We start from the raw sequence: 104,916 nt of genomic DNA on the forward strand, positions 1-104,916 counted from the left end.
TCGAGGCCGTCGAGAACGCCGCGAAGATCCCGCTCAACGAGGCACTGACCATTGCGGGCAAGGCCGAGCGTGAGAGCAAGCTCGACGAGGTCAAGGCTCAGGTCCTCACGTCGGTCGGAGACAGCTTCGCCGGCCGCGAGAAGGAGATCGGTGCCGCATTCCGTGCACTGACCAAGAAGTCGGTTCGCCAGCGCATCCTCACCGATCACTTCCGCATCGACGGTCGCGGCATCACCGACATCCGGTCGCTGTCCGCCGAGGTCGCGATCATTCCGCGTACCCACGGATCGGCCCTGTTCGAGCGCGGCGAGACCCAGATCCTCGGCGTCACCACTCTCGACATGGTCAAGATGGCGCAGCAGGTCGACTCGCTCGGGCCCGAGACGTCCAAGCGATACATGCACCATTACAACTTCCCGCCGTACTCCACCGGTGAGACCGGCCGCGTCGGTTCGCCGAAGCGTCGCGAGATCGGGCACGGCGCACTCGCCGAGCGCGCTCTGCTGCCGGTGCTGCCGAGCCAGGCCGAGTTCCCGTACGCCATCCGTCAGGTCTCCGAGGCACTGAGCTCCAACGGCTCGACCTCGATGGGCTCGGTCTGCGCGTCGACTCTGTCGCTGCTCAATGCCGGTGTGCCGCTGCGTGCCCCGGTTGCCGGTATCGCGATGGGCCTCGTGTCCGACGAGGTCGACGGCGAGACTCGTTACGTCGCACTCACCGATATCCTCGGTGCCGAGGACGCGTTCGGTGACATGGACTTCAAGGTCGCCGGAACCAAGGACTTCGTCACGGCGCTGCAGCTCGACACCAAGCTCGACGGCATCCCCTCCAAGGTGCTCGCCGGCGCGCTGTCGCAGGCCAAGGATGCTCGCACGACGATCCTCGAGGTCATGGCCGAGGCCATCGACACCCCGGACGAGATGAGCCCGTACGCACCTCGCGTTACCGCGATCAAGGTGCCGGTCGACAAGATCGGCGAGGTCATCGGGCCCAAGGGCAAGATGATCAACTCCATCACCGAGCAGACCGGTGCCAACATCTCGATCGAAGATGACGGCACTGTCTACGTCGGTGCAGCGGACGGACCGTCCGCACAGGCCGCGATCGACATGATCAACGCCATCGCCAACCCGCAGCTGCCGAAGGTCGGCGAGCGATTCCTCGGAACCGTCGTCAAGACAACGGCTTTCGGTGCATTCGTTTCGCTGCTCCCGGGCCGCGACGGACTGGTGCACATCTCCAAGCTCGGTAACGGCAAGCGCATCAACAAGGTGGAGGACGTCGTCAGCGTCGGATCCAAGTTGCGCGTCGAGATCGCCGATATCGACAACCGCGGCAAGATCAGCCTCGTTCCCGTCGAGGACGACAACGCGGCTGCTCCCGCCGACGCTCCCGAGGCACCCGCCGAGGTCAGCGCTGAGTAAGAAGCAATCGAGTCGAACGGTACGTCCCCTCGGGACGTACCGTTCGGCCGTTCCAGAGAGCGCAGGCATCGACACCGGCGTGCAACGCACCACTCTGCCCGGTGGTCTTCGGGTCGTCACCGAGTTCGTGCCCGGCGTTCGCTCTGCCTCGGTCGGTGTGTGGGTCGGAGTCGGCTCACGGGACGAGCAACCCAGTGTTGCCGGTGCAGCGCACTTCCTCGAACATCTGTTGTTCAAGTCGACTCCCACGCGCAGTGCCCTCGAGATCGCCCAGGTGATGGACGGTGTCGGGGGAGAGTTGAACGCGTTCACCTCGAAGGAGAGCACCTGCTTCTACGCGCACGTGCTCGACGAGGACGTGGCGCTCGCCATCGATCTGGTCAGCGATGTGGTGCTGCGCGGCCGGTGCCGATCGGCAGATGTGGACGTCGAGCGTCAGGTGGTCCTCGAAGAGATCTCCATGCGCGACGACGATCCCGAGGACCTGCTGGGAGATGCCTTCCTGGAAGCGATGTTCGGCGATCATCCGATCGGACGCCCGATCATCGGATCCGTCGAATCCATCGAGTCGATGACGCGTGCGCAATTGCACTCGTTCCACGTTCGCCGCTATACGCCGCAGCGCATGGTCGTCGCGGTCGCGGGCAACGTCGATCACAAGCAGATCGTCTCGCTCGTGCGCCGGGCTTTCTCGGGTCATCTGGAGAAGGGCGTGCGGCCGGCCGAACGACGCGGTGGCACAGCGAGATTGCGTAATGCTCCCACGTTGAGCCTGACGACTCGTGACAGCGAGCAGGCGCACCTGTGCCTCGGCGTGCGTGCGTTCGGCCGACATGAAGGGCATCGTTGGGCATTGTCCGTTCTGAACTCGGCCGTGGGCGGGGGGCTCAGTTCTCGCCTGTTCCAGGAGATCAGGGAAGAACGCGGCCTGGCGTACTCCGTGTATTCCTCGGTGGACACGTTTGCCGACAGCGGTGCGTTCTCGGTGTACGCGGGCTGTCAGCCGGAGAACTTGGGCGAAGTGACCACGGTGATCAGGGAAGTGCTGGCCAAGGTCGCTTCGGAGGGCATCACCGACGCCGAGTGTGCTCGGGCGAAGGGTTCGTTGCGGGGCGGATTGGTTCTGGGACTGGAAGATTCGGGTTCTCGGATGAACCGGATCGGTCGCAGCGAACTGAACTACGGTAATCACCGCGACATCACCGATACCTTGGCGCGGATCGACAGCGTCGGCAACGACGAAGTACGCGAGGTCGCTGCAGTGTTGCTCGATCGTCCTTTCGGTGCCGCGGTGGTCGGTCCCTATAAGAACGTCCGCCAACTGCCTGCGTCGGTCAAGTCCCTGGTTCGGTAGCGTCGGCGATCGCGTCGCGCACTGCGCGGCGGGTCAATTCCGTCACCGCCGAACGATCGGTGATCGGCTCGAATGCGTGTGTGGAGTTGAGCGCCGCTATTCCGTGCACGGAGGTCCACAGTCGTAGGGCGGTGAACTGTGGATTCTCCGTCGCGACGGCAGCGAGTGTCGAGGTGAGAGCTTCGAACAAGGGGCGCGATTGTTGTCGCAGATTCTCACCGGAGCCCTCGAGCAGGTCGTGCCGAAAGATGAGAGCGAACATCGAGGGGCGCTGCGCCGCGAACTGCACGTACGCGTACGCCATCGCATCCAGTGCATCTCGGGGCGAATCCGACTGTTGTGCAGCAGAATTCAGCGCGGTCCCGAGATCGACCAGACCGACTCGGGCCACGGCCGCAGCCAAAGCACTCAGGGTCGGAAAATACCGTCTCGGTGCGCCGTGCGATACGCCGGCTTCACGCGTGACCGCTCTGATGGTGAGCCCGCCCTGCCCCTCGCTTTCGAGCAGGCGGACACCTGCGTCCACCAGTCGAATCCGAAGGTTGTCAGGCACGTAGACATTGTCTACTCTCGGCCGTGACGTTGTCCAGCCGAGAGGGTTCATCGATGTGGTACTCACTGTTCAAATATGTGCTGATCGGGCCGATTCTCCGCATTCTGGGTCGGCCGACGGTGGTCGGGATGGAAAATCTCCCGACGTCGGGCCCGGTGATCGTCGCCGGAAATCACCTCACCGTCGTCGACTCCTTCTTTCTCGTTCTCCTGGTTCGGCGTCGGATCACTTTCATCGCGAAGAGCGAGTACTTCACCGGCCGTGGAATCAAGGGCGCGGCGCTTCGGTGGTTCTACAGCGCGACGGGTCAGGTTCCGGTCGATCGACGCGGTGCCGACGCTTCGGCTCCAGCGCTCGAGGCCGCGAAAAGCATTCTGCGACAGGGGAAGGTGTGGGCGGTATATCCGGAGGGAACTCGATCTCCTGACGGCCGGCTGTACAAGGGCAAGACCGGCCTGGCGAGAGTGGCGATCGAGACGGGGGCGCCCGTCGTGCCGGTGGTGATGCACGGGACGCTCGGAGTAAACCCGGTGGGTTCGAGGATGTGGCGGCCGGGCAAGGTCCGTATGGTCGTCGGCGAACCATTGAATTTCACGAGATATGCAGGGGGAGAGAACAGCAAGGCCATTCTGCGGGCGGTCACCGATGAGGTGATGGCGGCGCTGGCGAATCTGTCGGGGCAGGAATACGTCGATGTGTACGCCGCGTCGGTCAAGGAAGCGGCATGAGAAACTCGGACGTGCCGGCACGAGGCAGAACAGTTCTCGTCACCGGCGTGGGTCGGCGGCAGGGAATCGGCTTCGCTGTCACCCGCCGTCTGCTGCAGGACGAGACTACCCGCGTCTTCGCGCAGTCGTACGACGGCTACGACGTCACCGAGCCGTGGGGAGCCGACACACCGGGAGCAGGGCAAGTGTTGGCCGAGTTGTCCACCGCTACCGACAGGCTCGGCCACCTCGACATCGATTTCGTCGATCCCACGGCACCGGTAACTCTGTTCGACGCGGCCGAATCCAGGCTCGGCACCATCGATTCTCTGGTGGTCAACCATGCGCGGTCGCAGCTGGGTGATCTGGATTCGATGACGGCGAAGTCGCTCGACGTGACCTGGGCGGTGAACGTGCGAGCGTCTCTGCTTCTGGTGCAGGAATTCGTGCGCCGCTACGTGGATCATCCCGACGGTGGTCGCGTCGTATTGTTCACCTCCGGCCAGGACCAGGGGCCGATGCCGACCGAAATTCCCTACGCGGTGAGCAAGGGTGCCATCGCGTCGATCACCCCTACCCTGGCCGACTCGGTGATCGAGCGAGGCATCACCGTCAACACGATCAATCCGGGTCCTACCGACACCGGCTGGGCCGGCACCGATCTGGACGAATTCGTCCGACGCCACATGCCGCGCGGTCGGTGGAACTCACCCGAGGAGGCTGCGGCTGTCGTAGCGATGTTGCTCTCGCCCGACTCGAGCTCGATCACCGGTCAAGTCATCGATGCCGAAGGCGGATTCCGACGCTTCACGCCGTGAGCACGGCGGAGGCGTCGATCAGAGCTTCTTCTTGCCCAGCAACAACTTCCAGGGCACCAGGGCCGATTCGAGCTGTACCGATAGGCTCATCTTCGATTCGCCCTCGCTGCGCTCCTCGAATGTGATCGGAACCTCGGCGAGAGTGAGGCCGTGCTTGACGGTCCGGTAGTTCATCTCCACCTGGAACGCGTATCCGTTGCTCTCGACCGAGGCCACATCGATGGTGCGCAGAGTGCGTGCGTGCCATGCCTTGAACCCTGCGGTCGCGTCTTTGACGCCGAGCCGCAGGATGGTGTTGACGTAGAAGTTCGCCCACGCCGAGAGTGCTTTGCGGTGCCAGGGCCAATCGGCCGCAACGGCACCGCCGGGGACGTATCGCGATCCGAGAACCACGGCTGCGTCTGTCGTGTTCAGCTTGTCGATCATGGCCGGAATCACCTCGGTGGGGTGCGATAGATCGGCGTCCATCTGAATCACGATGTCCGCGCCCTCGTCCAGGGCGCGCGTCATACCGGCGACATATGCGCGGCCGAGCCCGTTCTTCTCGGTGCGGTGCAGAACGCTGACCTCGAGGGGACCGTCGATGGCCAGTTTGTCTGCGATATCGCCGGTGCCGTCGGGCGAATTGTCGTCGACCACCAGCACGCCGAGGCCCTCGACCTTCAGCCCGGCGAGCAGCTCGACGAGCTTGGGGAGGTTCTCCCGTTCGTTGTAAGTCGGTACAACGACGGTGGTCTTCGGGGCGACTCGTTCCGTACTCACCACCGTATGATCCGTGATTCGGGGTTCCGATCCAAATATCGGACACGATCGGCCGCGTCGGTTCGGTGTTTCGGGTCCGTGTCGGCCCCCGGATCGCCCGTCAGCGAGTCGCGTCCACGAACACCCCGTCGCGCAGAACCGGAACGCAGGAACTCGAACCGGTCTCCGCCGCGATCGCGACGTCCTCGGGATGTCCCATCGCCTCCAGTTCTCGCCCGGATGCGCATCGGTGCAGCTCGGAGCTCACATCGTTATGGACGGCTCGCCACGCCGCTGCGGCCGTCACCGCTTCCGGAGACGCGCCGGCAACGTTCGAATCGAGAAGTTCGGCGATGACCGCACCCGCACCCCACAGGTCCTCGACTGCGGGACGCAGTGACGCGTCGGGCCACCGTTCACCGGACGCTATGACGGCAATCACGGCGGTCGGGTTCTCGGCACGTATCCACGTCGCGACCGCCGCGGCATTTCTCAACGATGCGCCCACGCACAGCCCGGCCCGGCTCGCGAGTTCGTGCGCGATGGTGGAGCCGTTGGGCGAGGGCAGCACCAGGCGAGCGGGTGCCGGCGCGTTTCGTATGGTGGCCGGACACAGGCTGATGTGCCCCGGCGCGGCAGCCGAGCGGCCGACGGCAAGGGCCGCGTCGAACTGTTCGGCCAGCTGCACGGCTCGGTCGTCGCGCCATCGGCTCGGAATCACGTCGATACCCGCATCCATCGCCACTGTCAGTGTCGTCGTGAACGACAGGACGTCGACGATCACGGCGATGTCTGCCCCGTCGACGATGGCGTCGGCACCGGTGGAACCCCAATCGAATCGGAGTCCGTACGCGCTCTGAGACATTCCGGGGTCGGCAGGCATTGCCGAACGGTATCAAGACCGGTGACGGTGATACGTTCGGCGCCGAATCGATTGGGGGAGAGAAGGATGCAGTTGGAGCTGGACACCAAGGTGATCGTCCTCGCGGCCGGTCTTCTGCTGCTGTGGGCTCTGGGCCTGGGAGTGCTGAAATATCGCCAGATGTCGACCTCGGCGGACGGGACGGCACATAGATACGTCGACATCGCCCATCGAGCGGCGCTGATGTACTCGTTCGCCGCGCTCGTACTGGCCGTTCTGGCGCACTTCAGTGCCTGGCCGGTTGCGGTCGACCTCACCGCCGCATCGGTGGTTCTGCTGTTCTTCGTGGGTGCGATCGCCGGCTACACCGTCCACGGAGTCCGCCGGGACACGGAGAATCAATTCGTCCGGCCTGTTCCCGGAACGCACGTGTTCATGCACGCGTTGATCGTCGGCGAGATCGGCGGAACGGCCGTGCTCGTCGTCGGGTTCGTCGTCGAGCAGTTCTTCGGGCCGAACTAGGATCCGCCCATGGACAGTCGGGGGATTCCGTCGGTGACGGTGCGCATCGGGTCGGTGCACCGAACGTTCGACGGTGCAGTTCCGGTGACTATCGGACGAGACCAGGGTCATCTGCTACCGGTGCACGACCCGCTCGTCTCGAGACATCACGCCGAGCTGGTGTGGCACGGTCGGTGGACGATACGAGACACCGGGAGCGCCAACGGCACCTTCGTCGACGGGTCTCCGATCTCCGATGCCCTCGCGGTGTTCGCTCCCGTCGACATACGCCTCGGTGACCCGCGATCGGGCCCCCTGCTGACCATCGTCCCGAATACCGAACCACCGGATTCGACGGCGTACGTTCTCGCTCGACCCAATGTGCCGATCACGGTTCCGAAGTCCGGGCTGACTCTCGGCCGCGCCGACGACAACGACGTCGTGGTGTCCGACGTTCTCGTCTCGCGCAGGCATGCCAGGGTGTCGGCGGGACCGGACGGATTGTCGATCGAGGATCTCGGCAGCATGAACGGCACGTACGTCGGCGGTCACCGCGTCACCTCGACGCAACTGCTCGACGGGCAGGTGTTCACGATCGGGAACGTCGATTTTCTCGTCGTCGCCCGAGCCATCGTGCCAAGGGCGGCCGAAACGACAGGTGACGGTCTCGTGGTGCGTGCAGTCGGACTGGTCGTGGGGAGCAACAGAACACTCCTGACCGGGGTCGACCTCGACGCTGCGCACGGAACGCTGACTGCGCTGATCGGCCCGTCCGGCGCAGGTAAATCGACGCTGTCCACGGTCGTTTCCGGTGTGATCACCCCGACAACCGGCTCGGTCATGTTCGACGGTCACGACGTGCATGCCGAGTACGCGGCCCTTCGCGGGCGCATCGGCATGGTTCCACAGGACGATGTGCTGCACCGACAATTGACCGTGACGCAGGCGCTCACCTACGCTGCCGAGCTTCGCCTCCCACCCGACACCACGGCCTCGGACCGGGCGGCTGTCGTCGCGGGTGTCCTCGCCGAGCTGTCTCTGACCGAGCACGCCGACACTCGAATCGACGCCCTGTCCGGCGGGCAGAGAAAACGCGCATCGGTTGCGCTCGAATTGCTCACCGGCCCATCACTGCTCATTCTCGACGAACCGACCTCCGGCCTCGATCCCGCTCTCGATCGTCAGGTCATGGCGATGCTGCGAGAATTGGCCGACGCCGGGCGCGTCGTGATCGTCGTGACTCACTCGGTGACGTACCTCGATATGTGTGACCAGGTGTTGCTTCTCGCGCCGGGAGGCAAGCTCGCCTATCGCGGTCCGGCAGGGGGCGTAGGTCGGGCTCTGGGTACCGCGGACTGGGCCGATGCGTTCGCTGCGGTCGCCGCAGATCCCGATTCGGTGTTCGATGCGTACCGAGCACGGCAGCCGGGCCGTCCACAGCCGCCGGTCGCACCCAGAACCAGATCGGCAGGAGCGGACCGGGCTGGTTCCGCGACGACCTTCCGTCGACAGCTCGATACCGTTGCCCGTCGACAGCTGCGCCTCATCGCAGCGGATCGGGGCTACTTCGTCTTCTTGACCGTGCTACCGGTGCTGCTCGGTGTGCTGGCCCTTGTCGTTCCTGGCCGCAGCGGGTTCGGAGCAGCGGGCCAGGACGCGCCGACCGAACCCGTGCAGATCATGGTGCTGTTGATCGTGGGTGCCTGCTTCATGGGACTGTCGCTGTCGGCGCGTGATCTGGTGGGCGAGCGCACCATATTTCGGCGCGAGCGTGCGGCAGGTCTCGACCCCGGCGCCTACCTGGTGGCGAAGACGGCGGTATTCGGCGCAGTGGCGGTGGTACAGGCGCTGGTTCTGGTGTCACTGGTACTGCTGGGCAAGGGGTCTCCGGCGTCAGCGTCGCTACTGCCCGGCTCTTTCGTACACAGTGGCGCAATCGAATTGATGCTGGTGATCGCAGCCACCACCGCGTGTTCGGCGATACTCGGATTGGCGTTGTCGGCGATGGCGAAATCTGCAGAGCAGGTCATGCCGATGATGGTGGTCACGGTGATGGCGCAACTCGTGCTGTGCGGTGGCTTGATTCCGGTGACCGGACGAATCGTGCTCGATCAACTGTCGTGGCTGCTGCCCGCGCGGTGGGGATTCGCGGCGGGGGCATCGACGGTCGACGTTCGGTCGCACGTTCCCTCCGCGCAACAGGACGTGCTCTGGCAACACGAGCCGGCACCGTGGATTTTCAGCATGCTGGTGTTGTCGATCCTCGGAGGTCTGATGTTCGCCCTGGTGCGGCACCGGCTCAGCAGAACCTGACCGGGCAGCTACCTGGGGTCGAGGTAGAGCTCTGCGGTCTCGGTGGCGACCGCAGAGACAGCGGCAGCCAGTTCGGGCTCCAGGTCGAGTGCCCGGGTGAGACCCTCGCCGCGAAGGCCCTGTGTCCGGAGGAGCTCCCAGGCCTGCTCGACGAGCCGAACCGAGGTGGGATGATCCAATTCGGGGCGGTTGGACCGCAGTGCTGTCGCAGCCCAGTCGGCGTCGAACGTTCCGTTGGGTGGACCGAATACGCGCTCACCGGACGAATAACTTTTCGGCTCCATGCTCCGACGCTAGCAGGATCGACGGCCGGTGCAATCGTGACCGAATTGCGTCGGAGCAGCACTACCGAACCGAACGGTTTCTTCGATACGGTACGGCGATGCACGAAGGTCACCGCAGTGAGCCGGCAGCGTCCTTGACAGCCTGGTCACTTCTGGTCGTGCTGCTCGCCGGCTGCTCCGGTGCGGACGTCACCACCGAGATCGACGAGGTCTCGGCGAGCGCGAACTACACCACGGTCACGGGTTCTCTGGTGGTCGGAGATCCGTCCGCTGTTCCGGGTCCCACAGCACCTCCAACGGTTGAGATCCCCTACGTCGACGATCTTCCCCTGGATCTCGAAGGTGCCCGATATCCGGGAATGTCGCCGGTCGGGGTCACCGATGTGAGATTCGAGGGATCCTCGGCCGTCGAGTACCGGCTGGCGGGAAATGGGCCGGTGTCGTACACCGTGAGGTACGTCGACGAGGCCGTCCGGTATGCCACGAGTGAACCCGTGGCGGTGCCCGGAAAGTCCGTACTGCAGGTCGATCTGTCGGGGACGTCGACTGAACCGGACGATGCCGTCCCGGCCTACGCCGGGCCCGAGCGGATACGCAACGATGCGAATTCGGCCGTGGTCTCGGTCGACTTTCTCGCCGATCCCGGCGGAATTTCGCAATCGTTCATCGGCGTGGGTTCCGATCGGCCCGAGTTCGCGGTGACCACTACCGAGAACCCTGCAGCGGTGATCGTCACCATCGTGTCCTGACCGGCCCGGGATACGTCGAATACATTTCGGCCGTGGTTGTTTCGGCCCGCTCGCCGTGGCCCCGCTGTAGCATCGCCGGTGTGTCCGACGCCACAGCGGGAGAGAATCGACCAGCGCGCGTGCGGGTGATCGTCTACAGCAGCAATTCCGAGACTCGCGCTCAGGTGAAGTCTGCGGTGGGAACTCGACCGGATCCGGCGCTCGGCGAGATCGACTACGTGGACGTCGCTACGGCGGCCGTCGTCATCGAGCACTTGGATGCGGGCGGAGTCGACTTGGCCATCCTCGACGGTGAGTCCTCGCCCGTCGGAGGCCTGGGCTTGGCGAAGCAGCTCAAGGACGAGATCGACCCGTGCCCGCCGGTGCTGGTACTCATCGGACGTCCCGACGACCGGTGGCTGGCGGACTGGTCGCGCGCCGAGGCCGCCGTTCCCCACCCCTTGGATCCGATCCGGCTCGGGCGCGCAGTGGTCGATCTGCTGAGGCAGCACTCGGTACGCGTCGGTGCCCGGGTCTCTCGATCGCGGTAGGTCAGACCGTCTTTTCCGATGCGGGCACCGTCAGCACGAACCGGTGGATCGAGCCGGCGATGACAGCTCCGAGCACGGGGAACACCACGAACACCCATAGTTGCGACAGGGCAGGTCCGCCGGTGAGGAGGGCTGGGCCGAAGGACCGAGCAGGGTTGACCGAGGTCGAGTCGATTCCGATGCCCAGCAGGTGAACCACGGTCAAGATCAGGCCGATCGGGATGCCGGCCGCCACGACGGGGTGAACGGTGGGGGCCGTAGTGGCCAGTACGACGAGAACGAGCAAGCCGGTCGCGATCGTCTCGAACACCGCCACCGACGCCAGCCCGTATTCTCCGGGCGAGGAGCTGCCGAAACCATCGGTGCCCAGACCGTCCGACGCCATGTCGTATCCGGGACGGCCGGACGCGACGGCCAGTACGATCAGCGCGCCGATCACCGCGCCGACGGCCTGGGCGGCGATGTAGAACGCCGCCTTCATCGGGTTGATGGCGCGAGCTATCAGGGCTCCGATCGTCACGGCCGGGTTGATGTGGCATCCCGAGATCGGGCCGATCGCGTAGACGAGGGCGAGCAGGGTGAGCCCGAATGCCAGGGCGATGCCCGGGGTCCCGACTGTGTCGCCCGCGATGACGGCGGTGCCGACGCCGAAGATCACGAGCAGGGCAGTTCCCAGTCCCTCGGCAGCGAGCGCCGAGACGGAAATCGACTTCATCATTTCTCCTGTTCCATGTGGGCGGCCTCGTTGGCCGACCGGGTTCGTCGGAGGTTTGTCGTTGTCCTCGGACCGGATCGCATGGGGCCGATGAGTGATCTGAGTCACAGTGACGCCGTGTGGGCGAGATCGGGTGCCCCATGCGCGTCAACGGATTTCGAAACTGGACTCGTCGAAATCCCGCGAGATCGACACCGAACCCATACTGTGTGGTTCAGGTCACATTGGTACGGCCGTCGCATTTACTACGCGACGCCGGCGCGGTAGTCGATCGAGGGAGCAGATGCCGGGATGAACGCCTACGTTCCGATTCTCGTTCTCGGTGCCATTGCGGTCGTGTTCGCGGTCTTCTCGGTGATGGTCGGCACCATGGTGGGGCCCGCCCGATACAACCGTGCGAAATTCGACGCATACGAGTGCGGTATCGAACCCACGATGCACGCGCCTACGGGTCAACGATTTCCGGTGAAGTTCTACCTGACCGCGATGCTGTTCATCATCTTCGACATCGAAATCGTCTTCCTCTATCCGTGGGCGGTCCACCTCGACGTTCTCGGAGCTTTCGGGTTGGTCGCCATGGCGCTGTTCGTCGTCAACGTGTCGGTGGCCTACGTCTACGAATGGCGGCGAGGCGGGCTCGGCTGGGACTGATCGACCGAAAACGACGCACTGTACTCATTCAGCGAAAGCGAAAGAGCGTGATCGATGGGACTCGAAGAGAAGCTACCCAGTGGATTCCTGCTGACCACCGTCGAGGGGCTGGCCGGATACGCCCGTAAGGGTTCGCTGTGGCCCGCGACCTTCGGTCTCGCGTGCTGCGCGATCGAGATGATGGCCACCACCTCCGGTCGGTTCGATCTCGCCCGCTTCGGCATGGAGGCGTTTCGTGCGTCGCCTCGGCAGGCGGATCTGATGATCGTGGCGGGTCGCGTCAGCCAGAAGATGGGGCCAGTGCTGCGGCAGGTGTACGACCAGATGGCCGAACCGAAATGGGTCCTGGCCATGGGGGTCTGCGCGTCCTCGGGCGGAATGTTCAACAACTACGCGGTGGTTCAGGGAGTCGACCACATCGTTCCCGTCGACATCTACCTCCCCGGTTGCCCACCCCGACCGGAAATGTTGCTCAACGCAATCCTGGAGTTGCACAAAAAGATTCAGGAAATGCCTCTGGGTGTCAATCGCGATCAGGTGCGCGCCGCTGCCGAGGCCGCGGCGCTGTCGTCCACCCCGACGATCGACCTGAAGGGGCTGCTGCGATGACGGCCGAGGGGCCCCGCGGGATGTTCGGTGTCCGCGGCAGCGGCGACACCTCCGGCTACGGCCGACTGCAGCCGCCGACAGCGTCGGCGGACGAAGCTGTTCGGCCCTACGGCGGCTACTTCGACGCTGTGGTCGATCGGTTGGCGATGGTTCTCGATTCCGGCGACACGCCGGTGCGCTATCAGGACGCGGTCGAACGGGTGGTGGTCTTTCGCGGTGAGCTGACGCTGCATCTGTCTCGGGAGCATGTGCCCGCCGTGGCCCGGGCGCTTCGCGACGACGGTGACCTGAGATTCGAATTGTGCACGGGCGCATCGGGTGTGCACTACCCGGATCAGGTCGGCCGAGAATTGCGCGCGATCTACCATCTGGTGTCCATCACTCACGGGCACCGCCTTCGACTCGAAGTGGCTGTGCCCGATTCGGGTCCGCATACGCCGTCGCTCTGCGCGGTGTATCCCACCAACGACTGGCACGAGCGTGAGGTCTTCGACTTCTTCGGCATCGTCTTCGACGGTCATCCGGCATTGACGCGCATCGAGATGCCCGACGATTGGGTCGGTCACCCGCAACGCAAGGATTACCCGTTGGGCGGAATTCCCATCGAGTACAAGGGCGCTCGGGTTGCGCCACCCAACGAGCGCAGGTCGTACAACTGATGAGCGCAACGGACGAAACCATCTATGCGGTGTCGGGCCAGGACTGGGACGACGTGGTCGAATTGGCGCGCGGGTCCACCACGGAACGCATCGTCGTCAACATGGGCCCACAACACCCGTCCACCCACGGTGTGTTGCGGTTGATTCTCGAGATCGAAGGCGAGACCGTCACCGAGGCCCGGTGCGGAATCGGGTACTTGCACACCGGTATCGAGAAGAACCTCGAATACCGCAACTGGACTCAGGGCGTCACGTTCGTCACCCGAATGGACTATCTCTCGCCCTTCTTCAACGAGACCGCATACTGCCTCGGCGTCGAGAAGTTGCTCGACATCACCGACGACATTCCCGAACGCGCGACGGTCATCCGGGTGATGCTGATGGAGCTCAATCGAATTTCGTCGCACCTGGTCGCTTTGGCCACGGGCGGAATGGAATTGGGTGCCGTGACGGCAATGCTGTTCGGCTTCCGCGAGCGTGAACTGATTCTCGACGTCTTCGAGGCCATCACCGGACTCCGAATGAACCATGCCTACATCCGCCCCGGAGGGCTGTCCCAGGACCTTCCCGGTGATGCGATCGAGAAGGTACGCGAGCTGCTTCGGGTTCTGCCCGGACGACTTCGCGATCTCGAGCTCATGCTCAACGACAACCCGATCTGGAAGGCCCGGACCGAGAATGTCGGCTACCTGGACCTCACCGGATGCATGGCTCTCGGTGTCACCGGTCCGGTGCTTCGATCGACCGGGCTTCCCTACGATCTACGCCGGTCCGATCCCTACTGCGGCTACGAGAACTACGAGTTCGATGTTGTCACCGACACCGGATGTGACTGCTACGGGCGCTATCTGATTCGCGTCGAAGAAATGAAGGAATCACTCAAGATCGTCGAGCAGACGCTCGATCGGCTGCGGCCGGGACCGGTCGTCGTCGACGACAAGAAGATCGCCTGGCCGGCCGAGCTGGTCTCCGGACCCGACGGTCTCGGCAATTCTCAGGACCATGTGCGGACCATCATGGACACCTCGATGGAATCGTTGATCCACCACTTCAAACTCGTGACCGAGGGAATGCGGGTCCCGGCAGGCCAAGTGCTGTCCACGGTCGAGTCGCCGCGAGGCGAACTGGGTGTCCACATCGTCAGCGACGGCGGAACTCGGCCGTACCGAGTGCACTTCCGAGACCCCTCCTTCACCAACCTGCAGGCGGTGGCCGCAATGTGCGAGGGCGGAATGATCTCCGACGTCATCGCGGCGGTCGCCAGCATCGACCCGGTGATGGGAGGGGTGGACCGATGACCGTGCCGCGCTCGGAGCCGGTGCTCGTCCAGCTCGGAGCCCGCCCCGAAGAAGCAGTACAACTGGTGGGCCCCGACGTACGGGCGTCCTATCCCGTCGAAGTACGTGCCCGCCTGCGCGCGGACGCAGACATCGTCCTCGCGCGCTATCCCGAGGCTCGGTCGGCGTTGCTGCCGCTGCTGCACCTGGTGCAATCCGAGGACGGATATCTGACGCCGGCCGGAATCGAATTCTGTTCGGACGTACTCGATCTCACCGGAGCGGAGGTGACCGCGGTCGCGACCTTTTACTCCATGTACCGCCGCGAGCCCACGGGCACGTACCGCGTCGGAGTCTGCACCAACACCCTGTGTGCCGTGATGGGCGGCGACGCCATCATGGATGCACTACGGGACCACCTGGACATCGATCACGGCGGAACCACGGCCGACGGGGCCATCACCCTCGAACACATCGAATGCAACGCCGCGTGCGACTACGCGCCGGTGATGATGGTGAACTGGGAATTCTTCGACAACAGAACTCCGGAGTCGGCGCGGGAACTGGTCGATGCACTTCGATCGGGCACCCAGGTGACCCCGACCCGTGGCGCGCCGCTGTGCACGTTCCGCGAAACCGAGCGGATTCTCGCCGGGTTCGCCGACGAACGGCCCGGGGCACTCGAATCCTCGGGCAGCGCAGGCGACGCCAGTCTCGTGGGCCTGCGATACGCCCGAGAGCACTCGATGTCGGCTTCCCAGGACGTCGCCGGCTCGGAGGCCGGTCACCTCGATCTCGGAGCCGAGGCCGTGGCCGAGACGGTGCGTGACAAACCGGCTCCCGCACCCTCGGCGACCGTGCCGCCACAACCGAACACCACCGAAACCGATCCACGGACGAAGGGGGATTGACATGGCCCTCACGCCGGTGTTGAGCGAGTTCTGGGACGAGAACGGCTCGTGGACCCTGGACACGTACCGCAGTCACGACGGGTACGTGGGGCTCGAGAAGGCCCTCGCGATGGACCCCGACGACCTCATTGCCTTCGTCAAGGAATCCGGGTTGCGCGGCCGCGGCGGTGCCGGTTTCCCGACGGGAACGAAGTGGAGCTTCATTCCGCAGGGCGACGGGAAAGACCACTATCTGGTGGTGAATGCGGACGAGTCCGAGCCCGGCACCTGCAAGGACATGCCGCTCATGCTGGCGAGCCCGCACACGCTGATCGAAGGAATCGTGATCGCTGCGTACGCAATTCGCGCGTCGCACGCCTTCGTGTATGTCCGTGGTGAAGTGGTGCCGGTGCTACGCCGACTGCAGGCGGCGGTCACCGAGGCATACGCGGCGGGATACCTGGGCAGGGACGTTCTCGGAACGGGATTCGACCTCGAATTGGTGATACATGCCGGTGCCGGTGCGTACATCTGCGGCGAGGAGACAGCCCTACTCGACTCGTTGGAGGGTCGGCGCGGACAACCTCGCCTGCGTCCACCGTTCCCCGCGGTCGCAGGTCTGTACGCGCACCCGACGGTGGTCAACAACGTGGAATCCATAGCGAGCGTTCCGGTGATCCTGCGCAGGGGAATCGAGTGGTTCCGGTCGATGGGCAGCGAGAAGTCGCCCGGATTCACCCTGTACTCCATATCGGGCCACGTGGTTCGGCCCGGCCAGTACGAGGCCCCACTGGGGATCACCCTGCGCGAACTGCTCGGCTACGCGGGTGGCATCAGGCCCGGTCACGAGCTGAAGTTCTGGACCCCGGGAGGATCCTCGACGCCGATGTTCACCGGAGATCACCTGGACGTGCCACTCGACTACGAGGGCGTCGGTGCCGCCGGGTCGATGTTGGGTACCAAGGCACTGCAGATCTTCGACGACACGACCTGCGTGGTGCGAGCGGTGTTGCGCTGGACGGAGTTCTACGCACACGAATCCTGTGGCAAATGCACACCGTGTCGAGAAGGCACGTACTGGCTGGTGCAGATCCTGCGCCGCCTCGACGGTGGAACCGGCACCGAAGCCGACCTGACCACCCTGCTCGACATCGCGGACGGAATAGCCGGAAAGTCGTTCTGCGCGTTGGGAGACGGTGCCGCCAGCCCGATCGTGTCCTCGCTGAAGTACTTCCGTGACGAATACGTCCGGCACGTCACCGAGCAGGGATGCCCCTTCGATCCACACCGATCGACCCTGATGGCAGAGGAGCTGACGTCATGACCGGACCCATTGGGCGTTCCTCGATGTCCACTTCCGCACAGATCGGGCAACCGGTTGCCGAGATCGAGATGATCACCCTGACCATCGACGACCATGAGATCAGTGTTCCCAAGGGCACGTTGTTGATTCGCGCCGCCGAGCTCATGGGCGTGCAGATCCCGCGGTTCTGCGATCATCCCCTGCTCGATCCGGTGGGGGCATGCCGGCAGTGCCTCGTCGACGTGGAAGGCCAACGTAAGCCGTTGGCGTCCTGCACCACGACGGTGGCCGAGGGCATGATCGTGCGCACTCAGGTGACATCCGAGGCCGCGGACAAGGCGCAGCGCGGCGTCATGGAATTGTTGCTGATCAATCACCCACTCGATTGCCCGGTGTGCGACAAGGGTGGTGAATGTCCGTTGCAGAACCAGGCGATGGCTGCCGGCCGCACCGAATCCAGGTTCACCGAGACCAAACGTACGTACCCCAAGCCGATCCCGCTGTCGGCCGAGGTTCTGCTCGACCGCGAACGCTGTGTCCTGTGCGCCCGATGCACTCGCTTCGCAGCTCAGGTTGCCGGAGATCCCTCGATCGAGCTTCTCGAACGTGGTGCCGTCCAACAGGTGGGCATCTTCGGCAACGAGCCGTTCGACTCCTACTTCTCGGGAAACACCGTTCAGATCTGCCCGGTGGGCGCCCTGACCAACACCGAATATCGGTTCCGGGCGCGCCCGTACGACCTCACGTCGTCGCCGAGCGTGTGCGAACACTGCGCAGGAGGCTGCGCTCAACGCACGGATCATCGACGCGGCAAGGTCCTGCGCCGGCTGGCGGGTGACGACCCCCAGGTCAACGAGGAATGGAACTGCGACAAGGGTCGCTGGGCGTTCAAGTACGCGACCGAGCCGGATCGCATCACCGCGCCGATGATTCGAGACGAAACAGGTGCCCTGATCGAAACGTCGTGGTCGACTGCATTGGCGGCCGCGGCGACGGGGTTGGCCGCGTCGGTCGGGCATGCCGCGGTACTCGTGGGCGGACGGTCCACGCTCGAAGATTCCTACGCGTACGGTAAGTTCGCCCGAAAAGTACTGCACACCAACGATATCGATTTCCGTAACCGTGATCACAGTGCCGAGGAGGCGGACTTCCTGGCCGGTCGTATCGCGGCGACCGGGCTCGGCGTCACCTACTCCGATCTCGAGAATGCCCCCGTGGTGTTACTGGTCGGCTTCGAGCCCGAGGAAGAATCACCCCTGGTGTTCCTGAGGTTGCGTAAGGCGCACCGCACCCGCGGCGTTGTGGTCGCGTCGGTCGCACCCTTCGCCAGCCGCGGTGTACGGAAACTCGACGGCGTGCTTATGCAGTCGATTCCCGGCGACGAGCCGGGGTGGCTCGATGCGTTGCACGTCGGTGATCGCGGGACCGAATCCATCGCCCAGCTCCTCCGAGAGCCGGGGTCGATCGTTCTCGTGGGCGAGCGGCTGGGCTCGGTTCCCGGTGGGTTGTCCGCTGCGTCGAAACTGGCCGACGACACAGGCGCACATCTGGCGTGGATTCCGCGGCGCGCAGGAGAACGCGGGGCCCTCGATGCCGGTGCTCTACCGAATCTGCTGCCCGGCGGAAGGCCGCTGGCCGATTCGGCGGCTCGCGCCGAGGTAGCAGCCGTCTGGGGACTGGATGACCTCTCTGCGGACGCGGGTCGCGACACCGCCGCGATCCTGTCCGCGGCCGGGCCCGATCGAGCACTGGTCGCTGCGGGAATCGACCTCGACGATCTTCCCGATCCTCGCGCCGCGCTCGACGCGGTGGACCGATCTGCATTCGTGGTCAGCCTCGAACTGCGCCGCAGCGCCGTCACCGAGTGCGCCGATGTGGTGTTCCCGGTGGCCCCGGTGGTCGACAAGCCGGGGACCTTCGTCGATTGGGAGGGGAGACCTCGCACATTCGACACCGCACTCGGTGCCGGCGCGGTGCTGCCCGATCAGCGCGTTCTCGACGCCATCGCGGCCCAGATGGGTGTCGAACTGTCACTACCCGACGCGGCAGCGGCCCGCGCCGAGATGGCACGCCTCGGTACCTGGAACGGTCCGCGGACCGTCGTGGCTCGGGTGCCTCCGCGCGTGGAGGTGCCGTCGATCGCGCCCGGTCACGCGATCCTGGCCACCTGGCGGATGCTCGTCGATTCGGGGCGAATGCAGGACGGTGAGGACAATCTCGCCCAGACCGGCCGCGCACCCGTGGTCCGGTTGTCTGCGGCGACGGCGTCGAGCATCGGAGCGGAGCCCGGTGACCGGGTGAGTGTCGACAGTGACCGTGGCTCGATCACGTTGCCGCTTCGGATCACCGATCTACCCGACAACGTGGTGTGGGTACCGATGAACTCGCCCGACTCGTCGGTGTACCGCTCTCTCGGCGCGGCGTCGGGTGAGGTGGTGAGACTCCGCAAGGCGGAGCCGGCGCAAACAGCGGAGCCTGCGGAACGACCCGAAGGTGGAGCGTCGTGATCGTCGCCGCGCCCACCGATCTGTCGATGTTCGGTACCGACCCGTGGTGGTTGGTCGTGGGGAAGGCCCTGGCGGTCTTCGTGTTCCTGGTGCTCACTCCGCTGGTTGCGATCTATGCCGAACGCAAGATCATGGCGTGGATGCAGATGCGCGTGGGGCCCAACCGGGTGGGCCCATGGGGGTTGTTGCAGTCGCTGATGGACGGAATCAAGCTGGCGCTGAAGGAGGGAATCACTCCGACCGGCGTCGACAAACCGATTTACGTTCTGGCTCCGATCATTTCGGTGGTTCCTGCATTCATGGCCTTCGCGGTGATTCCGTTCGGGCCCGAGGTGTCGGTGTTCGGTACCACGACGCCGCTGCAGATGACCGACCTGCCGGTAGGAGTTCTGTACATTCTCGCGGTCACCTCGGTGGGTGTGTACGGGATCGTGTTGGCAGGCTGGGCGTCGGGCTCGACATATCCGTTGTTGGGTGCGCTGCGTTCGACGGCGCAGGTGATTTCCTACGAGGTCGCGATGGGTCTGTCGTTCGCCGCGGTGTTCCTCTACGCGGGCACCATGTCGACGTCCGGCATCGTTGCCGCGCAGCAGAACACCTGGTACGTCTTCCTGTTGTTGCCGTCGTTCCTGGTGTACGTCACGGCCATGGTCGGTGAAACCAACCGCGCACCTTTCGACCTGCCCGAGGCCGAAGGGGAGTTGGTGGGCGGCTTCCACACCGAGTACTCGTCACTGCGCTTCGCGATGTTCATGCTTGCCGAGTACATCAACATGGTCACCGTCTCGGCTCTGGCCACCACTCTGTTCCTCGGCGGCTGGCGAGCTCCGATTCCGGTGAGTCTGTGGAGCGGTGCCAATTCCGGTTGGTGGCCGGTGCTGTGGTTCGTCCTCAAGGTCTGGGTGTTCCTGTTCGTCTTCATCTGGCTGCGTTCGACACTGCCGAGACTGCGATACGACCAGTTCATGAACTTCGGCTGGAAGATCCTCATTCCTGTTGCCCTGATCTGGGTGATGGTGATTGCGACGGTGCGCGTGCTCGGCGTCGACCGGTACGACGTGCCTCTGGTCACGTTCGTCGTCTCGACGATCTTCGCTCTCGCCGTTCTGGCTTCGCTGCTGCTCATGCTGCGAAGGCGCGCACGTGTCAGGAACGTGCCGCCTCCTGCACGCGTCGCAGAGTTCGATCCTGCCGCGGGCGGGTTTCCCGTACCTCCCATCCCCAAGCAAGGCGCGACGATTGCGAGCCGGCATGCCGGAGCGCGGTCACGCGTGGCCGGGTCACAGAAGGAGAACGCCGATGCCTGAATTCCTCGGTCCCATAGCCGGTTTCGGGGTCACCTTCGCCACGATGTTCAAGAAACCCGAAACTGAGCTGTATCCGGAGGAGAAGAAGCCGACCGAGGTTCGCTATCACGGTCGGCATCAGCTCAATCGGTACGCCGATGGCCTCGAGAAGTGCATCGGGTGCGAGCTCTGCGCGTGGGCGTGCCCCGCCGACGCCATCTACGTCGAAGGAGCCGACAATACCGAGACCGAGCGATTCTCGCCGGGAGAGCGATACGGCGGGGTGTACCAGATCAACTATCTGCGGTGCATCGGGTGTGGTCTGTGTGTGGAGGCATGTCCCACACGGGCTCTGACGATGACCAACGAGTACGAACTCGCCGGTGACAACAGAGCCGATCTGATCTACGAGAAGGATTCGCTCCTGGCACCCCTGGAGCCGGACATGGTGGCACCACCGCACGCGATGGCACCGGGACGTTCGGCCGAGGACTACTACCGCGGCACCGTCACCGGGGACGCGATCACGTCCGAAACCGAGGGCGGTCCGGTTCGATGACTGCCACAGTGCAGCTCGCTCTCGATGCGACGTCCACCGGTGAGGCAGTGCAGTTTTGGACCCTGGGCGTCGTCGCGGTGATCGGTGCGCTGGGAGTGGTGATGAGCACCAAGGCCGTCTACTCGGCACTCTTTCTCGCGGCCACCATGGTGGTTCTCGCAACCTTCTACATGGCCCAGGGGGCACTGTTTCTCGGTGTAGTGCAGATCGTCGTCTACACCGGCGCGGTCATGATGCTGTTTCTGTTCGTCCTGATGCTCGTCGGAGTCGACACCTCGGAATCCTTGACCGAGACATTGCGAGGGCATCGCATTGCGGCCGTTGTCATCGGAATCGGCTTCGGACTGTTGATCATCGGGGTACTGCTGCGTGACTCGGCCCGTGCCGGGCGACTCGACTTCGTCGGGCTCGATGTCGCCAACTCCACCGGAAATGTCGAGGGTCTGGCCGAGCTCATCTTCGTCGAGTACGTGTGGTCGTTCGAGCTGACCGGAGCGTTGTTGATCACGGCGACCATCGGGGCGATGATTCTGGCGCACCGGGAGGCGCTCGGACCGGTGAAGGGTCAGCGAGAGATGTCGCAGGACCGGTTCCGTGACGGCTCCCGGGTGACACCGCTGCCGAGCCCCGGTGTGTTCGCTCGTCACAACGGCGTCGATCGGCGCGCTCTGCTGCCGGACGGAACCGAGTCGGAGTCGTCCGTGAACGCCCTGTTCGCCGATCGACGGAGCCAGTACAAGGTGGACGGGGGTGACGAGCGATGAATCCCGAGAACTACCTCTATCTGTCGGTTCTGCTGTTCACGATCGGCGCGGCGGGAGTCATCGTCAGGCGTAACGCCATCATCGTGTTCATGTGCATCGAATTGATGCTCAACGCAGTCAATCTCGCGTTCGTCACGTTCTCCCGGATGCACGGCAATCTCGACGGCCAGTTGTTCGCGTTCTTCACCATGGTGGTCGCTGCTGCCGAGGTGGTGGTGGGCCTGGCGATCATCATGGCCATCTTCCGTTCTCGTCGCTCGATCTCGATGGACGAGAACTCTCTGATGAAGAACTGACGGGGGAGCAGAAACGATGTCGATCCTGTGGCTTCTCCCGGCTCTGCCGGCGTTCGGTGCGGCCGTCCTGCTGCTCGGTGGCCGGCGCTGCAACCCGTGGGGGCACCTGGTTGCGACGGCAGCAGCGGTGTCGTCGTTCGTGGTTGCAGCACTGGTGTTCGCCTCGATGCTCGGGCGGGACGAGTCGAACAGAGCGATCACCGAGACTCTGTTCCGCTGGGTTCCCGTCGACGAATTGCAGGTCGACTTCGGACTGCGCGCTGATCAGCTGTCGATCTGTTTCGTCCTGTTGATCACCGGAGTCGGGTCGCTCATTCACGTGTACTCGATCGGGTACATGAGCCACGACGCGGAGCGTCGGCGCTTCTTCGCGTACCTCAATCTGTTTCTCGCCGCCATGCTGCTGCTGGTGCTGTCCGACAACTTCCTCGGCCTGTATGTGGGGTGGGAGGGTGTCGGCCTGGCGTCGTACCTGCTCATCGGATTCTGGCAACACAAGCCGTCGGCCGCCTCGGCAGCTCGAAAAGCGTTCGTGGTCAACCGCGTCGGTGATATCGGCCTGGCGATCGCCCTGATGATCATGTTCGTGAACTTCGGATCGGTGCAGTACGACGTGGTGTTCGCCGGAATCGGGGATACGGGTGAATCGGTGGCCACCGCGATGGCGCTGATGTTGCTGCTGGCGGCCTGCGGAAAGTCGGCGCAGGTGCCGCTGCAGTCGTGGCTCGGCGACGCGATGGAGGGCCCGACTCCGGTCTCCGCACTCATTCACGCGGCGACGATGGTCACCGCCGGGGTGTATCTCATCGTCCGATCCGGACCGGTGTTCGAGGCGTCGCCTGCCGCCCGTGCAGCGACCGTCACGGTGGGCGCGGTGACGTTGCTGTTCGGTGCCGTGATCGGTTGTGCGAAAGACGACATCAAGAAGGCGCTCGCGGCGTCGACGATGAGTCAGATCGGGTACATGGTGCTCGCGGCCGGACTCGGCCCGTCCGGCTACGCCTTCGCCATCGTGCTGTTGCTCTCGCACGGGTTCTTCAAGGCAGGCTTGTTCCTGGGTGCCGGCTCGGTGATGCACGCGATGAACGACGAGACCGACATGCGACGGTTCGGTGGGCTCCGGGCCGCGATGCCGATCACGTTCGTCACTTTCGGTCTCGGCTACCTCGCCATCATCGGAGTTCCTCCGTTCTCCGGCTTCTTCGCCAAGGATCCGATCATCGAGGTGGCGTTCGCGGCGGGGGGAGCGGCAGGTGTGGTGCTCGGCTGCGTGACGTTGCTCTGTGCGGGCCTGACGGCCTTCTACATGACTCGGGTGATGCTGATGACGTTCTTCGGCCCGAAACGGTGGGCAGCGCAAGCACATCCGCACGAAGCGTCGGCGACGATGACGGCTCCCATGATTGCGTTGGCCGTCGGCTCGGTGGCATCGGGAGCCTTCCTCGCGGTGGGCGGCCGGCTCGAGACGTGGCTGGAACCGGTGGTGGGATCGGCGCACGAGGAGCACGCGATACCTGCCTGGGTCGTCACTGTCGCAGTTCTGGCAGTGGTACTCGTGGGCGCAGGCGTCGCCCACCGCAAGTACATCGGTCGTGAGGTTCCCTTGACTCCACCCCAGGATGTGTCCGGCCTGACCAAAGCCGCGCGCGCCGATCTGTACGGTGATGCCGTCAATGAAGCCGCCTTCATGCGTCCGGGTCAAACACTCACGCGCGCAATGGTGTACGCCGACACCGCGGGCATCGACGCCGTCGTGGACGGGGTGGGTGGCTCGATCGGTGCAGTGTCGACTCGATCCAGGCGGCTCCAAACCGGATTCGTTCGGTCCTATGCGTTGGCGATGTTCGCGGGAGCCGTTCTCGTCGTTCTGATGGTGGTGATCCTGTGACGATGCCCTGGTTGACCGTTCTGGGGGTACTCCCGATTCTCGGTGCGATCGTCGTCGCCCTGGTGCCGGCCGACCGTCCGACGATCGCGCGTGGTGTCGCCGTGGGCTTCGCCACCGGCACATTTGCGGTGTCGGTGGTACTCGCCGTGGCATTCGACTCCGGTGGCGATCGATACCAGTTCCTCGAAGACCATTCCTGGATAGCGGCATTCGGTGCGCGCTACACGCTCGGCCTCGACGGAATCGGTCTCGTGCTGGTGTTGCTCACCACCGTCCTGACCCCACTGCTCCTCGTAGCGGGCTGGAACGACGGCACCCGCGTGGCGAATTACGGATCGCGCCGGGTCTCGCACACCTACATGGCGTTGATCCTGGTGGTCGAGTCCATGGTGATCGTCTCGTTCCTCGCCTTGGACGTACTGCTGTTCTACATCTTCTTCGAGGCGATGCTGATTCCGATGTACTTCCTCATCGGTGGTTTCGGGGGCAATCATCGAACGCGTGCTGCGGTGAAGTTCCTGTTGTACAACCTGTTCGGCGGTCTGGTCATGTTGGCGGCCGTCATCGGCCTGTACGTGGTGACCGCGAGACCCGACGGGCCTTTCGACGGCGGTACGTTCGATCTACGCGCGATCGCGGATGCGGCGGCATCGGGCGGGCTCGGCGTGAATCCGGTGGTGATCGACGCATTGTTCCTCGGTTTCATGCTGGCGTTCGCGATCAAGGCGCCGCTGTGGCCGTTCCACACGTGGCTACCCGACGCCGCAACCCAATCCACACCAGCAACGGCGGTGCTGATGATGTCGGTGGTGGACAAGGTCGGCACCTTCGCGATGCTGCGCTTCTGTCTCGAGCTCTTCCCCGAGTCGTCGCAGACGTTCGCCCCGTGGATCATCACGCTCGCGGTGATCGGCATCGTGTACGGCGCGATACTGGCGATCGGTCAGACCGACATGATGAAACTCATTGCCTACACCTCTATTTCGCACTTCGGGTTCATCATCCTCGGCATCTTCGCGATGACCGGCCAGAGTCAGGCCGGTGCCACGCTGTACATGGTCAACCACGGAATCTCTACCGCCGCATTGTTCTTGATCGCAGGCTTTCTCGTGTCCCGTCGTGGTTCGCGGGCGATCGCCGACTACGGCGGCGTACAGAAGGTCGCGCCGGTGCTCGCCGGAACGTTCTTGATCTCTGGTCTGGCCACGCTCTCCCTTCCCGGTCTCGCCCCGTTCATCAGCGAATTTCTGGTGCTGATCGGCACATTCGGTCGATACGGCGTCGCCGCGATCGTGGCTACCGGTGCGCTCGTTCTGTCGGCGATCTACATTCTCTGGCTCTACCAACGGGTGATGACGGGGCCGGTCCGAGAGGGCAGCGAGAAGATCTCCGATCTCGTTCCCCGTGAGGTGTCCGTGGTGGTCCCATTGCTCGCGTTGCTGATCGTGTTCGGGGTGTACCCGAAACCGGCACTCGATGTCATCACTCCGGCAGTGCAATCCACGATCGTCGACAGTGCAGGAGGTCATCGATGACCACTCCCGAGGTGCAGTACGGATTGCTGTCGCCCATGTTGATCGTCTTCGGCGTCGCGGTTCTCGGGGTTCTCGTCGAAGCGTTCGTGCCGATGCGGGCACGTCGTGGGGTCCATCTCGGCCTTGCGCTGGCCGGTTTGGTGGCGGCTCTCGCGGCCGTCCTCGGGCTGGCCGGCACCGAGGCATATGCGATGAACGGGGCCGTGGCCATCGACGGTCCGACGTTGTTTCTGCAGGGAACCATCGTGCTGGTGGCAATCCCGGCCGTCGCTTTGCTGGCGGAGCGCACTGTTGCCGTGACCGAGGCCGGAACCGAGCGTCGCATCGATTCGTTCACTCCGCAGGCCTCGACCACTCCAGGCAGCGTGGCGGAGAAGGAGGCCATCGACGCAGGCGTTGCTCAGACGGAGGTCTTTCCACTGGCGATGTTCGCGATCGGCGGCATGCTGTTGTTTCCGGCGTCCACCGATCTGCTGACGATGTTCATCGCGCTGGAGGTACTGTCTCTGCCGCTGTATCTCCTGTGTGGTCTGGCCCGGCGACGGCGGCTGCTCTCCCAGGAAGCGGCGCTGAAATACTTTCTCCTGGGCGCATTCTCGTCCGCGTTCTTCCTGTTCGGAGTCGCGTTCCTCTACGGCTACGCCGGTACCGCCGGATTGGACGGCATTGCCGACGCCATCGCCGCAGACGGTCAGGGCAGATCGCTCGCGCTGATCGGAACCGCACTGCTGGCTGTGGGTTTGTTGTTCAAAGTCGGTGCGGTGCCCTTTCATTCGTGGATTCCCGACGTCTACCAGGGTGCCCCCACGCCGGTGACCGCACTGATGGCCACGGTGACCAAGGTCGCGGCGTTCGGTGCGATTCTGCGCATTTTCGGAATGGCACTGCCCGGTCTCGAGTCGAGTTGGCGGCCGATGCTGTGGGTGGTCGCCATCGCGACGATGGTGCTCGGTTCGGTTGTCGCGGTGACGCAGACCGACGTCAAACGCATGCTTGCCTATTCGTCCGTGGCGCACACCGGGTTCATCCTCACCGGAGTGACGGCGCTGGGTGATTCAGGTGATGCGGGTGATTCGGGTGTCTCGGCCACGATGTTCTACCTGCTTGCTTACGCCTTCAGCACGTTGGGTGGATTCGCCGTCATCGGTCTGGCCCGAGACGAACGTGGTGAGGTGGGCGACCTGGAGAGGTGGGCCGGTGTCGGTCGACGCTCACCGCTCGTTGCTGCAGTATTCGGATTGTTCTTGCTCTCGTTCGCCGGTATCCCGCTCACCAGCGGCTTCATCGGTAAGTTCGCGGTGTTCAGCGCGGCCTCGGGTGCCGGGGGAGCAGCACTGGTCGTGGTCGGTGTGGTGTGCAGCGCGATCGCGGCGTTCTTCTACGTGAGAGTGATAGTGCTGATGTTCTTCACCGATCCCACGGACCGGACCGTCACAATGGTGCGTCCTACCGCGTCGGTGTCATGCGCGATCGGGGTCTCGGTGGTCGTCACCGTGGCACTGGGAGTCTTTCCTCAGCCCGTTCTCGATATCGCCACGAGAGCTGGTGACTTCCTCTAGCTCGTACGGGCCTACTTCGCGGACTTCATTCGCTGCTTCCACGTGTGCGAGCCCGTGCCGATCGGGATCCCACCGATGGCTCCGGAGAGGCCGAACGACGGCATGTTGACGTAGATCGCTTCACTGTTCTGTGCTGTCGCCGTATAGGTTTCGTGCCATACCCCGACATGGCCGGTTGCAGCGACCGATCGGTTGAAGGCGCGCCAGGCGGGCGCATGAGGTGCGTCGGGATCGGAGGCGAATCGCGTCAGGTCTTCCGCGTTGCGCCAATAGCTGACCAGCATGGTGGTGCGGCCCACCCACGAGTGGTAGCCGAGCAGTCCGGAGGCGGGATCCTGCTCGAGATGGCTGAGCATCCGCGGCATCGCGCGCACCGCGGGAAGCCAGGAGCGAACGGCAAGGGGATTGTTGATGCGCATTCCGATGAGGAAGACCGTGACGGTGTCGCGGTCGGCGTCGACCGTGCGGCGGCCGTCGATGATGGGTTGCATGACGTGTTCCCGTCTGTTCGGGTGTCGAGCGATTGGTATGACACTGTTATAAAACACTGTTATGGTAAGTTTCGCAAGTGGCGAGACCCAGAATTCACGATGCCGAACTGCGCACCCGGCTACTCGAGGCCGCGGCGGAAAGCGTTGCTCAACACGGCGTCGACTCGCTGTCCCTCCGTAAGCTGGCTGCCGCGCAGGGCACCTCGACCACGGCCATCTATTCGCTGTTCGGTGGTCGCGCCGAGTTGCTGGTCGCTCTGTTCGCTGCGTCGTTCTCGAGTTTCGGTGATGCCCAGCGGCAGGTGCCGGTCACCAGCGACCCCGAGGTCGATCTGCGCGAACTCGGCGTTGCCTACCGGCACTGGGCTATGCACAACCCGCACCTGTACGCGGTGATGTTCGGCGGCGTACTCGGTTCGGTCGATGTATCCGAAGAGGCACAACTCGCCGCCGCAGCGATGGACCCGCTTCGGGCCGCGGTAGCGCGCGCCGTCGAGTCCGGCACCATGAGCGGCGCATCGGTCGACGTGATCAGCCATTCGTTCTGGGCTATCGTGCACGGCCTCGTGTCGTTGGAGTTGGCGATGCCGACGAACCTCGACGACGAGACTCGTCGTGAAACGTTCGAAGCCGGGACGGAGTCGGTGTTACGAGGGTGGACGCGTCAGTAGGTGCGCGGTATCCCGAGGATCTTGGTGGCGTCGACGGTCATGCCCAACCGTGCCGTCGGAGCGAGGGCAGGCAGATCCGGGACATCGTCGGGAGTGGATGTCGCAGCACCGATCACGTCGGCGCCAGCAATCTCGAAATCGGAGATCGCTCGCCGAAGATGGCTGGGAGTTGTTGCGAGCAGAAGATTCTCAGCACCGATCTCTGAGGCCAGCGAGGTGGCGCGCTGTGCGTTCTGCACCGTCGAATTCGCGGTGGCCTCGGTATGAATGCGCTCGTTCGCGATCTCGTTGTCGATCAGCCACTTCTGCATCGCTTCGGCCTCGGTGATGCCACTCTGCGGATTCCCGCCGGTGACGATGATGGGTGACTCGGGCGAACGCTCTGCCACCGCGACGGCGGAGCGGAGCCGCTCGACCAACTCCGGGGCCATACTGCCGTCGCTGTTCAGGCCGAGACCGAGTACCACGATCGCGGTACGCGGTCCTTCGGTGGACGGTGCGAAGTCGATCGTCCGGGTCGCGGCGTCGTCGATGACGGCAATGGCCCGCTCCACCGCATCGGCGAGCGCGGGAGACAGGGAGCGCAGGCGGGCCGAGTGTTGCGCCCGCGTGGCGGCGTCATCGGTTGCGTTGGCGTAGAACGTTTGCAGCGCTGCCACATTGGCATCGTTCGGTGCGGTCGCGGCAACCGCGTCCAGTGCCGCGAACCCGGCGTCGTAGCGACCCTTGACCAGGGCATTCTGCGCATCGTTGTACTGCTGCGCGTCGGCCGAACGGGCTGCGTCAGCGACGGTTGTCGGGGCCGATGCGTCGGGCTCGGCGACCGCCGTGGTCGAGCCGAAACCGACGGCGAGCGCGGCGGCGCAGGACACCACGGCAACGCGAACGGTCGGTCGTACTCGGCCTTGTCGCACTACTGACGTCCTCTTCGAGCGATGACGGGTTTCCGCCACCCTAGCTCAATTCGGGGCCAGTGTGACTGGTGTGAGCAGAGTTGTGCGAGTTACACGAATGTACTTCTGAGCAGGCACTCGTCCGCCCGGCAGAGAGTCACAGAGTGACGGGGGCGCGTCCGCGGTCGGCCGGTTCGATGGTCACCTCGGCGTCGGGAAGAAAGACTCGCTCGGTCGTCGTGGTTCCGTCGACGCCGTCGGTGACCGTCACCGCGACGCTCTCGGCAACCTGACCCGCGCTTTCGATGAACCCGGTCGCGACACCTTCCTCGATGAGCAGATGATCACCCACCAACAGAAGAAGCTCGTCCGCCGTCACCGTCCGTCTGCCGCCCACATCTTCGATAGTCATGGACTCCACCGTAATGCGCTGCGCTGCAGCGTGCCCTCGCATGTTCGACAATCGGTGCATGACCGAACAGCGGAAGACATGGACCGCGCCCGCACCCGAACCGGTGGACGGTCCGCTCGTCGGTGACGACAGACCGATTCTCGAAGGAATGCTGCGCTGGCATCGAGCGACGCTGCTGAACATCTGTGCCGGTGCCGATGCCGAACAGCTGGCGCGACGACCGTTTTCGAACTCGACGCTTTCGCTGCTCGGATTGGTTCGCCACCTCGCCAAGGTCGAACGCATCTGGTTTCGAGAGCGATTGGCGTCGATGTCGTTCGACCCGATGTACGACGCGTCCTTGGGCAAGGACTCCGACTTTCTCGGCGCGGCTGCAACCAGTGCCGAGTCCGACTTCGCGCGATTCGCCGCCGAGTGCGCCGCGTCGGACGACGTCGCGGCCCGACACTCGTTCGAGGAGCTGGTCGATTTTCGGGGTGGGCCGATGTCGCTTCGGATGGTGTACGTGCACATGATCGGCGAGTACGCGCGGCACAACGGACACGCGGACATCATTCGCGAACAGATCGATGGAGTCGTCGGCCGCTGAGGGCATAGCGTAGACACACGACCCGCCCCCCATACGGAAGAAGGTGTTTCGGTGACCGACTCCGATGCAGGATTCGACCCGACCTCGCTACAGCCGTCGTTGTTCGTCGACGGCCGATGGGAGAGGTCCGGTGACGGCGGAACCCGCGACATCGTGAACCCCGCCGACGGCAGCACGGTTGCCGTCGTGGACGAGGCCACACCGGACGACGCTCTCCGCGCGGTGGCAGCCGCGCGGGCGGCGTTCGACGACGGGCCGTGGCGTTCGGTGACGGTGGGCGAGCGCAGCGATCTGCTCAACCGCATTGCCGATCTGCTCCAACGGGACAAGGCGAAGTTGGCTCACATCGAGACTCTCGATACCGGAAAGACGTTCGGCGAGAGCGAGATCGACATCGACGACGTCACATCGGTCTTCCGCTTCTACGCCGATCTCGCAGTGGTGCAGTCGGATCGGATGATCGATGTCGACCGCCCCGAAATCCTCAGCCGAGTGGTGCACGAGCCGATCGGCGTGTGCGTCATGATCGCGCCGTGGAACTACCCACTGCTGCAGATCTCCTGGAAGATCGCCCCTGCCTTGGCCGCCGGGTGCACGATGGTGCTCAAACCGAGCGAGGTGACTCCGCTCAGCACCATCGCGTTCACCAAGCTCGTGGAAGAAGCCGGGGTTCCCGCGGGTGTGGTCAATCTGCTGCAGGGCAGCGGCGCGGTCCTCGGAGATGCGCTCACCAGGAACCGCGACGTCGATTTCATCTCCTTCACCGGCGGACTGGCGACAGGCAGACACATCCTGGCCGCGGCCGCCGAGAACGTCACCAAGGTGGCCGTCGAACTCGGCGGCAAGAATCCACACATCGTGTTCGCCGATGCGGTGGCAGACGAGCAGTCGTTCGCCGACTCGGTCGACAACGTGCTGACCGGAGTGTTTCTGCACTCGGGTCAGGTGTGCTCGGCGGGCACGCGGTTGATCATCGAGGAGTCCGTGGCCGACCGTTTCGTCGCCGCCGTCGCCGAGCGCGCGAAGACCATCGTCATCGGGCCGGGCATGGACCCGGCGAGCGAGACCGGACCGCTGGTGTCGCAGGCCCAGCGCGAGAAGATCGAGGGTTTCGTTGCGGGCGGCATCGACGAGGGGGCGACATTGGTTGTCGGCGGAACGCGGCCGGACGATCCGGCTCTGGACAAGGGTAGCTATTTTCTGCCGACGATTTTCGACCACTGCAATCGGTCCATGAATATCGTGCAGGAGGAGACGTTCGGGCCCATACTCACTGTGGAGCGTTTCGACACCGAGGCCGAAGCACTCCTTCTGGGTAACGATACGAATTACGGTCTCGCCGCGGGAGTTCGGACGTCCGACGCCGCGCGAGGCGAAAGAATGGTGCGTGGGCTCCGCCATGGCACGGTGTGGCTCAACGACTTCGGTGTCTACACGGCGGCCGCGGAATGGGGCGGTTTCAAGCAGTCAGGCAACGGTCGCGAACTCGGTCCGTCCGGTATGTCCGAATATCAAGAAGCGAAACACATTTGGCACAACACCTCACCGACCGCGGCGGGGTGGTTCGGTACCCGATAGTACGAGATCGGAAAGGCCGTCGACCATGGCACTACTGAACGACAATTCGAGCGGAATGGACGACTTCGGCTACAAGGAGTCACTCGATCGAAGTCTCGGCAAATTCGCCAGCTTCGCCGCGGGCGTCAGCTACATCTCCATTCTCACCGGCACGTTCCAGCTGTTCTACTTCGGTTTCGGCACCGCCGGGCCGGCGTACCTGTGGTCGTGGCCTGCAGTCTTCGTCGGCCAACTCTGCGTGGCACTGTGCTTCATGGAGTTGGCCGCGAAGTATCCGGTGGCAGGGTCGGTGTACAACTGGGCGAAGCTGTTGGGCCGCAGAATCGTCGGGTGGTCGGCGGGTTGGCTGATGCTCACGGCATCGATCGTGACCCTGGCCGCTGTCGCCCTCGCGCTGCAGCTCAATTTGCCACGCATCTGGAGCGGATTTCAGATCATCGGTGACGGCAGCGGTGCCCGAGATTTCGCGGCCAACGCAGTGCTGCTGGGTGCGATTCTGATCGCCATCACCACCACGATCAACGCCCTCGGCGTTCGACTGATGGCGATGATCAACAGTGCGGGTGTGTTCATCGAACTCATCGCTGCCGTTCTCATCGCGATCCTGCTCGCGGCCAACATCACTCGGGGGCCCGAGGTGTTCTTCTCCACCAACGGCTACGGAGCCGGCGAGAGCGGCGGCTACCTCGGTGCCTTCCTTGTTGCGTCCCTGGCGTCGGGTTACGTGATGTACGGATTCGACACCGCTAGCTCGCTCGGCGAGGAAACGGTGGAACCTCGGCGCACCGCCCCCAAAGCGATCTTTCGCGCCATCCTCGCCTCGTTCGTCATCGGCGGAGCCATCCTGGTGTTCGCCGTAATGGCCGCGCCGGACCTGAACGATCCTTCCCTCGGCAGCCCCGACGGCAGCCTGCAGTCCATCGTCGAATCGGTGATGTGGGGCCCGTTGGGCACCGTCTTCCTGATCTGCATCGTCATCGCGGTCTTCGTCTGCTCACTGGCAGTGCACACCGCGGCGATCCGGCTCACGTTCGCCATGGCCCGAGACAACGCGCTGCCCTTCGGCGAGAGTCTGGCCAAGGTGAATCCGAAGACCCAGACCCCGGTCGTGCCCGCGGTGACCATCGGCGTGCTGGCCATCGTCATCCTCGTCGTCAACATCGGGCAGCCGCAGATCTTCACGGTCCTCACCTCGATCGCGATCATCATGATCTACCTCGCGTATCTGATGGTCACCGGACCGCTGTTGGTCAAACGAGTGAAGGGCGAATGGCCGCCGGCAGATCTGAAGCCCGGCGGGTACTTCACGATGGGCAGGTGGGGCCTGCCGATCAACATCGCGGCAGTGGTGTGGGGCGCAGGGATGGCGATCAACCTCGCCTGGCCACGCGAGGCCGTGTACGGAACTCCCTGGTACAACACGTTCGGTGCGTTCGTCTATATCGGCGGCATCCTGGGCGTAGGCCTGCTGTGGTACGCAGTCAAGGGACGCAAGCACATCGGCACTCTGAAATCCCATGCCTCCACGGGCAATTAGAAGGAGCGTGCAGTGACAGACACCCAGTTCGATTACGTCGTCGCAGGTGGCGGGACGGCGGGGTGTGTCCTCGCTGCCAGGCTGAGCGAGGACCCCTCAGTCAGTGTCTGCCTCGTCGAAGCAGGCCCCACCGACGTCGGCGACAAGGCAATTCTCGAACTGGTCGAGTGGATGCATCTGCTCGATTCCGGGTACGACTGGGACTACCCCGTCGAACCGCAGGAACGCGGCAACAGCTTCATGCGGCATGCGCGCGCGAAAGTGCTCGGTGGCTGCTCCTCGCACAACTCCTGCATCGCATTTCATCCGCCGGCCGAGACTCTCGACGATTGGGCCGCGTCCGGCGCGACCGGCTGGGGTGCGTCGGACATCCTGCCGTTCGTCGCGCGCGTGGAGAACAACGACACCGGCCGCGGTCACGACGGGCCCGTGCGGATACGCGACGTGCCTCCGAACGATCCCTGCGGTGCGGCAGTGCTCGAATCGGCCGCCGGAGTAGGCCTTCCCACAGTCGCATTCAACCGCGGAACGCCTGTACTCAACGGTGCGGGTTGGTTTCAGATCAATGCGGGTGAGGACGGCTCGCGTATGTCGACCTCCCATGCGTACCTGCACCCGATCATCGGATCGCGGCCCAACCTCGAGGTGCGCACCGACTGCTGGATCAGCGAGATTCTGATCGACGAGTCACTGACCGCGACGGGTGTGCGGTACCAACGCCCCGACCTGACCGGCTACGACACCGTCTCGGCGCGTCGCGAGGTGATCGTCACCGCCGGTGCCATCGACACGCCGAAGTTGTTGATGCTCTCCGGAATCGGACCGGCAGCCCAGCTGCAGGAGATGGGGATCACCGTTCGGGTCGATTCACCCGGCGTGGGCGAGAACCTCGACGACCACGTCGAAGGACTCGTGTTCTGGGAGGCGAGCAAGCCGATGGTCACCACCTCCTCGCAATGGTGGGAAATCGGCGTGTTCGCGCAGACCGATTCGTCACTGAACTATCCCGACGTCATGATGCATTACGGCAGTGTGCCGTTCGACATGAACACCCTCCGTTGGGGCTATCCGACCACCGACAACGGCTTCTGCCTGACGCCCAACGTGACCCAGGGGCGCTCGCGAGGGACTGTTCGATTGCGCAGCAGGGACTTTCGTGATCGGGCCAAGGTGGACCCTCGCTATTTCACCGACCCGGACGGCCACGACGACGCGGTGATGCTTGCCGGTCTGAAGCTGGCGCGTGCTATTGCCGCAGACGGTCCACTCGCGGGATGGATCGAACGCGAACTCGCCCCCGGGCCCGACGCCGTCACCGACGACGACCTGCTCGATTACGTGCACAAGACGCACAACACGGTCTATCACCCGGCCGGCACTGCCCGGATGGGATCGGTGGACGACGCCATGGCCGTGCTCGATCCCGAGCTACGAGTCAAGGGCATCTCGCGTCTGCGCGTGGTCGATGCGTCGGCGATGCCGAAGCTGCCGTACGTCAATCCCAACATCACGGTGATGACGATGGCGGAGAAGTGCGCCGACCTGATCCGTGGAGGATAGATCGGCGCTGGCCGACTTTCTCGGCAGGTATCCACCGTTCCAGGGCGCATCTCCTGCGGTAGTGGCCGACATCGCCGAGGCGGCCGTAGAACTCGACTACGCCGCCGGTGCATGGGTTGTCGGCCCTTCGCAGACGTCCGTGCCGGCCACCGCCGACACGGTATGGATGGTGCGTACCGGGCGGGTGGCGATCGTCCATCCGGAGGACGCCGCGCAGACCGACATACCGATCGACACCATCTCCCCGGGCGGTGTGTTCGGATTCTCGGCACTCCTGTCCGGCGGAACCGTCGAATTCCGTGCGCGCGCAATCGAACCGAGCATCGTTCTGCAGTTGCCCGGTGAGCTGATTCGACCGTTGTTCACAACGCCCACCGGGCTGGCGTTCCTGGCCGAAGCCGTGACCTCGGCCACCACGAATCGTAGTGGGCCGGGCGAGCGTAGTGCCGGCCGTACCGTCGGCGAACTGCTCACGGCACCAGCAGTATTCACCTCCGTCGGTACCACGGTTCGAGATGCCGTCCGGCACATGACCGAGCAGGGCAGCTCGTACGTCCTGATTCCGCTGCGAGGGTCGCGCCACGGCATCTTCACCGACCGAGACCTGCGAGTTCGTGTGGTGGCCGCCGGGATCGGCGTCGATACTCCCGTCGAGAAGGTCATGACGTCGCCTGCCGAGACGGTCACGGCGGACCGGCTGGCAGGCACGGTCCTGATGGACATGCTCGAACTGGGGCTGCGGCACATGCCGGTGCTGTCCGATCGGGGCGAGGTTCTCGGTGTCGTGGAGGATTCCGATCTGCATGCTGCGTCCACCCGGCGCAGCTTCGTGGTCCGCCGGGCAGTGACGTCCGCAGCGACCTCCGCCGAACTCGCCGATGCAGGAAGACTCGTCCCGCGCTTGGTGGTGGATCTGTTCCGGGGCGGAACCGACGCCATGGCGGTCAGCGCGATCCTGTCCGTCGTGGTCGACAGCCTCGTCCGCCGTGCCGTCGAGATCGAATGGTCTGCGCGGCCGGAAGTGCCGCGCGACCGGTTCGCCTGGATCACTCTCGGAAGTGTGGCGCGTCGGGAGGCCATGCCGTCCTCCGACGTCGACAGTGCATTGACCTGGTCCGACACCACCGCGGACCCCGGCACGCGAGGAAAATCGAGCGCGGTGCCGAGAACCCGTGACGAGGCGCTGATGGACTTGGCCGCCCGCGTGCACGTGAGCCTCGACAGTGCCGGGCTTCCGTCGGACACCAACGGTGCGGTCGCGAGTTCGCCTCGATTCGCACGCTCGGCCGGGCAATGGGAGAGGGCCGCAGCTCACTGGCTCAGCAACCCCTTCGGTGAACGCGGCAATCCGGCAGAGGACTCCGGGCTGATCATGTCCTCGTTGATGATCGACGGCAGAGTGGTGTGGGGCCCGAGGGAACTGCACACCGTGCCCGAGGCCTACCGCCGACTCCTGGTCGATCACCCCGACGCATTGCGCTTGCAACTGCGTGATGCGCTCGCCGGCCGCGCCCGGCTCCGATCACTGCGAGACGTGCTGGCTCGGCGCGGCGGCACATTCGATCTCAAGGCCCATGCGCTGACGCCGATCGTCAACCTCGCTCGGTGGGGTGGGCTGTCGGTCGGCATCGCCTCGGCCTCCACCCCGGCGCGGCTCGCGGCGGCGTCGGGCAACGGCATGCTCTCCGAACGCGATGTCGCCACTCTGACCGAAGTGTTCGCCCTGCTGCAACGGCTCCGACTGTCGCATCAGATCGACCAGATCACCGCAGGCCACCGACCGGGTGACGTGCTCATCATGGCCGATCTGTCACCACTGGAGCGGAGTCTGCTCACCGACGGCATTCGGGAGATCGCCGCGGTGCAGCGCCGCGTCGGATACCTCGCTGCCAATGTCGGCGTGCATCGATGACCGCCAACGACCAGACTGTGTGCCGTGACCACCAATCCCGTGAGCGTTCCCACCCCGTCCACCGTCGAACACAATCGGTTGGCCGAATCGCCCGGAGTCAGCGGACCGTGGCGCCAGTGGGGTCCGTATCTGGCGGGACGGCAGTGGGGCACAGTGCGCGAGGACTACTCCGAGGACGGGAACGCCTGGGCGTCGTTCCCGTTCGATCAGGCGCACAAGCGGGCCTACCGCTGGGGTGAGGACGGGATCGGCGGCATCTGCGACCGCTTCGGGTTCCTCAACTTCTCGTTCGCACTGTGGAACCGCAAGGATCCGATCCTCAAGGAACGTCTGTTCGGTCTTGCCAACGAAGAGGGCAATCACGGCGAGGACGTCAAGGAGTATTTCTGGGCCGTGGACGGAACACCGACCCACAGCTGGATGCAATGGCTCTACCGCTATCCGCACGCGGAGTATCCCTACGCCCATCTGCGAGAAGAGAATGCCCGACGCGGGCGTGACGACCGCGAATACGAGTTGGCCGACACGGGCATCCTCGAAGAGAACAGGTTCTTCGACGTCCAGGTCACGTACGCGAAGGCCTCGCCCGACGACATCTGCATCACCATTTCCATCACCAACCACGGGCCCGAGTCGGCATCGGTCGATCTACTGCCGCACCTGTGGTTGCGCAACACCTGGTCCTGGGGACGCGACGACCGCGGCGGCACTCTGGCCCAGCTGACCCCGCCGGATCTGCTGGCGGGTGGCCTCGAGGCCATCGCCGTCGATCACGGTTTTCTCGGTCGCTACTACCTCAGTGCCGAGGGCACGCCGTCAGTGTTGTTCTGCGACAACGAAACCAACGCAGAGGCACTGTGGGGTCAGGAGAACGTCTCGGCCTACCCCAAGGACGGCATCGGCCGTCGCGTCGTGGACGACGAGCTCGGTGCGGTCAACCCCGAGCAGACCGGAACGAAGGCTGCGTTCTGGTACCGGTTCGACGACATCGCCCCCGGCGCAACGGAATCGGTGAAGCTGCGGTTGTCGCCCAACCGGCCGGACGAGCAGACCTTCGGAGCCGGGTTCGACGCCGTGAACATCGATCGTCGGGTCGAGGCGGACGAGTTCTACGGAGCGGTGATCGGTGCCGACCTCACCGACACCGACCGGCATGTGGCGCGGCGTGCCTATGCGGGGTTGCTGTGGACCAAGCAGCTCTACCGGTACGACGTCGACGAGTGGATCGAGGGCGACAAGGTCGGCGCGCCGGCACCGGAATCGAGACAGGATCCGGGTGGGCGCAACGCGCACTGGCGTCACCTGGCGTTGGCCGATGTGATCTCGATGCCCGACGAATGGGAATACCCGTGGTTTGCGGCCTGGGACTTGGCCTTTCACGCGATTCCGCTGGCCCACGTCGACGCCGATTTCGCCAAGGAGCAGTTGGTGTTGATGTGCAGGGAGTGGGCCATGCACCCCAACGGCCAACTCCCGGCGTACGAATGGGAGTTCGGCGACGTCAACCCGCCCGTGCACGCCTGGGCTGCATGGCACGTCTACCGCATCGACGGATACCGTGATCGCGAATTCCTGGTGCGGGTGTTCACCAAGCTGCTGCTCAACTTCGCCTGGTGGGTCAACCGCAAGGACTCCGAAGGCTCGAACATATTCGAGGGTGGATTCCTCGGAATGGACAACATCGGTTTGTTCAATCGATCCGCACCGCTGCCACCCGGCTTCCGGCTCGAGCAGTCCGACGCGACGAGCTGGATGGCGTTCTACTGCCAGCAGATGTTCAAGATTGCCCTCGAACTCGCCCGACACGACAGCGCCTGGGACGACGTCGCGACCAAATTCTTCTCGCACTTCCTCTCGATTGCGAAAGCGGTCAATTCGTTCGGTTCACAGCACATTTCGTTGTGGCACGAAGAGGACGGGTTCTTCTACGACGTCCTCGTCCAGCCCGAGGGCGACGCGGTGCCGATGCGAGTTCGGTCCATGGTGGGTCTGCTGCCCATCCTCGGTGCCACCGAGATTCCGCCGTGGGTCGAGGAAGAATGCCCCGATCTCACCGCCCGCCTCCGGTGGATCCAGCGTCGGCGACCCGAGATGGTCAGTCCACTGCTGGCGCGGCGTGAGAACGGTGAGGTCCGGATGCTGCTGACACTCGTTCAGCCCGAGCGGCTCAAACGCATCCTTTCTCGGATGTTCGATTCCGAGGAGTTCCTGTCGCAGTTCGGAATTCGATCGCTCTCGGCGTCCTATCGCGAACCGGTCACTTTCGACGTGGACGGTCGCAGTCTGTCCATCGAGTACGAACCGGGGGAGTCTCGCACCGGAATGTTCGGCGGGAACTCGAACTGGCGCGGCCCGGTGTGGTTCCCGGTGAACGTGTTGCTCGCCGACAAGCTCCGCGCATACGGCCGGTACTACGGCGACTCGTTCACCATCGAGATCCCCACCGGTTCGGGCAACCACCGCACCCTCACCGACGCGGCCGATCTGATCGACAACGGTCTCGCCGGACTGTTCCGGCCGGTGGACGGCAAGCGGCCTGCCGACGGCAATCGCATCGAATCCAGTGCCGACCCGCTGTGGAGCGAGCACCCCAGTTTCAACGAGTACTTCGACGGGGACACCGGAGAGGGACTCGGGGCCACCCACCAAACGGGGTGGACGGCGCTGGTTGCACACCTGCTCAGGCCGCGTCTGCCGCTGTGAGGGCCTGCGGCCCACGTGCACGGAAACTCGTAGCCCACTACGAAGTTCCACGCACATGCGGCGCAGCCGCATAGTCTGGCGGGATGAAGATTCGCGGCGCAGTACTCGAAGAAATCGGCCGATCCCGTCCCTTCGCGGACTCGCATCCCATCACCGTCTCGGACCTCGAGCTCGGCTCGCCTGGCGAGGGTGAACTGCTGGTCCGAATCGAAGCTGCGGGCCTGTGTCACTCGGATCTGTCGGTGGTCGACGGCAATCGAGTGCGTCCGGTCCCGATGTTGCTCGGCCACGAGGCGGCCGGGCGGGTCGAGGAAGTCGGGGCGGGCGTCGACGACATCGCGATCGGCACCCGCGTCGTCATGACGTTCCTACCGCGCTGCGGCGAATGTGCCGGGTGCGCCACCGACGGCCAGATGCCCTGCATCACCGGCAGCGCGTCGAACAATGCCGGCACGCTGCTCGGCGGTGGCATCAAGTTGCACCGCGACGGCGAGGAGGTCAAGCATCACCTCGGAGTCTCCGGATTCGCCACCCACGCGGTGGTCAGCCGAAAGTCGGTGGTGGCGGTCGAGGACGACATCCCGGCCGATATCGCAGCCGTCCTCGGTTGTGCGGTACTGACCGGCGGCGGCGCGGTCCTCAACGCCGGAACTCCGAAGCCAGGACAGTCGGTGATGGTGGTGGGCCTCGGCGGAGTCGGCATGGCGGCGGTACTGACGGCGGTATCGATCGGTGCGGGTGAGGTCATCGGCGTCGACGGCGTTCCCGACAAGCTTTCCACCGCAACCGATCTGGGTGCAACACAGGTCTACTTGCCGGCCGAGCTCGTCGAGAAGGGCATCAAGGCCGACATCGTCATCGAGGCGGCAGGCAATGCCCGCGCCTTCGAGACTGCGGTCGCGGCAACGGCTCCCGGCGGCAAGACCATCACCGTCGGCCTGCCCGCACCCGACGCCCGCTCGTCCATCTCCCCCTTGGGCCTGGTGGCGGAAGCTCGCACGATCATCGGCAGCTATCTGGGTTCCGCCGTGCCGGCCCGCGATATTCCGACCTACGCCCAGATGTGGCGCGAGGGACGGCTTCCCGTCGAGAAGCTGATCTCCTCGCGCATCACGTTGGACGAGATCAACCGTGGTATGGACGAATTGGCCGACGGCAACGCGATCCGTCAGGTCATCGTCTTCGACTGAGCATCAGCTGCGGGAGGCGGTGGCGACCCAACGGCCGCGTTGCTTCGAAATCTCGATCGGATGGTCGAAGCAGACGCTGATGTTCTCGGTGGTCAGCACCGCGTCGATGGTTCCCTGCGCCAACACCTTTCCGTCGCGGATGAGCAGGGCGTGGGTGGTCGAGACCGGAATTTCTTCGAGGTGATGCGTCACCAGAATGCTCGCCAGGGTCGGGTGCTCGGCCCGCAACGCGTCGAGCGCGCTGAGGAGCTGTTCGCGGGCAGCGAGATCGAGTCCGGTGGCGGGCTCGTCGAGCAGCAACACTGCGGGGTCGGGGAGCAGGGCGCGCGCGATGAGCGCTCGGCCACGTTCGCCCTGGGAGAGCGTGTGCCACGATGCCTCGGTGCGATGGGCGACACCGAGGGATTCGATCAGCCGGTGGGCACGTGCGATCTGTTCCTCGGTGGCCGACCACCTCGGGATCAGGTCGGGAGTGTTGGTCAGCCCGGTCAGCACCACCTGGAACAGCGTCAGCGAAGCCTCGATCTTCAACCGCGGGTCGACGTGGCCGATGTGTGTGCGCAGTTCACGCATGTCCACCCGCCCGAGGCGATGACCGAGAACGTGCACGGCGCCGTGCGTGGGATGGACGACGGCTCCCAGCAAGCTGAGCAGTGTGCTTTTGCCTGCGCCGTTCGCACCGAGCAACACCCAGTGCTCGCCCTCCTCGACCCGCATCGTGGCGTCGCTGAGCAGGTATCGGCCGCCGCGGACGAGATCGACTCGGTCGGCGAACAGGACGCTTGATGTCACCGGACGACCGTAGCTGCCGCGGCGAACGGTGGAGAAGTAGGCTCTGAGGTCGGTAGAACCGACAAGACGACGAAACGAGTGTGGGTACGACGTGAGTGCAACGGCACCTGTTCGGGTAGGGGTACTGGGGTCACGCGGCAAGGTCGGTCAGGCCATCTGTGCGGCCGTCGAGGCAGCCGACGATCTCGAACTCGTAGCGACCGTCGACCAGGGCGATCCGCTGGCGAACTTCGTCGACGCGAATGCCCAGGTGGTCGTCGATTTCACCCATCCCGACGTGGTGATGGACAACCTGCAGTTCTTGATCGAGCAGGGCATCCATGCAGTGGTCGGCACCACCGGATTCGATGAGCGGCGCCTCGAGCAGGTTCGCGAATGGCTGGCGGGATCGCCGCAGACGGGTGTGCTGATCGCGCCGAACTTCGCCATCGGCGCGGTGCTGTCGATGCGATTCGCGCAGCAGGCCGCTCGATTCTTCGACTCTGTCGAGGTGATCGAACTGCACCACCCCAACAAGGCCGACGCGCCGTCCGGCACGGCGTATCGGACCGCCGCGCTCATTGCCGAGGCACGCGCGGCTGCAGGCACTCCGCCCAGCCCCGACGCGACGACGACCGAACTCGACGGCGCACGTGGTGCCGACGTGGACGGAGTGCGTGTGCACTCGATCCGGCTCGCGGGACTCGTTGCGCATCAGGAGGTTCTGCTGGGCACACAGGGGGAGACGCTGAGCATTCGGCACGACTCGCTCGACCGAACGTCCTTCGCGCCCGGAGTTCTTCTCGGAGTCCGCGAAATCGCCGGACGACCGGGGTTGACCGTCGGCCTCGATCCACTGCTGGATCTGTGAGCTGATCGACGGTGAACAAAACGACAAAGGTCCTCGCCATCATCACGGTGATGGTGCTGGTCCTCGGCTTCTACTTCTTTCTGCTCGGCCAGCGCGGTGTGACGTTGATCCAGAACGGTGGCGTGGCAAGTATCTCCCTGGGGATCGGGGTCCTGCTGCTGCCGATACTCGGGTTGTGGATCGTGTGGGCCACCCTCAAAGCCGGCTTCGACCACCAGCGGCTGGCCTCTCGCATCCACGAGGAAGGCCTCGAACTCGACGTCTCGGATCTTCCGCGAAGGCCGTCGGGACGGATCGAGCGTGATGCCGCCGACGAACTCTTCCAGCAGATCAAGACCGAGTGGGAGAAGGATCCGGACAACTGGCGCAACTCCTACCGATTGGCTCGCGCCTACGACTACGCGGGCGACCGTGGGCGGGCTCGCGAGACGATGAAACGTGCTGTGGCACTGGAACGGGCAGAGAGCTGACGCAGCGTGACGCGCACGCTACTGGTCGTTCATCACACCCCGAGCCCGCTCACTCGTGAGTTGCTCGAGTCGGTTCTCGCCGGCGCGAACGACCCCGAGATCAGCGGTGTGCACGTGCGCAGTGTGCCCGCTCTCGGGGCGACCGTTCCGGACGTTCTCGATGCCGACGGTTTCCTCTTCGGAACGCCGGCCAACTTCGGTTACATGAGCGGGGCGCTCAAGCACTTCTTCGACACCGTGTACTACCCGTGCCTGGACGCGGTTGCCGGAAAGCCCTACGGCGCATGGGTTCACGGCAACAACGACACCGTTGGTGCCGCGCGCGGTATCGAAACCATTGCGTCGGGTTGGGGACTGGAGAAGGTGTTCGAAACCGTGCACCTCGAAGCAGGCGGCAAGGCTGCGCGCGAACGATGCTACGAATTGGGCGGCACAGTCGCCGCCGGTCTGTCCGACTGACGGTTACGATCCCAGCATGGATTTCGACCGGTATGTCCGATTTCTGCCCGAGCAGTATCGGTCGGTAGCGGGGGACCGCCCCGAGTCGACGTATTGGATGTGGGGGAAGACGCGCGTCCATGTGGCGCGCGCTGCTCGGCCCGAATCCAAGGTCCGTGTCATGGCCCTGCACGGTGCCGGGGGTTACTCCGGTCTGCTGTGGCCATACGCCGCCATAGCCGCCCGTGAGGGTTTCGAGGTGATGTGTCCCGACCTGCCCTTGTACGGCGATACGGTCGTGCCGGACCCGCCGGCGGTGCGTTATCGAGATTGGATCGACCTCCTCTGTGACCTGGTCGTCGCGGAGAATGCGATCGACGAACGCCCACTGATCCTGTTCGGTGCCAGTATGGGAGGCATGCTCGCGTACGAGGTTGCGCACCGAACGGGATTGGTGGACAGGGTGATTGCCACCTGCCTGCTCGATCCGGCCGATCCTCGGGCCCGTAGAGCGGCGGCACGGTTCGACGCGCTCGGCGGGCCGGCACCACAACTGCTTCGTCTGCTCGCGGCCGTCGCGGGCCGCGTGAAAATTCCCGTCAGGTGGATGGCCGATATGGCGAACATGAGCCTCGACTCGGAGCTGTCCGAGCTCTGCTCAGGTGACCCGAAAGGCGGTGGGGTTCGTGTTCCGATCGGCTTCCTTGCGAGTTTCTTCGGCTACTCGCACATCCGACCCGAGGACTACGACGGTCCGCCGGTCCTGCTGACCCACCCGGCCGAGGACCGGTGGACCCCGCCGGACGTCAGCATCCGATTTCTCGAGCGCATTCGGTCCGACACCGAGATCGTGATGCTGGACGGGTGCGGGCACCTCCCCGTCGAGGAGCCGGGTCTGACCCAGCTCGCCGGTGCGCTGCGGGCGGTTCTGCGGACATACTGACTCAGTCGGATTCGGCGGGGGAGTCCGTGCGCAGAACGTCGTCGGCAGGGATCGGCAGCGGAACCTCGAGTAGCCGCTCCGGCCAACTCGGGTACGCGGGCCTGATCCACACCCGGTTGTCGTCGAGTTGTGTCATCAATACCCGCCGCCACGGCCAATCGTCCTGCGGTGTCGACAGATCGGTCTCGGACTCCAATGGCAGGGGTGCCTTCGTCCAATGTGGAGCCGACAGCGATGCCAGACCGCGATCCTCGAGGTGGGCGATCGCGGTCTCGATCGGGACACCCTGCGCAACGGTGATTCCGGCGGGATTGACGGCATCGACCAGATAGCCCTCGTCGTATTCGTCTCGAGTGTTCGATTCGTGCGCGACTGTCCACCCGATCACTTCGCCGTCCGAGGCCCGTCTCACCGGCAATCTGCTGCGCCACCGCTCGATGTCCACTGTCTCGAGGATACGCGGGTCAGGAAAGTGAGTTCGGTCAAGAAACTATCTCTGGTTGTGAGCATGCAGACCGGTGCCCGTGTTTGACTGCAGGGAATAGTTGAATTATGTACCGCACTCCATACCAAGGGATTTCGATGACCCTCCCCATTCTCGACCGCTCCAGAATCGTTGCCACACCCGAGTGGAGCCGCTGGTTGATACCTCCGGCAGCCCTCTCGATCCATCTTGCGATCGGCTCTGCGTACGCGTGGAGCGTGTTCAAGAACGCCATCTCGCAGCCCGACGCACTCGGACTCAGCGGAACCGTCACCGCCATACCGTTTCAGCTCGCCATCGTGATGCTCGGTCTGTCCGCCGCGATCTTCGGAACCCGCGTCGAGAAGAACGGTCCCCGCTGGGCGATGGCAGTCTCGCTGGTCTTCTTCGTGTCGGGACTGCTGATTTCCGCACTCGGCATGTCACTCGGGCAGTTCTGGCTGGTGATCTTCGGCTACGGGTTCGTGGGCGGCATCGGCCTGGGCATCGGGTACATCTCACCGGTCTCGACGCTGATGAAGTGGTTCCCGGACCGGCCGGGAATGGCCACCGGTATCGCCATCATGGGCTTCGGCGGTGGTGCGCTCATCGCGTCCCCGCTCACCAGCCAGTTGATGGTGAACTTCGGCGGTTTCACCGACGGTTCCATCGCGAAGACGTTCCTCACGCTCGGCGTCGGATACGCGGTGTTCATGGCGCTGGGAGTCGTTCTCATTCGAGTGCCTGCCGAGGGGTGGACACCGGCAGGGTGGACCCCGCCCGCGAAGTCGTCGATGATCTCGACGCACAACGTCTCGGCCGCGAACGCAGTGAAGACTCCGCAGTTCTGGCTGCTGTGGGTCGTCCTGTGCTTCAACGTCACTGCCGGTATCGGCATTCTCGAGCGCGGTTCGGGCATCTATCAGGACTTCTTTCCCGATGCGACCTCGCCCGAGTCTCTCGCCGCTGCCGCTGCAGGGTTCGTCGCCTTCCTCTCGCTGACCAACATGATCGGACGATTCGTCTGGTCGTCGGTATCCGACGTAGTGGGGCGCAAGAACATCTACCGGCTGTACCTCGGTGTCGGCGCACTGCTGTACCTCTACATCGCCCTGTTCACCAACACGAACAAGATCCTGTTCATGGTGTCGGCGCTGTTGATCCTGTCCTTCTACGGCGCGGGGTTCGCGACCGTTCCGGCGTATCTCAAGGACCTTTTCGGCACGTACCAGGTGGGCGCGATCCACGGACGACTGCTCACCGCATGGTCGGTGGCCGGTGTGTTGGGGCCGCTGATCGTCAATGCCATCGCCGACGCCGGAGAGCCGGGAACCACCGGCCGCTACCTTCCTGCCTTCTACGTCATGATCGCGTTGCTGGTCGTCGGGTTCTTGGCGAACGAAGCGATCAAGCCGGTGGCGTCGAAATTCCACGAACCCGATCACGCGGATTCTGCGACTACCACGGGAGCAAAGGCATGAGCGGCGGACAGAAGCAGGTCACGATGGTGGCCGCATGGGCGTGGGTTGCCGTGCCGTTCGCCTACGGACTGTACGAATTGATCCTCAAGGCAGCGAACCTGTTCAGCACCTGACTCGACCTGTCGGTGGACCGTGACAAGGTGGTCCGATGCAGGAGATGAGTGCAGCTGCCGCTCGTCGCACCGCTTTGGCCGCCCAGGGGTTGGCATCGAGGCGGTCGCGTACTCGGCCGGCAAGCAAGGCCGCAGTGCATGCCGCCATCGACACCACCGGTTTGCTGCAGATCGACTCGGTGTCGGTGGTGGTCCGAGCGCATTACGCGCCGGTGTTCAGCCGTGTCGGTGTCTACGACCGAACGATCGTGGACGACGCCGCATGGACCGACACGGCGCGTCGACCCCGGCGGATGGTCGAGTACTGGGCTCACGAGGCTGCGTTGCTGCCGGTCGAGGATTGGCCGCTCATGCGGTGGCGGATGGAGCTGTATCGACACGGGCGGTGGGGTGGAGCGGCCCGCATCCTCGACCGAGAACCGACCCTGGTCGATGACGTTCTGGCCGTGATCGGTGAGCACGGCGCGGCCAGCGCCGGTGAGATCGAGAAGTATCTCGACGTGGACGTGCCCGGGCGCAAGGGTCCCTGGTGGGACCGCAGCGATGTCAAGGTCGTCTGCGAACAGCTTTTCGCGGCCGGAGTGGTGAGCGTGCCCGCCCGGGCAGGGTTCGTGCGGCAGTACGAACTCAGCGAACGGATGCTTCCCGAAGACGTTCTGCGCAGGAATGTCGACGAATCGGACGCCGTACGTGCGCTGATCGAGAAGTCTTCTCGCGCACTGGGAATCGGTACCGAACCGGATCTACGCGACTACTATCGGCTCTCGCAGAAGCAGGCCAAGACCGCGATTGCCGACCTGGTTGAGGACGGCGTGCTGGAGCAGGTGTCGGTTCGAGGGTGGAACGCACCGGCCTTCCTCCATCGCGAGGCCAGAACACCGCGAACCGCAACGGCGGCCGCGCTGCTCTGCCCGTTCGATCCGATGATCTTCTATCGGCCACGAGTGGAGAGAATGTTCGGCTTTCGCTACCGCATCGAGATCTACACCCCGCAGCACAAGAGAATTCACGGCTACTACGTGTTTCCTTTTCTGCTCGACGGGCACCTGGTGGCCCGCGTCGACCTGAAGGCGGTGCGAGCGCACTCCGAACTGCACGTCATCGCCGCCTACGTCGAGGGCGACCGCGACGCCCGCGACATCGCTCCACGGCTGCGTGATGTTCTCCGAGAGATGGCCGACTGGCTCGAACTGGAACGTGTGGTGGTGGGAGAGCGAGGTGACCTCGTGGCCGCGTTGCGGTGAATGCTGCACAAGTGCACCTGTTCTGCCGAAGTGCACGCCGACGAAATCGGTGTCACTATTCCCACTGTGACTTCGCGCCGGACAGATTCCGCCTCCGAACTACCGCCCCAGGTCGTCGTGCTGTTCGGGGCAACCGGCGATCTGGCCAAACGCAAACTCCTGTCCGGGATGATGCACTTGGCCCTGTCCGATCTGGCACCGAACATTCGAGTCGTCGGCACCTCGCTCGAAGAGATGACCACCGACGAATTCCGTACTCTCGCTCGCGAATCGATCAATGCGTACTCCAGCCGTAAGGTCGGCGACGAGCAGTGGCGGCACTTCGCCTCGCGGTTGACCTACGTGTCCCAGAAGGCGGGACCTGCCGCTCTGGGGGAAGCAGTTGCCGAGGCCGAGATCGAACTGGGCGGAAGCGCCAAGCGGTTGCACTACCTCTCCGTTCCGCCCAGAGCTGCTCTGGCGGTGGTGGATACGCTCGCGTCGGCCGATCTGGTGAAGCGATCCCGGATCATCATGGAGAAGCCGTTCGGCACCGACCTCGAGAGCGCGATCGCGTTGAACGCTCGGGTGCACGAGACGTTCGACGAGGATCAGATCTTTCGGATCGATCACTTCCTCGGTAAGGAACCCGCTCAGAACATTCTGGCGTTCCGGTTCGCCAACGGGTTGTTCGAACCGATCTGGAACCGCAATTTCATCGATCACGTGCAGATCGACATTCCGGAGAAGCTCGCCCTCGACGGTCGAGCAGGGTTCTACGAGTCCACCGGCGCGTACAAGGACATGGTCGTCACGCACCTGTTCCAGGTGCTGGCGTTCATGGCGATGGAACCGCCGACGGCGCTCGAGCCCCGCGCGATCAGCGAGGAGAAGAACAAGGTCTTCCGATCGATGGTGCCACTGGACCCCAAAAGCGTTGTACGAGGCCAGTACACGGGCTACCGGTCGGAGGAGGGAGTGGCTCCCGATTCCGATACCGACACCTTCGTCGCACTCAAATGCGAGATCGACAACTGGCGCTGGGCGGGTGTGCCCTTCTATCTTCGCAGCGGAAAACGCCTCGCCGAGGGTCAGCGCATCATCTCGATCGCGTTTCGCGAACCTCCGAAGAGCATGTTTCCGGCAGGCTCCGGTGTCGGTGCGCAAGGCCCCGACCACCTGACCTTCGACCTCGCGGATGCGTCCAAGGTGTCGCTGTCGTTCTACGGCAAACGGCCCGGTCCGGGGATGCGCCTGGACAAACTCAGCATGCAGTTCGCCATCCAGGAAACCGAGCGAGTCGGCGACGTTCTCGAGGCGTACGAGCGACTCATTCTCGACGCCATGTACGGCGATCACACCCTGTTCACCACGGCCGAGGGCATCGAGCGCCTGTGGCAGGTGTCCGAGCCGCTGCTCGCCGATCCGCCTCCGGTCCGGTTGTACTCACCGGGATCGTGGGGGCCGAACGCGATTCATCAACTCATCGCCCCACACGCATGGCGGTTGCCGTTCGAGCGGGAGTGGCGCGAGAAGAAGTAGGGCCCGGCTCTCGATCGAACCCGGAGCTCAGTTGTTCCAGCCGCGATCCTTGCGCATCTGGTCACGCAGAGCGCCCTGAACTGCCTGCGACAACCACGAATTGAGCGAGACGCCGCTGTTGTTGGCTGCGTCCTCGGCGCGTTCCTTGATCTGCTCGACCAGTCGCAGCGTCACCCGCCGTACCTCGCCGGACACGTCGTCCATCGTCGGGTAGTCCTCGGTGACGGCGTCGTGCGGTACGCCGTCGTGCAGATCGGGCGTCGGGCGGTCGCGTCGAACATCGGCGTGCGCCTGCGTGCCGTCGAGACGAACGGTCACCGTATGGCCGTCAAGATCGTTCGATACCTCTGCTGCGAAGTCCGACAGCGCGGTGAGCAACATCAATCTGGCCGACGCTTCGGCTGTTTTTCCCAGCGCTTCCGCCGTCTGCCGGGTGTGTTCGTCTCCCAGAGCCGCGGCGGCGAGAAGGTCGGTTCGCAGTGACTCGGTGTACCTGTCCAGTTCCATGACGCCAGTGTGACGTCACACATGATGTCAGTCAAGCCTCGCTGGTGGCGTCCTATGGCGTCCTATGGCGTCATAGTGGCGTCATCTGCGGCCGAACATCGGCGTCCCCGATTAGGGTTGTGCGGTGTCATCAGAAAATGTAGGTAGTGCCGTGCCGCGAACCGTCGCGCTGAAAGTGCAGCTGGTTGCCCGTACCGAGTTCGTGCCGCCGCCGGACATCCCCTGGGAAACCGATGCGGACGGTGGACAAGCACTGGTCGAGTTCGCCGGGCGTGCGTGCTATCAGAGCTGGTCCAAACCCAATCCTCGGACCGCCACCAATGCGTCGTATCTGCGTCATCTGCTCGATGTCGGACACCTGTCGGTCCTCGAACACGCGAGCGTGAGCTTCTACATCACCGGTATCTCTCGCTCGTGCACGCACGAATTGATCCGTCATCGGCACTTCTCCTACTCCCAGCTCTCACAGCGTTTCGTCCCGGAGCACGACGCCAATGTCGTTCTCCCGCCCGCGGTGGAGGGCGACCCCGAGCTCGAGGCGTTGTTCGCGTCGGCGACGGAGGCGAGTCGCGCGGCGTATACCGAGCTGCTCGGTGCACTCGAAGGAAAGCTCGAATCGGTCACCAATGCCGCTTTGCGCGGCAAGCAGGCGCGGCAGGCGGCCCGGTCGGTGCTTCCGAACGCGACCGAGACCCGAGTGGTGGTGAGCGGGAACTACCGTGCGTGGCGACATTTCGTGTCGATGCGTGCATCGGAGCACGCGGACGTCGAGATTCGTCGCGTGGCCGTCGAATGTCTGCGTAAGCTCGTGGAAGTAGCTCCCGATGTCTTCGGCGACTTCGAGATCTCGACGTTGCCGGACGGTACGGAAGTGGCTCGCAGCCCGTTCGTGACCGAGGTCTGACGGCGAGGTTCGGTCGCGGCGGTGACGGGGTATGTGCACGTGTCGCCAGCGGGGAGTCCCGCTGCGCGAGAGTGGGCAAAGCACCGGGTAATCTGCTGCCATGACCTACGGTGACGCCGCTCCTTCCGTTGCGCCTGTGTTCGGTACGGTGCTCACCGCCATGGTGACCCCGTTCACAGCAGACGGTAAGTTGGATATCGATGCAGGCGTTCGGCTGGCACATCACCTCGTAGAGCAGGGCAACGACGGATTGGTTCTGGCCGGAACGACGGGCGAATCGCCCACCACCACCGAGAACGAGAAGCTCGAGCTGCTGCGCGCGGTGATCGCCGCGGTGGGCCATCGAGCTCGGATCATCGCCGGGGCCGGCAGCAACGACACCGCTCACAGTGTGGAGCTGGCCCGCGACGCCGCCCGTGCAGGCGCGCACGGCCTCCTTGTCGTCACCCCCTACTACTCGCGGCCACCGCAGGCCGGCTTGTACGCCCACTTCACCGCGGTCGCCAATGCCTCCGATCTGCCCGTGATGCTCTACGACATTCCGCCGCGTTCGGTCGTCCCCATCGAGACCGAGACCCTGCGGCGGCTCGCCGAGCATCCTCGTATCCTCGCGGTCAAGGACGCCAAGGGCGATCTGAACGCCGGCGCCGAGCTGATCGCCTCGACGGGCTTGCAGTTCTATTCCGGTGACGACCCACTGAATCTGCCCTGGCTCTCGGTCGGTGCAACCGGCTTCGTCAGCGTCATCGGCCACCTCGTCCCGGCTCGCCTGCGCGAGCTGCACACCGCCTTCATGATGGGCGACATCGCACGCGCACAGGCCATCAACGTCAGCCTCATCCCGGTCATTCGTTCGGTCGCACGCCTCGGCGGCGTCAGCGCCTCGAAGGCCGGCCTTCGCCTCATCGGACTCGATGTGGGCGACCCACGACTTCCCCAGGTGCCACCGAGCATCGACCACATCGAATTGCTCGCAGCGGAGCTGCGGGCGGCAGGAGTTCTTGTATGACACGACCGAACAGATCGCGCGGACGCGCAACCCGCAATGCCGGACCCCCCTCCGAGCGCCCGGCCCCGAAGCAGGGCCAACCGGCAGGAGCCCGTCAGGGCAAGCCGATGGTGCAGAACTCGGCGCGAACTCAGCGACCGGACAAGCGCCGCGAGTTCGATCCGACCGAACGTCTCGGCACCCCGCCGAAAGCACCGTTCAAGGGCCTGCGCGTGGTCGCACTCGGTGGTATCGGCGAAATCGGTCGCAACATGACCGTCTTCGAGCACCAGGGCAAGTTGCTGATCATCGACTGCGGCGTCCTCTTTCCCGAGGACCAGCAGCCGGGTGTCGACCTGATCCTGCCCGACTTCCGGCACATCGAGAACCGCATGGCCGACGTCGAGGCGGTGGTTCTGACGCATGGTCACGAAGACCACATCGGAGCAGTTCCGTTCCTGCTCCGACTGCGTCCCGACCTGCCCGTCGTCGGATCGAAGTTCACCCTCGCGTTGGTAGCGGCGAAGTGCCGGGAGCATCGGTTGCGACCGAACCTCGTCGAGGTCATCGAAGGGCAGCACACTCAGCACGGCCCGTTCGACTGCGAGTACTTCGCGGTGAATCACTCGATTCCCGACGCATTGGCCATCGCCATCAGGACCGACGCCGGTCTGGTGCTGCACACCGGTGACATCAAGCTCGATCAGCTGCCGCTCGACGGTCGTCTGACCGACCTGGCCGGCTTCTCGCGGCTCGGTGACGAAGGCGTCGACCTGTTTCTGGTCGACTCCACCAATGCCGAGGTTCCCGGATTCGTCACCCCCGAGCGCGAGATCGGCGGCGTGCTCGACACCGTCATCGGCAAGGCGAAGCAGCGCGTCATCGTCGCGTCGTTCGCCAGTCACGTGCACCGGATTCAGCAGGTCATCGACGTGGCCGAGCGGTACAACCGCCGAGTGGCGTTCGTCGGCCGGTCGATGGTGCGCAACATGCAGATCGCTCAGGACCTGGGTTACCTGAGGGTGCCCGACGGCCTCGAGGTCAACGTCGACACTGCTGCAACCCTTCCCGACGATCGGCTGGTGCTCATTTCCACCGGGTCGCAAGGCGAGCCGCTGTCTGCGCTGTCCCGGATGGCTCGCGGCGAACATCGCCAGATCAACGTCAAGGCGAACGATCTCGTGGTGCTGGCCTCCTCGCTCATTCCTGGCAACGAGAACTCCGTGTTCGCTGTGGTCAACGGCCTCGCCAAGCGTGGGGCTACCGTCGTGACGCAACAGAACGCGAAGGTCCACGTCTCGGGCCATGCATCGGCGGGCGAACTGCTGTACCTCTACAACGCGGTTCGGCCCACCAACGCCATGCCGGTGCACGGCGAGTGGCGTCACCTGCGTGCCAACGCCGCGCTGGCCAAGGCGACGGGCGTTCCGGAGGATCGCGTGGTGCTGGCCGAGGACGGTGTGGTGGTCGACATGGTCGATGGCCTCGCCGAGATCGTCGGACAGGTGCCCGTGGGGCATGTCTACGTCGACGGCCTGTCGGTCGGCGACGTCGGTGACTCGACGCTGTCCGATCGGTTGGTGCTGGGCGAGGGTGGCTTCATCGCCATCAGCGTTGCCGTCGATTCGGCGACGGGCCGTGCGGTGACCGCACCCGAGGTGTCCGGTCGCGGTTTCTCCGACGATCCGGCCGCGCTCAAGGAGGCCGGTCAGCTCGTCGAGGCGGAGCTGCAGCGTCTGGCGTCGGACGGTGTGTCCGATACCCACCGCATCGCGCAGGCGGTGCGGCGCGTCGTGGGTCGTTGGGTAGCGGACAAGTATCGCCGTAAGCCGATGATCGTTCCGACCATCATTGCGGTCAAGCCGCAACCGCAGTCCACGTAGATCGGTCAGACGAGCAGTCGCCACAGCCCGATCAGACCGAGAACGACGATGGCACCGCGCAGGGCCGCCGGCGAGAGCCGGCGGCCGTAGCGTGCTCCGACGGCACCGCCGATCAGGGATCCGACCGCGATCAGTCCGGCAGCCTGCCAGCTGATGTCGTCGAATCGAAAAATCGTGTATGTCACTGCGGCAACGACATTGACGACCAGGGACAGCAGATTCTTGGCCGCGTTCATCCGCTGCATCGTCTCGGGTAGCAGTGCCCCCATCACGCCGATGAGCAGAATGCCTTGCGCGGCAGTGAAATAGCCGCCGTAGATGCCGACCAGCAGAGTGCCGATGGTGACCAACGCCATTCGGCCGCGACCGATCTGGTTTGCAGCCTTGCCCGCAGCTTCCGACCGCCGTTTGGCCCAGGCTTGAATTCTCGGTTGTGCGACAACGAGAATCAACGCACCGATGAGCAGTACCGGCACCACTGAGGCGAACACTTTTTCCGGTAGGTGCAGCAGCAGCCATGCTCCACCGAGCGCTCCGACGAAGGATGCGGGCAATTGCCACCGCAGTCGATGCCACTGCCCGCGCAGTTCTCGGCGATACCCCCACGTGCCCGAGACGCTTCCCGCCACCAATCCGACTGCGTTGGACATCGTGGCGACCACCGGGGGATACCCGAACGCGACCAGAGTCGGAAATGTGATCAACGTTCCGGAACCGACGACGGCGTTGATGGCCCCGGCACCGAGGCCGGCGAGCAGGATGACGAGAATTTCCGATACCGGCACTGTTGGGAGGTTACCCAGACAAAAGATGGGATCTCGCGGCAGGATGCCGCTGGTTCCGTCTGGCCGTAGCCTGGAGCGCGTGAGCCTTGCCCAGGATGAACGTTCCCAACTGGTTCGGACCCTTCTCGACGTGGGTCCCGACGCGCCGACGCTGTGCGGTGAGTGGACCGCCGCCGATCTGGCCGCCCATCTCGTCGTTCGAGAGCGACGCCTGGACGCCTCGCCTGGCATCCTTCTGCCTCCGCTGGCCGGCTACACCGAACGGGTTCAGCGGTCCGTGGCACGTCGACCGTTCGCGGCCGTGGTCGAGGATGTTCGTACCGGTCCGCCGATGTGGTCGCCGTTCGCTCTCCTGGATCCGTTGATCAATCTCGGCGAGATGTTCGTCCACCACGAGGATCTGCGCCGGGCGAGCGGGGCATGGACCCGACGGGTCCAACCGGCGGCAGTGGAGACGCGTCTGTGGTCGCAGGTTCGATTGATCGGCCGGGCCGGTCACCGCTCCGCGCCCGTTCCCGTGCTCGTCCGGACCCCAGACGGTCGAACAGGCACGTTCAAGGGTGGCTCCGGTGCCGGTGTGACGGTGGTGGGGGAGCCGTCCGAACTGCTTCTCTACGCATTCGGTAGGGACCAGGTGGAGGTCGAGTACGAGGGTTCGGCGGGAGACATCGCTGCCGTGAAAGCGCTCGATCTCAGTTTCTGACGTACATCCCATCCGCTGTTACTGGTGTTGCGGATGGTTTCGACGGGGCTGTTGCGACTAACCTGGGTGCATGGCAGGAAAGACCAGCACCTCCACGGCCAGGGCCGGATCCAGCGGATCCGGCTCTTCGCGCGCGTCCGGTACGGCTCGGAAGTCCGGGAGCGGCCGCACCGCACGTACCGTCACGACGCCGAAGAAGCCCACCGCGCCGCGCAATCCGGCCACCACTCGGGCGAACGCCGCGTCTCGCAAGTCGCCGGCGAGGGGTGCGTCGTCGCGCAGGCCTGCGGCCAAGAAGAAGTCACGCGGTGCCCTCGACGCCATCGGCCGCGGCATCTCGTCCACCTGGTCGATGGCCGCGCGCGGTGTCGGTGCCACGACCAGGACGGTCGGCAAGGCCGCCGACATCGAGCACGGCCACCGTCGGGACGGAATCGCCCTCGGGCTGATCGCCGTCAGCGTCGTGGTTGCCGCGAGCGTCTGGTTCAGCGCCGGGGGACCGCTCGGCGAGTGGATCGAGGTGGCCATCCGCGCCGTCATCGGTGAAGCCGGATACGTGATACCCGTGCTGGGTGTCGCGATCGCTGTCGTTCTGATGCGCTCCGAACCGCGTCCGGAGGTACGGCCACGACTCGTCCTCGGCTCGCTTCTTCTCGGACTCCCGATCCTCGGCCTGTGGCACATGGCCACCGGCTCGCCGACCGACGCGCCGGGCCGGGCCGAGGGCGCGGGCTTCGTCGGTTACGTGGCAGGCGGTCCGATCGCCGACGGTCTCACCGTCTGGTTGGCGGTGCCGCTGCTGCTGCTCGCCGGCCTGTTCGGAGTGTTGCTTCTCACCGGCACCACCGTGCGCGACGTGCCGGACCGGATGCGTGCACTGTTCGGCACCGACAGTCGCGGCGACGAATACGAGGACTACGACCCGGCAGACTTCGGTTCCGAATTCGGAGACGAGGGCTACGGCGACTACGACTCCAACTTCGACGCCGACGGCTACCCGGTCCACGGCGGTGCCGACCCGTACGACAACTACCCGACCGAGGAGTACATCCCGGTCGCGAAACCGCCACGTGCCCGAAAGACCCCGGCCCCGGAAGCAGCCACCGAGGTCATCGCGCCTGCGGCCGCTGCACCTGCGCCCGCCGCACCCGAACGGCCCAAGCCCAAGCCGATCGTCAAGGCGGCCGAACCGAAGCCGGCGGCCGAGGACGACAAGATCGTCGTCGACCGCGTCGTCGATGGGGACTACACGCTTCCGTCGTTGTCGCTGCTCATAGACGGCGACCCGCCCAAGACCCGCAGCCAGGCCAACGACGCGATGATCGAGGCCATCTCCGAGGTGCTCGAGCAGTTCAAGATCGACGCCGCGGTCACCGGTTTCACCCGAGGCCCCACGGTCACTCGCTACGAGGTGGAGCTCGGCCCCGGCGTCAAGGTCGAGAAGATCACCGCGCTCGCTCGCAACATCGCCTATGCAGTCGCGACCGACAACGTGCGTCTGCTCGCGCCAATTCCGGGCAAGTCCGCAGTCGGCATCGAGGTACCCAACTCGGACCGCGAGATGGTGCGACTCGCCGATGTGCTGACGGCACCGTCGACGCGCAAGGATCATCATCCGTTGGTCATCGGTCTCGGCAAGGACATCGAGGGCGACTTCGTCAGCGCGAACCTCGCCAAGATGCCGCACTTGCTGGTGGCCGGTTCCACCGGATCGGGTAAGTCCAGCTTCGTGAACTCGATGCTGGTGTCGTTGCTCGCGCGAGCGACACCGGACGAAGTCCGGATGATCCTGATCGACCCGAAGATGGTCGAGCTGACGCCGTACGAGGGTATTCCGCACCTCATCACCCCGATCATCACGCAGCCGAAGAAGGCAGCTGCGGCTCTGGCGTGGCTCGTCGAGGAGATGGAGCAGCGTTACCAGGACATGCAGATCAACAAGGTCCGACACATCGACGACTTCAACAAGAAGGTGCGCTCCGGCGAGATAACCGCACCGTTGGGCAGTGAACGCGTCTATCGGCCGTACCCGTACATCCTCGCGATCGTCGACGAGCTGGCCGACTTGATGATGACCGCTCCGCGCGACGTCGAAGAGGCGATCGTGCGGATCACGCAGAAGGCGCGCGCCGCCGGTATCCACCTCGTACTCGCCACGCAGCGTCCTTCGGTCGACGTGGTCACCGGCTTGATCAAGACGAACGTGCCGTCGCGACTGGCCTTCGCCACGTCGTCACTGACGGACTCGCGGGTCATCCTGGATCAGCCGGGCGCAGAGAAGCTGATCGGCATGGGAGACGCACTGTTCCTGCCGATGGGTGCAGGTAAGCCGACGCGTCTGCAGGGTGCGTTCATCACCGACGAGGAAATCGCTGTGGTCGTCGACTTCGCCAAGAACCAGGCCGAGCCCGAGTACAACGAGACCGTCACCGCAGCGAAGGTCTCGGACAAGAAGGACGTCGATCCGGACATCGGCGATGACCTCGACGTGCTGTTGCAGGCAGTCGAGTTGGTGGTGACGAGTCAGTTCGGTTCGACGTCGATGCTGCAGCGCAAACTACGAGTCGGATTCGCCAAGGCCGGGCGATTGATGGATCTGATGGAGAACCGCGGAGTGGTGGGCCCGAGTGAGGGGTCCAAGGCGCGTGAGGTGCTGGTCAAGCCGGACGAGCTCGACGGTCTGCTGTGGTCGATCAAGGGTGGCGACCCGGACGAGCAGCCTGCGTCGGACGAATTCTGAGGCTCCCCGTTCGCGTGAATGGACCACTGCAGCCGTCTCGGCGGTGTGCAACGGTCCATTCACGCGAACGGGGTCAGCGGGCGCTGGCCGATCAGGACGTGAAGGTGCCCATGACGGGCGTCCACTCGTGGAAGGTCGCCGACTCGATGAGGTTCTCCACCGCGAACGGATCCTGGGCGAAGAGTGTCTCGACGGTGGCAGCATCCGGGCCGTCGACCAGTAGCAGCGCTCCGCTGCCGTCGGCGTACGGACCGCTCGAGACCAGAGTCTTCTTCTCCAGCAGTTCGGCCAACCATGCTCGGTGGGACGCGCGATGGGTGTCGCGACCGTCGGTGGTGGTGGGGGAGTAGGTGTAGCTGACGGCGATCAGGGGCATGGAACTCTCTTCCGCATTCGAGGGGTGATGTCCAGAATTCTGTCAGAGGGACAGCAGCATTCGGGTGTTGCCCAGGGTGTTCGGCTTGACGTAGCTCAGGTCCAGGAATTCCGCCACGCCGGTGTCGTACGACCGACACATCTCGGCGTACACCTCGGCTGTGACGGGGGTTCCGTCGATCTCGGCGAATCCGTGCCGGGCGAAGAAGTCCACCTCGAACGTCAGGACGAACACCTTCTGCAACGCCAGATCGCGCGCGACCTCGATGAGTTTGGCGACGATGAGGTGCCCGGCACCGTGCCCCTTCGCAGCGGGATCGACTGCCACTGTGCGCACCTCGCCGAGGTCGGCCCAGAGCACGTGCAGCGCGCCGCACCCGATGATCTCGCCGTCGCGCTCGGCGATCCAGAACTCCTGCACTGCCTCGTACAGCGTGACGAGGTTCTTCTCCAGCAGAATGCGGCCGGCATAGATGTCGATCAAGCGCTTGATTTCGGGAATGTCCGAGGTCTTGGCACGACGCACGACGAGGGTGCCGTCGTGTGTGGGACGGCGGTCCACGGGGTCGGAGTGCACGTCGGATTCGGGATCTGCGGTGTCGCGACTCGCCCGATTCGGCCCAGAAGTCATGGGGTGAACAGTAGTCAGTACTTCAACCGATAAACTTTTCGTGTGTCGTTCAGTGAGCTGTGTCCCCGTCTCGGCGGGTCGATGCTGCGCGAAGGCGGCCACTCGGCCGGATGCGTCGTCCGAGGCTCGCGAGTGCGCCGATGACCGGGCCGGTAGCACCCGGTCAGGGTGTTCCGTCGAGCGGACGGCTTCCCGGCAGCGGTGCCTCCGGCGCGGGGAATGTCGCGCGCAGCAAGGACCTGCCACACGGTAACGCCACTCCCGGCGGACCGGACGAAGTGCCGTTGCTCAACGTCGCCAATGTCTTGACAGTGCTCCGAATCGCACTCGTTCCGGTATTTCTCGCCGCGCTCTTCGTCGGCGACGGCCACGACACCGGCTGGCGGCTGATAGCAACCGCGATCTTTGCCGCTGCCGCCATCACCGACCGGATCGACGGCCAGTTGGCTCGCAAATACGGTCTGGTGACGGATTTCGGGAAGATGGCCGACCCCATCGCAGACAAGGCCTTGATCGGTGCCGCGCTTGTCGGATTGTCGATGTTGGGGGACCTGTCGTGGTGGGTGACGGTAATCATCGGGGTTCGGGAGATCGGCATCACGATGGTGCGGTTCGCCGTCATACGGCACGGCGTCATTCCTGCCGGACGTGGCGGGAAGATCAAGACTCTGGTGCAGACGTTCGCGATCGGGGTGTATCTGTGCCCGCTTCCGACCGTGATCGATCCTGTTGCGATGGCGCTGATGGCTCTGGCTGTACTGCTGACCGTGTACACCGGTCTGGACTACGTGGTGCAGGCCGTCCGCCTGCGCCGAGGCGTGTCCTCCGCATGAACTCGTCGGCGGGATACAGTCTTGGCAGCCGTGTCGTAGCTGCTTCGGCGCGTGTTCGAGTGAACTGGCATATAGGGTCGGGAACCAATCGGACCGACTGGGACGTTGAACATCGTGACGGCTCCGGACGAACGACAAATGAACGTTGCCGTCTCGGCGGCTCGGCCGTCGGCACGAACACCAACGAGGAGGAGCGAGATGGCGCTGCTATTGCGTGAAGCACTCGGTGACAGTTTGCGGCGTACTCGCGTCGCACAGAGCCGAACCCTGCGTGAAGTCTCGAACACCGCACGCGTGAGCCTCGGGTACCTCTCGGAGGTGGAACGTGGTCGCAAGGAGGCGTCGAGCGAGCTCCTCGCTGCGATCTGCGACGCTCTGGCCGTGCCGCTCGCAGACGTGATGAGCGATGTCAGCGTCACGCTGTCCGACGCATCGATCGCGGCCGCTCGGCCCGAGGACGCGGTTGTCGCGACTCGTATCGACGGCGATACTCGCGTCGTGATTCCCGCACCTGCTGCCAGAGCTCTCGCTGCCGCCTAAGATCGGAAAAGTACTCGGTTTCCATTCCTGACCCACACGACTTTCTCAGCACGGACAGGTTCATTTCGGTCACTGCGAGAGCAGCCGACCCGCACGCGGCCACCGCGGCGCAACAGATGGAGGCAGGACCACCCCATGGCTAATCCTTTCGTCAAAGCCTGGAAATACATGATGGCGCTCTTCAATTCCAAGATCGACGAGAAGGCCGACCCCAAAGTTCAGATTCAGCAGGCGATCGAAGACGCACAGCGACAGCACCAGGCTCTGTCCCAGCAGGCTGCGTCCGTCATCGGTAATCAGCGTCAGCTCGAGATGAAGCTCAGCCGTCAGCTGGACGAGGTCGAGAAGCTCAACGCCAATGCTCGGCAAGCAGTGACGCTGGCCGATCAGGCCGCCACCGCGGGTGATATCGAAAAGGCCACGCAGTACACCAACGCAGCAGAGGCGTTCGCAGCCCAGCTCGTGACTGCCGAGCAGAGCGTCGAAGACCTCAAAGTTCTGCACGATCAGTCCTTGCAGGCGGCCACCCAGGCCAAGAAGGCCGTCGAGCAGAATGCCATGGCTCTGCAGTCGAAGGTCGCAGAGCGTACCAAGCTGCTCAGCCAGCTCGAGCAGGCGAAGATGCAGGAGAAGGTCAGCGAATCCCTGCGGTCGATGGACAGCACGCTGTCCGCGCCCGGCAACACCCCGAGCCTCGACGCTGTTCGCGACAAGATCGAACGTCGTTACGCCGACGCTCTCGGCTCCGCAGAGCTGGCTCAGAACACGGTCTCCGGCCGCATGATGGAGGTTCAGCAGGCTTCGGTGCAGATGGCGGGTCACAGCCGTCTCGAACAGATTCGTGCATCGATGGCGGGCGATTCGCTGCCGTCGGGCAATGCCGCTGCCAAGCCCTCTATCGCCAAGTCCCCGGACGCCACCCCCGAGCCTCCGGCTCAGGCGTGACCGGCCGAACCAACAGCTCGAACGCCTGACACGCCCTCGACATGGGTACCAGAGAACACGAATTCGGCCGGCCGCGTAAGCGGCCGGCCGTTTCGTTCGATCGAGAATCCGTGACCTCTGCCGTGGCGGACCCGGGTGCGATGGTGCGGTCTCTCGCGGAGACCGCCCGTGGTGTCGGCACGTCGATACTCGATGCTGCCGGACGCCGAAAAGACCCCCGTGCGAAGCATTTCAAGAAGATCCGCCGGGCCAGACGGCGCGGCATCAGGTTCGGTGCCGCCTCCACCACGACGGCGGTGGGTACCGCGGGAATGGCTGCACTGTCCGCCCCGGAGTGGACCCTGTTCGTCGGTGGCGGAGGTGCTGCCCTGATGGCCGTTCCGGCTGCATTCGCGATCACCCGGTTGCGGCGACTGCGATCGCAGCCGGTACCGGTGGGGATTCCGACCAAGCGGGTCCTGCCTCAGCGTGGATCGGCCGCGTACGAGTCGATGGCCAGGCTGGCCGGAGCGGAGCAGGGTTTGTTCGAGCTCCTCGGGATCCTGGCGAGGTCCGAGACGATCGGTACCGACGACGTGGAGGAGATGATCGGCGTGGCCTCCGACGCGGCCCGAGGTCTCGAAGGCGTTGCCGTCGACATCGCGGCTCTGGAACGTGCCGGCGCGGCCAGTGCCGTCACTCGTGAACATCTGCTCGGTGGAATCGCCTCGGCTGCAGCCGATCTCGAGACCGGTGTCGAGCAGTACGAGCAGCTCGTCGCGGCCGCAGGACGCATGACCGGGCCGGCCGGATTCGGATCGACGACAGTGGTGGATTCGCACCGCCGTGAGCTGCTGTCGGCCACCGATCGATTGCAGGGGTGGGCGGAGGCGCTGACCGAAATCGACCGGATCCGGGCTCGCCACCGCTGAGACAATTCAGGGTTCACCCCGATGTATTCGCGATGCTCCGATGCCAGGATCGAGGTACGCGACACGACACGGTGCGCGGCGACACGGCAGGAGCATCACATGTTCTGGAAAGTTCTCGGGTTCATCGTTCTGATCTGGATTGCGCTCGCGCTTCTCGGCACGATCATCAAGGGTGTGTTCTGGCTCGTGGTAGCCGGTGCCATCGTGTTGGGACTCGTAAGGCTGTACAAAGCGATCTCGTCCGACAACGACCACCCTTCGCTCAAGTACTGACTCGGCGGGCCGCTCAGGCGTCGGGCACGGAATTTCGTTCGACGAACACCCGAAGTGCCCCGGGCACACACTGGGCGACGACAGGCAATTCACCGACACGTTCACCGTCCGCGTACGCGACGATCCCGTCGCAGCGTAGGGCCACACGAGCCGAGGTGTAGGTATCGACCTCGGGGAGGTCGACGTGTGAGCCCCGATAGAGGGTCGGCGACATCCGGAGGAGACGAGTTCTGCTCACACCCCGTACGACGGTGACGTCGAGCAGGCCGTCGTCCACCCGTGCGGCAGGACAGATCGACATCCCCCCGCCGTAGCTGCGGCCGTTCCCGACGGCGATCAAGGTGGCATCTACCCGAAGCTCTGCATCGTCCAGTTCCACCACGTACGAGAGAGTTTCGAGCTGTGCCAACCGAAGAACCATGGCCGCGTTGTACCGCAGGCGGCCGCCGAACCAACGAAGTTGGCTCGCTTTCTCGGTGACCAGTGAATCGAAACCACTGGACAGCACGGTCGCGAACCAGCGGTCACCGACCCTCCCCAGATCGATCGAGCGCGTGCGGTTGTCGGCGATGATGTCGGCCGCGCGGACAGGATCGCCCCGTGGCACGCCCAGGACGCGGGCCAGATCGTTCCCTGTTCCGGCAGGTACGACGCCCATCGGGATGTCTGTGCCGGCGAGCACCTGAATCACGAGATTGACCAACCCGTCGCCACCGACCGCGACCACCGCGTCCGTTCCGCTACCGACAGCCCTTTCCAGCAACGTCAACGCGTCTCCAGGGGTACGGCCCTCGATGGAAGTGACGTGCAGTTCGCGCTCGCGGAGACGGGCCACGGCGCGTCGTCCGGCGTGCGCCGCGCGCCCACCACCGGCCGTCGGATTGGTCAGGACCGTCACCGTTCGGGTCATGGTCTTCCGGATTCGTCGGTCACCTCGATAAGCTTGCCAGGGTTGACGATTGCCGTGGTGGTGACCGACGCTATTGCTCCCCGACTGCCTCGGGCGTGGATTGTCGGCGGCGCGCTCTCGGTGACTTCCCGGGCCGAATCTGACTGTAACTGTGAGGTACTGTAACGAACGAGTTTGTTTTCGCCTGCAGTACAGTCGTTTCGTCCGAATGCGAAGGGTGGCGCGTGACCGAGCAGCCGATGTCGAGTCCTGCCTCGTCCGGGTCTGCGCCCGCGCAGTCCGACATGGATGCTCCGGAGAAGACGGTCGAAGATGCCGTCCTCGACGCGGCCAGATCGTGCATCCTCGAACACGGAGTCAAGCGTACGACTTTGGCCGAGATCGCCCGCCGCGCCCAGGTGAGCAGACCCACGGTCTACCGGAGATGGGCCGATACGCGAGCGGTTGTGTCGAGCTTGCTCACTCGTGAGATCAGCGCGGTCATTCCTACCTTCGACGCCTCTGCTTCCGGTCGAGATCAGATCGTGACTGCGGTGGGCGAAGCTGCCGATCGGATCCGACTTCACCCGCTTTTCGTCAAAATACTACGTTCCGATTCCGATGTGCTCGCTACGTACATTCTTCATCGACTCGGCACCAGCCAGTCGTTGATCATCGACGCATTGTCGTCGTTGATCGTTGCAGGACAACGTGATTCGTCGATTCGCGAGGGTGACCCGATGGCTCTGGCGACGATGCTGCTGCTGATGGTTCAGTCGGCGGTCCAGTCGGCCGAGATGGTGTCCGAGCGCCTCCCCGGTGCCGAGGTGATGCGCCAGATGGCGTATGCGGTCGACGCCTACCTGCGGCCCCGGAGCGCATGAACGCCCGCCTCTGCTGATCGGTTCATGCGTCGTGTTTCACCGGCCGGGTGTGGCACGCTGGGTTCGTGCGAGTAGCAGTGGTGGCCGGACCCGACCCGGGGCATGCGTTTCCGGCCATTGCTCTGTGCCTGTTGTTTCTTCGGTCCGGCGATGAACCGGTTCTGTTCACCGGCAGCCGGTGGGTGCCCGACGCCCGTGCCGTCGGGCTGCGAGCCTTTCCGCTGGGCGGCCTGGCACCGCGACCGGAGGACGACGATCTCGATGCCGGACAGCGCATTCACTCACGTGCAGCGTTCGTCTCGACCGAGTTGTTACCCGACCTCGAGCGGGAGAACGTCGACCTCGTCGTGTCCGACATCCTGACTGCAGGAGGCGGCATGGCCGCCGAGCGTCTCGGTATCACCTGGGTCGAGCTTTCTCCCCATCCACTGTATTCACCCTCGAAAGGGTTGCCTCCCATCGGAAGTGGGTTGGCCCCCGGCGTCGGGCTTCGCGGCAGGCTGCGCGATACCGTGATGCGCGCACTGACGGCACGCTCGATCGCACAGGGACGGACTCAACGGTCCGTGGCCAGGACGAGCATCGGACTGCCGGCTCGGGATCCTGGCCCGGCGGCTCGGCTCGTTGCCACCATTCCGGCGTTGGAGGTGGCGCGTCCCGATTGGCCGGCGGACGCGCACGTGGTCGGTCCACTGCTCTGGGAGCCGACCGACGATCTGCTCGAGTTGCCCGACGGCGAAACGCCGTTGGTGATGGTCGCCCCGTCGACGGCGTTCACCGGTGCCGAGGGAATGCTCGAGATGGCGCTGAAAGGATTGGACGGCAACGGGGTTCGGGTAGTGGCGTCGGTTCTCGACGGGGCTCCCGACGTATTGCCGAACTGGGCGAATGCGGGCCTCGGTCGGCAGGACGAACTTCTGCGTCACGCCGATGTGGTGGTATGCGGGGGTGGCCACGGAATGCTGGCGAAGGCTCTGATCCACGGGGTACCGGTGGTGACGGTGCCTGGCGGCGGGGATCAGTGGGAGTTGGCGAATCGGGCTGCGCGGCAAGGCAGCGCCGTGATCGTACGACCCCCGACGGCGGTCTCGATCGCCGACGCGGTGGCCGACGTGCTCGCCGATCCGCGATTCGCGGCGGCGGCAGCAGCGGCAGCCGCAGGCGCGCAATCCGTCGAGGATCCGGTGGCGGTGTGCCACGAGGTGCTCGCCCGCAGTACGCCGAAGACGGGACGTTAGGGTTGCAGATGTGCGTCTGACCGAATTTCGTGAACTGCTCACCGAGGAGTTCGGCTCCGTTCGAGGCAATTCCCTGCTGACCGATCATGTGTTGTCCGGTATCGGTCGAACCGGGGCGCAGGCCATCGAGGACGGCGTCGACCCGAGAGAAGTGTGGCGCTCGATCTGCTACGAGTTCGATGTTCCGAAAGAGCGCTGGTAGCTCCGTAGGTCGGATCGAGTTTGCCCGGCGTGTCGAAAGCCGAGGTAGTTGACTCGAACACGTGTTCCCCTATGCTGGGTGTCAACGGTTGCTGATCGGTCTCGAGAAACTTCTTGTCGGTACCCCGTTCTAGCGTTACCGACGACAAAGCTGATCGACACGACACAGCTGAACGACACGACACAGGGAGCTCACGATGGCTGCATACGATCGCGACAAAGCGCTCGATCTCGCACTCGCGCAGATTGACAAGAACTTCGGTAAGGGTTCGGTGATGCGCCTCGGTGACGAGGTCCGCCAGCCGATTGCCGTCATCCCCACCGGATCGATCGCGCTCGATGTGGCACTCGGCATCGGAGGGTTGCCGCGTGGACGTGTCATCGAGGTCTACGGCCCGGAGTCCTCGGGTAAGACCACCGTTGCCTTGCACGCGGTGGCCAGCGCTCAGCGGGCGGGCGGCATTGCCGCCTTCATCGACGCGGAGCACGCACTGGATCCGGACTACGCGAAGAAGCTCGGTGTCGACACCGATGCACTGCTGGTCTCGCAGCCCGATACCGGTGAGCAAGCCCTCGAAATCGCCGACATGCTGATCCGTTCGGGCGCACTCGATATCCTCGTGATCGACTCGGTGGCGGCACTCGTTCCCCGCGCCGAGATCGAAGGCGAGATGGGCGACAGTCACGTGGGCCTGCAGGCTCGCCTGATGAGCCAGGCGCTGCGCAAGATCACCGGCGCGATGAGCAATTCCGGTACCACCGTCATCTTCATCAACCAGCTGCGCGAGAAGATCGGCGTCATGTTCGGCTCTCCCGAAACCACCACCGGTGGTAAGGCCTTGAAGTTCTACGCCTCGGTTCGCCTCGACATCCGCCGCATCGAGACCCTGAAGGACGGAACCGACGCCATCGGTAACCGCACCCGTGTCAAGGTCGTCAAGAACAAGGTCGCGCCGCCGTTCAAGCAGGCCGAGTTCGACATCATCTACGGCAAGGGCATCAGCCGAGAGGGCTCGTTGATCGACATGGGCGTCGAGCACGGCTTCATTCGTAAGTCGGGTTCGTGGTTCACCTACGAGGGCGATCAGCTCGGCCAGGGCAAGGAGAACGCCCGCAAGTTCATGCTCGAGAACCCCGACGTGCGAGACGAGATCGAGAAGAAGATCATGGAGAAGCTGCAGATCGGCGCGGACGTCACCGCGGAGGAGCCTGCCGCCGCTCCGGTGGACTTCTAACCCGTTGCCGCGGTGCAGCAGCGAGACGAGGGTGGGGGCACCGAAGCGCAGGCGAAAGATGTCTGCCTTCGGTTGCTGACCGACCGAGCGCGCAGCAGGCACGAACTCGAAACGAGTCTTGCCAAGAAGGGATTCACCGCAGAGATCGCGAATGCAGTTCTCGACCGGCTCGAAAAAGCGAAACTTGTCGATGACGAATCGTTCGCACAGCAGTGGGTCCACTCTCGGCACAAGTACTCCGGCAAGGGTAAACGCGCCTTGAGCATGGAACTCCGAACCAAGGGCGTCAGTAGCGAACTCGCCGCACACGCGTTGGATCTGATCGATGCCGACGATGAGCGCCACCGCGCAGGTGAATTGGTACGCAAGCGATTTCGCACCCTGAAGCTGCCGGATTCGAGTGGTCCGGATGCCCGTGTGGAGCGAGACAAGGTCGTCCGCAAGCTGGTCGGTATGCTCGCTCGCCGCGGATACTCGCAAGGAATGGCATTTGCGGTGGTCAAAGAAGAACTCGACCGCGCAGGTGCCGACACCGAAGACTTCGACGGCCCCGACTCGAGGTGATCGTCCACCCCGAGCCGGTGCTGTCGAGAAACAGTAAGGCCCGCAACACCATCGGTGTTGCGGGCCTTACTCGTTCAGGGCTTCCCAGTTACAGCCGACGTGTGGGTCAGGCCGCCTGACCGCCGTCCATAGCCGGAACGACTGCAGTCGTGCCGGCCTTGCGTTTGCGTGAACGCAATCTTCGCTCGACCACCGTAGCCAGCTTCGTCAGCGCCGAGTTGATGATGATCATGATGACGGCGACGATGACCAAGGACGGCAGGTAGTTGCTGTAGAACGCACCCACCTGCTGACCGGAACGAACGACCTCGACGTACCCGATGAGGTAACCGAGTGCCGAGTCCTTCAGCGCCACCACCATCTGCGAAATGATCGCCGGCAGCATCGCGGTGACGGCTTGGGGGAGCAGGACGAGTAGCATGACCTGGCTCTTGCGCATTCCGAGCGCCGACGCTGCTTCCCTCTGACCCTTGGGCAACGAATTGACACCGGCACGCACGATCTCGGCGATGACCGAACCGTTGTACAGCGTCAGGCCGGTGACCACTGCCGCCAAGGCCAAGTACTTGACCTTGAAGACCTCGTAATCGGCGTAGACGGCGTAGAGGAAGATCATCAGGATCAGCACCGGCACCGCGCGGAACACCTCGACGAACGCGCCGCTGATTCCACGCACCACCCGGTGATCGGACAGTCTGCCGATACCGAGGGCGGCACCGAGAATCAGTGCGAACACGATCGACAGCGCCGCTGCGACGAGTGTTCCCTGGATTCCGGGCAGCAGATACGTTGTCCAGGTGGTCGATTCGAGGAACGGGTCCCACTTCGCCGCGGTCAGCTGCCCCTTGGAGTCGAGGGCTCGATAGATGAGAAATGCGACGCCCAGAGAGACGATCGCAACGACCACGGTCAGAATACGATATCGCAGAACCGCTTTGGGGCCCGGAACGTCGTAGAGAACTGCTACTGCATCACTCATCAGGACACCGCCAATCGCTTGCTGATGTAGCCGAACAGCAACCCGGTCGGGAGCGTCAGGATCATGAAGCCGAGCGCGAAGATTCCGCCGACGACGAAGATCGCGGCTTCGTTCTCGATCATGTTCTTCATCAGGAACGACGCTTCGGCGACGCCGATCACCGATGCGATGGTCGTGTTCTTCGTCAGGGCGATCACGACGCTTCCGAGTGGGCCGACCACGGCGCGGAAAGCCTGTGGGAGAACCACTATGGAGATGTTCTGCGTGAACGTCATTCCGAGTGAGCGGCCCGCTTCGGCCTGACCGACCGGGACCGTGTTGATACCGGACCTGAGGGATTCGGCCACGAACGACGCGGTGTAGACACTCAGACCGAGGATTGCCAAACGAAAGTTGTTGTCGTCGAGGAAGGTCGACGACGACTCCGACGCGAGCGAGACACCCATGGTCTGGTACAGGCCGAACGAGGTGAACAGGATGATCAGGGTCAACGGGGTGTTACGAAAGATGGTGACGTACGTGGCGGCTATGCCACGTGCGATCGGGATGGGAGACACCCGCATCGCGGCAATGATCGTTCCGATGACCAACGCGCCGACGAGGGATGCCAACGTCAGGTAGATGGTCGAGAGGAATGCGTCGATCAATTGATCGCCGTACTTGCTCAATAGGTTCACGGTGCTTGTTGATCCTCACGGCTCGGCGAGATCGAACCGTCGTGTTCCACGTGCACGCGCACGCGGAACACGACGACAGGGTCGATCAGTAGCGGTCGACGGTGGGCGGGGTCGGCAGCGGGTAGCCCGATGCGCCCACGGTGTCGTTGAAGGCCTGCTCCCAGGCACCGCTCGACACCATCTCTTCGATGGCGTCGTTGATCTTGTTGCGTCCGTCGGTGTCGTCCTTGTTCAGGCCGATGCCGTAGTTCTCCGTGGTGAACGGCTCGCCGACGACCTTGAACTGTCCGGGGGACTGAGCGGCGTAGCCGGCCAGGATGATGTCGTCGGTCGTGACGGCATCGACGGTGCCGTTGCGCAGGGCCTCCACACATGCGGAGTAGGTGTCGAACGGCTGGAGCTGCACGCCCGGGTACTCGTCGGCGATGTTCTGGGCCGGAGTGGATCCGGTGACCGAGCAGAGCCGCTTTCCGTCGTTCAGCGAGTCGGCACCGGTGATGTCGGTGTTGTCCTCGCGGACGAGCAACGACTGACCCGCCACGAAGTACGGTCCGGCGAAGCCGACCTTCTCCTTGCGGGTGTCGGTGATGGAGTAGGTGGCGACGATGTAGTCGACCTCACCGTTTTCGATCAGAGTCTCGCGCTGGGCCGAGGGAGACTCCTTGAACTCGATGTTGGCCTCGTCGACACCGAGCTTGCCGGCGACGTACTTGGCCACCTCGACGTCGAAGCCGCTGAACGTGCCGTCGGGGTTGCGCAGACCCAGGCCGGGCTGATCGAACTTGATGCCGACGATGAGGTTGCCGGACTCGGCGCTGCTCGAGATGGTGCGGGCTTCCTCGCCGCCGCCGCATGCGGTGGCGACGATGGACAGAGCGGCGATGGCGACACCGAGGCGAAGCGGTCGGGTGAGTCTCACAGTGAATGTCCTTAGGTATCGGTTCGTGTACACGGGGCGAGCAGTGGAGCGGGTCAGTGACCGAGAATTTTGCCGAGGAAGTCCTTGGCGCGTTCGGACTTGGGGGACTTGAAGAACGTCTCCGGATCGGTGTCCTCGACGACGGCACCGTCTGCCATGAAGATGACGCGGTCGCCGGCCTTGCGAGCAAAGCCCATCTCGTGGGTGACGACGAGCATCGTCATGCCCTCCTTGGCGAGGGAGGTCATGACGTCGAGGACCTCGTTGACCATTTCGGGGTCGAGGGCCGAGGTGGGCTCGTCGAAGAGCATCACCTTGGGATTCATGGCGAGAGATCGAGCGATGGCGACACGTTGCTGCTGACCACCGGAGAGCTGAGCGGGGTACTTGTCGGCCTGGTTGGCGATACCCACACGCTCGAGCAGAGCCAGGGCGCTCTTCTCTGCCTCGTCCTTCTTCTGCTTACGCACCTTCATCGGCGCGAGCATGACATTCTGAAGAATCGTCTTGTGCGCGAACAGGTTGAACGACTGGAACACCATGCCCACGTCTGCTCGCAATGCAGCGAGGGCCTTGCCCTCAGCGGGGAGTAGATCTCCATCGACCTCGATGGCACCGGAATCGATCGGCTCCAACCGGTTGATCGTCCGGCACAGGGTCGACTTGCCCGATCCGGAAGGACCCACGACGATGACGACCTGTCCGGCCGGCACTTCCAGGTTGATGTCCTTCAGAACGTGCAGATCACCGAAATGTTTGTCGACGGATTTGAGCGAGATCATCGAGGGTGCGCCCGGCGGGGGTGTCGATGCCGGCGCGTCGGTGGCGTGCGTCATAAGTCGAAACCCTATGCGTAGTTTCCTCGCCGACCGGCGTTTTCGCCCGCCATCTTCGATTATGTAATGGAAACTTTACTGTTGCCCCGCATCGGCCCTGCACAGTCCGCGGCGGGGCCCGCGACCCCGGCGGGCCGGTCGGTGCGGTGGACGTACCCTGGAGGGGTGCAGACGAGTGTTTTTCCGACCGTGGACGTGGCCGATCGCGGGAGTACCGATCCCGTGCCGGTGACCGACCCGTCGGCTTCGGTTTCCCGCAGCTACGAGGTGCGTACGCACGGTTGCCAGATGAACGTCCATGATTCCGAGCGGCTGTCGGGTCTGTTGGAGGAGGCCGGCTATGTTCCGGCGGACGCCGGTACCGATGCCGACCTCGTAGTGTTCAACACCTGCGCGGTGCGGGAGAACGCCGACAACAAGCTGTACGGAAACCTCGGTATGTTGCGGCCCGCGAAGACGCGAAACCCCAACATGCAGATTGCTGTCGGCGGCTGCCTGGCGCAGAAGGATCGCAATACCGTCGTGGAGAAGGCGCCGTGGGTCGACGTCGTGTTCGGCACCCACAACATCGGGTCGCTTCCGGTCCTGCTCGAGCGCGCTCGGCACAACGAGCAAGCGCAGGTCGAAATTCTCGAATCGCTCGAGGCCTTCCCGTCCACACTGCCCGCGAAGCGAGAGTCGACGTACGCGGGTTGGGTGTCGATCTCGGTGGGCTGCAACAACACCTGCACGTTCTGTATCGTGCCGGCGCTGCGCGGCAAGGAGATCGACCGCCGACCGGGCGACATCCTGGCCGAGGTACAGGCTTTGGTGGACCAGGGCGTGCTCGAGGTGACGCTGCTCGGTCAGAACGTCAATGCATACGGTGCCTCGTTCGCCGATCCGGAGATGCCTCGCGATCGCGGCGCATTCGCATCGCTGCTGACCGCCTGCGGCTCGATCGAGGGACTCGAGCGTGTGCGCTTCACGTCTCCGCACCCGGCCGAGTTCACCGACGACGTGATCGAGGCGATGGCGTCCACCCCGAACATCTGTCCCACTTTGCACATGCCGCTCCAGTCCGGATCGGATCGAATTCTCAAGGCGATGCGCAGGTCCTATCGGCAGACGAAGTTCATGGGCATCATCGACAAGGTGCGCGCGGCCATGCCGCACGCGGCCATCACCACCGACATCATCGTCGGCTTCCCCGGCGAGACCGAAGAGGACTTCGAGCAGACGCTCGACGTGGTTCGACGGGCGAAGTTCGCCAATGCCTACACCTTCCAGTACTCGAAGCGACCCGGTACACCGGCCGCCGATATGCCCGACCAGGTACCCAAAGAGGTTGTGCAAGAACGGTATCTGCGATTGATCGCATTGCAGGAAGAGATCGTTCTCGCTGCCAACCAGGCTTTGATCGGGACCGAGGTCGAACTACTCGTCGCCACTGGCGAAGGGCGCAAGAACGCCGCGACCCATCGCATGAGTGGGCGAGCCAGAGACGGTCGACTCGTGCATTTCGCCGTCGACCCCGATCGCGCGAGCGATATCCGTCCGGGTGACGTCGTCACGACCACGCTGACTGCCGCCGCTCCGTACCACCTCATCGCCGACGCCGGAGTGCTCACGCACCGCCGCACGGCAGCAGGAGACGCCCACGAACGCGGTGTCATGCCCAAGACGGCACCGATCGGCGTCGGCCTCGGACTTCCCTCCATCGGCGCACCGGCGCCACTTCCGGCACAGACAGGATGCTCCGCATGACCGAAGCAAACGGACCCGACCGCGTCGTACCGTCTCGATCCGCCGAGGAACTCGAACGAACCGAGCGAGCGGTGATGACCGAGCTGGACCCGGGCGCACGGGCCATGGTCGTGGCCGGACTGGTACTGGTTCTGCTGGTCACCTTCGCGTTGCCGCACACCGGATCCGCCAGCGGATTCGACGTGCTCTCGGGCAGCGACGCAGCGGTCGCCGAGTCGATTGCACTGCCGTCGCGCATCTTCGTCGTGTTGGTGCTGACGTTCGGTGTGGTGATGTCGGTGCTCGCGCTGGTCACCCGCATGTGGGCCCTGGCCTGGGCGGCTGTTGCCGGATGCGCAGTGTCGTCGGTGTTCGGAATGCTCTCGATCTGGTCGCGGCAGACCGTACCCGACAACCTGCAAGGTGCCGGCCCGGGAATCGGTCTGATCATCGCGTGGCTCGCCGTCATGGTGTTGACGTTCCACTGGCTCAAGGCCGTCTGGAACAAGACGAACGCCCAACTCGCCGCTCAGGAACAGCGGCGCGTCGCTGCCGCGTCGGGTGAGCAGAAGCTGCGACTGTGGGACGGCCACTCGGCCCCGTAGGACCGATCGACCGTCCCCAGCCGTTGGTGCAGCCGGCGGATCACAACTCGTCGACAGCGCTCTCGGCCGCGTCGGCCCACTCACGCCACTGCTGTGCCTGGGCCAGCGCACGCTCGGCGTCCTTCGTCTTGCCTGCTGCAGTGGCCTTCGCTGCCTGATCCTCGAACTGGGCCACCCGCTCGCGGAACTGAGCCGCACGAGCTACCGCCTCGGGATCCGAACGACGCCACTGCGACTCGACCGCGTCGTGCACGGACTTCTCGATCGCCCGCAGTCTGCCTTCGAGTTCCTGCATCTTTTCGCGCGGAACCTTGCCGAGGGCATCCCACTTGTCCTGCAGATCGCGCAATGCCGAGCGGGCGGCGTCGAGATCCTTGCTCGGATCGATGTGGGTTCTGGCCAACAGAGCTTCCTTGGCCTCGGCATTGGCCTCGAACTCGGCGTCCCGCTCGGAGGCCGCGGCGTTGCGGGCAGCGAAGAACACGTCCTGTGCAGCCTTGAACTTCTTCCACAGGGCGTCGTCGGCGTCGCGCGGAGCCCGCCCGGACGCCTTCCACTCCACCAGAAGATCACGGAACGCGGCTGCCGTCGGACCCCAATCGGTGGACGAGGACAACGCCTTGGCCCGCTCGACGAGCTCCTCCTTACGGACTTTGGCAGCACCGCGCTCGCGATCGAGATCGGCGAAGTGCGCGCCGCGACGACGATTGAAGTTCTCCCTGGCCTTGGAGTACCGCTTCCACAGAGCATCGTCGATCTTGCGGTCGACCCCGCGGATCGTCTTCCATTCGTCCAGAATTTCGCGCAGCCGATCTCCGGCCTGCTTCCACTGCGTCGATTCGCTGCCGATCTGCTCGGCCTCGACCGCGAGAGCCTCCTTGCGGGCAGTGTGTTCGGCGCGTTCGAGCTCCTTCTCGTGTTTGGCCACGGCCGCCGCCGCGTCGGAATGTTCGACGACCGCGTCGAGTCGTCGGGCGAGCAGGTCGAGGTCGCCGATCACTGCTGCAGTGGGCAGGGTCTCCAGAAGAGCGGATGCGGCGGCCTTGGTCTTCTTGGCATCGCCGGTGCCCGAGGTCAGGCGAGCTTCCAGCAGACCTACCTCGGTGGCGAGGTCGTCGTAGCGTCGACCGAAATGAGCGAGCCCCTCGGCCGCGTCGCCTGCTTGCCAGGATCCGATCTGCCGCTCGCCGTCGGCGGTCTTCACCCACGCAGTGCCGTCGTCGTCGACTCGACCGAACTTGCTGGGATCGCTTGCCGGGGCAACGGTCGGAATTGCAGTGGGGACATGCGACGCCGTCGGATGTGGCTTGGCACCGGTCGAGCCACCCGGACGAGGAGAAGCGAGTCCTGGGCCACCCGGCTTGGGGCCACCGCCTGGTTTGGGGCCACCGCCCGGCTTGGGTCCGCCGCCCGGCTTGGCAGTAGCCGGCGTGGCCGTGCCTGCTGTCTCGGTGGGCGCTTCGGACGAAGCCGCCTCGGTGGTGGTGGGGGTACCGGCGTTCGGGTCGGTCATTGTTCCTCGTCTCTGCCGCGCGTCACGGCTGCCTTCACTCGCGATCTGGACACCATTGAACTAGGTGACGACCGATCGGACCATTGAAACAGCTCAGACGGCTCGAGGTGGACTCGTCCGGCCAAGTCGCGACACCGACTAGCGTGGTGTTCGTGTTTCGTGCCGCGGCCCTGGTGCCCTCTCCACCGTTGCTCGTCCCCGAACTGATGGGCTCCGGTGCTGCCGAGACGGCCGATCTTCGTGCCGCTGCGGTCGACGCGGTGACTCAGCTGGCGTCGCAGGTCGACCGGTGGATGGCCATCGGTGTCGATCGCACCGAGGAGACGTACGACGCGAGCACAGTCGGTACGTTGCGCGGCTTCGGCGTCGACGTGCTGGTGAGCCTGTCCGCTGGAACGGTGCCGGCTGCGCCGGACCCCGAACTGCCGCTGGCCGTTCTGATCGCAGGGTGGCTGCGTGGGGTTGCCGCTCCCGACGCCGCGGTCGAGGTACGGACGATTTCCGCCGACGCGAGTCCCCAGTGGTGCGCGCGGGTCGGAACGGAGCTGCGGCGCGAGTTCGACGCGTCGGCCGAGATCTGGGGTGTTCTGGTGCTGGCGGACGGTGCGAACACACTGACTGCGAAGGCACCCGGGTCGTTCGACGAGCGGGCCGAGCAGGTCCAGCAGCGCATCGACGATGCCCTCGGGACGGCCGATGTCGGTGCACTGGCGAATCTCGATGCGGATCTGTGTGCTGCGGTCGGCGTCGGTGGGCGAGCGGCCTGGCAGGTTCTGGCAGCCCTGACCGGATCCGGCACGACCGACGCGACCGAGCTCTACCGCTCGGCCCCCTTCGGCGTCGGGTACTACGTCGGTACGTGGTCTCGTGACTGACGAAACCGAGACGTTCGACCCGGCCGCGACCCCCGTCGCGGTGATCGGGCCCACGGCCACGGGCAAGTCCGATCTGGCCCTCGATCTGGCCGAGTATTTCGGCGGCGAGATCGTCAACATCGACGCGATGCAGCAGTACCGGGGCATGGACATCGGTACCGCGAAACTTCCGTTTGCAGAGCGTCGCGGCATACGGCACCACCAATTGGATGTGCTCGAGGTCACCGATATTGCGACCGTCGCTCGCTATCAATCGGCTGCCGTCGCCGACGTCGAGGACATTCGATCCAGAGGGCTGCGACCGATCATCGTCGGCGGATCCATGATGTACGTGCAGTCGTTGCTCGACGAGTGGGCGTTCCCGGCGACCGATGCCGGCGTCCGTGCCAAATGGGAAGCAGTCCTCGAGCGAGACGGGGTCGACGAGATTCACCGCGCGTTGGCGGCCGCCGACCCCGCGGCAGCAGCGTCGATCCTGCCCACGGACGGCCGACGCATGGTCCGCGCGCTCGAGGTGGTGGAGCTCACCGGGCAGCCGTTCGCGGCATCGGCCCCGACGATCGGTGCACCACGCTGGGGCGCGATCGTCTTGGGAGTCGACCGCGACACCGTCGAACTGGACGAGCGGATAGACAGGCGCACGCGGCTGATGTTCGACTCCGGACTGCTCGACGAGGTGGAAGGGCTGCTCACCCTCGGGCTACGTGAGGGAGTCACGGCGTCACGAGCGATCGGATACGCCCAGGCGCTCGACGTGCTGGCGGGGGAGTACGGCATCGAGCACGCCCGCGAGCGCACGTTCATCGGCACCAGGCGCTATGTGCGTCGCCAGCGCTCCTGGTTTCGCCGAGACGACCGGGTGCACTGGCTCGACGGTGCGTCGTCCACGTTGACCTCGGACGCTCTGTCCGCGATCGACCCGTCCTAGCAGCACCCCCGTAGACTCACGGCCATGGAATTCGCCAAAGGCCATGGAACTCAGAACGACTTCGTCGTGCTGCCGGATCCGTCAGCCGAGCTCGAACTCACCAGGTCGGCCGTCGCAGTACTGTGCGATCGACGCCAGGGTGTCGGTGCCGACGGCATTCTGCGCGTCGCCCGGGCCGGTGTGCTCCGAGATGCAGGCGTGCTCGATCGAATTCCGTCGGGAGTCGAGCCCGACGACTGGTTCATGGACTACCGCAACGGCGACGGCACCATAGCCGAGATGTGCGGCAACGGCGTTCGGGTGTTCGCGCACTACCTGCGCGTGCACGACCTCGAACATCGCGATCAGTTCGTGGTGGGGTCGCGGGCCGGTGCGCGCGCGGTGACAGTGCATTCGTTCGACGACGTCGACGCCGATGTCACCGTCGCGATGGGGGACGTCACATTGATGGGCGCGAGCTCGGTGGCCATCGCGGGCGGGTCGTACGAGGGCATCGGTATCGACGTCGGCAATCCTCACCTGGCCTGCGTCGACGGTGCGCTGACTCGCTCGGCGCTCGCCGGTCTCGACCTCTCTGCACCGCCGACATTGGACGCCGAGTTCTTTCCACACGGTGCGAACGTCGAGATCCTGACCAGGCTCGACGATGGCGGCGTCGAGATGCGCGTGTTCGAGCGTGGCGTCGGCGAGACGCGGTCGTGTGGCACCGGCACAGTGGCCGCGGCGGCGGCAGCGCTGTCCTACGAGGGCCTCGAGACCGGCGAGGTGAGCGTCGGCGTACTCGGTGGGCGGGTTCGCGTACACATCGATCACGTCGGTGCCACGCTCCGCGGGCCCTCGGTCCTGCTCGCCCGCGGCGAGATCGACGACAGGTGGTTCAGGGCCCAGGCCTGACGCTCGACCGCGCTCGGATCGAAACCCGCGTGCACACGCTGGGGTTTTCGTGGATCATGGGGAGCGTATGACGAACTCACATGAAACATCCCCTGCGGGCGAACCGGTCGACGAGAGTGTCGACGGTTCATCCGATACCCCATCTGCGTGGACCCGCGAGGAGTCCGACGCATGGTCGAGGCGGCTGGCCCGCTCTCCGCTCAACGACGAGGACTCCCCGTCCTCGGGTGACATGCAACTCGAAGAGCGCACCGCGCTGCGACGAGTGGCCGGACTGTCCACCGAGCTCACCGACGTCACCGAGGTCGAGTATCGACAGCTGCGCCTCGAACGAGTCGTACTGGTCGGCGTATGGACCACCGGTACGGCCGCGCAGGCGGAGTCCAGCATGACCGAACTTGCGGCGCTGGCCGAGACGGCAGGCTCGGAGGTACTCGAAGCGTTGATGCAACGTCGCGACAAGCCCGATGCTGCGACATACATCGGCTCCGGTAAGGCAAAAGAGGTCCGCGACATCGTGCTCGCGACCGGAGCCGACACGGTGATCTGCGACGGCGAACTGACCCCGGCCCAGCTCAACGCGCTGGAGAAGGTCGTCAAGGTCAAGGTCATCGACCGCACCGCGCTGATCCTCGACATCTTCGCGCAGCATGCGACGTCGCGAGAAGGCAAGGCACAGGTCGCTTTCGCCCAGATGGAATACATGTTGCCCCGGCTCCGCGGCTGGGGTGAGTCCATGTCGCGTCAGGCCGGTGGACGCGCAGGCAGCAACGGCGGTGTGGGTCTGCGTGGACCGGGTGAAACGAAGATCGAGACCGACCGTCGACGCATCCGTGAGCGGATGGCCAAGCTGCGCCGCGAGATCAAGGGCATGAAGCAGGCCCGCGACACCAAACGGGAACAGCGCCTGAGCGGCACGGTGCCGTCCATCGCGATCGTGGGGTACACCAACGCGGGTAAGTCGAGCCTGTTGAACGCGCTGACCGGATCGGGTGTGCTGGTTCAGAACGCACTGTTCGCCACCCTCGATCCCACGACGCGCAAGTCGACTCTCGAGGACGGCCGAGCGATCGTGCTGACCGACACCGTCGGCTTCGTCCGACATCTTCCGACTCAGTTGGTCGAGGCGTTTCGTTCCACGCTCGAGGAAGTCACCGACGCAGACCTGTTGCTGCACGTGGTCGACGGATCCGATCCGCTGCCGCTCGATCAGATCAAGGCCGTCCGTGAAGTGATCACCGACGTGGTTCGCGAACAGGATGCGAAGATGCCGCCGGAATTGTTGGTGGTCAACAAGATCGACGCTGCCGACCCGGTTCAGCTGACCCAGCTGCGGGGACTCCTCGACGGCGCACGGTTCGTCTCGGCCAAGACCGGCGAGGGCATCGACGCCTTGCGCGATCACCTCGGCGACATCCTGTCCGAGCCCGACGTGCTGGTCGACGTCCTCGTTCCGTACACCCGCGGTGATCTGGTCGCGCGGATTCACACCGACGGTCGAATCGTGCAGTCCACGCACGAGGAGGACGGCACTCGCGTGGAAGCTCGGGTGCCGCAGTCTCTCGCTGCCGCGCTCGTCGAATTCACGGCTGTCGTCCCCAGCGCCTGACGTCGATGTGGTCACGGGTGGTGGCGCGTAGCGCTGCCGCATCCGTGGTCGTCACGGCCACTGCGTTCGGGGGTACGGCCTTTGCGGCTCCGATCGGGACCGAGACGTATTGTCGACCAGCCGATCCCGGTCTCGCCGAACTGTCGGGGCTGACGTCGATCGACGGTGTCCTGTACGCGATCGGAGACAGCGGTGCCGACGACCGGGTCGCGGTGCTCGACGAGAACTGCGCCGTCGAGCGATGGATCGACGTACCCGTCGACCCGTACGATGTCGAGGACCTGACCTCGTACGACGGCTCGCTGTGGTTGGCCGACATCGGCGACAACCAGATGCGCCGCGACACAGTGGCATTGACGCGAATGGACCCCACGACGGGTGCGGGTGAACTGCACCGACTGATCTACCCCGATGGCGCGCACGACGCCGAGACGATACTCATCGAGCCCGGCGGCAGACCGGTGATCGTCACCAAGGAACTCTCGGGCGTCAGCGGGGTGTACGTCCCGGCCGGCGACGAATCCGTCACCGAACTGAGTAGTCCGGGCCCGACGCCGCTCCGCAAGGTCGGCGAGTTGGCGTTCGCCGCAACCGACACGGTCGGCGGGCCGCCGTTCGTGGTCGGATCGATTCTGGCGACGGGGGGAGCAGTGAGCGCCGATGGCACCGTCGCCGCGGTGCGCACCTACACCGATGCGTACCTGTTTCATCCGTCCGACGGTGACATCGCGTCGGTGTTGGTCGATCCTGACGCGCCGCGTGCGGTGGTGGCGTTGCCCGATCAACCACAGGGTGAGGCCCTGGCATTCCTGGACGACGGAAGCCTGCTCCTCGCGTCGGAGGCAGGCTTCGGTCCCGAGGACGGAACTCTCCCGCCCTTTGCACGAGTTCCGAACGCACTGTCTGTCGAGACGTCAGTACCCGAAACCGGTGTGGCCGAGTCGGTCTCGCCGACCCCGATCGCAGAACAGTCCTCGCAGACGCCGACAGCGACGGACTCGGAATGGGAATTCCGAGCGGCCGTCGCTGCCGGTGTGGTGCTGATCGCCGGAGCGGTGGGATTCACCGTCCGGCGATCGATGCGTTCTCGCTGGTAGCTGGACCTCAGGTGTCGCAGGAGTGGAGCCTGCGGAACGACCTAGGTGTCGCAGGAGTGGAGCCTGCGGAACGACCTAGGTGTCGCAGGAGTGGAGCCTGCGGAACGACCTATGCATCGAGGTCTGCTTCGACGAGTGCGACCACCTTGTCGAGTGCTGCCTGGTCGTCGCTGGTGACGGTGACTTCGGTGCCCTTGGTGGCACCGAGCGTCATGATCATCAGGGCCGAACCTGCATCCACCGGCTCCGAGTCGGCCACTGCAAGGGTGACGTCCACGCCGGCTTCTGCGACGGCGTCGGCGATCAGTGCTGCGGGACGAGCGTGCAGACCGATCGAGGATCCGACGGCGACTGTGGTGCTGGGCATGTGGTGCTCCTTCGTAGTGGGGTTCTTGCGATCGTAGCGAGTGTCAGACGGTGGCGAGTGCCGGATCGAGTTCGGCTTCGGTCGGGGCGTTCTTGCCCTTGACGAACTGCTTGGCCGAGACGACCAGGAACGCCGAGACGATGGTTCCGACGGCCAGAGACACGATGAACCACAGGATGTTTCCGATGGCGAAGAACACGAAGATTCCGCCGTGCGGCGCGCTGAGGGTGACGTTGAAGGCCATGATCATGGCACCGGTGACTGCTCCGCCGGCCATCATCGAGGGGATGACGCGGAACGGGTCGGCCGCAGCGAACGGAATTGCGCCCTCGGAGATGAATGCGGCTCCGAGGAACCAGGCAGCCTTGCCGTTCTCACGCTCGGCCTCGGTGAACAGACGCGAGCGCACGGTCGAGGCCAGTGCCATGGCGAGCGGCGGCACCATTCCTGCGGCCATGACAGCAGCCATGATGCGCAGTGATGCGGTGTCGGTGACCGACAGGCCTGCCGTCGCGAATGCGTATGCAGCCTTGTTGACCGGTCCGCCGAGGTCGAAGCACATCATCAGGCCGAGAATGATGCCGAGGATGATGACCGAGGAACCGCTGAGTCCGTTCAGCCAATCGGTCAGTCCGCTGGTGATCGCGGCCAGTGGCTTGCCGAGCAGCAGGAACATGATCGCGCCGACGATGAGGGTAGCGAACAGCGGAATGATGACGACCGGCATGAGGCCGCGCAGCACCGCGGGGATCTTCCACTTGCTGATCCACAGTGCGACGAAGCCGGCGATCAGACCACCGACGAGACCGCCGATGAAGCCTGCGCCCACCAGCACGGCGACGGCACCTGCGGTGAAGCCTGGAGCCAGACCTGGTCTGTCGGCAATCGCGTAGGAGATGTAGCCGGCCAGCGCGGGGACCAGGAAGCTGAACGAGAGTGCGCCGATCTGGAAGAGCACGGCACCGAGATACGTCGTCAATCCGCCGTCGGGAAGTGCGGTGATCGAGTTGTTGACGACGATGTCTTCGGCCACGCCGGAGATCTCGTATCCGCCGAGTAGGAAGCCGAGAGCGATCAGCAGACCGCCGGCGGCGACGAACGGGATCATGTAGCTGACGCCGGTCAGCAGGATCTGCCGAATGCGGGTGCCCCAGCCGAGTTCTCCGGCCGACTCGTTCGAACCGGCCGCGACCGCGGTGCCGCCGACGCGAGCCGCGTCCGGGTTCAGTGCTGCGCGAAGGGCTTCGGTGAGCATGACGTCGGGCTCGTTGATGGCGCGCTTGACGCCCGAGGAGATCACGGGCTTGCCTGCGAAACGCTCCCGACCCTTGACGCCCACGTCGGTGGCGAAGATGACTGCTTCGGCACCAGCGATGATCGAAGGATCCAGCGGCGTGCTGCCGCTCGAGCCTTGGGTCTCGACGTGAACGGTAACGCCGGCGCGTTCACCTGCTGCGACGAGTGAGTCGGCAGCCATGTAGGTGTGCGCGATTCCGGTGGGGCACGCGGTGACTGCCACGATGTGCTTCGGGGCAGTGGACTCGGCCGGGGTTTCGACCGCGCTGTGCTTCGCGGTGGACACCGGAGCTGCTGCTACCGGAGCCGCTGCGGCGGGCTTGGCCGCGGGGTTGATGACACCGTCGACGAGCGTGACGATCTCGGCTGCCGAGGATGCGTTGCGTAGGGAGGTGACGAACTCCGGCTTCACCAGTGCGCGCGCCAGGCTCGAGAGCAACTTCATGTGTGCCGAACCGGCACCGGCGGGTGCCGCGATGAGGAACACGAGGTCTGCGGGGCCGTCGGGTGCACCGAAATCGACCTTCGGGTTCAGGCGTGCGAATCCGAGCGAGGCCGAGGTGACCGCTTCGGAGCGGCAGTGGGGGATGGCGATGCCGCCGGGCAGGCCGGTTGCCGACTGTGCTTCGCGAGCAAGTGCCGCGTCGCGCAGAGCATCGGTCTCGGTTGCGCGACCCGCGGACGCCAGAACACCTGCGAGGCGTTCGATGACGGCAGCTTTGGATTCGCCGAGATCGGCGTCGAGGAGGATCAGATCCTCGGCGATGATCGGCTGATCTTCGGTGGGGGTGGACATTGCAGACTCCTAGAGACGGTTCGACGAAGGGGAGAGCGTGGACGGGCTGACGGGCGTGGAGATGTCGAGCGCACGGACCGTCACCGAATTCGGGTGGGTCTGCTCGGGCAGGGGAAGCGTGGTGCCTGGTAGTGCGGTGGCTGCCGTTCCGTAGGCGACGGCTCGGCGGAGTTTGTCTGCTTCGGAGCAGTTCTCGGCATCGGCGAGGATGTAGCCGGCGAGCGACGAATCGCCTGCGCCGACGGTGCTGACCGCGGTGATCGGGGGCGGACTGGCGTACCAGGACCCGTCCTCGGTCACCAACACGGCCCCGGCACTACCGAGGGTTGCCAGTACCGCGCCGACGCCTCGGCCGAGAAGAATGGTGCTGGCGGCGATTGCGGCAGTGGGGTCACCCTGTGCCGCAGCGCTTTCCAGCTCCTCGGAATCGTAGCCGGTCAGTTGGGCAAGTTCCTCGGAATTGGGTTTCATCAGGTCCGGAGCCGATGCCGGGAACGCTGCCGCGAGAGCAAGCAGCGGCTCGTCGGACGTGTCGACCGCGACCTTCGCAGAGGTGGCCCGCAGTGCGGTGACGAGTTCGGCGTACCAGTCGACGGGGAGGCCCGGCGGAAGAGAGCCCGACAGGACCACCCATTCGGCATCGACTGCGAGAGTGAGGATTCGCTCGCGCAGCTCTGCGCGGGTCTGCTCCGACACCGTCGCGCCCGGCTCGTTGATCTTGGTGGTGGTGCCACCGATCTCGCTGACCGTGATGTTGGTTCGGGCCGGCCCCGACGTCGGAACTGCCGAGAAGCGCACACCTTTCGCGGCCATCGCGTCGAGCAGGGGGTCTCCGGCATTGGCCGGGAGTACCGCCATCGCTTCGACTCCCGATCCGCCGAGCACGCGAGCAACGTTGACGCCCTTGCCTCCTGGGTCGGTGGACGACGTCGATGCGCGGTGTACGCCGCCGCGGACGAGTGGCGCGTCGAGGGTGACCGTGCGGTCCATGCTCGGGTTGGCCGTGAGTGTGACCATCATGCGATCACCACCTCGATTCCTTTGTCGCTGAGATTTTTTCGGTCGTTTGTCGAGATGTCGCTGTCGGTGACGATGACATCGATGGATCCCACTCGGGCGAAGCTCACCAGATGCTCGCGACCGATCTTCGACGAATCCGCCAGCACCACGACGTGGTTGGCGGCCTCCACCATGGCGCGCTTGACCGCTGCCTCGTCGCTGTCGGGCGTGGACAGACCGTGCCCGACGCTGATGGCATTGGTGCCGATGAAGGCGACGTCCACCCGGAGCCATTCGAGCGCGCTCAGTGCTTCGTCGCCGACGGCTGCCTGGGTGGTCCCGCGCACCCGCCCGCCGAGCAGTCGAAGACTGACACTCGACATGGTCGCGGCGCGAGCGGCGATCGGCACCGAGTTGGTCACCAACGTCAGTTCGCGATCATGGGGAAGCAGACCGGCGAGTCGTCCCGTGGTGGTTCCGGCGTCGAACACGGCGCTACCGCCGATGGGAGGGAGGAAGGACAAGGCGGCGGCGGCGATCGCGTCCTTCTGATCGGCGCGGGTGAATTCGCGCTCCGAGACGCCGGGCTCGAGTGTGGTCAGCGCCGATGCGGGTACTGCTCCACCGTGGACGCGGCGCACGACTCCCATGCGATCGAGGGTGGCGAGGTCGCGACGCACGGTTTCCGTCGTGACGCCGTAGGTGGCAGACAGATCGTTGACGGAGACGCGGCCGTGGGTGCTGATCAGTTCTGCGATGGCGTGCTGTCGTTCTTCTGCGTACACCTGCGTCTCCTTCCTTGTTGATGTTGCTTTATGTTGTTTTACGCCCGTGTGTGTTGACATGTCAAGGGTTTGGAGTAATCTCGGTCACAACACCGGCAAGCAATCGGCTCCGCCACAGCTCGCCGAACAGTACGAAGACACGAACAGTACGAAGACCTTTGTTCACGCAGGATCCGAGGAGGACCACATGACGGGATCGGTTAGCACCGCTTCGACCGGACATACCGACACGACAGTCGATGCAGCCGGAACCGGAGCAGCGCAGACCACGCTGCACGGCACGCCCGTCGTGCCCGGCGTCGGATACGGCCGAGTGATCCGCCCCGGTGCCCGCCCAGCCATCCCTGCCGATACCGGTGAGGTGACCGAGGCCGATCGGGACTCCGAGAAGGAGATCTTCGACGCCGCGGCGAACATGGTGGCGACCCGCTTGCGCGGCCGCGCCGAGCTCGCGACCGGAGCCGCCTCCGAGGTGCTGTCGGCCAACGCGGCGATGGCAGCAGACCGCGGTTGGCTCGGAGCCGCACGCTCCTCGATCGCCAAGGGCAGTTCTGCGGTCACCGCCACCGCCGCGGCCACCGAGAAGTTCGCCGCCATGTTCACCCAGCTCGGCGGGTTGATGGCCGAGCGAGTGACGGACCTGCGCGACATCCGTGATCGCGTCATCGCCGAGATCCTCGGAGTTCCGGAGCCCGGTGTCCCCGTGCCGGACGAGCCGTCGGTGCTGTTCGCCGACGACCTCGCGCCAGCCGACACAGCTGGCCTCGACCCCACCTTGATCGTCGGACTGGCGACCTCGCTCGGAGGTCCGACCAGCCACACCGCGATCATCGCCCGCCAGCTCGGCATCCCGTGCATCGTCGCCGTGGCGGGCCTCGACGACATCGCCGCGGGTACCCGTGCGTCGGTCGACGGAACCAGCGGCCGCATCGAACTCGAACCCGACGCCGACTCGGCCCGCGCTGCGGTGGTCTCCGCCCGCGACGAGCTCGACCGAGTATCCCAGTGGGTCGGCCCCGGTACCACTGCCGACGGCCACGCAGTCGACATCCTCGCCAACGTCCAGGACGGAGCCGGTGCTCGCGCAGCGCGGTCCAGTGCAGCGGACGGCGTCGGACTGTTTCGCACCGAACTGTGCTTCCTGGACCGTGATTCCGAACCGACCGTCGACGAGCAGGCCGAGATCTACGCACAGGTGCTCGACGCCTTCGCAGGCAAGAAGGTCGTCGTACGGACCCTCGACGCCGGCTCGGACAAGCCCCTGCGCTTCGCCAACCATCCCGACGAGGCCAATCCGGCCCTGGGTATTCGTGGTATCCGCATCGCGGAGGCCGACCGCGGGATTCTGTATCGCCAACTGGACGGCATCGCCGCAGCAGCGAAGGCAACCGATTCCTCCCCGTGGGTGATGGCTCCGATGATCGCGACCGCGCTGGAGGCGAAGGACTTCGCCGCGGACGTCCGTGAACGAGGACTGACGCCCGGCGTCATGATCGAGGTACCCGCGGCTGCGTTGCTCGCCGAACACATTCTCGAGCACGTGGACTTCCTGTCCATCGGAACCAACGATCTGGCCCAGTACACGATGGCCGCCGACCGCATGTCCGCTCAGCTCGCCGGACTGACCGATCCGTGGCAGCCGGCCGTGCTGGCACTGGTGGCCCACACCGCTGCCGCGGGTGCCAAGGCCGGCAAGCCGGTCGGCGTCTGCGGTGAGGCCGCTGCCGATCCACTGCTCGCCTGTGTGCTGGTCGGCCTCGGCATCACCTCTCTGTCGGCCGCCTCGGCCGCCGTCGCGCACGTGGGTTCCAAATTGGCGACGGTCACGCTCGATCAGTGCAAGGCTGCCGCAGCAGCCGCCTTGAAGACCGACAGCACCGCTGCTGCCCGTGAGGCAGTGAGCGCGATCCTCGGCTGACGCAATAGTCTTTTCCCATCATGAGAAATCTGGGTTGGACGCTGCACGGAAACGGAAGAACCGTCGAGGCCGGTGCGGTGGTGGCACCGGACGAGCGGTTGTCGTGGCCGCGCACCATCGGCATCGGGATGCAGCACGTCGTAGCCATGTTCGGTGCCACACTGCTGGTTCCGACGATCACCGGCTTTCCGGTGTCGACGACATTGCTGTTCTCGGGCATCGGAACGGCACTGTTCCTGATCATCACCCGAGGTCGGGTGCCGAGCTATCTCGGGTCGTCCTTCGCATTCCTGGCTCCGCTCGGTGCCACCCAGGCCGACGGCCCGGCCGCGCAGCTCGGTGCCGTCCTGTGCGTCGGCGTCGTGCTCGCGGTCATCGGTGTCGTCGTCAAGATCGCCGGGCGGCGTGTGCTCGACGCGGCGATGCCACCCGTGGTGACCGGCGCGGTCGTCGTGTTGATCGGGCTCAATCTGGCCCCGGCCGCGACAACGTCGTTCGAGGCGCAGCCCTTGATCGCCGCAGTCACGCTGGTGGCCATTCTGTTGGCCACCGCCGTCGGGCCCGGACTTCTGGGCCGGCTCGGAATTCTGCTCGGTGTCGTCGTGGGCTGGGTGTTCGCGGCCGTCACCGGTGGAATCGCTCAACCACGGCTCGACGCTCTGAGCGCGGCGAGCTGGATCGGTCTGCCCGAGTTCCGCGGACCGTCGTTCGAGCTGTCGGTGATCCTGGTGGCGCTACCGGTGGTGATCGTCCTCGTTGCCGAAAACGTCGGACACGTGAAAGCCGTTGCTGCCATGACCGGGAAGAATCTCGACGACGTGGCCGGGGACGCGTTGATCGCCGACGGGCTGGCGACCACCCTGGCCGGAGCGGCTGGTGGCTCGGGCACCACCACGTATGCAGAGAACATCGGGGTCATGGCCGCCACTCGCGTCTATTCGACGGCCGCGTACTGGGTCGCGGCCTGCACCGCGATCGTGCTGGCGTTCTCGCCCAAGTTCGGTGCCCTGATCTTCACCGTCCCCGATGGCGTCATCGGCGGAGCGACCCTGGTTCTGTACGGACTCATCGGGCTTCTGGGCGTTCGTATTTGGACCGACGCCAAGGTGGACTTCGCGGATCCGGTCAACCTGATCGTCGTCGCCGCGGCACTCGTCGCGGGCATAGGCGACCTCACGCTGTCGGTCGGGTCGGTCGAACTCGGCGGTATCGCATGGGGTTCGCTCGGCATCCTTGTCGGCTATCCGATCGTCTCGGCGCTCGCGAAAAGCGCCGCCAACCGGCGGACCTAGGCGGGGGCGGTCACGGATCGCGCACGTTTTGGTCATCGACCTCTGCTGCACCCCGAACGTACTGTTGGATCGTGACGTCAGTCGTACCGACGACCGCGAATGACACCGTTCACAGGTCGACGTCGGTATGCACCGAACAAGGAGATCTGCGTGGAACGCACACTTTTCGAGCCCGAGCACGAGCTGTTCCGGGAGTCGTACCGGAAGTTTCTCGAACAGCACGTAGCCCCCAATCACGCGAAGTGGGAAGAGCAGAACATCGTCGACCGCGGCGTCTGGGTCGAGGCCGGTAAGCAGGGCTTCCTCGGAACTGCAGCGCCCGAGGAATTCGGCGGCGGCGGAGTCAAGGACTTCCGCTACAACGCCATCGTCACCGAGGAGACCACCCGCGGCGGCTACAGCGGCATCGGGTTCACCCTGCACAACGACGTCGTCGCGCCGTACCTCATCGAACTGGCCAACGACGAGCAGAAAGCCCGCTGGCTACCCGGATTCTGCTCCGGCGAGCTGATCACCGCGATCGCGATGACCGAGCCGGGTACGGGTAGTGACCTGCAGGGCATCAAGACCAAGGCCGTACGTGACGGCGACGACTGGGTCCTCAACGGCTCGAAGACGTTCATCACCAACGGAATCAACGCCGATCTGGTGATCGTCGTAGCGTGTACCGACCCCGAGAAGGGCGCACAGGGCTTCAGCCTGCTGGTCGTCGAGCGTGACATGCCCGGTTTCGAGCGTGGCCGCAATCTCGACAAGATCGGCATGAAGGCCCAGGACACAGCGGAACTCAGCTTCACCGACGTTCGTGTGCCCGCGGCCAACCTGCTCGGCGAAGAAGGCATGGGCTTCATCTACCTCATGCAGAACCTTCCTCAGGAACGGCTCTCGATCGCCGTCGTCGCTGCCGCAGCGATGGAATCGGCGTTGGACATGACCATCCAGTACTGCCGCGATCGCAAGGCCTTCGGCAAGTCGATCGGCAAGTTCCAGAACACCCGATTCGTGTTGGCGGAGTTGGCCACCGAGACCACTGCCACCCGAATCATGGTGGACAAGTTCATCGAACTGCTCAACGCGGGCACGTTGACCGTTCAGGAAGCCGCGATGGCGAAGTGGTGGACCACCGAGAATCAGGTCAAACTGATCGACCGATGCCTGCAGCTGCACGGCGGCTACGGCTACATGAAGGAATATCCGATCGCCAAGGCGTACATGGACTCTCGCGTCCAAACCATCTACGGCGGCACAACCGAAATCATGAAGGAGATCATCGGCCGCGGATTGAATCTGTGATCCGCTGATCCAAGAACGCGAAGGGCCGCAGCACATGTGCTGCGGCCCTTCGCGTGTCGGTACGGTAGCGATCGCTACAGCTTGCGCATCACGGTGACGACCTTGCCGAGGATGGCCGCGTTGTTACCCGGAATCGGCTCGAACAGTGGGTTGTGCGGCAGCAGCCACACCTCGCCCTTGGACCGCTTGAACGTCTTGACGGTGGCCTCGCCGTCGATCATCGCCGCCACGATGTCTCCGTTGTCGGCCACGGACTGCTGACGAACCACGACCCAGTCACCGTCGCAGATCGCCGCGTCGATCATCGATTCACCGACGACTTTGAGCAGGAACAGCGAACCCTGACCGACCAACTCGCGGGGGAGCGGGAAGACATCCTCGACGGCTTCCTCGGCCAGGATCGGGCCACCGGCGGCGATCCTTCCCAGAACCGGCACGAACGTCGGAGTCGGCAACCTGTCCTGTTCATCGGACGAACCGTCCACCGCGGCAGCCGCCTGATCGGCCTGCACCTCGTCGAGTCCGCGCACGTCGACCGCCCGGGGGCGGTTCGCATCGCGTCGAAGGAAGCCCTTGCGTTCGAGGGTGCGGAGCTGATGAGCAACCGAGGACGTCGACGTCAGCCCGACGGCGTCGCCGATCTCTCGAATGCTGGGCGGATACCCGCGCTCGGTGACCGAGGCCCTGATGACCTCGAGGACCTTTCGCTGCCGCTCCGTGAGCCCCGCACTGATGTCGGTGCCGACCTCCATGGCCTTGGATGTCGGTTCCGCGGCCGGCTTGCCCGCTGCCGCCTTCGTGGAACGCGTGGTCGACCTCGTCGAGGTCTCGTCCTTCATGCTGTCGGCCTCCTGCTGGTGTCCTGGATCCGGTCTACGTGGTGACTCTGCGCGGACTGGAGTTGATGGTGTCGACTCGTGTGGCGTGTGGTTTCTGACACGAATCTAGCGTGTATCAGCTGTTGAATCAAACATCTGTTCGACTCGTGTCGCGTTTTCTGCAGACTTTGTCGGAGGCTCGTGATAGAACTTCGAACAAGCGTCCATCGAACGCCTGATCGAACAATCGATCCAACGAGCGAAGACGAGGTTCCGATGACCATCATCACCGATCGCCCCACCGCTTCAGGCGTCCGTACCCGGTCCAGCGTCGTCGAGCGTCGTCGCCGGGCCCGCCCGGCCGTGCGGACCTCCATTCGGACCGGTCGTGTGCAGACATCTCCTTGCCTGCCGGTTCTCGACCAGGCCTGGACCGACGTCACCGACCGCGAGCTCGCCGATCGCGACTTCGACGAGACCTCCGCGCACTTCGCGAGTCAGCCGATTCGGATGCGCTCTCTGGTTCTGTGGGTGCTGGCCGTCATCGTCGTGGCCGGCGGTCTCATCGGTATCGCGAACCTTCGCGCCGCGGTGCCCGATACAGGGTCGCAGCCCGCCGGTGTGGTCGAGGTCCACGATGGCGCTGTCGTCGAGTACGCGCCCGGCAGATGACCACCGGCCCCATCGGGTGCGGAAAGACTGAGTATCCTCGACTGACTGCCCCGGCAAACGTGTATTTCGTCGGAGCATCGGCTACGACGGAGGCTCCTTCATGCATTGCCCGTTCTGCAGGCACCCCGACTCGCGCGTGGTCGACTCGCGTGAAATGGACGAGGGACAAGCAATTCGGCGTCGTCGCTCCTGCCCGGAATGTGGTCGTCGCTTCACCACTGTCGAGGCCGCAGTGCTGGCCGTCGTGAAACGCAGTGGCGTCACCGAACCGTTCAGCCGAGAGAAGGTCGTCAAGGGAGTCCGACGCGCCTGCCAGGGCAGAGATGTCGACAACGACGCGTTGAATCTCTTGGCTCAGCAGGTGGAGGATGCGATCCGCGCCGCCGGTTCGGCCGAGATCCCCAGCAACGAGGTGGGGTTGGCGATCCTCGGTCCGCTTCGGGATCTGGACGAGGTCGCGTATCTACGATTTGCGTCCGTCTACCGCTCGTTCAGCTCCGCCGAGGACTTCGAGAAAGAAATCCACGAACTGCGCAAGCACCGCGAGTCCGCGGATATCGACTGACAGTCCCGCCCATCATCGACTCTGGTCCGAGATCGCCTTCTCGATGCGCTTTTCCGACACCGGGTACGCAGTGCGAATGCCCTGCGCGAACAGGCCGACGCGCAACTCCTCGATCATCCAGAACAGTTCCTGAACCCCGGAACTGTTCTTTCTGCTCTCCGGGAGCGAATCCAACAGTCGCCCGTACGACGCGTACACCCGATCGAGTACATCCATCGCAGCCGCGTCCCGGCCGGCGCTGCTCGGCAGCGTGGCCAAACGCTTGGTCGCCGCAGCGAGGTAGCGCGGCAGGTCTGCCAGCCTGCGAGAACCGAACTCGGTGACGAACCCGCGAAAGATCAAGCCGTCGAGCTGTTCCCGAACATCGTCGGCGGGCTCACCCGAGGACACCTGTAGCTGCGCCGACAATGCGAGAGCTGCCGTCAGCACGGGTCGCACCAGGCCCAACACCGCGGCAGTGCGCTGTGGAACCTCGGCGTTGACCAGTGCCCTCAACTTCTCGAAGGCATCCGGATCTCGGACAGGTCCACCGTGCGCATCCATGGCCTCTTCTACCGCGAGTACTCGGCATTCCTCGAGGAGCGCATCGACGCCGCCGTACGGATTCTGGCCGAGCGCAAGGCGTTCCGCAGTGGGCAGACCGGCCAGTAGGGCCTTGGTGCCCTTCGGTGCCGTCGACAACAGCAGAGTCCGGGTTCCCGAGCGCATTGCTGCGCGCTGCTGGGCCGGGGTGCTCAGAACTCGAACCGCAACGCCCGGTCCTTCCGGTACCAACGCCGGGTATCCGGTGACCTTCTGTCCGCCCACCTCGCGGGTGACGGTCGACTCCAATCGGCCCAGAGTGCCCGAGGTCCACGCGAGAGTAGGTGCGCGCTCCGCGTCACCGACCGCGCTCGCGACCTGACGACCGACCTCACCGGACAGGGAGGTGCGAAGTGCGGTCAGATCCTTGTTGCTACCCAACACCTTTCCGGCCGGGTCGACGGCCGCGAAGGTCATCCTCAAGTGCTCGGGCAGCGCCGCGGCGTCGAAGTCCTTTGCGGTGATGTGACACTGAGCAGCCCGTGACAGCTCGCGCGACAACGCCGTGACCAGAGTCTCCGAACGAGGCTTCATCACCGCCAATGCCGCAGCAGCGAAGTCCGGTGCAGGAACGACATTGCGCCGCAGCGCTTTCGGTAGCGTCTTGATCAGTGCCGTCACCAGCTCGGCGCGCATCCCCGGAACCAGCCAGTCGAAGCCGACCGGCTGTACCTGAGCGAGCAGCGCAATGGGAATGCGTGCGGTGACTCCGTCGGCGGCCGTGCCCGGCTCGAACTGGTAGGTCAGCGGAAACTGGATCTCGCCCTGTCTCCATGCGTCGGGATAGGCCCCGGTGAGGACCGACGCCGCATCGGAGTTGACGACCGTGTCGGTGGTGAAGTCGAGAAGTGCCGGATCCTGCCTGCGGGCCTTCTTCCACCAGGTGTCGAAGTGCCGCGCCGACACCGCTTCCGGGGCGACGCGTGCGTCGTAGAAGTCGAACAGAGCGTCGTCGTCGACGACGATGTCCCGTCGCCGGGCACGGTGTTCGAGTTCGCCGACGTCGTCGAGGAGTGCCCTGTTCTTGTGGAAGAACGCGTGTTGGGTCTTCCATTCACCCTCCACGAGGGCATGTCTGATGAACAGCTCCCGTGACGCCTCGGGGTCGATGCGGTGGTAGTTCACCGGGCGCTGCGTCACCAACGGGATTCCGTACAGCGTCACACGTTCGTAGGCCATCGCCGATTCGCGCTTGATCGACCAGTGCGGTTCCGAATACGTCCGCTTCACCAGGTGTGGTGCAAGTCGTTCGGCCCATTCGGGTTCGATGCGAGCGGCCATGCGGCCCCACAAGCGTCCGGTCTCCACCAGTTCCGCTGCCATCACCCAGCGCGGGGGCTTCTTGAACAGGCCGGATCCAGGAAAGATCGCGAAATGTGCTCCGCGTGCACCGAGGAACTCGCGCTTGTCACCTTCGCGGAGTCCGACGTGCGAGAGCAGTCCGGACAACAGTGATTGGTGAAGCGCAGTCTCGGTCGAGTCGGCATCGGGCACCGTCCAGCCGAGACCGCGAGTGATCTGACGGAGTTGGCCGTGCAGATCCTGCCACTCGCGAATCCGCAGGTAGTGCAGAAACTCGGTGCGGCACATGCGTCGGAACTGGTTGGAGGACAACTCGTTCCGTCGCTCGCGCAGATACGTCCACAGCTTGACGTACGCGAGGAAGTCGGAATTCTCCACAGCGAAACGCGCGTGCTTTTCGTCCGCTGCCTGCTGATGCTCGGCAGGTCGTTCCCGAACGTCCTGGATGGACAGGGCCGCCACGACCACCAATGCGTCGCGCAGCGACCCGTTGCCGTTGGCCTCGACGAGCATGCGCGCCATCCGGGGATCGACCGGCAGTGCCGAGAGTTCCCGGCCGATGGGGGTGAGCTCTGCGGTGCCGTCCTTGGTGGCCGGCTTCAACGCTCCGAGTTCTTCGAGGAGTCCGATCCCGTCTCGGATGCTGCGCGGGTCCGGCGGTTCGACGAAGGGGAACGCGTCGATCTTGCCCAGTCCGAGGGCGGTCATCTGCAGGATCACCGACGCCAGGTTGGTACGCAGGATCTCCGGCTCGGTGAACTGTGGCCGCGACTCGAAATCCTCTTCGGAGTACAACCGGATGCAGATGCCGTCGGCGACGCGGCCGCAGCGCCCGGCCCGCTGCCTCGCCGATGCCTGGGAAATCGGTTCGATGGGCAGACGCTGCACCTTGGTGCGCAACGAGTACCGCGAGATGCGGGCGGTGCCGGGATCGACCACGTAGCGAATGCCCGGGACGGTCAACGATGTCTCCGCGACGTTCGTCGAGAGGACCACCCGTCGGCCGGAGTGCGGTGAGAACACTCGATGCTGTTCGGCGGCAGAAAGTCTCGCGTACAGGGGCACGATCTCGGTGTTTCGAAGGTTCCGGTCGTTCAGTGCGTCGGCGGTGTCGCGAATCTCGCGTTCACCGGACAGGAAGACCAGGATGTCGCCGTCGCCCTCGGCCATCAGTTCGTCGACCGCCTGGCAGGTCGCGTCGACGGGGTCCAGATCGATCGTGGTGTCTCCGGCATCGACAGTCAGTGGCCGATAGCGCATTTCGACCGGGAACGTGCGGCCCGAGACCTCGATGATCGGCGCGGGCACGCCGTCTCGCGCGAAATGCCGGGCGAACCGTTCGGGATCGATCGTCGCCGAGGTGATGATGATCTTCAGATCGGGTCGTCGGGGGAGTAGCTGAGCGAGGTAACCGAGGATGAAGTCGATGTTGAGGCTGCGTTCGTGGGCCTCGTCGATGATCAGTGTGTCGTACTGCCGCAGCAGTCGGTCACGCTGGATCTCCGCCAGCAGGATGCCGTCGGTCATCAACTTCACCAGTGTCGAATCCGAGGACTGGTCGGTGAATCTCACCTTGTAGCCGATGGATTCGCCGAGCGGCTCGCCCACCTCCTCGGCGATGCGCTCGGCCACCGTGCGGGCGGCGAGCCGGCGCGGTTGGGTGTGGCCGATCGACCCTCGAATTCCGCGGCCCAGTTCGAGAGCGATCTTGGGAATCTGTGTGGTCTTACCGGACCCGGTTTCGCCGGCGACGATCACGACCTGGTGCTCGGCGATGGCGGCTGCGATGTCGTTCTTGCGAAGACTGACCGGAAGCGCCTCGGGGAATTCCAGCTTCGGGACCGATGCTCTGCGATGGGCGACGACGGCTTCCGCGCGGGCGACATCGCGTTCGAGCGCGGCCAACGCGTCATCGGTGCGGGCCTTGTCCAGTCGCCGCCGCAGCCGGTTCTCGTCGCGGATGGTGACGTCTGTCAGACGCGTGGCGAGAGATTTTCGCTGACCGGACGGATTCGAGTTAGACATACTCACTCCAGGATATCCGTATCGCCGCAACCATCGTGAATGCCGGCCGCGACTGTGCCAGGATCGCCGCATGAGCATCTCGCGCGATGTCACTGCCGAGCCACGCACGCCGGCACCGATCAGGACAGTGCGGGTGCTGTTCGCGGCGCTCACCGCCGCGGCGCTCGTCTCGATCGTCCTGGACGGACTGGAATCGCCGACGTTCTCGTTGGCCAATTACTTCAGTTACTTCACCGTGATCAGCAACGTACTGACGGTGCTCGTCCTCACGATCGGAGGGGTGATCGATCCGCGATCGGCGCGATGGCAGCTCTTCCGCGGTGCAGTGACGCTCTACATGGTCATCACCGGGATCATCTACGCGGTGCTACTCGCGAACATCGACGTGGGTGTCGCGGATCCGTGGACCAACAACGTGGTGCATCGCATCATGCCCGTGGTCCTTCTGCTCGACTGGATCCTCGCTCCACCGCGGCGGCAGATGTCCGAGTCGCGCAGTCTTACGTGGTTGCTGTTCCCCCTGATCTACGGGATCTACAGCCTGGTCCGTGGGCCTGTTGTCGATTGGTATCCCTACCCGTTTCTCGATCCGCGCGAGCAGGGCTATCTCACCCTGACTGTCGGGCTTGTCGTGCTGACCGTCGCGTTTGCGCTGATGGCACTGGCCGTCAATGCCGTCGGCCGGCTCGCGGGACGGTGGAGGTACGGATCGGACTCCACCCAGCGGGACTCCACTACTGTGTAGCGCATGTCTTCCGACCTGGATCCAGCCGCCACCACACACTCCTCCGCGCTGTGGCACGGCTTCGCCGACATGGGCAGTGTCACCGCCAACGGGCCGTTCGTCGTTTCGCGAGGCGAGGGCGCGTACATCTTCGACAACAAGGGAACGAAGTATCTCGACGCGACCGCCGGATTGTGGTTCACCAACGTCGGCCACGGCCGTCGAGAGATCGCCGACGCCGTTGCCACACAGCTGAGCTCGATTGCCCACTACTCGAACTTCGGCGATTTCGTTCCCGAGACCACCCTGGCATTGGCCGACCGTCTCGCCGCCATCGCGCCGGTGCCCGGTAGCAAGATCTTCTTCACCTCGGGCGGATCGGACTCCATCGACACCGCTGCGAAACTCGCGCGCCGCTACTGGGTCGAAATGGGACAACCGTCCAAGAAGATGATCGTGGGTCGGCAGAAGGCCTACCACGGCATGCACGTTGCCGGGACCGCCCTGGCAGGCATCCCCGTGAACAAGGAGAACTACGGCGAACTGATGCCCGACGCCAGGACGGTGGCGTGGGACGACGCGAAATCTCTTCTCGCGCTGATCGAGGAGGTCGGAGCAGAGAATGTCGCGGCATTCTTCTGCGAGCCGGTGATCGGGGCGGGCGGAATCTATCTGCCGCCGGAAGGCTACCTGCGCGAGGTCCGGCAGATCTGCCGCGACAACGACGTGCTCTTCGTCGCCGACGAGGTCGTCACCGGATTCGGACGCATCGGCGGTAGCTGGTTCGCGTCGACCCGCTTCGAGCTCGAACCCGACCTCATGACGACCGCCAAGGGCCTGACGTCCGGATACGTGCCCATGGGGGCCGTGTTCATCGCTCCCAAGATCGCCGAGCCGTTCTTCGCGGGCGGGGTGTGGTGGCGACACGGGTACACCTACGGAGGACACGCAGGCGCGGCCGCTGCTGCGATGGCCAACCTCGACATCATCGAGCGCGAGGAACTGTTGACGCACTCCGAGCGCATCGAGGCTTCATTGCACACCCACCTCGCGCCGTTGGCCGACCACGAGCGGGTCTCGGAAATCCGCAGCGGCATCGGCGCTGTCGCCGCGGTTCAGCTCGCCGATCCGGCCGAGGCTCTACCGTTCGTGAAAACGCTTCGAGCTCATGGCGTTTCGGGCCGTGCGGCCGGGCAGGGTGCGATGCAGATCTCGCCGGCATTCGTCATGACGGACGCCGAGATCGAGGAGTTGGCCTCTCGAATCCTCAGTGCGCTCGGCTGAACCGGAGTTTCCTCAGTAGCTGCTTCCCGCGCGAGAGCGGGGGAGCAGCTACCGGTTCCGGCTCGGCGGAGATCGCCGCGAACCGCTGATGCAGCCGATCGCGCACTTCCTCGGGCGCATAGGCGCGCCGTTTGCGCTCGGACCGCACCACCAATGCTCCGGTTGCCGCGACACCGGCCATCCCGGCGAGGCCGAGAGCCTTCCACACGTTCATTCGGCAACCGTACCGTCACGAGGTGCAGTTGCCGATGGACCCAAGACCTAGGGTGAGAGGCATGAACCCGTCTCGCATCAGCCTCGATACCGCAGTCGATGCCACCAGAACGGGCGACATCTGGATCTTCCGCGGAGAGTCGACGGCCGATCGTGCAATTCAGGCTCTGACCAACAGCCCGGTCAACCACGTCGGAATGGCCGTCGTGATCGACGAGCTGCCGCCGCTGATGTGGCACGCAGAACTGGGAAAGTCGTTGCAGGACATGTGGACCGGCAACTTTCAGCGCGGAGTCCAGCTGCACGATCTGCGCGCGGCCGTGACCCAGTGGGCCACGAAGTACCAACAGCGTTGCTGGTTGCGGCAATTGGACGACACCGTCACGAAGGATCAGGAAGACGCATTGCTACGGACGATAGCCCGCATGGACGGAACGGCGTTTCCCACCACTGCTGCGCTCGCCGGGCGCTGGTTCCGAGGGCGAGTGCCGACGATGCACCGCCGCGAGCAGCAGGGGGCCGCCCTCGAAACCGCCTACTGCGCAGAGGTGGTCGCCATGACCTACGACTCGATGGGGCTGCTCACCGGCAACAAGAAGGCCAATTGGTTCGACCCCGGCAAGTTCTGGAGCGGCGACCGTCTTCCACTGGCCCCTGGCGTCCGGCTGGGGGCAGAAATCGAAGTGGACGTGCCGCTCACGCCTTGATCGACGCGTCGGGCACGGTGCGTCCGCCCAGTTCCACCCAGCCGTCGTCGTCGATCGTGGTGCGCAACTGCGAGCCTGCTCCCTGCACGATGTGGAGACCGCGGCCGAGGTCCCCGGTGAGCCGAACGGCGGCGGCACCGGTCGCCTCGTCCTCGGCAATGCCCATCATGGGTGCGAACATGCGCGATCGCAGCGCCCCGTGCTCCTCGTCGGTCCAGGCCCAGACGTAGTGGTGCCCGGTGTCGTAGGCACTCGGGACGGCCGCCGCCACCTCGTCGGCGTCGTGGACCTGATGGAACGCGAAGACCGGAGCCCACTCGGAGCGGGCGCGAACCCAGGTGTCGTCGCCGTCGTAGCGGATGCGCAGCGTCGCGGCGGGAACGGTGAGGGTCCGCACCGGATGCCCCTGCTCGCGGAGCCACCACGACAGTCCGACCGTGGGATGTCCGGCGAACGGAAGCTCCACTGCGGGGGTGTGGATGGTGGCCGAGGCGGTGCCCGGCTCGGTGCGCTCGACGAATACCGTCTCGCTGAAGCCGAGTTCAGCGGCGAACTGTTGTCTGTCGTTCTCCGAGACGGCGTCGGCGGAGACGATCCCGAGAGCATTTCCGAACGCGCCGCTGGGATCGGTGAACACTCGGACGACGGATACCTCGACAGTCATGCCGGGACGATACCAAGCGTCGAGTGAGGGCCCTCCGAGATGCGCGGCGACCGCGCAGTCGATCTCAGCCGGCCGTGATCACGATCTCGTCGAACACGATCTCACCGGCTGCGTCCGACTCGGCCACGTCCACGACCGCGTCGAGCGACCACCCGTGGTCCCCGTCCGGATCCTCGAGCACCTGACGCACGGTCGTGGACTCGGCACCCACGTTCAGGGTGAATAGTGCAGGCCCGCGAGCCGAGGGACCGGTGCCGATCTCGTCGTACTCGGCGAAGAACGGTTCGAGTTCGGTTTCCCAGTCCGGGCCGTCGTCGAGTTCGTCGAGTGCGTTCCACTGACGACGCGCCGCGAGATCGACTCGACGGAAGATCGCGTTGCGAGCCAGGACTCGGAACGCCCTGGGGTTGGCCGAGATCGGCCGCGGCACATCGGACCCGTATGCCTCGACCAGGGCCTCGGGCTCCGCACCGGGGTCGGTCAGATTCTCCCACTCGTCGAGCAGACTCGAATCGACCTGCCGGACGAGTTCTCCGAGCCACTCGGTGATGTCCTGAACCTCTTCGGTACGAGACTCCGGCGGGACCGTCTGTCGCAGCGTCCGGTAGGCGTCGGCGAGATACCGCAGCACCAGACCCTCCGAGCGCATCAGTCCGTAGTGGCTGATCAGCTCGGCGAAGGTCATCGCACGCTCGACCATGTCGCGTACCACGGACTTGGGGGAGAGGCCGATCTCGGAGAGCCACGGGTGGGTACCGCGATAGATCTCGAACGCCGGAACCAGCAGCTCGGCAAGAGGTTTCGGCCAGGTCACCTCCTCGAGCAACTCCATTCTCTCGTCGTACTCGATGCCGTCGGCCTTCATCTGCGAGACCGCCTCGCCGCGTGCGGCGTGCTGCTGGGCCATGAGGATCTGGCGCGGGTCGTCGAGTGTGGATTCGATGATCGACACCACATCGAGTGCGTGGGTGGGGGATTCGGCGTCGAGCAGATCGAACGAGGCGACCGCGAACGTCGACAGAGGCTGGTTGAGTGCGAAATCCGGTTGCAGATCCACTGTCAGCCGGGCGTGACGGCCCTCGGCATCGGGCTCGGACAGTTGCTCGACGATGCCCGCATCGACCAGACCACGGTAGAGGGAGAGTGCGCGCAGGATGTGTTTGCGTTGAGCGGGCCGGGTCTCGTGATTGTCCTCGAGCAAGTGACGCATGGCGTGGAAGCAATTGCCGGGCCGCGCAATGACATTGAGCAGCATGGCGTTGCTCACCGAGAACCGGGACGTCAGTGGCTCGGGGCTCGCGGCGATGATCCTCTCGAACGTCGGCTCACCCCACGAGACGAAGCCGTCGGGTGCCTTCTTGCGTTGCACGCGCTTGAGCTTCTTCGGATCGTCGCCCGCCTTGGCCACCAGACGCGCGTTCTCGATGTCGTGTTCGGGGGCCTCGACCACGACTGTGCCGAGGGTGTCGTAGCCGGCCCGTCCCGCACGACCGGCGATCTGATGGAACTCGCGGGCCCGGAGCTTGCGGGTTCTGATGCCGTCGTACTTGGTGAGCCCGGTGAACAGCACGGTGCGAATCGGGACGTTGATACCCACACCGAGGGTGTCGGTTCCGCAGATGACCTTGAGCAGGCCGTCCTGCGCCAGCTTCTCCACCAACCGTCGGTACTTGGGCAGCATGCCGGCGTGGTGCACGCCGATTCCGTGCCGAACCAACCTCGACAGGGTCTTGCCGAAGCCGGTGGTGAAGCGGAAGTTGCCGATGGCCTCGGCTATCTCTGCCTTCTCCTGCTTGGACGCGACGTTGACGCTCGTCAACGCCTGCGCGCGTTCCAGAGCCGAAGCCTGAGTGAAATGCACGACGTACACCGGCGCAAGGTGCGTTTCCACCAGTTCTTCGATGGTCTCGCCGATCGGAGTGGTGACATACGAGAACATCAGCGGAACCGGACGCTCGGTGCCCGAGACGACCGTGGTGGTGCGTCCGGTGCGGCGGGTCAGATCGTCACGAAAGAACGAGACGTCGCCCAGGGTCGCCGACATCAACAGGAACTGGGCGTGCGGCAGCTCGATCAACGGGACCTGCCAGGCCCATCCTCGATCGGGCTCGGAGTAGTAGTGGAACTCGTCCATGATCACCTGGCCGATGTCCGAGCCGGCACCCTGACGCAGGGCGAGGTTCGCCACGATCTCGGCGGTGGCACAGATGATCGGGGCACCGGAATTGACCGACGCGTCCCCGGTCATCATGCCGACGTTCTGGGCGCCGAAGATCTCGCACAGGGCAAAGAACTTCTCGCTGACGAGTGCCTTGATCGGCGCGGTGTAGAAACTGCGAATGCCTGCGGCCATGGCGGCGTAATGGGCACCGATGGCGACCATGGACTTACCCGAACCCGTCGGCGTCGCGAGAATGACGTTGGAGCCGGAGACGAGCTCGATGAGAGCTTCCTCCTGGGCGGGATACAGCGTCAGCCCGCGGTCGGCTGTCCAGGTGGTGAAGGTGTCGAACAGGACGTCCGGGTCCACGCCATCGGATCTATCGGCGGTGACATCGGGAATCAGTTCGGTGAGAAGCACCTCTACAGGCTATGTGGGATCAGCAGCCGATCTCGCATCGACACCGAGCGTTCGCAATCGAGTCGACGCCTCAGGTAGCGCTTCGTTCGTCCGAGCCCATGGCCCCGAGCACAGCCATTCGGGTGCTGGCACTTCCGGTGATCATGTCCTCGCCCACGCCGGTGATGAGCAGATTCCGCCACCGCACCTCGTCGAACGTCAGCGACGGCGTCGAATCGATGAAGTCCTCCACGACCTGCAGGAAGCGCATCGGATCATCGCGGAACGGGAAGTGTCCCGAGTTCTCGAACACCTCCAGTTTCGAACCGGGCATGGCCGAGTGGGCAAGGCGGGCATGGCTGACCGGAATGACGGAGTCCTGGTCACCCCAGACGAGCAGTACGGGCAGGTTCTCGGTGAGATAACAGCGGTCCAACATCGTGACCACCTGACCACGCCAGTCCACTACGGCTCGCAGGGTGCGCAGGTAGGCCTCGTACGTCGTCGGTGCCGGAAGCTCGCTCAACACCCGAATGAGATCCGGGGTGTCGTGCAGCAGTGAACCGGGCCGCAGCGGTGAGCTGTGCAGCTTGCTGAGCACACCGCCGGCCAGCTTGACGGCAGGGATGGCACCCGGCAGACGGAGCAGCTTGACTGCTTCGCTCAGAAACGGCATCGAGGCGAGCCGCAGAATGGGATGCACGTCCTTGGTGACACCACCCGAGGACACCAGCGCCAACCTGTCGACCATGTTGGGGAACTGATAAGCGAACTGCATTGCGACGCCGCCACCGAGCGAGTGACCGACGACGGTGACGTGTTCGATGCCGAGCACCGAGAGCAGATCACGCATCCCGTTCGCGTACGCGGCAACGGAATAGTCCGCGCGCGGCTTGTCCGAACGGCCGTGCCCGAGAAGATCGGGTGCAATGACGGTGTAGTTCTTCGCGAGGTGTGGAATGACCTCGTTCCACGTCTCGGAGTTGTCGCCGATTCCGTGGATCAGCAACACCACCGGACCCTCGCCGGCCATGCGAAACGCCCGCCGATATCCGTGGATGGTCCGGAAGATCAGCCGGGGTTCTTCGTCGGGAACCGGGCGGAGCTTGCGACTGCGCGGATTGGTCGCCATCTGCGCCTCCTGAAGGTCCCTGGTGCGCCGCAGCCGGCAGCGCAGTACGGCGTCGCCGTGTACGAGTGTGTAGCAACACGTACCGGAGTACGTGTTGGTACGACTCTTGCACGAGATGCCGCTGCGAGCACAACATCGAGCGTATTTGCGGTTACAGGTATGTTTCGATCCGCTCCTGCTGTCCGATATGACCGCCTGGTCGACTCGAGACTGTGACCACTCACACTGTTGCGGGGCGCTGCCTTACTGCGTGTTCTCGCCGTCGCCCTCGTCGAGGCCCGCCTGCTCGGCCAGGAAACGCTCGAATTCGGCACCGAGCTCGTCTCCGCTCGGCAACGGCTCGTCGGCGGCCAGCAGCGTCGACTGTTGCTCCTGGGCGGCGACGTACGTGTCGTACTGACGCTCGAGCGCCTGCACCACCGACTGCACCTCTTCGTTTCCGGTGATGTGCTCGTTCACCTGTTCCCGCACTCGCGCCGCCGCCTCGCCCAGCGCTGCCAGTGGCAGATCCAGCTCGGCGGCCTCGCTGACGTTCTCGAGCAACGTCTCGGCTGCTCCGGGATAGTCCGTCTGCGCGAGGTAGTGCGGAACGTGCACCGAGAAGCCCATGGACTCGTGGCCGTGCTGAGCCATCCGCAGCTCGAGCAGCGAGGACGCGCTGCCGGGGACCTGTAGATCACCGGCCCAGCTGTTGCCCTCCTTGACCAGTTCCTTGTCGCTGGCGTGGGCCGTCACCCCGAGCGGGCGGGTGTGCGGGATGGCCATCGGGATGGAGCCGAGACCGATGGTGCGCCGAACTCCGAGCTGTTCGGCGAGCAACCGCACAGCGGTGGTGAACTTCTCCCACCGCAGATCGGGTTCCATGCCGGCCAGCAGTAGGAACGGGGTGCCGGACTTGTCCTTGACCGCGTACAGATTCAGCTCGGGAGCGTCGTAGTCCGAGAAGTGATCGGACTTGAACGTCATCGTGGGTCGGCGGGACCTGTAATCGATCAATTCGTCGACATCGAACGACGCAACCAGTTCGGATTCGAGGCTCTCACGCAGATGGGTCGTCGCCAGCTTCACTGCGTGGCCTGCGTCGGAGAATCCCTCCAGTCCGTGCACGAGGACGGGTCCGACACCGTCGTCGGAGAAGATTTGCGGTGCCGGAAATTCCAGCTCGTACATCTTCGACTGTTCGGTCATGGCCGGGCCCCTTTCGGATCGACTCGTCGGTACCTCGAAGCGATAGTCGGGTCAGAATACGCCGACCCTCGGCTCGCTCCGCGTACGCGCCGACGTCGAACGTGGCGATTCACTACTCGAAAGAACAACCCATGGGCCGTCGTTCATTCCCCGAGCAGTGGGAGGCTCCGCAATTCGATCGCTCGTCAGCGGTCGAAGTTCGCCAGCGCTCGGATCTTGTTGGTGACGTCCAGTGCGGCAACCTTGTAGGCCTCGGACAACGTCGGATAGTTGAACACCGCGTCGACGAGGTAGTCGACAGTGCCGCCGCACCCCATGACTGCCTGGCCGATATGCACCAGATCCGTCGCACCGGACCCGAAGATGTGTACACCGAGAATCGACCGGTCCGTGGTGGAGACGAGCAACTTCAGCATGCCGTACGAGTCGCCGGCGATCTGGCCGCGAGCCAGTTCGCGATACCTCGACACTCCCACTTCGTAGGGAATCGACCCCTTCGTCAGATCGACTTCGGTTGCCCCGACGTACGACACCTCGGGGATGGAGTAGATGCCGATGGGTTGAACGTCGGTCAGCTTCGCACTGGACTCGCCGAACGCGTGGTACGCCGCGAGTCTGCCCTGATCCATCGATGTCGCCGCCAGCGCAGGGAAACCGATGACATCGCCGACTGCGTAGATGTGATCGACCTTGGTCTGGAAGTGCTCGTCGACGAAGATGCGACCGCGCGCATCCGCCTCGAGGCCCGCGTTCTCGAGGTCGAGCGCCGTTGTCAGCCCCTGACGGCCGGCCGAGTACATCACCGTCTCCGCCGGTATGCGCTTGCCGCTCGCCAGTGTGGTCACCGTGCCGTTCTGGCCGACGTCCACCGCCGTCACCGCTTCCCCGAACCGAAACGTCACCGCAAGATCGCGAAGATGGAATTGCAGCGACTCGATGATCTCGCGATCGCAGAAGTCGAGCATCGAGTCGCGCTTCTCGACGACGGTGACCTTCGTTCCCAGGGCTGCGAACATCGAGGCGTACTCGATGCCGATCACACCTGCCCCGACGACCACCATCGACGACGGGATGAACTCGAGATTGAGAATTCCGTCGGAGTCGAGGACCCGGTAGTCGTCGAATGCGATGTCTGCGGGACGCGCGGGCGCGGTGCCGGTCGCGATCACCACGTTGGCGGCCTTGACCGTGATGCGTTCGCCCCGCATCTCGTCCTCGATCACGATGGTGTGCGCGTCGAGGAACTTGCCGACACCGGTGATCAGCTCGATGCGATTGCGGAGCAGTTGCGACCGGACCACCTCGATCTCCTTGCCGATGACATGTTGGGTTCGCGCCAACAGGTCGGCAGGAGTGATGTCGGCTTTCACCCGGTAGCTGGCCCCGTACAGCTCACGTTGGTTCATGCCAGTGAGGTACAGAACGGCCTCGCGCAGCGTCTTGGACGGAATGGTGCCGGTGTTGACACAGACTCCGCCGAGCATGTGGCCCTTCTCCACGATCGCCACTCGCTTGCCGAGCTTCGCGGCCGCGATGGCCGCCTTCTGGCCGCCGGGGCCGGAGCCGATGACCACCAGGTCGTACTCCATGGGTTCAGACATTCGTCATAGGTACCGCTCGTACGCAAAGACTGCGTGCCCAGCCGGTCACAACCTTGTGAACTCCACGGCTCGCTGCGCCGAACCCATGCGGATGTCGCCATCTGTCGATGCGTTGTGCGAGGCTGAACCGAGCACGCAACACACGATTTTCAGTGGAGGAACTCATGCCGCAGCAGGTCCGTGCCGTCGTCGCCAAGAGCAAGGGCGCACCCGTCTCCATCGAGACGATCACCATCCCCGATCCCGGCCCGAACGAGGTGAT

General features: G+C 64.7%; 101 protein-coding genes (1 of these 101 only partly in view). 68 read left to right on the forward strand and 33 right to left on the reverse strand.

The genetic code is table 11. The features are described 5' to 3' along the window. Window positions 1-1,424, forward strand: partial view of a polyribonucleotide nucleotidyltransferase gene (locus tag CH275_RS03500; RefSeq protein WP_094675119.1) — the 3' portion only. The gene continues 838 nt to the left of window position 1, outside the view; 1,424 of the gene's 2,262 nt are visible here — the last part of the coding sequence; its start codon lies off the left edge, out of view; the stop codon is at window positions 1,422-1,424. A gap of 67 nt (window positions 1,425-1,491) precedes the next feature. Then, entirely contained in the window at window positions 1,492-2,778 is a 1,287-nt protein-coding gene (locus CH275_RS03505; RefSeq protein WP_094675411.1) for a M16 family metallopeptidase, read from the forward strand. Here CH275_RS03505 and CH275_RS03510 read toward each other — a convergent pair. Next, window positions 2,759-3,331 carry a TetR/AcrR family transcriptional regulator gene (locus CH275_RS03510; protein WP_256990836.1) on the reverse strand — a complete coding sequence of 191 codons (573 nt, stop codon included), beginning with the start codon at window positions 3,329-3,331 and terminating at the stop codon, window positions 2,759-2,761. The two genes, CH275_RS03505 and CH275_RS03510, sit on opposite strands and share 20 nt — an antisense overlap. 53 nt (window positions 3,332-3,384) lie before the next feature. Between CH275_RS03510 and CH275_RS03515 the strand changes: the two genes are divergently transcribed. Continuing rightward, on the forward strand, window positions 3,385-4,059 hold the full coding sequence (locus tag CH275_RS03515; RefSeq protein WP_094675123.1) for a lysophospholipid acyltransferase family protein: 675 nt from the start codon (window positions 3,385-3,387) through the stop codon (window positions 4,057-4,059). After that, window positions 4,056-4,856, forward strand: coding sequence for an SDR family oxidoreductase (locus CH275_RS03520; protein ID WP_094675125.1), 801 nt, complete (start codon window positions 4,056-4,058; stop codon window positions 4,854-4,856). Before CH275_RS03515 ends, CH275_RS03520 begins: the two co-directional genes overlap by 4 nt. Window positions 4,857-4,874: 18 nt before the next feature. On the opposite strand, the gene CH275_RS03525 is transcribed toward CH275_RS03520, so the two are convergent. Together CH275_RS03525 and CH275_RS03530 are read right to left on the reverse strand one after the other, a co-directional pair. Continuing rightward, entirely contained in the window at window positions 4,875-5,618 is a 744-nt protein-coding gene (locus tag CH275_RS03525; RefSeq protein WP_094675413.1) for a polyprenol monophosphomannose synthase, read from the reverse strand. A 100-nt stretch (window positions 5,619-5,718) separates the two neighbouring features. Further along, window positions 5,719-6,480, reverse strand: a complete 762-nt coding sequence (locus CH275_RS03530; RefSeq protein WP_094675127.1) for a 2-phosphosulfolactate phosphatase — start codon at window positions 6,478-6,480, stop codon at window positions 5,719-5,721. Window positions 6,481-6,546: 66 nt separating this feature from the next. On the opposite strand from CH275_RS03530, the gene CH275_RS03535 reads away from it, so the two are divergent. Beyond that, a complete protein-coding gene (locus tag CH275_RS03535) occupies window positions 6,547-6,981 on the forward strand; it encodes a hypothetical protein (RefSeq protein WP_094675129.1) in 435 nt (144 codons plus the stop codon). A 9-nt stretch (window positions 6,982-6,990) separates the two neighbouring features. Continuing rightward, window positions 6,991-9,273 carry an FHA domain-containing protein gene (locus CH275_RS03540; protein ID WP_094675131.1) on the forward strand — a complete coding sequence of 761 codons (2,283 nt, stop codon included), beginning with the start codon at window positions 6,991-6,993 and terminating at the stop codon, window positions 9,271-9,273. An 8-nt stretch (window positions 9,274-9,281) separates the two neighbouring features. Here CH275_RS03540 and CH275_RS03545 read toward each other — a convergent pair whose 3' ends face one another. Continuing rightward, the gene (locus tag CH275_RS03545) at window positions 9,282-9,557 is read right to left on the reverse strand and encodes a hypothetical protein (protein WP_094675133.1); all 276 of its coding nucleotides are present in this window, start codon (window positions 9,555-9,557) and stop codon (window positions 9,282-9,284) included. 98 nt (window positions 9,558-9,655) lie between these two features. Here CH275_RS03545 and CH275_RS03550 point away from each other — a divergent pair, with 98 nt between their 5' ends. Together CH275_RS03550 and CH275_RS03555 are read left to right on the forward strand one after the other, a co-directional pair. Then, on the forward strand, window positions 9,656-10,306 hold the full coding sequence (locus CH275_RS03550; protein ID WP_094675135.1) for an AMIN-like domain-containing (lipo)protein: 651 nt from the start codon (window positions 9,656-9,658) through the stop codon (window positions 10,304-10,306). A gap of 80 nt (window positions 10,307-10,386) precedes the next feature. Further along, complete coding sequence (locus tag CH275_RS03555; RefSeq protein WP_094675137.1) at window positions 10,387-10,836, forward strand: hypothetical protein; 450 nt, start codon at window positions 10,387-10,389, stop codon at window positions 10,834-10,836. Between the two features lies 1 nt (window position 10,837). On the opposite strand, the gene CH275_RS03560 is transcribed toward CH275_RS03555, so the two are convergent. Continuing rightward, window positions 10,838-11,551: an aquaporin gene (locus CH275_RS03560; RefSeq protein ID WP_094675415.1), complete on the reverse strand. Its 714-nt coding sequence runs from the start codon at window positions 11,549-11,551 to the stop codon at window positions 10,838-10,840. A 291-nt stretch (window positions 11,552-11,842) separates the two neighbouring features. Between CH275_RS03560 and CH275_RS03565 the strand changes: the two genes are divergently transcribed. From CH275_RS03565 to nuoN, 14 genes are read left to right on the forward strand one after another with little or no spacing between them, the layout of a single operon-like run. Beyond that, entirely contained in the window at window positions 11,843-12,202 is a 360-nt protein-coding gene (locus CH275_RS03565) for an NADH-quinone oxidoreductase subunit A (RefSeq protein ID WP_032397854.1), read from the forward strand. Between the two features lie 54 nt (window positions 12,203-12,256). Beyond that, on the forward strand, window positions 12,257-12,811 hold the full coding sequence (locus tag CH275_RS03570; protein WP_094675139.1) for a NuoB/complex I 20 kDa subunit family protein: 555 nt from the start codon (window positions 12,257-12,259) through the stop codon (window positions 12,809-12,811). Further along, complete coding sequence (locus CH275_RS03575; protein WP_094675141.1) at window positions 12,808-13,470, forward strand: NADH-quinone oxidoreductase subunit C; 663 nt, start codon at window positions 12,808-12,810, stop codon at window positions 13,468-13,470. Before CH275_RS03570 ends, CH275_RS03575 begins: the two co-directional genes overlap by 4 nt. Then, window positions 13,470-14,768, forward strand: coding sequence for an NADH dehydrogenase (quinone) subunit D (nuoD, locus tag CH275_RS03580; protein WP_094675143.1), 1,299 nt, complete (start codon window positions 13,470-13,472; stop codon window positions 14,766-14,768). Before CH275_RS03575 ends, nuoD begins: the two co-directional genes overlap by 1 nt. Then, entirely contained in the window at window positions 14,765-15,658 is an 894-nt protein-coding gene (gene nuoE / locus CH275_RS03585) for an NADH-quinone oxidoreductase subunit NuoE (protein WP_094675145.1), read from the forward strand. The genes nuoD and nuoE overlap by 4 nt, the downstream gene beginning before the upstream one ends. Window position 15,659: 1 nt before the next feature. Then, window positions 15,660-16,961 (forward strand): NADH-quinone oxidoreductase subunit NuoF, encoded by a 1,302-nt coding sequence (gene nuoF / locus CH275_RS03590; protein WP_094675147.1) that lies wholly within the window; start codon window positions 15,660-15,662, stop codon window positions 16,959-16,961. Window positions 16,962-16,984: 23 nt separating this feature from the next. Then, window positions 16,985-19,447, forward strand: a complete 2,463-nt coding sequence (locus tag CH275_RS03595) for an NADH-quinone oxidoreductase subunit G (RefSeq protein WP_094675417.1) — start codon at window positions 16,985-16,987, stop codon at window positions 19,445-19,447. Window positions 19,448-19,473: 26 nt separating this feature from the next. Further along, complete coding sequence (gene nuoH, locus CH275_RS03600; protein ID WP_094675419.1) at window positions 19,474-20,754, forward strand: NADH-quinone oxidoreductase subunit NuoH; 1,281 nt, start codon at window positions 19,474-19,476, stop codon at window positions 20,752-20,754. Continuing rightward, window positions 20,747-21,292: an NADH-quinone oxidoreductase subunit NuoI gene (gene nuoI / locus CH275_RS03605; protein ID WP_094675149.1), complete on the forward strand. Its 546-nt coding sequence runs from the start codon at window positions 20,747-20,749 to the stop codon at window positions 21,290-21,292. The genes nuoH and nuoI overlap by 8 nt, the downstream gene beginning before the upstream one ends. Beyond that, window positions 21,289-22,056, forward strand: coding sequence for an NADH-quinone oxidoreductase subunit J (locus tag CH275_RS03610; RefSeq protein WP_094675151.1), 768 nt, complete (start codon window positions 21,289-21,291; stop codon window positions 22,054-22,056). The genes nuoI and CH275_RS03610 overlap by 4 nt, the downstream gene beginning before the upstream one ends. Continuing rightward, window positions 22,053-22,352 carry an NADH-quinone oxidoreductase subunit NuoK gene (gene nuoK / locus CH275_RS03615; protein ID WP_008717020.1) on the forward strand — a complete coding sequence of 100 codons (300 nt, stop codon included), beginning with the start codon at window positions 22,053-22,055 and terminating at the stop codon, window positions 22,350-22,352. The genes CH275_RS03610 and nuoK overlap by 4 nt, the downstream gene beginning before the upstream one ends. Window positions 22,353-22,368: 16 nt before the next feature. After that, entirely contained in the window at window positions 22,369-24,240 is a 1,872-nt protein-coding gene (gene nuoL / locus CH275_RS03620; RefSeq protein ID WP_094675153.1) for an NADH-quinone oxidoreductase subunit L, read from the forward strand. Between the two features lie 2 nt (window positions 24,241-24,242). Beyond that, the gene (locus CH275_RS03625) at window positions 24,243-25,775 is read left to right on the forward strand and encodes an NADH-quinone oxidoreductase subunit M (RefSeq protein ID WP_094675155.1); all 1,533 of its coding nucleotides are present in this window, start codon (window positions 24,243-24,245) and stop codon (window positions 25,773-25,775) included. After that, complete coding sequence (gene nuoN, locus CH275_RS03630) at window positions 25,772-27,334, forward strand: NADH-quinone oxidoreductase subunit NuoN (RefSeq protein WP_094675157.1); 1,563 nt, start codon at window positions 25,772-25,774, stop codon at window positions 27,332-27,334. Before CH275_RS03625 ends, nuoN begins: the two co-directional genes overlap by 4 nt. Window positions 27,335-27,345: 11 nt before the next feature. On the opposite strand, the gene CH275_RS03635 is transcribed toward nuoN, so the two are convergent. Further along, window positions 27,346-27,825, reverse strand: a complete 480-nt coding sequence (locus tag CH275_RS03635) for a DUF4188 domain-containing protein (protein WP_094675159.1) — start codon at window positions 27,823-27,825, stop codon at window positions 27,346-27,348. Between the two features lie 77 nt (window positions 27,826-27,902). Here CH275_RS03635 and CH275_RS03640 point away from each other — a divergent pair, with 77 nt between their 5' ends. Continuing rightward, window positions 27,903-28,496 carry a TetR/AcrR family transcriptional regulator gene (locus tag CH275_RS03640; RefSeq protein ID WP_094675161.1) on the forward strand — a complete coding sequence of 198 codons (594 nt, stop codon included), beginning with the start codon at window positions 27,903-27,905 and terminating at the stop codon, window positions 28,494-28,496. Here the strand turns inward: CH275_RS03640 and CH275_RS03645 are convergent. Beyond that, window positions 28,490-29,410 carry a YdcF family protein gene (locus tag CH275_RS03645; protein ID WP_094675163.1) on the reverse strand — a complete coding sequence of 307 codons (921 nt, stop codon included), beginning with the start codon at window positions 29,408-29,410 and terminating at the stop codon, window positions 28,490-28,492. The two genes, CH275_RS03640 and CH275_RS03645, sit on opposite strands and share 7 nt — an antisense overlap. Window positions 29,411-29,546: 136 nt before the next feature. Beyond that, on the reverse strand, window positions 29,547-29,801 hold the full coding sequence (locus tag CH275_RS03650) for a hypothetical protein (RefSeq protein WP_032378219.1): 255 nt from the start codon (window positions 29,799-29,801) through the stop codon (window positions 29,547-29,549). Window positions 29,802-29,859: 58 nt separating this feature from the next. Here CH275_RS03650 and CH275_RS03655 point away from each other — a divergent pair, with 58 nt between their 5' ends. The 7 genes from CH275_RS03655 to CH275_RS03685 all read left to right on the forward strand — a co-directional run bounded on the left by CH275_RS03655 (window position 29,860) and on the right by CH275_RS03685 (window position 40,870). Beyond that, a complete protein-coding gene (locus CH275_RS03655) occupies window positions 29,860-30,390 on the forward strand; it encodes a DinB family protein (protein ID WP_094675421.1) in 531 nt (176 codons plus the stop codon). Between the two features lie 99 nt (window positions 30,391-30,489). Beyond that, window positions 30,490-31,968 carry an aldehyde dehydrogenase family protein gene (locus tag CH275_RS03660; RefSeq protein ID WP_256990848.1) on the forward strand — a complete coding sequence of 493 codons (1,479 nt, stop codon included), beginning with the start codon at window positions 30,490-30,492 and terminating at the stop codon, window positions 31,966-31,968. 25 nt (window positions 31,969-31,993) lie between these two features. Continuing rightward, on the forward strand, window positions 31,994-33,505 hold the full coding sequence (locus CH275_RS03665) for an APC family permease (protein WP_094675167.1): 1,512 nt from the start codon (window positions 31,994-31,996) through the stop codon (window positions 33,503-33,505). Window positions 33,506-33,517: 12 nt separating this feature from the next. Beyond that, window positions 33,518-35,065: a GMC family oxidoreductase gene (locus CH275_RS03670; RefSeq protein WP_094675169.1), complete on the forward strand. Its 1,548-nt coding sequence runs from the start codon at window positions 33,518-33,520 to the stop codon at window positions 35,063-35,065. Continuing rightward, window positions 35,055-36,977, forward strand: coding sequence for a putative nucleotidyltransferase substrate binding domain-containing protein (locus CH275_RS03675; RefSeq protein ID WP_256990837.1), 1,923 nt, complete (start codon window positions 35,055-35,057; stop codon window positions 36,975-36,977). Before CH275_RS03670 ends, CH275_RS03675 begins: the two co-directional genes overlap by 11 nt. Window positions 36,978-37,001: 24 nt before the next feature. Further along, window positions 37,002-39,680, forward strand: coding sequence for an MGH1-like glycoside hydrolase domain-containing protein (locus CH275_RS03680; RefSeq protein WP_256990838.1), 2,679 nt, complete (start codon window positions 37,002-37,004; stop codon window positions 39,678-39,680). Between the two features lie 83 nt (window positions 39,681-39,763). Further along, on the forward strand, window positions 39,764-40,870 hold the full coding sequence (locus tag CH275_RS03685; protein WP_094675171.1) for an alcohol dehydrogenase catalytic domain-containing protein: 1,107 nt from the start codon (window positions 39,764-39,766) through the stop codon (window positions 40,868-40,870). Window positions 40,871-40,873: 3 nt separating this feature from the next. Here CH275_RS03685 and CH275_RS03690 read toward each other — a convergent pair whose 3' ends face one another. Next, a complete protein-coding gene (locus CH275_RS03690) occupies window positions 40,874-41,662 on the reverse strand; it encodes an ABC transporter ATP-binding protein (protein WP_094675173.1) in 789 nt (262 codons plus the stop codon). 91 nt (window positions 41,663-41,753) lie between these two features. Between CH275_RS03690 and dapB the strand changes: the two genes are divergently transcribed. The 4 genes from dapB to CH275_RS03710 are packed head-to-tail and all read left to right on the forward strand — an operon-like array spanning window position 41,754 to window position 44,363. Further along, window positions 41,754-42,512 (forward strand): 4-hydroxy-tetrahydrodipicolinate reductase, encoded by a 759-nt coding sequence (gene dapB, locus CH275_RS03695; protein ID WP_094675175.1) that lies wholly within the window; start codon window positions 41,754-41,756, stop codon window positions 42,510-42,512. A gap of 50 nt (window positions 42,513-42,562) precedes the next feature. Further along, the gene (locus CH275_RS03700) at window positions 42,563-42,982 is read left to right on the forward strand and encodes a hypothetical protein (protein WP_179275970.1); all 420 of its coding nucleotides are present in this window, start codon (window positions 42,563-42,565) and stop codon (window positions 42,980-42,982) included. 6 nt (window positions 42,983-42,988) lie between these two features. Further along, window positions 42,989-43,441 (forward strand): flavodoxin family protein, encoded by a 453-nt coding sequence (locus CH275_RS03705; RefSeq protein WP_094675179.1) that lies wholly within the window; start codon window positions 42,989-42,991, stop codon window positions 43,439-43,441. 16 nt (window positions 43,442-43,457) lie between these two features. Further along, window positions 43,458-44,363, forward strand: coding sequence for an alpha/beta hydrolase (locus CH275_RS03710; RefSeq protein ID WP_094675181.1), 906 nt, complete (start codon window positions 43,458-43,460; stop codon window positions 44,361-44,363). 1 nt (window position 44,364) lies between these two features. Here CH275_RS03710 and CH275_RS03715 read toward each other — a convergent pair whose 3' ends face one another. Next, window positions 44,365-44,808, reverse strand: coding sequence for a hypothetical protein (locus tag CH275_RS03715; RefSeq protein ID WP_256990839.1), 444 nt, complete (start codon window positions 44,806-44,808; stop codon window positions 44,365-44,367). Window positions 44,809-44,945: 137 nt separating this feature from the next. Here CH275_RS03715 and CH275_RS03720 point away from each other — a divergent pair, with 137 nt between their 5' ends. Genes CH275_RS03720 through zwf form a run of 4 tightly spaced genes read left to right on the forward strand, consistent with a single transcriptional unit; the run spans window position 44,946 to window position 49,185 of the window. Beyond that, entirely contained in the window at window positions 44,946-46,307 is a 1,362-nt protein-coding gene (locus CH275_RS03720; protein WP_094675185.1) for an OFA family MFS transporter, read from the forward strand. Next, window positions 46,304-46,420: an MFS transporter small subunit gene (locus tag CH275_RS30495; RefSeq protein ID WP_441347266.1), complete on the forward strand. Its 117-nt coding sequence runs from the start codon at window positions 46,304-46,306 to the stop codon at window positions 46,418-46,420. The genes CH275_RS03720 and CH275_RS30495 overlap by 4 nt, the downstream gene beginning before the upstream one ends. A 35-nt stretch (window positions 46,421-46,455) precedes the next feature. Continuing rightward, complete coding sequence (locus CH275_RS03725; RefSeq protein ID WP_094675187.1) at window positions 46,456-47,664, forward strand: winged helix-turn-helix domain-containing protein; 1,209 nt, start codon at window positions 46,456-46,458, stop codon at window positions 47,662-47,664. Then, on the forward strand, window positions 47,665-49,185 hold the full coding sequence (zwf, locus tag CH275_RS03730) for a glucose-6-phosphate dehydrogenase (RefSeq protein WP_256990840.1): 1,521 nt from the start codon (window positions 47,665-47,667) through the stop codon (window positions 49,183-49,185). Window positions 49,186-49,212: 27 nt separating this feature from the next. Here the strand turns inward: zwf and CH275_RS03735 are convergent, their stop codons facing one another. Beyond that, a complete protein-coding gene (locus CH275_RS03735; RefSeq protein WP_094675189.1) occupies window positions 49,213-49,692 on the reverse strand; it encodes a hypothetical protein in 480 nt (159 codons plus the stop codon). A 151-nt stretch (window positions 49,693-49,843) separates the two neighbouring features. On the opposite strand from CH275_RS03735, the gene thyX reads away from it, so the two are divergent. The 3 genes from thyX to CH275_RS03750 all read left to right on the forward strand — a co-directional run bounded on the left by thyX (window position 49,844) and on the right by CH275_RS03750 (window position 53,467). Continuing rightward, entirely contained in the window at window positions 49,844-50,596 is a 753-nt protein-coding gene (gene thyX, locus CH275_RS03740) for an FAD-dependent thymidylate synthase (RefSeq protein WP_094675191.1), read from the forward strand. A 100-nt stretch (window positions 50,597-50,696) separates the two neighbouring features. After that, window positions 50,697-51,605, forward strand: coding sequence for a 4-hydroxy-tetrahydrodipicolinate synthase (gene dapA / locus CH275_RS03745; protein WP_094675193.1), 909 nt, complete (start codon window positions 50,697-50,699; stop codon window positions 51,603-51,605). 107 nt (window positions 51,606-51,712) lie between these two features. Then, the gene (locus CH275_RS03750) at window positions 51,713-53,467 is read left to right on the forward strand and encodes a ribonuclease J (protein WP_094675195.1); all 1,755 of its coding nucleotides are present in this window, start codon (window positions 51,713-51,715) and stop codon (window positions 53,465-53,467) included. A gap of 5 nt (window positions 53,468-53,472) precedes the next feature. Here the strand turns inward: CH275_RS03750 and CH275_RS03755 are convergent, their stop codons facing one another. Further along, window positions 53,473-54,252, reverse strand: coding sequence for a sulfite exporter TauE/SafE family protein (locus tag CH275_RS03755; RefSeq protein WP_094675197.1), 780 nt, complete (start codon window positions 54,250-54,252; stop codon window positions 53,473-53,475). Between the two features lie 79 nt (window positions 54,253-54,331). On the opposite strand from CH275_RS03755, the gene CH275_RS03760 reads away from it, so the two are divergent. Further along, complete coding sequence (locus CH275_RS03760; protein WP_179275952.1) at window positions 54,332-54,955, forward strand: TIGR03085 family metal-binding protein; 624 nt, start codon at window positions 54,332-54,334, stop codon at window positions 54,953-54,955. A 57-nt stretch (window positions 54,956-55,012) separates the two neighbouring features. Here CH275_RS03760 and CH275_RS29840 read toward each other — a convergent pair whose 3' ends face one another. Continuing rightward, the gene (locus CH275_RS29840) at window positions 55,013-55,333 is read right to left on the reverse strand and encodes a hypothetical protein (protein ID WP_143546674.1); all 321 of its coding nucleotides are present in this window, start codon (window positions 55,331-55,333) and stop codon (window positions 55,013-55,015) included. Here CH275_RS29840 and CH275_RS03770 point away from each other — a divergent pair. Continuing rightward, window positions 55,308-57,695 (forward strand): DNA translocase FtsK, encoded by a 2,388-nt coding sequence (locus tag CH275_RS03770; protein WP_094675201.1) that lies wholly within the window; start codon window positions 55,308-55,310, stop codon window positions 57,693-57,695. The two genes, CH275_RS29840 and CH275_RS03770, sit on opposite strands and share 26 nt — an antisense overlap. Window positions 57,696-57,786: 91 nt before the next feature. On the opposite strand, the gene CH275_RS03775 is transcribed toward CH275_RS03770, so the two are convergent. Together CH275_RS03775 and CH275_RS03780 are read right to left on the reverse strand one after the other, a co-directional pair. Further along, the gene (locus CH275_RS03775; RefSeq protein WP_094675203.1) at window positions 57,787-58,071 is read right to left on the reverse strand and encodes a YciI family protein; all 285 of its coding nucleotides are present in this window, start codon (window positions 58,069-58,071) and stop codon (window positions 57,787-57,789) included. 42 nt (window positions 58,072-58,113) lie between these two features. Beyond that, window positions 58,114-58,701 (reverse strand): amino-acid N-acetyltransferase, encoded by a 588-nt coding sequence (locus CH275_RS03780; protein WP_256990841.1) that lies wholly within the window; start codon window positions 58,699-58,701, stop codon window positions 58,114-58,116. A 140-nt stretch (window positions 58,702-58,841) separates the two neighbouring features. On the opposite strand from CH275_RS03780, the gene pgsA reads away from it, so the two are divergent. The 5 genes from pgsA (at window position 58,842) to CH275_RS29355 (ending at window position 62,203) form a co-directional block, all read left to right on the forward strand. Next, window positions 58,842-59,534 carry a CDP-diacylglycerol--glycerol-3-phosphate 3-phosphatidyltransferase gene (pgsA, locus tag CH275_RS03785; protein WP_256990842.1) on the forward strand — a complete coding sequence of 231 codons (693 nt, stop codon included), beginning with the start codon at window positions 58,842-58,844 and terminating at the stop codon, window positions 59,532-59,534. 198 nt (window positions 59,535-59,732) lie between these two features. Then, window positions 59,733-60,074 (forward strand): helix-turn-helix domain-containing protein, encoded by a 342-nt coding sequence (locus CH275_RS03790; protein WP_094675205.1) that lies wholly within the window; start codon window positions 59,733-59,735, stop codon window positions 60,072-60,074. A gap of 135 nt (window positions 60,075-60,209) precedes the next feature. Then, window positions 60,210-61,019 (forward strand): PspA/IM30 family protein, encoded by an 810-nt coding sequence (locus CH275_RS03795; protein WP_094615295.1) that lies wholly within the window; start codon window positions 60,210-60,212, stop codon window positions 61,017-61,019. Between the two features lie 110 nt (window positions 61,020-61,129). Continuing rightward, entirely contained in the window at window positions 61,130-61,930 is an 801-nt protein-coding gene (gene pspM / locus CH275_RS03800) for a phage shock envelope stress response protein PspM (protein ID WP_179275954.1), read from the forward strand. 99 nt (window positions 61,931-62,029) lie between these two features. Next, entirely contained in the window at window positions 62,030-62,203 is a 174-nt protein-coding gene (locus CH275_RS29355; RefSeq protein ID WP_179275955.1) for a hypothetical protein, read from the forward strand. A 13-nt stretch (window positions 62,204-62,216) separates the two neighbouring features. On the opposite strand, the gene CH275_RS03810 is transcribed toward CH275_RS29355, so the two are convergent. Then, the gene (locus CH275_RS03810) at window positions 62,217-63,113 is read right to left on the reverse strand and encodes a diacylglycerol kinase (RefSeq protein ID WP_094675209.1); all 897 of its coding nucleotides are present in this window, start codon (window positions 63,111-63,113) and stop codon (window positions 62,217-62,219) included. A 239-nt stretch (window positions 63,114-63,352) separates the two neighbouring features. Here CH275_RS03810 and CH275_RS03815 point away from each other — a divergent pair, with 239 nt between their 5' ends. From CH275_RS03815 to CH275_RS03835, 5 genes are all read left to right on the forward strand, one after another. Next, window positions 63,353-63,976 (forward strand): TetR/AcrR family transcriptional regulator, encoded by a 624-nt coding sequence (locus CH275_RS03815; protein WP_373453674.1) that lies wholly within the window; start codon window positions 63,353-63,355, stop codon window positions 63,974-63,976. A gap of 65 nt (window positions 63,977-64,041) precedes the next feature. Further along, on the forward strand, window positions 64,042-65,214 hold the full coding sequence (locus tag CH275_RS03820) for a glycosyltransferase (RefSeq protein WP_143546675.1): 1,173 nt from the start codon (window positions 64,042-64,044) through the stop codon (window positions 65,212-65,214). Window positions 65,215-65,224: 10 nt separating this feature from the next. Then, entirely contained in the window at window positions 65,225-65,416 is a 192-nt protein-coding gene (locus CH275_RS03825; RefSeq protein ID WP_094675211.1) for a DUF3046 domain-containing protein, read from the forward strand. Window positions 65,417-65,612: 196 nt separating this feature from the next. Further along, window positions 65,613-66,650 carry a recombinase RecA gene (recA, locus tag CH275_RS03830; protein WP_008716921.1) on the forward strand — a complete coding sequence of 346 codons (1,038 nt, stop codon included), beginning with the start codon at window positions 65,613-65,615 and terminating at the stop codon, window positions 66,648-66,650. Between the two features lie 12 nt (window positions 66,651-66,662). After that, window positions 66,663-67,214, forward strand: a complete 552-nt coding sequence (locus CH275_RS03835; RefSeq protein ID WP_094675213.1) for a regulatory protein RecX — start codon at window positions 66,663-66,665, stop codon at window positions 67,212-67,214. 106 nt (window positions 67,215-67,320) lie between these two features. Here the strand turns inward: CH275_RS03835 and CH275_RS03840 are convergent, their stop codons facing one another. From CH275_RS03840 to CH275_RS03855, 4 genes are all read right to left on the reverse strand, one after another. Beyond that, complete coding sequence (locus CH275_RS03840; protein WP_094675215.1) at window positions 67,321-68,193, reverse strand: amino acid ABC transporter permease; 873 nt, start codon at window positions 68,191-68,193, stop codon at window positions 67,321-67,323. After that, window positions 68,193-68,870, reverse strand: coding sequence for an amino acid ABC transporter permease (locus CH275_RS03845; RefSeq protein ID WP_032377154.1), 678 nt, complete (start codon window positions 68,868-68,870; stop codon window positions 68,193-68,195). The genes CH275_RS03840 and CH275_RS03845 overlap by 1 nt, the downstream gene beginning before the upstream one ends. Window positions 68,871-68,955: 85 nt before the next feature. Beyond that, window positions 68,956-69,789, reverse strand: a complete 834-nt coding sequence (locus tag CH275_RS03850) for a glutamate ABC transporter substrate-binding protein (protein WP_094675217.1) — start codon at window positions 69,787-69,789, stop codon at window positions 68,956-68,958. A 53-nt stretch (window positions 69,790-69,842) separates the two neighbouring features. Beyond that, window positions 69,843-70,571: an amino acid ABC transporter ATP-binding protein gene (locus CH275_RS03855; RefSeq protein ID WP_170944851.1), complete on the reverse strand. Its 729-nt coding sequence runs from the start codon at window positions 70,569-70,571 to the stop codon at window positions 69,843-69,845. Window positions 70,572-70,853: 282 nt separating this feature from the next. Between CH275_RS03855 and miaB the strand changes: the two genes are divergently transcribed. After that, window positions 70,854-72,371 carry a tRNA (N6-isopentenyl adenosine(37)-C2)-methylthiotransferase MiaB gene (gene miaB, locus CH275_RS03860; RefSeq protein WP_094675441.1) on the forward strand — a complete coding sequence of 506 codons (1,518 nt, stop codon included), beginning with the start codon at window positions 70,854-70,856 and terminating at the stop codon, window positions 72,369-72,371. Then, a complete protein-coding gene (locus CH275_RS03865) occupies window positions 72,368-72,955 on the forward strand; it encodes an Rv2732c family membrane protein (protein ID WP_094675443.1) in 588 nt (195 codons plus the stop codon). Before miaB ends, CH275_RS03865 begins: the two co-directional genes overlap by 4 nt. A 40-nt stretch (window positions 72,956-72,995) precedes the next feature. Here CH275_RS03865 and CH275_RS03870 read toward each other — a convergent pair whose 3' ends face one another. Then, complete coding sequence (locus tag CH275_RS03870) at window positions 72,996-74,468, reverse strand: DUF349 domain-containing protein (RefSeq protein WP_094675219.1); 1,473 nt, start codon at window positions 74,466-74,468, stop codon at window positions 72,996-72,998. 152 nt (window positions 74,469-74,620) lie between these two features. Between CH275_RS03870 and CH275_RS03875 the strand changes: the two genes are divergently transcribed. From CH275_RS03875 to CH275_RS03895, 5 genes are all read left to right on the forward strand, one after another. Further along, on the forward strand, window positions 74,621-75,343 hold the full coding sequence (locus CH275_RS03875; protein ID WP_179275956.1) for a class III extradiol dioxygenase subunit B-like domain-containing protein: 723 nt from the start codon (window positions 74,621-74,623) through the stop codon (window positions 75,341-75,343). Next, window positions 75,336-76,271, forward strand: coding sequence for a tRNA (adenosine(37)-N6)-dimethylallyltransferase MiaA (gene miaA, locus CH275_RS03880; protein ID WP_094675220.1), 936 nt, complete (start codon window positions 75,336-75,338; stop codon window positions 76,269-76,271). The genes CH275_RS03875 and miaA overlap by 8 nt, the downstream gene beginning before the upstream one ends. A 24-nt stretch (window positions 76,272-76,295) precedes the next feature. Then, window positions 76,296-77,165 (forward strand): diaminopimelate epimerase, encoded by an 870-nt coding sequence (gene dapF, locus CH275_RS03885; RefSeq protein WP_094675222.1) that lies wholly within the window; start codon window positions 76,296-76,298, stop codon window positions 77,163-77,165. Window positions 77,166-77,232: 67 nt separating this feature from the next. Further along, window positions 77,233-78,774 carry a GTPase HflX gene (hflX, locus tag CH275_RS03890; RefSeq protein WP_094675224.1) on the forward strand — a complete coding sequence of 514 codons (1,542 nt, stop codon included), beginning with the start codon at window positions 77,233-77,235 and terminating at the stop codon, window positions 78,772-78,774. 5 nt (window positions 78,775-78,779) lie between these two features. Next, window positions 78,780-79,871, forward strand: a complete 1,092-nt coding sequence (locus tag CH275_RS03895; protein ID WP_094675226.1) for a hypothetical protein — start codon at window positions 78,780-78,782, stop codon at window positions 79,869-79,871. Window positions 79,872-79,980: 109 nt separating this feature from the next. Here CH275_RS03895 and CH275_RS03900 read toward each other — a convergent pair whose 3' ends face one another. Genes CH275_RS03900 through CH275_RS03915 form a run of 4 tightly spaced genes read right to left on the reverse strand, consistent with a single transcriptional unit; the run spans window position 79,981 to window position 84,114 of the window. Further along, the gene (locus tag CH275_RS03900; protein ID WP_032377711.1) at window positions 79,981-80,238 is read right to left on the reverse strand and encodes an HPr family phosphocarrier protein; all 258 of its coding nucleotides are present in this window, start codon (window positions 80,236-80,238) and stop codon (window positions 79,981-79,983) included. A gap of 43 nt (window positions 80,239-80,281) precedes the next feature. Then, window positions 80,282-82,330, reverse strand: a complete 2,049-nt coding sequence (locus CH275_RS03905; RefSeq protein ID WP_094675228.1) for a PTS fructose transporter subunit IIABC — start codon at window positions 82,328-82,330, stop codon at window positions 80,282-80,284. Window positions 82,331-82,339: 9 nt separating this feature from the next. Next, window positions 82,340-83,350: a 1-phosphofructokinase family hexose kinase gene (locus tag CH275_RS03910; RefSeq protein ID WP_094675230.1), complete on the reverse strand. Its 1,011-nt coding sequence runs from the start codon at window positions 83,348-83,350 to the stop codon at window positions 82,340-82,342. Beyond that, complete coding sequence (locus tag CH275_RS03915) at window positions 83,347-84,114, reverse strand: DeoR/GlpR family DNA-binding transcription regulator (RefSeq protein WP_094675232.1); 768 nt, start codon at window positions 84,112-84,114, stop codon at window positions 83,347-83,349. The genes CH275_RS03910 and CH275_RS03915 overlap by 4 nt, the downstream gene beginning before the upstream one ends. Before the next feature lie 187 nt (window positions 84,115-84,301). On the opposite strand from CH275_RS03915, the gene ptsP reads away from it, so the two are divergent. From ptsP to CH275_RS03930, 3 genes are all read left to right on the forward strand, one after another. Further along, window positions 84,302-86,032, forward strand: a complete 1,731-nt coding sequence (gene ptsP, locus CH275_RS03920; protein WP_256990844.1) for a phosphoenolpyruvate--protein phosphotransferase — start codon at window positions 84,302-84,304, stop codon at window positions 86,030-86,032. Between the two features lie 20 nt (window positions 86,033-86,052). Beyond that, entirely contained in the window at window positions 86,053-87,324 is a 1,272-nt protein-coding gene (locus CH275_RS03925) for a uracil-xanthine permease family protein (RefSeq protein WP_179275957.1), read from the forward strand. Window positions 87,325-87,474: 150 nt separating this feature from the next. Beyond that, window positions 87,475-88,617 carry an acyl-CoA dehydrogenase family protein gene (locus CH275_RS03930; RefSeq protein ID WP_094675449.1) on the forward strand — a complete coding sequence of 381 codons (1,143 nt, stop codon included), beginning with the start codon at window positions 87,475-87,477 and terminating at the stop codon, window positions 88,615-88,617. Window positions 88,618-88,691: 74 nt separating this feature from the next. On the opposite strand, the gene lexA is transcribed toward CH275_RS03930, so the two are convergent. Then, complete coding sequence (lexA, locus tag CH275_RS03935; RefSeq protein WP_094675451.1) at window positions 88,692-89,369, reverse strand: transcriptional repressor LexA; 678 nt, start codon at window positions 89,367-89,369, stop codon at window positions 88,692-88,694. A gap of 342 nt (window positions 89,370-89,711) precedes the next feature. Here lexA and CH275_RS03940 point away from each other — a divergent pair, with 342 nt between their 5' ends. Next, window positions 89,712-90,107 (forward strand): hypothetical protein, encoded by a 396-nt coding sequence (locus CH275_RS03940; protein ID WP_094675236.1) that lies wholly within the window; start codon window positions 89,712-89,714, stop codon window positions 90,105-90,107. A gap of 100 nt (window positions 90,108-90,207) precedes the next feature. Beyond that, complete coding sequence (gene nrdR, locus CH275_RS03945) at window positions 90,208-90,672, forward strand: transcriptional regulator NrdR (RefSeq protein WP_008716872.1); 465 nt, start codon at window positions 90,208-90,210, stop codon at window positions 90,670-90,672. Window positions 90,673-90,684: 12 nt separating this feature from the next. On the opposite strand, the gene hrpA is transcribed toward nrdR, so the two are convergent. Then, window positions 90,685-94,581, reverse strand: coding sequence for an ATP-dependent RNA helicase HrpA (gene hrpA / locus CH275_RS03950; protein WP_094675238.1), 3,897 nt, complete (start codon window positions 94,579-94,581; stop codon window positions 90,685-90,687). A 70-nt stretch (window positions 94,582-94,651) separates the two neighbouring features. Here hrpA and CH275_RS03955 point away from each other — a divergent pair, with 70 nt between their 5' ends. Both CH275_RS03955 and CH275_RS03960 read left to right on the forward strand, forming a co-directional pair. Next, complete coding sequence (locus CH275_RS03955) at window positions 94,652-95,326, forward strand: Pr6Pr family membrane protein (protein ID WP_094675240.1); 675 nt, start codon at window positions 94,652-94,654, stop codon at window positions 95,324-95,326. Window positions 95,327-95,329: 3 nt separating this feature from the next. Beyond that, entirely contained in the window at window positions 95,330-96,589 is a 1,260-nt protein-coding gene (locus CH275_RS03960) for an aminotransferase family protein (protein ID WP_094675242.1), read from the forward strand. Here CH275_RS03960 and CH275_RS03965 read toward each other — a convergent pair. Beyond that, window positions 96,573-96,803, reverse strand: a complete 231-nt coding sequence (locus tag CH275_RS03965; RefSeq protein WP_094675244.1) for a hypothetical protein — start codon at window positions 96,801-96,803, stop codon at window positions 96,573-96,575. The two genes, CH275_RS03960 and CH275_RS03965, sit on opposite strands and share 17 nt — an antisense overlap. A gap of 34 nt (window positions 96,804-96,837) precedes the next feature. Between CH275_RS03965 and CH275_RS03970 the strand changes: the two genes are divergently transcribed. Beyond that, window positions 96,838-97,509, forward strand: coding sequence for a hypothetical protein (locus tag CH275_RS03970; protein WP_373453667.1), 672 nt, complete (start codon window positions 96,838-96,840; stop codon window positions 97,507-97,509). Here the strand turns inward: CH275_RS03970 and CH275_RS03975 are convergent. The 5 genes from CH275_RS03975 to sthA all read right to left on the reverse strand — a co-directional run bounded on the left by CH275_RS03975 (window position 97,499) and on the right by sthA (window position 104,654). Next, window positions 97,499-98,173, reverse strand: coding sequence for a PhzF family phenazine biosynthesis protein (locus CH275_RS03975; RefSeq protein WP_094675248.1), 675 nt, complete (start codon window positions 98,171-98,173; stop codon window positions 97,499-97,501). The two genes, CH275_RS03970 and CH275_RS03975, sit on opposite strands and share 11 nt — an antisense overlap. 64 nt (window positions 98,174-98,237) lie before the next feature. Further along, window positions 98,238-100,754, reverse strand: coding sequence for a DEAD/DEAH box helicase (locus CH275_RS03980; protein WP_094675250.1), 2,517 nt, complete (start codon window positions 100,752-100,754; stop codon window positions 98,238-98,240). A 70-nt stretch (window positions 100,755-100,824) separates the two neighbouring features. Further along, the gene (locus CH275_RS03985) at window positions 100,825-101,865 is read right to left on the reverse strand and encodes an alpha/beta fold hydrolase (RefSeq protein WP_094675252.1); all 1,041 of its coding nucleotides are present in this window, start codon (window positions 101,863-101,865) and stop codon (window positions 100,825-100,827) included. Between the two features lie 243 nt (window positions 101,866-102,108). Further along, window positions 102,109-103,053 (reverse strand): proteasome assembly chaperone family protein, encoded by a 945-nt coding sequence (locus CH275_RS03990; RefSeq protein ID WP_094675254.1) that lies wholly within the window; start codon window positions 103,051-103,053, stop codon window positions 102,109-102,111. Between the two features lie 185 nt (window positions 103,054-103,238). Next, on the reverse strand, window positions 103,239-104,654 hold the full coding sequence (gene sthA, locus CH275_RS03995; protein WP_094675256.1) for a Si-specific NAD(P)(+) transhydrogenase: 1,416 nt from the start codon (window positions 104,652-104,654) through the stop codon (window positions 103,239-103,241). Window positions 104,655-104,916 lie beyond the last annotated feature (262 nt).

The sequence above is a fragment of the Rhodococcus sp. 06-235-1A genome (assembly GCF_002258785.1).
Classification (GTDB): Bacteria; Actinomycetota; Actinomycetes; order Mycobacteriales; family Mycobacteriaceae; genus Rhodococcoides.

Excerpts from the sequence above, each read along its gene's own strand:
- CH275_RS03870 (WP_094675219.1), bottom strand. The coding sequence starts at position 74,468 with ATGACCGACCCGAACGCCGGTACCCCCACCACCACCGAGGCGGCTTCG.
- nuoE (WP_094675145.1), top strand. The coding sequence starts at position 14,765 with ATGACCGTGCCGCGCTCGGAGCCGGTGCTCGTCCAGCTCGGAGCCCGC.
- hrpA (WP_094675238.1), bottom strand. The coding sequence starts at position 94,581 with ATGTCTAACTCGAATCCGTCCGGTCAGCGAAAATCTCTCGCCACGCGT.
- CH275_RS03770 (WP_094675201.1), top strand. The coding sequence starts at position 55,308 with ATGGCCGCGCGCGGTGTCGGTGCCACGACCAGGACGGTCGGCAAGGCC.
- CH275_RS03710 (WP_094675181.1), top strand. The coding sequence starts at position 43,458 with ATGGATTTCGACCGGTATGTCCGATTTCTGCCCGAGCAGTATCGGTCG.
- CH275_RS03925 (WP_179275957.1), top strand. The coding sequence starts at position 86,053 with ATGAGAAATCTGGGTTGGACGCTGCACGGAAACGGAAGAACCGTCGAG.
- CH275_RS03960 (WP_094675242.1), top strand. The coding sequence starts at position 95,330 with ATGTCTTCCGACCTGGATCCAGCCGCCACCACACACTCCTCCGCGCTG.
- CH275_RS03625 (WP_094675155.1), top strand. The coding sequence starts at position 24,243 with ATGCCCTGGTTGACCGTTCTGGGGGTACTCCCGATTCTCGGTGCGATC.
- CH275_RS03895 (WP_094675226.1), top strand. The coding sequence starts at position 78,780 with ATGTGGTCACGGGTGGTGGCGCGTAGCGCTGCCGCATCCGTGGTCGTC.
- CH275_RS29355 (WP_179275955.1), top strand. The coding sequence starts at position 62,030 with ATGTTCTGGAAAGTTCTCGGGTTCATCGTTCTGATCTGGATTGCGCTC.
- recA (WP_008716921.1), top strand. The coding sequence starts at position 65,613 with ATGGCTGCATACGATCGCGACAAAGCGCTCGATCTCGCACTCGCGCAG.
- CH275_RS03655 (WP_094675421.1), top strand. The coding sequence starts at position 29,860 with ATGACCGAACAGCGGAAGACATGGACCGCGCCCGCACCCGAACCGGTG.
- dapF (WP_094675222.1), top strand. The coding sequence starts at position 76,296 with ATGGAATTCGCCAAAGGCCATGGAACTCAGAACGACTTCGTCGTGCTG.
- CH275_RS03975 (WP_094675248.1), bottom strand. The coding sequence starts at position 98,173 with ATGACTGTCGAGGTATCCGTCGTCCGAGTGTTCACCGATCCCAGCGGC.
- CH275_RS03905 (WP_094675228.1), bottom strand. The coding sequence starts at position 82,330 with ATGTCCACCCCCACCGAAGATCAGCCGATCATCGCCGAGGATCTGATC.
- CH275_RS03780 (WP_256990841.1), bottom strand. The coding sequence starts at position 58,701 with ATGACTTCTGGGCCGAATCGGGCGAGTCGCGACACCGCAGATCCCGAA.
- CH275_RS03815 (WP_373453674.1), top strand. The coding sequence starts at position 63,353 with ATGTCGAGTCCTGCCTCGTCCGGGTCTGCGCCCGCGCAGTCCGACATG.
- CH275_RS03985 (WP_094675252.1), bottom strand. The coding sequence starts at position 101,865 with ATGGCGACCAATCCGCGCAGTCGCAAGCTCCGCCCGGTTCCCGACGAA.
- CH275_RS03665 (WP_094675167.1), top strand. The coding sequence starts at position 31,994 with ATGGCACTACTGAACGACAATTCGAGCGGAATGGACGACTTCGGCTAC.
- CH275_RS03775 (WP_094675203.1), bottom strand. The coding sequence starts at position 58,071 with ATGCCCCTGATCGCCGTCAGCTACACCTACTCCCCCACCACCACCGAC.
- CH275_RS30495 (WP_441347266.1), top strand. The coding sequence starts at position 46,304 with ATGAGCGGCGGACAGAAGCAGGTCACGATGGTGGCCGCATGGGCGTGG.
- CH275_RS03530 (WP_094675127.1), bottom strand. The coding sequence starts at position 6,480 with ATGCCTGCCGACCCCGGAATGTCTCAGAGCGCGTACGGACTCCGATTC.
- CH275_RS03575 (WP_094675141.1), top strand. The coding sequence starts at position 12,808 with ATGACGGCCGAGGGGCCCCGCGGGATGTTCGGTGTCCGCGGCAGCGGC.
- CH275_RS03550 (WP_094675135.1), top strand. The coding sequence starts at position 9,656 with ATGCACGAAGGTCACCGCAGTGAGCCGGCAGCGTCCTTGACAGCCTGG.
- CH275_RS03750 (WP_094675195.1), top strand. The coding sequence starts at position 51,713 with ATGGTGCAGAACTCGGCGCGAACTCAGCGACCGGACAAGCGCCGCGAG.
- CH275_RS03840 (WP_094675215.1), bottom strand. The coding sequence starts at position 68,193 with ATGAGTGATGCAGTAGCAGTTCTCTACGACGTTCCGGGCCCCAAAGCG.
- CH275_RS03990 (WP_094675254.1), bottom strand. The coding sequence starts at position 103,053 with ATGACCGAACAGTCGAAGATGTACGAGCTGGAATTTCCGGCACCGCAA.
- nrdR (WP_008716872.1), top strand. The coding sequence starts at position 90,208 with ATGCATTGCCCGTTCTGCAGGCACCCCGACTCGCGCGTGGTCGACTCG.
- dapA (WP_094675193.1), top strand. The coding sequence starts at position 50,697 with ATGACCTACGGTGACGCCGCTCCTTCCGTTGCGCCTGTGTTCGGTACG.
- CH275_RS03720 (WP_094675185.1), top strand. The coding sequence starts at position 44,946 with ATGACCCTCCCCATTCTCGACCGCTCCAGAATCGTTGCCACACCCGAG.
- CH275_RS03570 (WP_094675139.1), top strand. The coding sequence starts at position 12,257 with ATGGGACTCGAAGAGAAGCTACCCAGTGGATTCCTGCTGACCACCGTC.
- CH275_RS03565 (WP_032397854.1), top strand. The coding sequence starts at position 11,843 with ATGAACGCCTACGTTCCGATTCTCGTTCTCGGTGCCATTGCGGTCGTG.
- CH275_RS03685 (WP_094675171.1), top strand. The coding sequence starts at position 39,764 with ATGAAGATTCGCGGCGCAGTACTCGAAGAAATCGGCCGATCCCGTCCC.
- nuoK (WP_008717020.1), top strand. The coding sequence starts at position 22,053 with ATGAATCCCGAGAACTACCTCTATCTGTCGGTTCTGCTGTTCACGATC.
- nuoL (WP_094675153.1), top strand. The coding sequence starts at position 22,369 with ATGTCGATCCTGTGGCTTCTCCCGGCTCTGCCGGCGTTCGGTGCGGCC.
- sthA (WP_094675256.1), bottom strand. The coding sequence starts at position 104,654 with ATGTCTGAACCCATGGAGTACGACCTGGTGGTCATCGGCTCCGGCCCC.
- nuoN (WP_094675157.1), top strand. The coding sequence starts at position 25,772 with ATGACCACTCCCGAGGTGCAGTACGGATTGCTGTCGCCCATGTTGATC.
- CH275_RS03725 (WP_094675187.1), top strand. The coding sequence starts at position 46,456 with ATGCAGGAGATGAGTGCAGCTGCCGCTCGTCGCACCGCTTTGGCCGCC.
- nuoI (WP_094675149.1), top strand. The coding sequence starts at position 20,747 with ATGCCTGAATTCCTCGGTCCCATAGCCGGTTTCGGGGTCACCTTCGCC.
- CH275_RS03940 (WP_094675236.1), top strand. The coding sequence starts at position 89,712 with ATGACCATCATCACCGATCGCCCCACCGCTTCAGGCGTCCGTACCCGG.
- CH275_RS03795 (WP_094615295.1), top strand. The coding sequence starts at position 60,210 with ATGGCTAATCCTTTCGTCAAAGCCTGGAAATACATGATGGCGCTCTTC.
- CH275_RS03545 (WP_094675133.1), bottom strand. The coding sequence starts at position 9,557 with ATGGAGCCGAAAAGTTATTCGTCCGGTGAGCGCGTATTCGGTCCACCC.
- nuoF (WP_094675147.1), top strand. The coding sequence starts at position 15,660 with ATGGCCCTCACGCCGGTGTTGAGCGAGTTCTGGGACGAGAACGGCTCG.
- lexA (WP_094675451.1), bottom strand. The coding sequence starts at position 89,369 with ATGGAGGTCGGCACCGACATCAGTGCGGGGCTCACGGAGCGGCAGCGA.
- CH275_RS03790 (WP_094675205.1), top strand. The coding sequence starts at position 59,733 with ATGGCGCTGCTATTGCGTGAAGCACTCGGTGACAGTTTGCGGCGTACT.
- CH275_RS03865 (WP_094675443.1), top strand. The coding sequence starts at position 72,368 with ATGACCGAAGCAAACGGACCCGACCGCGTCGTACCGTCTCGATCCGCC.
- hflX (WP_094675224.1), top strand. The coding sequence starts at position 77,233 with ATGACGAACTCACATGAAACATCCCCTGCGGGCGAACCGGTCGACGAG.
- nuoD (WP_094675143.1), top strand. The coding sequence starts at position 13,470 with ATGAGCGCAACGGACGAAACCATCTATGCGGTGTCGGGCCAGGACTGG.
- nuoH (WP_094675419.1), top strand. The coding sequence starts at position 19,474 with ATGTTCGGTACCGACCCGTGGTGGTTGGTCGTGGGGAAGGCCCTGGCG.
- CH275_RS03520 (WP_094675125.1), top strand. The coding sequence starts at position 4,056 with ATGAGAAACTCGGACGTGCCGGCACGAGGCAGAACAGTTCTCGTCACC.
- CH275_RS03900 (WP_032377711.1), bottom strand. The coding sequence starts at position 80,238 with ATGCCCAGCACCACAGTCGCCGTCGGATCCTCGATCGGTCTGCACGCT.
- CH275_RS03955 (WP_094675240.1), top strand. The coding sequence starts at position 94,652 with ATGAGCATCTCGCGCGATGTCACTGCCGAGCCACGCACGCCGGCACCG.
- pgsA (WP_256990842.1), top strand. The coding sequence starts at position 58,842 with ATGACCGGGCCGGTAGCACCCGGTCAGGGTGTTCCGTCGAGCGGACGG.
- CH275_RS03970 (WP_373453667.1), top strand. The coding sequence starts at position 96,838 with ATGGACCCAAGACCTAGGGTGAGAGGCATGAACCCGTCTCGCATCAGC.
- CH275_RS03515 (WP_094675123.1), top strand. The coding sequence starts at position 3,385 with ATGTGGTACTCACTGTTCAAATATGTGCTGATCGGGCCGATTCTCCGC.
- CH275_RS03810 (WP_094675209.1), bottom strand. The coding sequence starts at position 63,113 with ATGACCCGAACGGTGACGGTCCTGACCAATCCGACGGCCGGTGGTGGG.
- CH275_RS03595 (WP_094675417.1), top strand. The coding sequence starts at position 16,985 with ATGTCCACTTCCGCACAGATCGGGCAACCGGTTGCCGAGATCGAGATG.
- CH275_RS03635 (WP_094675159.1), bottom strand. The coding sequence starts at position 27,825 with ATGCAACCCATCATCGACGGCCGCCGCACGGTCGACGCCGACCGCGAC.
- zwf (WP_256990840.1), top strand. The coding sequence starts at position 47,665 with ATGCTGCACAAGTGCACCTGTTCTGCCGAAGTGCACGCCGACGAAATC.
- CH275_RS03535 (WP_094675129.1), top strand. The coding sequence starts at position 6,547 with ATGCAGTTGGAGCTGGACACCAAGGTGATCGTCCTCGCGGCCGGTCTT.
- CH275_RS03650 (WP_032378219.1), bottom strand. The coding sequence starts at position 29,801 with ATGACTATCGAAGATGTGGGCGGCAGACGGACGGTGACGGCGGACGAG.
- CH275_RS03965 (WP_094675244.1), bottom strand. The coding sequence starts at position 96,803 with ATGAACGTGTGGAAGGCTCTCGGCCTCGCCGGGATGGCCGGTGTCGCG.
- CH275_RS03700 (WP_179275970.1), top strand. The coding sequence starts at position 42,563 with ATGGTGCTGGTCCTCGGCTTCTACTTCTTTCTGCTCGGCCAGCGCGGT.
- CH275_RS03610 (WP_094675151.1), top strand. The coding sequence starts at position 21,289 with ATGACTGCCACAGTGCAGCTCGCTCTCGATGCGACGTCCACCGGTGAG.
- CH275_RS03910 (WP_094675230.1), bottom strand. The coding sequence starts at position 83,350 with ATGATGGTCACACTCACGGCCAACCCGAGCATGGACCGCACGGTCACC.
- CH275_RS03735 (WP_094675189.1), bottom strand. The coding sequence starts at position 49,692 with ATGGAACTGGACAGGTACACCGAGTCACTGCGAACCGACCTTCTCGCC.
- CH275_RS03540 (WP_094675131.1), top strand. The coding sequence starts at position 6,991 with ATGGACAGTCGGGGGATTCCGTCGGTGACGGTGCGCATCGGGTCGGTG.
- CH275_RS03560 (WP_094675415.1), bottom strand. The coding sequence starts at position 11,551 with ATGAAGTCGATTTCCGTCTCGGCGCTCGCTGCCGAGGGACTGGGAACT.
- CH275_RS03855 (WP_170944851.1), bottom strand. The coding sequence starts at position 70,571 with ATGATCTCGCTCAAATCCGTCGACAAACATTTCGGTGATCTGCACGTT.
- ptsP (WP_256990844.1), top strand. The coding sequence starts at position 84,302 with ATGACGGGATCGGTTAGCACCGCTTCGACCGGACATACCGACACGACA.